The 115,343-nt window shown below is 53.7% G+C and carries 81 protein-coding genes (1 of these 81 cut by a window edge); 40 read left to right on the top strand and 41 right to left on the bottom strand.

Going from position 1 to position 115,343, the window contains the following annotated elements; translation table 11 throughout:
* Positions 1 to 34 carry the 3' end of a LytR/AlgR family response regulator transcription factor gene (locus ACAW75_RS01520; RefSeq protein ID WP_370726894.1) on the top strand. It extends 662 nt beyond the left edge of the window, so the window shows 34 of its 696 coding nt (coding positions 663–696); its start codon lies off the left edge, out of view; its stop codon occupies positions 32 to 34.
* A 260-nt stretch (positions 35 to 294) separates the two neighbouring features.
* Here ACAW75_RS01520 and ACAW75_RS01525 read toward each other — a convergent pair whose 3' ends face one another.
* The 10 genes from ACAW75_RS01525 to ACAW75_RS01570 all read right to left on the bottom strand — a co-directional run bounded on the left by ACAW75_RS01525 (position 295) and on the right by ACAW75_RS01570 (position 23,011).
* Positions 295 to 1,122 (bottom strand): hypothetical protein, encoded by an 828-nt coding sequence (locus tag ACAW75_RS01525; protein WP_370726895.1) that lies wholly within the window; start codon positions 1,120 to 1,122, stop codon positions 295 to 297.
* 21 nt (positions 1,123 to 1,143) lie between these two features.
* Positions 1,144 to 2,313 carry a hypothetical protein gene (locus ACAW75_RS01530; protein WP_370726896.1) on the bottom strand — a complete coding sequence of 390 codons (1,170 nt, stop codon included), beginning with the start codon at positions 2,311 to 2,313 and terminating at the stop codon, positions 1,144 to 1,146.
* Positions 2,314 to 2,323: 10 nt separating this feature from the next.
* Positions 2,324 to 2,887 (bottom strand): hypothetical protein, encoded by a 564-nt coding sequence (locus tag ACAW75_RS01535; RefSeq protein WP_370726897.1) that lies wholly within the window; start codon positions 2,885 to 2,887, stop codon positions 2,324 to 2,326.
* An 84-nt stretch (positions 2,888 to 2,971) separates the two neighbouring features.
* The gene (locus ACAW75_RS01540) at positions 2,972 to 11,218 is read right to left on the bottom strand and encodes an Ig-like domain-containing protein (protein ID WP_370726898.1); all 8,247 of its coding nucleotides are present in this window, start codon (positions 11,216 to 11,218) and stop codon (positions 2,972 to 2,974) included.
* 163 nt (positions 11,219 to 11,381) lie between these two features.
* Entirely contained in the window at positions 11,382 to 14,498 is a 3,117-nt protein-coding gene (locus ACAW75_RS01545) for a beta strand repeat-containing protein (protein WP_370726899.1), read from the bottom strand.
* A gap of 1,176 nt (positions 14,499 to 15,674) precedes the next feature.
* Positions 15,675 to 16,994 (bottom strand): putative porin, encoded by a 1,320-nt coding sequence (locus ACAW75_RS01550; RefSeq protein WP_370726900.1) that lies wholly within the window; start codon positions 16,992 to 16,994, stop codon positions 15,675 to 15,677.
* A gap of 118 nt (positions 16,995 to 17,112) precedes the next feature.
* Positions 17,113 to 18,531, bottom strand: a complete 1,419-nt coding sequence (locus ACAW75_RS01555) for an inorganic phosphate transporter (protein WP_370726901.1) — start codon at positions 18,529 to 18,531, stop codon at positions 17,113 to 17,115.
* A gap of 202 nt (positions 18,532 to 18,733) precedes the next feature.
* Complete coding sequence (locus tag ACAW75_RS01560) at positions 18,734 to 20,164, bottom strand: inorganic phosphate transporter (protein ID WP_370726902.1); 1,431 nt, start codon at positions 20,162 to 20,164, stop codon at positions 18,734 to 18,736.
* A gap of 263 nt (positions 20,165 to 20,427) precedes the next feature.
* A complete protein-coding gene (locus tag ACAW75_RS01565) occupies positions 20,428 to 20,760 on the bottom strand; it encodes a hypothetical protein (RefSeq protein ID WP_370726903.1) in 333 nt (110 codons plus the stop codon).
* Between the two features lie 13 nt (positions 20,761 to 20,773).
* Positions 20,774 to 23,011 (bottom strand): T9SS type A sorting domain-containing protein, encoded by a 2,238-nt coding sequence (locus ACAW75_RS01570; protein WP_370726904.1) that lies wholly within the window; start codon positions 23,009 to 23,011, stop codon positions 20,774 to 20,776.
* A gap of 30 nt (positions 23,012 to 23,041) precedes the next feature.
* Between ACAW75_RS01570 and ACAW75_RS01575 the strand changes: the two genes are divergently transcribed.
* The 6 genes from ACAW75_RS01575 (at position 23,042) to ACAW75_RS01600 (ending at position 27,292) form a co-directional block, all read left to right on the top strand.
* On the top strand, positions 23,042 to 24,346 hold the full coding sequence (locus tag ACAW75_RS01575) for a UDP-N-acetylmuramoyl-tripeptide--D-alanyl-D-alanine ligase (protein WP_370726905.1): 1,305 nt from the start codon (positions 23,042 to 23,044) through the stop codon (positions 24,344 to 24,346).
* 160 nt (positions 24,347 to 24,506) lie between these two features.
* Positions 24,507 to 25,154, top strand: coding sequence for a GDSL-type esterase/lipase family protein (locus ACAW75_RS01580; RefSeq protein WP_370726906.1), 648 nt, complete (start codon positions 24,507 to 24,509; stop codon positions 25,152 to 25,154).
* A 155-nt stretch (positions 25,155 to 25,309) separates the two neighbouring features.
* Positions 25,310 to 25,597, top strand: a complete 288-nt coding sequence (locus tag ACAW75_RS01585; protein WP_370726907.1) for a hypothetical protein — start codon at positions 25,310 to 25,312, stop codon at positions 25,595 to 25,597.
* Positions 25,598 to 25,741: 144 nt separating this feature from the next.
* Entirely contained in the window at positions 25,742 to 26,185 is a 444-nt protein-coding gene (locus ACAW75_RS01590) for a 3-oxoacyl-ACP synthase (protein ID WP_370726908.1), read from the top strand.
* 73 nt (positions 26,186 to 26,258) lie between these two features.
* Positions 26,259 to 26,618 carry a PadR family transcriptional regulator gene (locus tag ACAW75_RS01595; RefSeq protein ID WP_370726909.1) on the top strand — a complete coding sequence of 120 codons (360 nt, stop codon included), beginning with the start codon at positions 26,259 to 26,261 and terminating at the stop codon, positions 26,616 to 26,618.
* Between the two features lie 2 nt (positions 26,619 to 26,620).
* Complete coding sequence (locus tag ACAW75_RS01600) at positions 26,621 to 27,292, top strand: hypothetical protein (protein WP_370726910.1); 672 nt, start codon at positions 26,621 to 26,623, stop codon at positions 27,290 to 27,292.
* A gap of 3 nt (positions 27,293 to 27,295) precedes the next feature.
* Here the strand turns inward: ACAW75_RS01600 and ACAW75_RS01605 are convergent, their stop codons facing one another.
* The 9 genes from ACAW75_RS01605 to ACAW75_RS01645 form a co-directional block, all read right to left on the bottom strand.
* Positions 27,296 to 28,201, bottom strand: coding sequence for an Rpn family recombination-promoting nuclease/putative transposase (locus ACAW75_RS01605; protein ID WP_370726911.1), 906 nt, complete (start codon positions 28,199 to 28,201; stop codon positions 27,296 to 27,298).
* 46 nt (positions 28,202 to 28,247) lie between these two features.
* Positions 28,248 to 29,999 carry an aspartate--tRNA ligase gene (gene aspS / locus ACAW75_RS01610; protein ID WP_370726912.1) on the bottom strand — a complete coding sequence of 584 codons (1,752 nt, stop codon included), beginning with the start codon at positions 29,997 to 29,999 and terminating at the stop codon, positions 28,248 to 28,250.
* Between the two features lie 155 nt (positions 30,000 to 30,154).
* Positions 30,155 to 31,600: a DUF5723 family protein gene (locus tag ACAW75_RS01615; protein WP_370726913.1), complete on the bottom strand. Its 1,446-nt coding sequence runs from the start codon at positions 31,598 to 31,600 to the stop codon at positions 30,155 to 30,157.
* 87 nt (positions 31,601 to 31,687) lie between these two features.
* Positions 31,688 to 32,290 (bottom strand): NifU family protein, encoded by a 603-nt coding sequence (locus tag ACAW75_RS01620; RefSeq protein WP_370726914.1) that lies wholly within the window; start codon positions 32,288 to 32,290, stop codon positions 31,688 to 31,690.
* Positions 32,291 to 32,402: 112 nt separating this feature from the next.
* Positions 32,403 to 32,906 carry a peptide deformylase gene (locus ACAW75_RS01625; RefSeq protein WP_370726915.1) on the bottom strand — a complete coding sequence of 168 codons (504 nt, stop codon included), beginning with the start codon at positions 32,904 to 32,906 and terminating at the stop codon, positions 32,403 to 32,405.
* 13 nt (positions 32,907 to 32,919) lie between these two features.
* Entirely contained in the window at positions 32,920 to 33,357 is a 438-nt protein-coding gene (locus ACAW75_RS01630; RefSeq protein WP_370726916.1) for an arsenate reductase ArsC, read from the bottom strand.
* 45 nt (positions 33,358 to 33,402) lie between these two features.
* Positions 33,403 to 33,852, bottom strand: coding sequence for an arsenic resistance N-acetyltransferase ArsN2 (gene arsN2, locus ACAW75_RS01635; protein WP_370726917.1), 450 nt, complete (start codon positions 33,850 to 33,852; stop codon positions 33,403 to 33,405).
* Between the two features lie 29 nt (positions 33,853 to 33,881).
* A complete protein-coding gene (locus ACAW75_RS01640) occupies positions 33,882 to 34,754 on the bottom strand; it encodes an arsenite methyltransferase (RefSeq protein WP_370726918.1) in 873 nt (290 codons plus the stop codon).
* 43 nt (positions 34,755 to 34,797) lie between these two features.
* Complete coding sequence (locus ACAW75_RS01645; RefSeq protein ID WP_370726919.1) at positions 34,798 to 35,124, bottom strand: ArsR/SmtB family transcription factor; 327 nt, start codon at positions 35,122 to 35,124, stop codon at positions 34,798 to 34,800.
* A gap of 159 nt (positions 35,125 to 35,283) precedes the next feature.
* Between ACAW75_RS01645 and ACAW75_RS01650 the strand changes: the two genes are divergently transcribed.
* Positions 35,284 to 36,276 carry a glycoside hydrolase family 16 protein gene (locus ACAW75_RS01650; protein WP_370726920.1) on the top strand — a complete coding sequence of 331 codons (993 nt, stop codon included), beginning with the start codon at positions 35,284 to 35,286 and terminating at the stop codon, positions 36,274 to 36,276.
* A 163-nt stretch (positions 36,277 to 36,439) separates the two neighbouring features.
* Here the strand turns inward: ACAW75_RS01650 and secA are convergent, their stop codons facing one another.
* A complete protein-coding gene (gene secA, locus ACAW75_RS01655) occupies positions 36,440 to 39,850 on the bottom strand; it encodes a preprotein translocase subunit SecA (protein WP_370726921.1) in 3,411 nt (1,136 codons plus the stop codon).
* 301 nt (positions 39,851 to 40,151) lie between these two features.
* On the bottom strand, positions 40,152 to 40,370 hold the full coding sequence (locus ACAW75_RS01660; RefSeq protein ID WP_370726922.1) for a hypothetical protein: 219 nt from the start codon (positions 40,368 to 40,370) through the stop codon (positions 40,152 to 40,154).
* Positions 40,371 to 40,600: 230 nt separating this feature from the next.
* Here ACAW75_RS01660 and ACAW75_RS01665 point away from each other — a divergent pair, with 230 nt between their 5' ends.
* The 5 genes from ACAW75_RS01665 to ACAW75_RS01685 all read left to right on the top strand — a co-directional run bounded on the left by ACAW75_RS01665 (position 40,601) and on the right by ACAW75_RS01685 (position 45,273).
* Positions 40,601 to 41,986, top strand: coding sequence for a BatD family protein (locus ACAW75_RS01665; protein ID WP_370726923.1), 1,386 nt, complete (start codon positions 40,601 to 40,603; stop codon positions 41,984 to 41,986).
* 110 nt (positions 41,987 to 42,096) lie between these two features.
* Positions 42,097 to 43,191 (top strand): chorismate synthase, encoded by a 1,095-nt coding sequence (aroC, locus tag ACAW75_RS01670; protein WP_370726924.1) that lies wholly within the window; start codon positions 42,097 to 42,099, stop codon positions 43,189 to 43,191.
* 146 nt (positions 43,192 to 43,337) lie between these two features.
* On the top strand, positions 43,338 to 43,961 hold the full coding sequence (locus tag ACAW75_RS01675; protein WP_370726925.1) for a bacteriocin fulvocin C-related protein: 624 nt from the start codon (positions 43,338 to 43,340) through the stop codon (positions 43,959 to 43,961).
* A gap of 40 nt (positions 43,962 to 44,001) precedes the next feature.
* A complete protein-coding gene (locus tag ACAW75_RS01680; RefSeq protein WP_370726926.1) occupies positions 44,002 to 44,397 on the top strand; it encodes a DUF1573 domain-containing protein in 396 nt (131 codons plus the stop codon).
* Positions 44,398 to 44,418: 21 nt separating this feature from the next.
* Positions 44,419 to 45,273 (top strand): TlpA family protein disulfide reductase, encoded by an 855-nt coding sequence (locus ACAW75_RS01685; RefSeq protein WP_370726927.1) that lies wholly within the window; start codon positions 44,419 to 44,421, stop codon positions 45,271 to 45,273.
* 84 nt (positions 45,274 to 45,357) lie between these two features.
* On the opposite strand, the gene ACAW75_RS01690 is transcribed toward ACAW75_RS01685, so the two are convergent.
* Entirely contained in the window at positions 45,358 to 46,059 is a 702-nt protein-coding gene (locus ACAW75_RS01690) for a 3-keto-disaccharide hydrolase (protein ID WP_370726928.1), read from the bottom strand.
* 131 nt (positions 46,060 to 46,190) lie between these two features.
* On the opposite strand from ACAW75_RS01690, the gene ACAW75_RS01695 reads away from it, so the two are divergent.
* Complete coding sequence (locus ACAW75_RS01695) at positions 46,191 to 46,709, top strand: hypothetical protein (protein ID WP_370726929.1); 519 nt, start codon at positions 46,191 to 46,193, stop codon at positions 46,707 to 46,709.
* Complete coding sequence (locus tag ACAW75_RS01700; RefSeq protein WP_370726930.1) at positions 46,700 to 47,395, top strand: hypothetical protein; 696 nt, start codon at positions 46,700 to 46,702, stop codon at positions 47,393 to 47,395. The genes ACAW75_RS01695 and ACAW75_RS01700 overlap by 10 nt, the downstream gene beginning before the upstream one ends.
* Positions 47,396 to 47,415: 20 nt before the next feature.
* Here ACAW75_RS01700 and ACAW75_RS01705 read toward each other — a convergent pair whose 3' ends face one another.
* Positions 47,416 to 47,853, bottom strand: coding sequence for a hypothetical protein (locus tag ACAW75_RS01705; protein ID WP_370726931.1), 438 nt, complete (start codon positions 47,851 to 47,853; stop codon positions 47,416 to 47,418).
* A 128-nt stretch (positions 47,854 to 47,981) separates the two neighbouring features.
* On the opposite strand from ACAW75_RS01705, the gene ACAW75_RS01710 reads away from it, so the two are divergent.
* From ACAW75_RS01710 to ACAW75_RS01725, 4 genes are all read left to right on the top strand, one after another.
* Positions 47,982 to 48,872: a flavin reductase family protein gene (locus ACAW75_RS01710; RefSeq protein ID WP_370726932.1), complete on the top strand. Its 891-nt coding sequence runs from the start codon at positions 47,982 to 47,984 to the stop codon at positions 48,870 to 48,872.
* 260 nt (positions 48,873 to 49,132) lie between these two features.
* The gene (locus ACAW75_RS01715) at positions 49,133 to 49,333 is read left to right on the top strand and encodes a hypothetical protein (RefSeq protein WP_370726933.1); all 201 of its coding nucleotides are present in this window, start codon (positions 49,133 to 49,135) and stop codon (positions 49,331 to 49,333) included.
* A complete protein-coding gene (locus ACAW75_RS01720) occupies positions 49,323 to 49,823 on the top strand; it encodes a hypothetical protein (RefSeq protein ID WP_370726934.1) in 501 nt (166 codons plus the stop codon). Before ACAW75_RS01715 ends, ACAW75_RS01720 begins: the two co-directional genes overlap by 11 nt.
* Before the next feature lie 206 nt (positions 49,824 to 50,029).
* Complete coding sequence (locus ACAW75_RS01725) at positions 50,030 to 50,650, top strand: DUF4142 domain-containing protein (protein ID WP_370726935.1); 621 nt, start codon at positions 50,030 to 50,032, stop codon at positions 50,648 to 50,650.
* On the opposite strand, the gene ACAW75_RS01730 is transcribed toward ACAW75_RS01725, so the two are convergent.
* Both ACAW75_RS01730 and ACAW75_RS01735 read right to left on the bottom strand, forming a co-directional pair.
* Positions 50,647 to 51,162, bottom strand: a complete 516-nt coding sequence (locus ACAW75_RS01730; protein WP_370726936.1) for a DinB family protein — start codon at positions 51,160 to 51,162, stop codon at positions 50,647 to 50,649. The two genes, ACAW75_RS01725 and ACAW75_RS01730, sit on opposite strands and share 4 nt — an antisense overlap.
* A gap of 1 nt (position 51,163) precedes the next feature.
* Positions 51,164 to 51,562: a RidA family protein gene (locus ACAW75_RS01735; protein WP_370726937.1), complete on the bottom strand. Its 399-nt coding sequence runs from the start codon at positions 51,560 to 51,562 to the stop codon at positions 51,164 to 51,166.
* A gap of 169 nt (positions 51,563 to 51,731) precedes the next feature.
* Here ACAW75_RS01735 and msrB point away from each other — a divergent pair, with 169 nt between their 5' ends.
* Together msrB and ACAW75_RS01745 are read left to right on the top strand one after the other, a co-directional pair.
* Positions 51,732 to 52,241: a peptide-methionine (R)-S-oxide reductase MsrB gene (gene msrB, locus ACAW75_RS01740; RefSeq protein WP_370726938.1), complete on the top strand. Its 510-nt coding sequence runs from the start codon at positions 51,732 to 51,734 to the stop codon at positions 52,239 to 52,241.
* Between the two features lie 273 nt (positions 52,242 to 52,514).
* Positions 52,515 to 54,290, top strand: a complete 1,776-nt coding sequence (locus tag ACAW75_RS01745; protein ID WP_370726939.1) for an ABC transporter ATP-binding protein — start codon at positions 52,515 to 52,517, stop codon at positions 54,288 to 54,290.
* A gap of 130 nt (positions 54,291 to 54,420) precedes the next feature.
* Here ACAW75_RS01745 and ACAW75_RS01750 read toward each other — a convergent pair whose 3' ends face one another.
* The 5 genes from ACAW75_RS01750 to ACAW75_RS01770 all read right to left on the bottom strand — a co-directional run bounded on the left by ACAW75_RS01750 (position 54,421) and on the right by ACAW75_RS01770 (position 59,249).
* Positions 54,421 to 55,665 (bottom strand): hypothetical protein, encoded by a 1,245-nt coding sequence (locus ACAW75_RS01750; RefSeq protein ID WP_370726940.1) that lies wholly within the window; start codon positions 55,663 to 55,665, stop codon positions 54,421 to 54,423.
* A gap of 61 nt (positions 55,666 to 55,726) precedes the next feature.
* Positions 55,727 to 56,032 (bottom strand): winged helix-turn-helix domain-containing protein, encoded by a 306-nt coding sequence (locus ACAW75_RS01755; RefSeq protein WP_370726941.1) that lies wholly within the window; start codon positions 56,030 to 56,032, stop codon positions 55,727 to 55,729.
* Positions 56,033 to 56,102: 70 nt separating this feature from the next.
* Complete coding sequence (locus tag ACAW75_RS01760; RefSeq protein WP_370726942.1) at positions 56,103 to 56,729, bottom strand: hypothetical protein; 627 nt, start codon at positions 56,727 to 56,729, stop codon at positions 56,103 to 56,105.
* 72 nt (positions 56,730 to 56,801) lie between these two features.
* Complete coding sequence (locus tag ACAW75_RS01765; RefSeq protein WP_370726943.1) at positions 56,802 to 58,283, bottom strand: T9SS type B sorting domain-containing protein; 1,482 nt, start codon at positions 58,281 to 58,283, stop codon at positions 56,802 to 56,804.
* Positions 58,284 to 58,505: 222 nt separating this feature from the next.
* A complete protein-coding gene (locus tag ACAW75_RS01770; protein ID WP_370726944.1) occupies positions 58,506 to 59,249 on the bottom strand; it encodes a 3-keto-disaccharide hydrolase in 744 nt (247 codons plus the stop codon).
* A 250-nt stretch (positions 59,250 to 59,499) separates the two neighbouring features.
* On the opposite strand from ACAW75_RS01770, the gene ACAW75_RS01775 reads away from it, so the two are divergent.
* Together ACAW75_RS01775 and ACAW75_RS01780 are read left to right on the top strand one after the other, a co-directional pair.
* A complete protein-coding gene (locus ACAW75_RS01775; RefSeq protein ID WP_370726945.1) occupies positions 59,500 to 60,600 on the top strand; it encodes a DUF922 domain-containing protein in 1,101 nt (366 codons plus the stop codon).
* A 53-nt stretch (positions 60,601 to 60,653) separates the two neighbouring features.
* Positions 60,654 to 61,775, top strand: coding sequence for a glycosyltransferase (locus ACAW75_RS01780; protein WP_370726946.1), 1,122 nt, complete (start codon positions 60,654 to 60,656; stop codon positions 61,773 to 61,775).
* A 165-nt stretch (positions 61,776 to 61,940) separates the two neighbouring features.
* Here ACAW75_RS01780 and ACAW75_RS01785 read toward each other — a convergent pair whose 3' ends face one another.
* Positions 61,941 to 62,198 (bottom strand): hypothetical protein, encoded by a 258-nt coding sequence (locus ACAW75_RS01785; RefSeq protein WP_370726947.1) that lies wholly within the window; start codon positions 62,196 to 62,198, stop codon positions 61,941 to 61,943.
* A 98-nt stretch (positions 62,199 to 62,296) separates the two neighbouring features.
* Here ACAW75_RS01785 and ACAW75_RS01790 point away from each other — a divergent pair, with 98 nt between their 5' ends.
* From ACAW75_RS01790 to ACAW75_RS01855, 14 genes are all read left to right on the top strand, one after another.
* A complete protein-coding gene (locus tag ACAW75_RS01790) occupies positions 62,297 to 63,235 on the top strand; it encodes a 3-oxoacyl-ACP synthase III family protein (protein WP_370726948.1) in 939 nt (312 codons plus the stop codon).
* Positions 63,236 to 63,403: 168 nt separating this feature from the next.
* Entirely contained in the window at positions 63,404 to 66,187 is a 2,784-nt protein-coding gene (locus ACAW75_RS01795) for a substrate-binding domain-containing protein (RefSeq protein WP_370726949.1), read from the top strand.
* Positions 66,188 to 66,318: 131 nt separating this feature from the next.
* Entirely contained in the window at positions 66,319 to 68,388 is a 2,070-nt protein-coding gene (locus tag ACAW75_RS01800) for a glycoside hydrolase family 97 protein (RefSeq protein ID WP_370726950.1), read from the top strand.
* Between the two features lie 300 nt (positions 68,389 to 68,688).
* Positions 68,689 to 70,029, top strand: coding sequence for a sugar porter family MFS transporter (locus ACAW75_RS01805; RefSeq protein ID WP_370726951.1), 1,341 nt, complete (start codon positions 68,689 to 68,691; stop codon positions 70,027 to 70,029).
* A 5-nt stretch (positions 70,030 to 70,034) separates the two neighbouring features.
* Complete coding sequence (locus ACAW75_RS01810; protein ID WP_370726952.1) at positions 70,035 to 70,925, top strand: carbohydrate kinase family protein; 891 nt, start codon at positions 70,035 to 70,037, stop codon at positions 70,923 to 70,925.
* Positions 70,926 to 71,266: 341 nt separating this feature from the next.
* Positions 71,267 to 72,778, top strand: a complete 1,512-nt coding sequence (locus ACAW75_RS01815; RefSeq protein WP_370726953.1) for a glycoside hydrolase family 32 protein — start codon at positions 71,267 to 71,269, stop codon at positions 72,776 to 72,778.
* Positions 72,779 to 72,988: 210 nt separating this feature from the next.
* Entirely contained in the window at positions 72,989 to 73,753 is a 765-nt protein-coding gene (locus ACAW75_RS01820) for a cupin domain-containing protein (RefSeq protein ID WP_370726954.1), read from the top strand.
* Positions 73,754 to 73,772: 19 nt separating this feature from the next.
* The gene (locus tag ACAW75_RS01825) at positions 73,773 to 74,390 is read left to right on the top strand and encodes an RNA polymerase sigma factor (protein ID WP_370726955.1); all 618 of its coding nucleotides are present in this window, start codon (positions 73,773 to 73,775) and stop codon (positions 74,388 to 74,390) included.
* Between the two features lie 64 nt (positions 74,391 to 74,454).
* Positions 74,455 to 75,540, top strand: coding sequence for a FecR family protein (locus ACAW75_RS01830; protein WP_370726956.1), 1,086 nt, complete (start codon positions 74,455 to 74,457; stop codon positions 75,538 to 75,540).
* 113 nt (positions 75,541 to 75,653) lie between these two features.
* Positions 75,654 to 79,046, top strand: a complete 3,393-nt coding sequence (locus tag ACAW75_RS01835) for a SusC/RagA family TonB-linked outer membrane protein (RefSeq protein ID WP_370726957.1) — start codon at positions 75,654 to 75,656, stop codon at positions 79,044 to 79,046.
* 20 nt (positions 79,047 to 79,066) lie between these two features.
* Positions 79,067 to 80,686 (top strand): RagB/SusD family nutrient uptake outer membrane protein, encoded by a 1,620-nt coding sequence (locus tag ACAW75_RS01840; RefSeq protein ID WP_370726958.1) that lies wholly within the window; start codon positions 79,067 to 79,069, stop codon positions 80,684 to 80,686.
* A gap of 196 nt (positions 80,687 to 80,882) precedes the next feature.
* A complete protein-coding gene (locus ACAW75_RS01845) occupies positions 80,883 to 82,652 on the top strand; it encodes a hypothetical protein (protein WP_370726959.1) in 1,770 nt (589 codons plus the stop codon).
* A 138-nt stretch (positions 82,653 to 82,790) separates the two neighbouring features.
* Positions 82,791 to 84,089, top strand: a complete 1,299-nt coding sequence (locus tag ACAW75_RS01850) for a serine hydrolase (RefSeq protein ID WP_370726960.1) — start codon at positions 82,791 to 82,793, stop codon at positions 84,087 to 84,089.
* A 130-nt stretch (positions 84,090 to 84,219) separates the two neighbouring features.
* The gene (locus tag ACAW75_RS01855) at positions 84,220 to 85,173 is read left to right on the top strand and encodes a DUF6624 domain-containing protein (RefSeq protein WP_370726961.1); all 954 of its coding nucleotides are present in this window, start codon (positions 84,220 to 84,222) and stop codon (positions 85,171 to 85,173) included.
* Positions 85,174 to 85,310: 137 nt separating this feature from the next.
* On the opposite strand, the gene ACAW75_RS01860 is transcribed toward ACAW75_RS01855, so the two are convergent.
* The 8 genes from ACAW75_RS01860 to ACAW75_RS01895 all read right to left on the bottom strand — a co-directional run bounded on the left by ACAW75_RS01860 (position 85,311) and on the right by ACAW75_RS01895 (position 106,389).
* Positions 85,311 to 88,736, bottom strand: coding sequence for a VCBS repeat-containing protein (locus ACAW75_RS01860; protein WP_370726962.1), 3,426 nt, complete (start codon positions 88,734 to 88,736; stop codon positions 85,311 to 85,313).
* Positions 88,737 to 88,841: 105 nt separating this feature from the next.
* Complete coding sequence (locus ACAW75_RS01865; protein WP_370726963.1) at positions 88,842 to 92,315, bottom strand: VCBS repeat-containing protein; 3,474 nt, start codon at positions 92,313 to 92,315, stop codon at positions 88,842 to 88,844.
* A gap of 202 nt (positions 92,316 to 92,517) precedes the next feature.
* Positions 92,518 to 94,113, bottom strand: a complete 1,596-nt coding sequence (locus ACAW75_RS01870) for a RagB/SusD family nutrient uptake outer membrane protein (protein WP_370726964.1) — start codon at positions 94,111 to 94,113, stop codon at positions 92,518 to 92,520.
* Between the two features lie 100 nt (positions 94,114 to 94,213).
* Positions 94,214 to 97,312, bottom strand: a complete 3,099-nt coding sequence (locus ACAW75_RS01875) for a SusC/RagA family TonB-linked outer membrane protein (protein ID WP_370726965.1) — start codon at positions 97,310 to 97,312, stop codon at positions 94,214 to 94,216.
* A gap of 400 nt (positions 97,313 to 97,712) precedes the next feature.
* Entirely contained in the window at positions 97,713 to 101,084 is a 3,372-nt protein-coding gene (locus tag ACAW75_RS01880; RefSeq protein WP_370726966.1) for a VCBS repeat-containing protein, read from the bottom strand.
* 79 nt (positions 101,085 to 101,163) lie between these two features.
* On the bottom strand, positions 101,164 to 101,718 hold the full coding sequence (locus ACAW75_RS01885) for a hypothetical protein (protein ID WP_370726967.1): 555 nt from the start codon (positions 101,716 to 101,718) through the stop codon (positions 101,164 to 101,166).
* Positions 101,719 to 101,842: 124 nt separating this feature from the next.
* Positions 101,843 to 103,339, bottom strand: coding sequence for a RagB/SusD family nutrient uptake outer membrane protein (locus tag ACAW75_RS01890; protein WP_370726968.1), 1,497 nt, complete (start codon positions 103,337 to 103,339; stop codon positions 101,843 to 101,845).
* Positions 103,340 to 103,362: 23 nt separating this feature from the next.
* Positions 103,363 to 106,389 carry a SusC/RagA family TonB-linked outer membrane protein gene (locus ACAW75_RS01895; protein WP_370726969.1) on the bottom strand — a complete coding sequence of 1,009 codons (3,027 nt, stop codon included), beginning with the start codon at positions 106,387 to 106,389 and terminating at the stop codon, positions 103,363 to 103,365.
* 497 nt (positions 106,390 to 106,886) lie between these two features.
* Between ACAW75_RS01895 and ACAW75_RS01900 the strand changes: the two genes are divergently transcribed.
* From ACAW75_RS01900 to ACAW75_RS01910, 3 genes are all read left to right on the top strand, one after another.
* A complete protein-coding gene (locus tag ACAW75_RS01900) occupies positions 106,887 to 109,886 on the top strand; it encodes an FAD-binding and (Fe-S)-binding domain-containing protein (RefSeq protein ID WP_370726970.1) in 3,000 nt (999 codons plus the stop codon).
* Between the two features lie 184 nt (positions 109,887 to 110,070).
* Complete coding sequence (locus tag ACAW75_RS01905; protein WP_370726971.1) at positions 110,071 to 112,041, top strand: M1 family metallopeptidase; 1,971 nt, start codon at positions 110,071 to 110,073, stop codon at positions 112,039 to 112,041.
* Positions 112,042 to 112,271: 230 nt separating this feature from the next.
* Complete coding sequence (locus ACAW75_RS01910; protein ID WP_370726972.1) at positions 112,272 to 113,630, top strand: vanadium-dependent haloperoxidase; 1,359 nt, start codon at positions 112,272 to 112,274, stop codon at positions 113,628 to 113,630.
* Positions 113,631 to 113,754: 124 nt separating this feature from the next.
* Here ACAW75_RS01910 and ACAW75_RS01915 read toward each other — a convergent pair whose 3' ends face one another.
* Together ACAW75_RS01915 and ACAW75_RS01920 are read right to left on the bottom strand one after the other, a co-directional pair.
* Positions 113,755 to 114,504, bottom strand: a complete 750-nt coding sequence (locus ACAW75_RS01915) for an ABC transporter ATP-binding protein (protein ID WP_370726973.1) — start codon at positions 114,502 to 114,504, stop codon at positions 113,755 to 113,757.
* A 43-nt stretch (positions 114,505 to 114,547) separates the two neighbouring features.
* Complete coding sequence (locus ACAW75_RS01920) at positions 114,548 to 115,279, bottom strand: MlaE family ABC transporter permease (protein ID WP_370726974.1); 732 nt, start codon at positions 115,277 to 115,279, stop codon at positions 114,548 to 114,550.
* Between the last annotated feature and the right edge of the window lie 64 nt (positions 115,280 to 115,343).

A 115,343-nucleotide genomic window follows, 5' to 3' on the forward strand; every position in this document is an offset into this window, starting at 1 on the left:
TCACCTGCCCACGATCTACCAGTTACTGGGATAAGCCACGGGTGTGGCTGCTGGCGAGGCCTGAAAAATACTGGGTACGTTCCATCGATACCCCATCAGGGCAGTTTACTGAAGCCAGCGGCCACTGAAGCAGCTCTGCTTTGGCCGGTGGCCGCGTTCTCGATGGCAAAGACGGGGGGACCGTATACGTAACAGAGCAGGCCTGGCCTGAACACAGATGGTCCGGGCTAAGCCTGCTCTGTTACGGTACGCGTTTGTACTGCTTCAGCGTTTCGGTACACGCCTCGCGCGCGGCTACCTAAACCAGATTTTCTGAGTAAGCCGTTCGGGTTTATGCTGGCGTTCCACGTTTAGTATCGTGAAGCCAGTGGCCGCTTCGCCAGCGTCGATTTCCCGGCCTGCGAGCGTTTCAACTTTCTCCATAAACGAACGTAACATCGTACCCCGGTTATCGACCAGCCGTACTGTCACTGTTTCCTGGGGGTCGAAGCCTTTCAGGTATAACCGGAATTTACTGCCCACGCTCGGGTTGGGGTAAGCCACCACCTGGGCCGACAGGGTAGCCTGCTCGCCTGCTTCCTGGGCCTTGACCACCAGCGGTGCTGTGGTGGCATTAACCTTCAGGTAGTCGGTGCCCCGCTCGTCGGCCATATAGCTTCGAAAATCGCCGCCTTTCATACCCGCCTGCGCTGAATTTGGGTCTTTCGCCCCGTCATAAAGCCGCACATTCTCGACATAACCCGGCTTCAGACCGAAGTCGAACAGCACGTACTCCTGACCGGCCACCAGATCCATTTTCTCCCCCTGACTGGTCAGGCCGTGAAAATCGGCACCGGCCGAGGCGGCGGGGCTGTATACCACCGAATTATCGGACCATGAGCCTGCATGGACACTACGGATGGATAAGGTTTGGTCGATCATCTCGGCAGGTAAAACGATTGATACCTGCGAAGGGCCCCAGGCAAAGTTGCGGGCCGAGAAACTGGGCGTAGCCAATACTTCATACCGGTTCGTTTCTGTATTGAACGAGAGCCGCAGCGCAATTTCCGGGGTAGACTGGGCCATTGAGACTGACCCTATCAGGCAACCAAGCCCGATGAGTAAGCGATATCGTGTGTTCATTAGCATAAGGATAAAAATGAGTTACCGAATACGAGTTACGACCAGCGGCAAACACTTCGTCACACAACCACATACGGTTATGGAGAGGGCTGGTGAGACAGCCAGACAACTGGCCGTTACGGCACTGAGCGTAGTAACGCCATTAACCACCAGGTTAGCGATGGTGTTGTCATCAGTATACGTCAGCGCGTAGGCCTGATACGTACCCGGATCAAGACCTGTAGTGGCGAATGTAGGCGTAGAGGCTACCCGTACCAGTTTACCGGACGCATCGGTCAGGACGTAGCTGGTCCGCACACCGGCCCCGGTGCTTCCGCCAGTCGGTTGCAATACGATGGGCTGACCCACCTGATAATCGCAGGTTACGGGCGGTGCCGCACAAACGCGCAGCGTTAGCGGAGGCGACAGGTTGAAGCAACTGGCGGTCACCTGCCCTATAGTGGCCGTACCATTGGCCACCAGATTAGTAACGGTGTTGTCGTCGGCATACGTCAGCGCATAGGCCTGGTATGTACCCACCGATAAGGCTGTGCTGGCAAAGGAAGGCGTAGCCGAGATCTGCCGGATCAGCCCGGCGGCATCGGTTAAAACGTAGCTGGTTTTCACGCCAGCGCCCGTGCTGCCGCCGGCGGCCTGCAACACAATATGCTGACCTATCTGGTAATCGCAGGTTGTTGGTGGATCCACACAGGCCTTGAATACCAGCGCATCAGACCAGTCGAAACACGAAGCCGACACGGCGCTCAAGGGGCCACCCACCACCAGGTTACTGACAGGCGCTTCGTACGTGAGGGCTACAGCCATATAGGTAGCCGTTCCACTTAGACCCGTGAAACTGGCCGTGGGGTTTATTTGCAGGATGGTACCGGTGTTGCTGGCCAGTACGTAGCGCGTAAGGCCCGTTGTACCGGCGGTGCCACCGCTGCTGGTGAGGGTCACCGTCGAGGTCGTGTAGTCGCAACCGGCCACAGCCAGCGGGCAACCATACGCATTCACCGCCGTGCCGGTCGGGGTGCCGGGGCACAAATCAGCGGCATCGGTTACCCCATCAGCATCCGTATCGGCCAGCCAGGTGGAGACTAGCCCATCGTTGTTCGCTGCCAGCGCTCCTGCGGCCAGTCCCGGGCTGATCATCAGCCACAGATTCAGGCACAGCCAGCCCAGACAGAAACGTAGTTGGTTGATCGTCATCGTCGGCGGGCTATTTGCTTAACGTGGGAGCCGTCAGATTACAGGCCGTACAGACGGTTCCGGTATTGGCATAGTTCTGTAGGTAAAGGTTGGTTTGACCCAGGGCGTCATTAGCCGAATACATCGTATTGGCAAAGTCGCCACCCTGCATTCCGGCCACGCTCGAATCGGGATCGCTGCCGTTGATGAACAGGCGCAAACCAGGCAGACAAACCCCACCCGGCAGCACAAACGTGAACAGTAACGTCTCAACGCCCGACGTCAGATCGACCTTCAGCCCGTTGGAGCCTATCCCGTGGAAGTCGGACCCCAACACGCCGTAGGCCTGCGAATTGTCGGTCCAGCCACCTGCCGCCACACTGTTGATCGAGAAAGCGGCGTTGGCCAGCGATGAGGGCGTAACGACAGACACCTGTGCGCTACCCCAGTTGTACTGAGCCTGCGTAAAGTTTGGCCGCCCATACACCTCGTAGCGACTCAGGGGAATGTTGTAGCGAAGTGTATACTCAACCGTCTGAGCCATGCCTGTCAGGCCAAGACATAGTAGATAAACGAATAAACAAAGCGTTTTCATAGCCAAAAAATAAATGTTCGTAGTAACTAACGGATCAAAACCGGGTGAGGACGTACCCGGCCGGGTACGTCCTCCGCCCAGTCATTAAGGAATCTGCTCCAGCATGAAGTCGAAGTTGTACAGCTGGCCACTGTTCATCTGCGTACTGGTCTGGTAATTGGTGATCAGGTTCGTGAAGATCAATGAGGTGTCATTCGACGTTCCCTGGTATTTGACCTTGCCATCCATGTTCACATCCCCGAAATAGTACCCCAGTGCATTGTTGTAGTTATACAAGGGGTTCGTACTACCGGTCTGTGCGCCGATCACTTCAGAGAAAATCAAGATCAGGTCATTGGCCGTGCCCTGGTATTTGACCTTACCATTGTGGTTGGCATCGCCCGCCCACAGGGCCTGTTTGCCATTGACCGTGGTCTGCTCCCAGCCTTCGTAGTCATACACGCCAATCGTCTTGTTATAAAGTTGGGGGGCCGTCATGGTAGTGAAGTCAACCAACGTACCTGTGGCCGACAGCGGAAGGCTGGTAGCGGTCATGGCACCCAGGTGATTGCGGTGTTTCACACTCACGTAGAAACTGCCGGTCAGGCCCGAGAAACTTAGTGGCGATACACCATCACTGGCCAGCACCACATCACCGTCGCGTTGAACAAGCGCCGAACGGGTTGCCACCACCAGCGACAGGTTACCTGGGCTACGCAATTCAACGAATACCCAGTCAACGATCGCGTCGCCGGTACCCACATTCTGGGCCGTTACACTGGCAGGCATGGTTTCGCCACCGCCACCATTGACATGCGCGAAACGAGTGCTGGCAAGCGCGGTGTAGGGTTCAGTCAGGGGCAGGAATTGCTGGCTGCGCAGGTCATCCCGCATCAGCCCACCGGTTCCGCCAATCAACGCACCCTGCAACAGCACTTTCAGCCGTAATACTACGCCACCAGGGCTGACCGGCTGTTGAACCAGTACACTCACCGTCGCTACGTCACACTTACCGGCACTATTACACACACTGTAGGTAAAATTGGCCGGGCCAGTATACCCAGGGGCAGGCGTGTAAGTGTAGGCGCCTGTGGGGCTCATCACCACCGTGCCACTGGCGGGCTGACCACTGGTGAAGGTCAGCGGCAGGCCCTGCGGGTCGCTGTCGTTGGCCGCTACCGTACCCGTCACCGGCGTGTTCACCCCCGTCAGCAGGGCGTCGTCGACCGCTACCGGAGCCAGCGTGGTGTTGGCAGGCGGAGTCGGTTGTACGTTGACGCTCACCACCGCCGTGGCACACAGGGCAGGCGTGGCCTTGTCGCAGACCTGGTAGGGGAAGCTCACCACCCCCGTGAAGCCCGCTGGCGGGGTGTAGGTGATGGTGCCGTTGGCATTGACGATGGCCGTACCCGCTGCTGGCTGCGAGACCAGGGTGGGGGTGGCCAGTTGCCCGTTGAGGGCTGTCGCCGAGTCGGGGTCCACATCGTTGGCCCGCACCGCAATCACCACCGGCACGCCCGAGGTAGTCTGGGTGTTGTCGTTGTTGGCGGTTGGCCGTGCATTGTCCGTTGTCAGGTCTGGCACCACATTGATGCTCACGCAGGTGTTCATGCTCAGGCCCGCCGTGTTGGTAGCGGTGTAGCAGAAGCTGACCATACCCGTGAAATTGGTAGGCGGTGTGTAGGTATAGGAGCCCGTTGGACTCATTACCACTGTGCCGACCGTAGGTGGCGTGGTGACCGAAGCCGTCAGGGGGAGGCCCTGGGGATCGCTATCGTTGGTCAGCACATTACCAGCAACAGGCGTATTGGGCTTCGTCAGGGTAATATCAGGCGCTGTAACCGGTGGCAAACTGGCTGGTGCATTCACCGTGATATAGGCGGTAGCCACTGTACACAACACAGGCGACCCGCTGTCGCAAACCTGATACGTGAAGTTATCCGTTCCAACGAAGCCTGGGGCAGGCACAAAGCTATAACTACCCGTCGACGTGAATACAACCGTGCCGTTTATCGGGTTGGTCAGCTTACTGAACGTCAGCGTTTGACCAGCGTTGGGGTCACTATCGTTCGTGGCTACCGTTCCGGTTACCGGGGTATTCCTCGTTGTCAACAGCTGGTCGTCAATCGCAACGGGAGCAACGTTGGTTACACCGGCTGGCGGCGTTGGATCTACCGTGAACGTTACCACGGCAGTTGTACACTGTACCGGAGAACCCGTATCGCATACCTGATACGTCACCTGTTCGACCCCCGTGAAGCCGGCCGGTGGCGTGTAAGTCACCGTTCCATTGGGATTCACCGTGGCCGTGCCCTGCGTTGGTCCGCTCACAATGGTCGGATTGCTCAGGGGGAGCCCTTCCGGGTCACGGTCGTTGGCCAGCACATTCACCGTTGTTGGTACACCGGCGGTGGTGCGGGTCGCATCGTTCAGGGCAATGGGCCTATCATTGGCTGGCGTTGGGTTTGGCACCGGCGTCAGGGTCAACGTGCTGGTTGTGCAGGCGGGCGGTGTGGCCCCGTCACATACCTGAACAGGTACTGTTACCGGAGCCGTTTGACTGCCTGGAGCCGTATAGGTGTAGCTACCGTTCGGACTCATGGAGAAGCCAGCGGGCGGCGTACCAATAACCGAGGCCGTCAGCGGTGTTCCTTCCGGGTCTTTGTCATTGGTCAGGACATTGCCTGTCGTCAACGTACCCGGAATAAAGGTGTTCACGTCGGGGGTAACCAATGGCGGCTGATTAACCGGCTGTTGAACCAGCACGCTCACCGTCGCTACGTCACACTTACCGGCACTATTACACACACTGTAGGTAAAATTGGCCGGGCCAGTATACCCAGGGGCAGGCGTGTAAGTGTAGGCGCCTGTGGGGCTCATCACCACCGTGCCACTGGCGGGCTGACCACTGGTGAAGGTCAGCGGCAGGCCCTGCGGGTCGCTGTCGTTGGCCGCTACCGTACCCGTCACCGGCGTGTTCACCCCCGTCAGCAGGGCGTCGTCGACCGCTACCGGAGCCAGCGTGGTGTTGGCAGGCGGAGTCGGTTGTACGTTGACGCTCACCACCGCCGTGGCACACAGGGCAGGCGTGGCCTTGTCGCAGACCTGGTAGGGGAAGCTCACCACCCCCGTGAAGCCCGCTGGCGGGGTGTAGGTGATGGTGCCGTTGGCATTGACGATGGCCGTACCCGCTGCTGGCTGCGAGACCAGGGTGGGGGTGGCCAGCTGCCCGTTGAGGGCTGTCGCCGAGTCGGGGTCCACATCGTTGGCCCGCACCGCAATCACCACCGGCACGCCCGAGGTGGTCTGGGTGTTGTCGTTGTTGGCGGTTGGCCGTGCATTGTCCGTTGTCAGGTCTGGCACCACATTGATGCTCACGCAGGTGCTGGCGCTCAGGCCCACCGTGTTGGTAGCGGTGTAGCAGAAGCTGACCGTACCGGTGAAGCCGGTGGGCGGCGTGTAGGTATAAGAGCCTGTGGGGCTCATCACCACCGTACCAACGGTTGGCGGCGTGGTGACCGAAGCCATCAGCGGAGCACCCTGAGGGTCCACGTCATTCGTCAGCACATTACCCGTCACCGGTTTGTTGGGCGATGTATTGGCAATATCGGGTGTTACAACTGGCGGCAGGCTCGTGTTGGGTTGTACCAGCACGCTCACCGTAGCCACATCACACTTACCCGCACTATTGCAAACGGAGTACGTAAAGCTATCGGGACCAATATAACCAGGGGTAGGCGTATAAGTGTAGCTACCCGCGGGCGACATCACCACGACGCCATTTGCAGGTTGCCCTGGCGCGTAGGTCAGCGGCAAGCCCTGCGGGTCGCTGTCGTTAGCCGCTACCATACCTGTGGCAACCGTATTAGGCGATAGCAACAGGGCATCATCAATGGCTACGGGTGCCAGCGTGGTATTAACCGGTGGCGTTGGCAGCACATTCACGCTCACTACCGCCGTGGCACACAGGGCAGGCGTGGCCTTGTCACAAACCTGATACGGGAAGCTCACCACGCCCGTGAAACCGGCTGGTGGCGTGTAAACGACCAGGCCGTTCACCACACTGGCCGTTCCTGCTATGGGCTGACTCACGATCACCGGAGCAGCAAGCTGGCCCGCCAATGTAGTCGCACTGTCCGGGTCGGTATCGTTGGCCACTACATTGATGGTTACCGATACACCCGCCGTCGTTTGTGTATTATCGCTGTTGGCGACCGGTGCCTCATTACTCAATGGAGATGGCACAGGATTAACATTCACCGTTACGCAGGCACTACTGCTCTGAGCAGCACTATTGCTGGCGCTGTAGCAGAAGCTGACCACTCCGGTAAACCCGACTGGCGGGGTGTAGGTATAACTGCCCGTCGGCGACAGGGTTACCGTACCGGCTGCTGGCGAACTAAGCAAGCCGACTGTCAACGGTAATCCCTGCGGATCGCTGTCATTGGTCAATACATTACCCGACACTGGCGTGTTGGGGTTGGTGTTGGCGATATCAGGCGCTGCCACCGGTGGCAGGGCGGCCGGAGGAGCCTGAACCAGGATATCAACTGTAGCTACGTCACATTTACCGGCGCTATTGCAAGCCAGATACACGAAGCTGGTTGGCCCAACGTACCCAGGAGCAGGTGTATAGGTGTACGACCCATTGGGCGACATCACCACCGTGCCACTGGCGGGCTGACCACTGGTGAAGGTCAGCGGCAGGCCCTGCGGGTCGCTGTCGTTGGCCGCTACCGTACCCGTCACCGGCGTGTTCACCCCCGTCAGCAGGGCGTCGTCGACCGCTACCGGAGCCAGCGTGGTGTTGGCAGGCGGAGTCGGTTGTACGTTGACGCTCACCACCGCCGTGGCACACAGGGCAGGCGTGGCCTTGTCGCAGACCTGGTAGGGGAAGCTCACCACCCCCGTGAAGCCCGCTGGCGGGGTGTAGGTGATGGTGCCGTTGGCATTGACGATGGCCGTACCCGCTGCTGGCTGCGAGACCAGGGTGGGGGTGGCCAGCTGCCCGTTGAGGGCTGTCGCCGAGTCGGGGTCCACATCGTTGGCCCGCACCGCAATCACCACCGGCACGCCCGAGGTAGTCTGGGTGTTGTCGTTATTGGCCACAGGCCGTCCATTGTCCGTTGTCAGGCCCGGCACCACATTGATGCTCACGCAGGTGCTGGCGCTCAAACCGACTGTGTTGGTAGCGGTGTAGCAGAAGCTGACCGTGCCCGTGAAATTGACAGGCGGCGTGTAGGTGTAGGTCCCGTCGGGGGCCATAGTTACCGTGCCGGCTGTAGGTGGCGTGGTGACCGAAGCCGTCAGGGGCAGGCCCTGGGGATCGCTATCGTTGGTCAGCACATTACCAACGACAGGCGTATTGGGCTGCGTCAGGGTAATATCAGGCGTCACAGCTGGCGCTACTGGCTTAACCGTTACCGTAACGGTTGCTGTCGTGCAGGTCGTCGGCGTTAATTTATCGCAGAGTTGATAGACGACCGTATACGTACCCGGCACCGTACCGATGGCTACACTCACTGAGCCCGTTGCGGGATCCAGCGAAAGGCCTGCCGGGTATGTACCTACCGGCGAGACCGTGGCGTTGCCCGCAGCGCCCAGCGTGGCCGGCAGCCCATTCACGGTATCATTGGTCGTAACGTTGGCCACAGCCACACCGCCTGTACCTGCCGAAACAGTACCCGAATCCGGGCCCGCCGTTAGGCTCGATGTTACCGTCACCACCGCGGTAGTGGTCATACACGTTACTGGCGTCAGTTTATCACAAAGCTGATACACTACTGTATACGTACCCGGCACAGTGCCCACCGCCACACTCACCGAGCCCGTCGCGGGGTTCAGCGTAATGCCTGCGGGGTAAGTACCTACCGGCGAGACCGTGGCGTTGCCCGCAGCGCCCAGCGTAGCCGGCAGCCCATTCACTACATCGTTGGCAACGACGTTCAGGATAGGCGTCCCACCAGCACCGGCGCTAACCGTGCCCGAATCAGGCGTTGTATTGGTGAACGCACCTACTGTTATGGTTACTACCGAGGTGGCACAGGTAGCGGGCGTCAGCTTATCACACAACTGATACACAACCGTGTACGTACCGGGCATGGTACCTACCGCTACACTTACCGAGCCCGTTATAGGATCAAGCGTAATGCCTGCGGGGTAGGTCCCTACCGGCGAAACAGTAGCATTTCCAGTGGCACCCAGCGTAGCCGGTACACCATTCACCACATCGTTGGCTGCTACGTTCGGAACAGCAACGCCTGAACTGGCCGTGCCCGTATCTGGCAGGGCCGTTACACTGGCAGTGATGGTCACCGTGGCTGTGGTGGTGGTGCAGGTCGCTGGCGTCAATTTGTCACAAAGCTGATACACAAGGGTATACGTACCCGGTGCTGTCCCAACGGCAGCATTCACCGCGCCCGTTGCCGGGTTGAGTGTGATGCCTGCAGGGTAGGTGCCAACCGTCGAAACGGTAGCGTTGCCCGCAGCGCCCAGCGTGGCGGGCACGCCGTTCACTACATCATTGACTGCTACATTCGGAATGGCTGTGCCGCCGGTGCCTGCGCTGACTGTGCCTGCATCCGGACTAGCCGTTACACTTGGTGTGATCGTGATCGCAACTGCCGCCGTAGCACAAGTAGCTGGTGTCAGCTTGTCACAAAGTTGGTAGACAACCGTATACGTACCCGGTGCTGTTCCCCCAGCTACACTCAGCGAACCCGTCGCCGGGTTGAGTGTGATGCCTGCGGGGTACGTGCCTACTGTTGAAACAGTGGCGTTCCCCGTAGCGCCTAATGTGGCCGGAACACCGTTCACCACATCATTGGCTGCTACATTCGGAATGGCCGTTCCGCCTGTTGCGGGAGCAGTGCCCGAATCCGGGGCCGCTGTTACGCTCGATGTTACGGTCACCGTAGCCGTCGTGGTCGTGCAGGTCGTCGGGGTCAGCTTATCGCATAATTGATAAACGACCGTATACGTACCGGGTGCTGTTCCTACCGCTACGCTTACACTGCCTGTCGATGGAGTCAGCGTGATGCCTGCAGGGTAGGTGCCAACCGTCGAAACGGTAGCGTTGCCCGCAGCGCCCAGCGTGGCGGGCACACCGTTCACTACATCATTAGCCGCTACATTCGGAATGGCCGTTCCGCCTGAACTCGCATTTATCGTCCCTGCGTCTGGATTAGCGGTTAGACTTGGGCTTACCGTTACTGTAGCTAGCCCCGTTGAACAGGTCACCGGTGTCAGCTTGTCGCAGAGTTGATAGCCAATCGTATAGGTACCCGGAGCCGTTCCCACGGCAACGCTCACAGAACCTGTGGCGGGGTCCAATGTAATCCCCGGTGGGTACGTCCCTACCGGCGAAACGGTGGCATTCCCCGCAGCGCCCAGCGTGGCGGGTACACCGTTCACTGCGTCGTTGGCCGCTACATTCGGAATAGCCGTGCCACCGGTGCCTGCGCTGACTGTGCCTGCATCAGGACTGGTGGTACCACCGGCGTTTACCGTTATGGTAATCGTTGTGGTGGCACAACTCGGCGTAGTGGCCGTTGTGCACAGCTGGTAAGTCAGCGTATAGGTGCCCGGCGCTGTGGTGTTCGCCACAGTTACCGCGCCTGTAGCCGGATTCAATAGAATGCCCGGTGGGTACGTACCCACCGGCGCAATCGTCGCGTTGCTCCCCAGTACAACTGGCTGACCACCAACCAGATCATTGGTCGTCACATTCGGAACGGCAGTTCCGCCTACGCCGGCAATCACCGCTCCGTTATCAGGGGTGGGTGATGGACAGGGAACAATCGATACCGACACGGGGCCGGTCGTGTTACCATAGCAACTGGTGGCTACATCAAAGTAGGCGGCGTAATACAAGCCGGTTGTCACCTGGGTGGGGTCTGCGACCCGGTTGGCCTGTGTAGCGGGCGTACCGGTATGCCAGGTGATCAATGTGCCAGAGGGCGGTGTGCCAACAAGATGGGTTGTTAGATCGACCGTAGTGGCCGGGCACACATTGTTGATCGGGGCGCAGGCAGTAATGGTCACCGTCAGTGAACCCGTTGTGTTACCGTAACAACTGGTGGCCACATCAAAGTAGGCGGCATAATATAGGCCTGCTCCTACCTGAGTGGGGTTTGCCACCAGATTGGCCTGTGTAGCGGGCGTGCCCGTGTGCCAGGTGATCAGTGTGCCGGAGGGCGGTGTCTCTGTCACGTGCGTGGTCAGATCCACGGTGGTAGCAGGGCACACGTTACTAGCCGTTACTTGGGCATACGCGTAGCTATTTCCTAACAGGACCAGCAAAAAGAGCCTGATCAGGAAAGCCACATTAACGTTTTTGGTATAACTGTTCATGCAACGTTCGTTCTATTTTTTGAGCATCGATCCATTGGATCAGTGCGACGGGCATTTCATCAATAATTGGATAGCAGTGGGGTGCCCCACCAGCGCTTCAGGTAGCGTAGGCAGCTACTGCTGAGTCAGTTATGACATAGCGCCATAACTGACTCAGCAGTAGCTATTTCAGCGTTGGTACTGCCGAGCCGACGGGACAGGCCACTGCCGTATTCGCCGTCATGGTAGCCGAATTGTTCGCCGTATTGCTCTCGCCCGTCGTTGCTACGCTGCCAGTGAATGTTGGCGTACTACCAACCGCAGCGGCTAATGGCGTAACAGGCACGGCAAACGTTGTACTGGCCCCGTTGGCAATCGGACCCGCATTTGTACAGGTCACCGTCTGGCCCAGCGTCGAACAACCAAATCCGTTGGTCGTGAATGTTGCTGGTGCGGTCACACTGGCCGGTATGGTCAGGGTAGTGGTGATGGGGCCGGTTGTTGGTATGGTGCCAATGTTGCTGACGCTGACAGGGATCGTGCTGGTCTGGCCGGCAACCAGGGGCGGGCCAGGCTGGCCAATGGCGGTGATCAGGTCAGGCTGGCCACCTACTGCGGCAGTAGACGTACCCGTGTTGTTTGTCGTGCTGATCTCCTGCGTAGTAGCTACCGTATTGGTAAAGCTCAACGTAGTGCCAACTGTTGCCAGTGCGGGGGTAATCGGTACGGCGAAGGTGGTGCTGGCCCCGTTCGTAATTGGCCCGGCATATGTACAGCTGACACTCGTGCCTGTTGTAGCGCACCCAAAACCGTTGCTCGTAAAGGTAGCCGGTGCCGATACGTTGGCCGGAAGCGTCAGGGTAGTGGTAATGGGCCCCGTTGTTGCCGCCGAACCAGTATTGCTGACGGTGATGGGGAGGCTGCTGGTCTGATTCGCAACCAGCGTTGGCGATGGCACACCGATCGACGTGGTCAGATCGGCAAGGCCGACAACCGGAACAACCGGCGAGCAGGAACCCGTTGCCTCTGGCGACGTGACTGTCAGCGTACGGTTGCCAATGGCCCCCGATCCATCATATGAAATGGGGATAGACAGCGTAGTCTGTCCCGTCATTAGTACGGACGTTACCGAAGCCGGTACCGACGTAAAGCCCGGGCCTGTTACTGAAGTCAGGGTAATATTGCCGTCCCGGGTCGTTGTGATCGGAATTGTCAGCAGGCCCGTTGAGGGCGTACCCACCACAAATTCACCGGCCAGCGTAGCGGCTGCGCAGTTGCCAAACGTGAAAGCTCCTTCTTTAACCCGCCATAACACCTCTGTGCCATTATTGGCGTAGAATGTTCCGGGGCTGGTTATCCCGGCGTTGATCGGGCCGAAAGCGGCATCGTTGGTATCGACGGCATTATCAAGCCCGTCATTATCCGAGTCGACACCAGACAGGGTGATGCCTGCTTCAACAGTATCTAGTTTTGTATCGTTGTCACTGTCCAGGTCGAGGTAATCGGGCAGGTCAGCGCCATCGGTATTTACGGGCAGCAACCCACCGGTACCCGCGTAGGCCGTCAGTAAACCCTGTGCATTGACGGCCGTACCCGGCGCAATGTAACCAGCCGTCGACTGCGCTTCGATGTTATCAGGAATACCATCGTCGTCAGCGTCCAGATCGAGTAGGTCGGCTACGCCGTCGCCATCGGTATCCACCAGGTTACCGCCTTCGGTATCATCCAGAATGCCGTCGTTATCATCATCCAGGTCATTGGCGTTAGCCACGCCGTCACCATCAGTATCCAGTACCGGTACACAGGCGGTAGTGGCGTCAAACACAATACTGCCGTTGCCATCAAACGTAAAACCGGCAGCCTGTGCGTTAGTTTCCGTTCCATTTTTGGTGTACACGATATCGAATGACGATACACCCACGAAGCTCAGGGCTACCGCAAACTGGGGCGAAGCACCTGACGATTGCTCAATTGTACCCTGGAACCGAACGATCGAGGCACCATTAACAAGACTTGTATTGGTTGGCGTGTTTAATTTATACGAATAGAGTTCTGACCGCTTCACCTCAATTCCCTCCAGCCGGGTCGAACCGCTGGTCGTGATCCGGTCGAGGTCACCCACTGTAAACGACGCCTGGAAGGGAACAGGAATGTTCGTACCAGACTTCACGGCCGTCCACCGAACGGTTGCGGTTGAGTTTGAACCAAACAACTGGAATTGAGCCTGTGACCCCACGTTCGAAAAGTTCACAGGTTCAGTTGTCGTCAATGTAGAGCTGGTCGTTGTGTAACTCAGGACATCAGCAATCATGTCGATCGATTGTCCGTTCAGGGTGGCTACATTGCTGTAGCGTGCCAGTTTGTTGGCGCCCGTACCTGTGTTTGATGAAGGGGCGGTAAACGTAAAGACGGTGAACCCGTTCTGTCCCGGAATTGGGCAGGCAGCAACCCGAACGCCCACTGTTGCCGAAGCCGTTGTGGTACAGCCGTTGGCATCCGTTACCGTTACCGAATACGTACCCGGCACTACATTGGTCAGGTTCTGCGTGGTAGCGCCATTGCTCCAGGCGTAGGTGAACGGCGAACGCCCCCCCGTTACCGCCAGATTAACGGCTCCGTCGGCCGTTGATAAACCGCTGGCGCTGGTTGCTGTGGCCGTAGCGCCCAGCGACCGGTACTGAACAAACGGATAATACACGGGTAAACTCGTGATCAGGCTCACCAGGCTGGCCACCCGAATCTGAACTTCGTCGAAATCTTTGGTGGTCACAAAACCCAGCGTCCGTTGGCCAGACCCAGATAACAGGGCCAGATCGAGCAGCGACGATGAAGTGGAGGTTTCCTGCTGAACACCGTTGAGGTATGTGATAATGGTCGTAGACCCCAACAGGTTGGCACCCAGTCCACTGGCGTTTCCAACAACGTACCCAGCCGTGGCGCCCGCGCCAAACACGGTTGTACCACCGGCATCGACGGAGATCCGGCCTCCGGTGCCAATGCCGAGTACGGTATTGATCGACGCAAAGTTGGTCAACGTGGCGTCGATTACGTTCCCTGAATTGGATACGCTGCCACTGGTCAGAAAACCACCAACACCACCTGTCCGGGCCGACACGACCGACGCCCCGGCGAAGTTGTTGGTTGTCAGTGTGCGGTAGTTACAGGGTATGGTCTGAGCCTGTAACGGCGTGGTTCCCAGCCAGCCGGCCAGCAATAGTACTAGAGACAGCGTTAGTCGGCTCAGTAAGGGTAGCGCGTGTAACGTGGTCTGGTTGGAGAAAGCGTGTAGATTTTTTTTCATCGCAATTGACTGATTCATCTATATTTAATTTTCACTGGCTGCAAACTGACGACAAAATCTGCGGCTAATCACCAGCGGCGGATCGAGTCTGGTATGCATATTGTTAGGTAACAGTTCGGGCACCCTCGCCAATCGACGACTTGCTTTACCGACGTGGCCCCTAGAAACGCCTATACCGGCTACGAAAGCCGGTAATGAACGATGCTACACAGCGCCGCTCTGTACCAAACAATAGCACAAGTGACGGCTACGTTAACTATTCGTCAGAACTGAAACAGGCTCCACGCCCGCACCCCGGATTCTACCGTTGATGCCATTGGGCTCACAACACATACGGGTGTTGCGTTACGTTAGGGAGAGATTCCCCCGGGAGAGAAGAAGAAAGGAAGACGCCGTCCGAGAGGACAATGAAGATACCGGTCAGTACCCTCGGGTGTTGGCTGAATTCCGGAGAGCCTGCAGCGCCAACTGCGGGCTTCTCTATTTTGACTACCTACTCACCTGCTAACCGTTGATCTACATGGCTCTGTCATAGCCAGGTAGCTTATACCTGTGACAAAGCAGCGTAACCCGACAATCACTACATCCACTCACTTTCTGAATAGATCAATAAGTAAGCCTGAACACTACGGCAAAAGCCGCTCGTAGTGCGTTGGAATAACCATCATCACACACTGACCGTCAATTTCTGTTCCTTTATCGCGTTAACTGGCCATACAAATAGTTAACCGCTTCATTTTTAAGTACACGAACCTATTAATCAGTAGCTTAGCTATAAAAATAATTATTTAGATTCCACGATTCACAGAAATTAATCGTACCCATACGTGGTATTGGCAAGGAAAATGCGGGACATATTGTAAATTAAAAAGTGCATCACTTTACAAAAAATATATATCTAATATTGCCTGATTTTTCTCATCAGTAACTCATCCTAAGAAGCGGTTTGAGTTAGTTTTTCGTCGCGTAGCCGCACTGGCAGACCCACCCTAATGGCTGCAGAAAATGGAGCTGCTTGAGTTAGCCAACTCAACCACCTTCCTGCGCGTGGTCAGCCCATACAAACATCAGCCAGTTGAGCAGGCTTCGCATACCATTGCCTCCTGTACAGCTACAGGGAAGCGCGGCAGCCCTACTCTGCAATGAACCGCAGCATTGTCACGGATAGTGGGGGATCTAGAACCGGTATTGTGTCCTGATTGTCAGCAGGTTGTCGGGGGCGTCATTTTCGTAGCCAGGTACGTTGGTCGCTTCGTTGACGGGGATATCATACCAGAGAAGTAGTTTCAGATTGCTGTTGACATAGTAGAGGTAACCCAACCCGAGCGTATTATACCGGATATCAGCCCAGGTGAATTTCCCGTCTAACTGCTTCCCGGCCGCCTGCGTGTTGGGGTCGTACCAATCGTATTTAGCTACGAACTGGTGCTTCTCGCTGCCCAGGTGCTGAAGGTAATAGACATACGCGCCGTTGAACTGCCGGACATACAATGGACTGGCCGTTGGAGCCGATACCGGATTCGGGATGAGGCCCGGCGTTTCGGTGCTGGCCTTATTGGCCGTTTGTGTGCCCTGAATGTATTCGGCCCGGAACTCAGTACGGCCTTTCCGGTTCGGGATACGTACCTGGAGATCGGCCCCGTAGTAGCGGCGGGGGGCCAGCGCGCCCGCAGGCACCGCTGTGCCGTCTACCACGAAAGCGGGCGAATCGGCCGAGCCGTTCATGCGGTAAATCTCGTTGGTGAACTGACCAATGCCGCCCCAGTACCCCGACACACTGCCGGTTACCTGCACACCCGACCTACCCAATAGCTGCGGCTTGATGGTCAGTCGGCTGATGACATCTTTATGCCCGTCATAATCGCTGACGCTGGCCAAACCCGGACCATTGAACAGACCAACGTCTAGCTTCAGGAAGTGTAACGGATGCGCTGGATTACGCGGTTCGAACGTCAGCATCGCGCCCAGGTCACGTTCGGTCCGCATCAGCAGTTGCGACATCCGGCCCCGCTCCGGCGATTCCCGGTCTGCCGATCCGTAATTGACCTCGAAGCCAAACGGACGGGCAAACAGGCCAGCCGTGATATGAAACATATCCAGTTTATGTTCGTAATAACGGCCCCAGAAATCACGGGTTTGCATACCGCGTTCGGTACCGTCGAATTGAAAGACGAACAGCACCGTTGGCCGTTTTTGGGCATCGAAATGAGCGTAATCGATGCGCAGCCGACCCCGGCGCACGCTGAAGCGACTGTCGACACCCGCTGGCAAATCGCCTCCATTGAAGCTACGCTGCCCCGGCGTTTGGCCAATCTGGAACTGCGGCTGAATATAGCCGGAGATGTTCACGTATTCGTACTTGTTGACAATGGCCTGCAAGGCCTTTTGTCGCGTCGTGTCAATGCTGCTCTCGGAGAGGTTCCCCTGTTGCTGCGCAATGGCCTGTACGCTACCAAGGAGCAGCACAAACAGCCAGCGAAATTGATTCGTTTTCATGTTTACGGTTCATATTGGTAGGGTACTGGCAAAAGAAGACCTGACCATAACAGGTGCTACAGTGAGGGTAGTAAGCACCGCCGATTAAAGCGGTGCCTGATCATGAAGAGGTGGGTGATTAGCCGAGAATCCAGCGGAAAAGCATAAATAAGGTCGCCGACAGCAGAATAGCCGCTGGCAACGTAAGCACCCAGGCCAGCAAAATGCTTTGTACTGTTTTGGCCTGTAGGTTTTTAATGCCCTTGCTGGCAACCATCGACCCGGCGATACCCGACGATAAGGCGTGGGTCGTGCTAACGGGTAATGTGTACCAGGATGCCAGGCCAATCGTTGTGGCTGCTACCAGTTCGGCCGACGCGCCTTGTGCATAGGTCAGGTGCGACTTACCGATCTTTTCGCCCACCGTCACCACGATGCGTTTCCAGCCGATCATGGTGCCGAAACCCAGCGAGAGCGAGATCATCAGGATCACCCAGAAGGGCGCGTGGTCGGTGAACGCACGGATCCCTTTCTCTTCTTTCACGGCGGCCGCTTTCAGCTCTTCTTTATCAGCCGCACTCAGTTTCACATCTTCGCTGGCAATCAGTTTCTTGCTGTTGCTGCTGATCGTCAATAACGCTTTACGAATCAGGAGCGATTCTTCTTTCTTATACGTATTGGCCGCTACAACAGGCGCCAGATTGGCAATGCTGGTGTTGATCTTTTGCAACCGCTCCACATCGCTCTTTGCTAAATGAGTGGTATCGATCCGAGCAGTAATCTGCTGAATCTTGGTCAGATCCGGTTTCAACTGTGCTATATCAATACTGGTATTGAGCGCGAAGAAGGTAGGCAGCACACCGATCAGAATGAGCATGACCAGGCCAATCCCCTTCTGCCCATCGTTACGGCCGTGGAAGAAGCTAACCAGCGTACAGGTGAAGATCAGCAGGATACGAATCCAGCCGGGCGGCGTTTCTCCCGGCGTTGGTTCGTCGAAGATCTGCTTCCGAATCTGTTTGCTCAGCGTACGGCGCAGCGTGAACATCAGCACAATGGCCAGGCTAAAACCGATCAGCGGCGAGAGCAGCAGCGCCGAAAACACTTCTTTCACTTTGTCCCAGTTCACAGCGGCAACTCCCATCGTGTTGTCGGGCAGCAAGGCATAGCCCAGGCCTACGCCAATAATAGCACCGATCAGGGTGTGGGAGCTGGAGGCGGGCAGGCCAAAATACCAGGTGCCGAAGTTCCAGATGATGGCCGACAACAACAGGGCCAGCACCATGGCAATGCTGTGATACACGTTCTGATCGATCAGCAGCTCGACGGGCAGCAGGTTGACGATGCTCATGCCCACGCCCACTCCCCCGGTGATGACCCCGATGAAGTTGACGATGCCCGACCAGACCACGGCCTGGGTGGGTTGCAGCGAGTTGGTGTAGATGACCGTGGCCACGGCGTTGGCCGTGTCGTGAAAGCCGTTGATGAATTCGAAGGCGCAGGCCGCCAGTAAACAGAAGACGAGAAGAAGAAAAACGCCGGTCTCTAAGCCGAACATACAGATTGTAAGTTAGTTACGAAAAGTACTCATTAATAATTCGCTGCAAAGTTGAGTACGATCGAAATCAGAACGGCCAAATCAATATTAACAGATTATTATGTTGTTAACATTAGGGTAATATTTAGGTAACAAACACAAAAAACCCCGAACGAATCTTCCGGTCAGGAAGTGTTCGGGGCCAGTATTCTCCAGGGTTTTCTTACCCCAATAGCCAGCGGAAAAGCATGAATAAGGTTGCCGACAAGATAACGGCAACAGGGAGTGTTAGCACCCAGGCCAGCGCAATACTCTGCACCGTTTTGGCCTGTAAGTTCTTGATTCCCTTGCTAGCCACCATGGCCCCGGCAATACCCGATGAAAGGGCATGCGTGGTACTGACCGGCGCTTTGAAGTTTGGGATCAGCCCCGAAGCCAGGCCAATCGTTGTGGCTGCTACCAGTTCGGCCGACGCGCCTTGTGCATAGGTCAGGTGCGACTTACCGATCTTTTCGCCCACCGTCACCACGATGCGTTTCCAGCCGATCATGGTGCCGAAACCCAGCGAGAGCGAGATCATCAGGATCACCCAGAAGGGCGCGTGGTCGGTGAACTTACGCAGCCCTTTCTCTTCGACAGTCGCTGCCAGCGACAAATCTGCCTTATCCTCGACGCTTAGTTTCACGGCGTCGCTCTCAATCAGTTTACGCACATTGCTGCTGATGGTCAACAACGATTTACGGATCTCAATGGCGTCTTTTTGCGCATACGTACCAGTTGCGAGCGCCGGTTGCAAATCAACCAGATTGGCATTGATTGTTTTGATCCGGTCCAGATCAACGGCTGATAGCTGGCTTTTATCGATCATCCCTACCTTCTGCTGAACAATCGCCAAATCAGGGCTAAGCTCCTTGATATTCAACCGCGTATCGATGGCGAAATAGGTAGGCAAAATTCCGATCAGGATCAGCATGACCAGACCGATCCCTTTCTGCCCGTCGTTACGGCCGTGGAAGAAACTGACCAGCGTGCAGGTGATGATCAGCAACACACGTACCCAGAAGGGTGGATGCTGCCCTGGATGCGGCTCATCGAAGAGCTGTTTGCGCAGGTCTTTGTTGAGAGTACGACGTAAGACAAACATCAAAATAATGGCCAGGCTAAAACCGATCAGCGGCGAGAGCAACAGGGCGGCGAATACTTCTTTGGCTTTATCCCAGTTCACGGCGGCCACGCCTGCGGCATTTTCGGGTAACAACGCGTAGCCTAGCCCAACGCCCAGAATGGCGCCGATCAGGGTGTGGGAGCTGGAGGCAGGCAGGCCAAAATACCAGGTGCCGAAGTTCCAGATGATGGCCGACAACAACAGGGCCAGCACCATGGCAATACTGTGATACACGTTCTGATCGATCAGCAGCTCGACGGGCAGCAGGTTGACGATGCTCATGCCCACGCCCACTCCCCCGGTGATGACCCCGATGAAGTTGACGATGCCCGACCAGACCACGGCCTGGGTGGGTTGCAGCGAGTTGGTGTAGATGACCGTGGCCACGGCGTTGGCCGTGTCGTGAAAGCCGTTGATGAATTCGAAGGCACAAGCGGCCAACAGGCAGAGGGCCAGAAGAATGAAAATGCCGGTCTCTAAGCCGAACATACAGATAGTGAGTTAGTTATGCCTATTCTCATCCGATTAAGCAAGTACAAAGTTGACCATTGTTTGAAGGAGTTGGGCGATCATCCCGTTAAGAAATTGTTAACCAAAACAAAAAGCCCTCACTAGACAGGCGAGGGCTTGTGCGTATAAGTACTTAACATCGAACTGTGTTCTATACTTTAAAAAATTGCTTGGCGTTGTGTGTTGTTTTCGCTCCAGGCCGAAACGTTGGACCGCCAAGCACTACGTACCCGTAGGCAACGCTACGCGTTGCCTTCTTCGTCGGATAACTGATCTACTTCGGCCTGCATCTGCGCTTCATCTACATTGTCGAGATCGTTGTACAGATCGGCTGGCAGATCGCTATCGTAGCTGGCATTTTCCGACACCATATCGGTCATGTCGGTAGCCACGGCATTATCCGTGTACAGAATCGTATCGGAGGCCTCTTCGTTGCCGGGATTCATGTTATCGGGCTGGCCGTCGATACCCAGATCAGCATAAATAGCTGATTCACTGTTGACATCATCGCCGGGCATATCGCCCCGTTGCTGGTCGGGAATGTTCAGATCCAGATCGTCGTCGTCGTTTTTCATAGTCGTTGCCTGTTTAACGAACTAACACCACCCGACTAACTTTTGTTGGTTTATCCTCGGCAGTGAGCCGCAGCAAATAAACGCCAGCCGGCAACGTACCCAGATCAAGTAAGGCATCGGTACTGCCAACCACTGGTTGTGGCACCACCACTCGCCGTCCGTCCAGGCTCAGCACATCAACCCGCCCGGCATAGGGCACGCGAACCGTAACGTACCGCTCCGTCGGATTCGGGAACGCCCGGATTGTCTCGACTGCTTCTACGGCCAGCACGGTAGTTTTTTCCGATGTATTCCGAACGTAACGCAACCCACCCGATGCGGTGCCGATCACCAGATCGGGCAGGCCGTCGCCGTCGAGGTCCCCCGCTGCTACGGCGAGGCCAATACCGGGGTACCCTAACGTACCCAGCGTGTCGAGCAACGTACCTGGTTGCGTGGGTTGCGTTGCCGGGCGGTACAGCTTGAGTTTCCCGGCCCGTGTGGCCACCAATAGCTCGGGCTGTTTGTCGGCGTTTACGTCGAGCACAACCAACGATGGGTTTCTGGCCAGCAGATCAACGCCAAAGCCGCCATACGAGTCGGTTTGTAGCTGGAAAACCGGCACCGCCAGCGTTCCTGAGTTACGCAGGTACGTGATGTTGCCCGCCGAGCCGCCCACCAGCATATCGAGCTTTCCGTCGGCATCGATATCCGTAAACGCAATGGCTTCGCTGCTGGAATAACCCACCGAGTTGGGTAAGGTCAGTAGCTTTACCGCCGACCGGGTATACTGCACCGCCGCGTTGTTAGCCGCTGCATTGGGCCACCATTGAATGATTGACCCAGTGATTCCGCTGGCGGTGAGCACCAGATCAGGCGAGCCGTTACCATCCAGATCAGCGAACGTAGGGCGCAGGTTGGTCAGCGAATCACTCTGGGTCAGGCCAAGGTAATCGGTCGTCACCAGCGTAAACGCCGGACTGGTCGGTGTGCCCTTGTTCTCGAACTGCCACAGGCCGGCCCGGAAGCCTTTCGCGCCTATATTTCCGCTGTGGCCTACGAGCAAATCCAGGTCACCGTCGCCATCCAGATCGGCCAGTGCCGGAACTGCACTCTCACCGAGATCGATCATGTCGGCCTGGAGAAAATCGGGCTTCACGTACTGGAAATCTGGTTTCGCCGCTGTGCCTACATTTCGGTACAGCAGATTCGACGCCCGGAAATCGAACAGATTACCATCGTTGGTATATACGCTCGGCGACGCCAGCAGATCCGTGCGCCCGTCACCATCGACATCTTCAAAAAACGTAGCCGCAAACGCAGGAAACTGAATCGGATTTTTGGCCGGGAAGCTGGCGTCAAACTTATAGAAATCGGCTTTGGCCGAATTCGCGGTCCGGTTATAGAGCACCGCCACATTTGGGCAGCTAACGTACCCAAACAACAATTCTTTCAGCCCGTCGCCGTCGGTATCGAACATGGAAATGGCGTTGCCGGTATGCAGCGGCCGGGCATTGGGCAGCCCCTGCCGACCACCAGCAGCATCGCAATTGATTCCGAACTGAAAATCGTTGCAGAACTCTTTCTGGAAATTCCCCCAACAAACGCCTATTCGCTTGAAATCAAGCCCGGCGGGAGCCACAGTGCTGGTGCGCTCTTTGCTCATGTTCTGGTAATACACGGCCAGATTGCCGCCCACGTCGAACGCCACTACATCGATATCGCCATCGCCGTCATAATCCTGAATAACGGGCGTATCCAGTCCGGCCACATACAGATTTGAGCGGTTGTTGTTAAATCCTTCGTGGTAAAGGGGCGAGGCAATCGATTGCCAACTCAACGTACCGGCCGTTGTCGACACATTACGCCACACCTGCGCCCCCGACGGAGCCGAGGCGAACAGGTCTTTCTTTCCGTCGCCGTCGTAATCGATCAGCACCATCCAGTTAATGAAGGAAGGGAACTGTTTTTCGTACTGCGGGGCATATTGCCAAACAAACGCACCCGTAGCATCGGTAGCTGCCAGAAACGTGCTGATCTTATCGGTGGTGCGGTCAAACACCACCAGATCGGGGCGGGCGTCGGTATTGAGCGCTATCGTATTGAACTGGCAGGTATTGAGCCCGCCAGCCCAGGCATTGGGCAGCGCCCGGCCCGACACCGTCACCGCGGCGCGTTGATCGTACTCGAACGAGATACGTTGGGCCGTTCCCCGCAAGACAAGGCCCAGGGTGACCAGTAAGCACAGAACCGTCGTAAACCAGTTTTTCATCTTACTTTTGAACGAAATCAGGGGCCACTTATGACATCAACAACCCTCCTCTACGATAAATTTCTGACTTGCAGCGGCGTATCCACCGATACGCGGCAAATTACGCCCAATTGCCTGTTTGTCGCTCTGCGCGGCGACACCTTCAACGCCAACGAATTCGCCCTGCAAGCCCTGGCTACCGGTGCCAGCTACGCCCTTGTCGATGATCCCACGGTGGCCGCAGCGGATGAACGTTGCCTGCTGGTGGCCGATACACTGACCGCCCTTCAGGACCTGGCCCGGCATCACCGTCGCCAGTTTACCTGCCCCGTTATTGGCCTGACAGGTAGTAACGGTAAAACCACGACCAAAGAGCTGATTGCCGCCGTGTTGAGCCGTAGGTACGTTACCGAAGCCACTAAAGGCAACCTCAATAACCACATCGGTGTGCCGCTGACGCTGTTGCGCATCAACCCCGCCACCTGCGAGATAGCGGTGGTGGAAATGGGCGCGAACCACCAGCAGGAGATTGCCCTGCTCAGCCGGATTTGCGAACCCACCCACGGCCTGATCACCAACGTGGGCAAAGCGCACCTCGAAGGATTTGGCGGATTGGCAGGCGTTCGGAAAGGCAAAGGCGAACTGTTCGATTTCCTGGCCAAAACGGGCGGAACGGTTTTCGTAAACGCCCAAAACGAGACGCTGATGGCCATGTACGCTGAACGAGCGTTTGTCAACACCGTTTTTTACCTGACCAACAACCAGCCCGAGCTACTGCTCGAGGCCCCCGTTGCCGTGTACCGCTCGGCCAATGGCGACACCATACAGACGCACCTGCCGGGCCGCTACAATTTTGAGAATATAGCCGCTGCCCTCGCCATTGGCGCCTATTTCGACGTCCCTGAAACGGAGGCCAACGAAGCGGTGGCGGCGTATAACCCAACCAATAACCGGTCGCAGGTGGTGGTGAAAGGCACCAACACCATCCTGCTCGATGCGTACAACGCCAATCCCAGTTCGATGGCGGCCGCCATCAGGCAGTTTGGGCAAAGTCACCCCGGTGGTGATTCTGCTCCGCGAAAGGCGGTGCTCCTGGGCGATATGTACGAACTTGGCGACGAAAGCCCCGCCGAACACGCCGCGCTGGGTACGCTGGTAGCCGAACAGCAATTCGATCTGGTTATTCTGGCTGGTAAAGACATGAAGTACGCCTTACCAGCCTTGCCCAAAGCGTATTATTTCCCCGATAAATTTTCGCTCCACAACTGGATTGCCGACAACCCCATGACCCACACAAACATCCTCATCAAAGGCTCGCGCGGCATGGGGCTCGAAAGCGTGGTGCCGTTCATTTGACGCCTCGCCGTCATTTATTGTCATTACGCTCCGCTGTCATTCGGTAGTCATTCGTTGTTTCTACGACCAACGACTGCCAAATGACAGCGGAGCGTAATGACATTTCCCTTAAACGTTCTGCTCGCGAATTAGTCTTATTAGCAAACAAATCCATTCAACCATGAAAAACACCTTTTTCTCGCTGGCCTTTTTGCTAACGATGCTGGCTTTACCAACACTGGCCCAGACCAATTACGACGCCGAGATCGCCACGATGGAAGCGCAGGACAAAACGCCGCCAGCCAATGGTATTCTATTCGTCGGCAGTTCATCCATCCGCTATTGGGACGGACTGAAAGAAGCCTTCCCGGGCAAACCTGTTATCCAGCGTGGTTTTGGCGGATCAACCATGAGCGACCTGATTCGCTACATACCAAAGCTGGTGTTACCCTATAACCCAAAGCAGATTCTGGTCTACGAAGGTGATAATGACATTGGGCAGCAGAATAAAACGGCCAAAGACGTGTACAGCCAGTTTCTGACTTTTTTTATGCTGGTACGCAAGCAATTGCCAAACGCCAACATCACCTACATTGCCATCAAGCCCAGCCCGTCGCGTCGGAAATCTATGCCTGTTGCTGCTGAGGCCAATCAGATGATCAAACAGTACCTGGCCGGGCAGAAAAATACGGCTTTCGCAGATGTGTACACGCCAATGCTCGGTGCTACTGGGCAACCCCGCCCCGAGCTGTTCAAAGCCGATAGCCTGCACATGACTCCGCAGGGATACGAAGTCTGGAAAAACGTAATTGGTCCGTTGCTGAAATAGCTGGTTGCCTGGTGCATACTTGATTTAACAGGCATTTAACGGGCACTTCACGGCCCTTTAACCAGCGCCGCATAGGTTTGCGCGCTCACCATAGCTGACCCGTGTGGGTACGTTCTCTGTTGAACGGCGCGTAAACCAGATCAAACAAAACGATTATGAAACAGGCATTTGTAGTAGCCATAGCATTAACACTGGCTGTGTTCGGCGCAGCCAGCGCACAGGACAGCAAAGCGGCCAAAAAAATGGCGGCGGCAGAGAAAAAAGCCGAAGTAGCTGCCGATAAACAGGAGCTAAAGTCATTGAAAGCCGACCGCAAGGCCGACAAGATGAACGGCGACAAAGAAGCGTTGAAAGCGGATCGCCAAAAAACGTACCAGGCCAGCAAGAAAATGGTGAAAGACCAGGCCAAAAAAGACGTAGCAGTCGTGAAAGAGAAACTGTAGGGCGCTACCCTCTTAGTCTATACTATCGTGAACCTGATAAATTGCTCGCCTTCCACATGAGCAGTTTGTCAGGTTTTTTTGTTGTACCCAAACTGAACGCGGTTAGCAGCACAGTACCCGCCATACCCAGCCACCGAGCAACCAATGAGTAAACAGTCTTTATACAATCAGTGCCTCGCCTACGTACAACAACGCATCGACACTGCAACGGAGGCCATGCGTGCCGCCCAGGAGTCAGCCAATTCGGAGTCGAAGAGCTCGGCAGGCGATAAATACGAAACCGGCCGGGCTATGGCACAACTGGAACGCGACCGCCACGCCCAACTGCTGGCCGATGCCCAGCGTATGCTTCAGGAACTCCAGCATATCGATCTGGCCCCCCCGACCGTGGTTCGGGCGGGAAGCCTGGTAAAAACGACGCGGGGTACGTTCTTTATCAGCATTAGTGCCGGGCGCATTTCGGTAGATGGCAACGACTATATGGCTGTATCGGCGGCCTCTCCTATTGGCACAGCGCTGCGTGGGAAGCGCATTGGCGATACCGCCCTGTTCAATAACGTCAGGTACGTTATCGAGGCGATCGAGTAGCGAACACCGATACCCACAAAAAAAGGCATACCTAAACTATTTAGGTATGCCTTTTTTTGTGCATTTTTGAGTCATGAATGATAAAGCGAATCAACCGCTCTTAAAAGGAAGCCTGTCGGTGATCATCCTGAAACTGCTCGAAAACCACGAGCGGATGTATGGTTATGAAATTACACAGCAGGTGAAAGCCCTCACGGCGGGCGGCGTGGCCATTACAGAAGGCGCACTATACCCAGCCCTGCATAAACTCGAAGCGGAAGGATTGCTCACGACCCAAACCGAAGTGGTCGACGGCCGGGCACGTAAATACTATTCGCTGACCAGGACCGGCAAAACCGAAGCCGTCAATCGCGTCGATGAACTGATGGCGTTTATGCAAAACCTGCAAACGATCCTTGCTCCCCCTTTCCCAACGCCCAAACCTGCCTTCTAGCGATGCTCACGCCTGCCCAACTCGCTCTCATCGACAAGCATTTACGCAGTGATAACTGGCTGCTCAACAACGACCTCATCGCCGAACTGACCGATCATTACGTCGATGCGATTACAGATAAGCTGGCCCAAAACGTACCGTTCGAGTTGGCTCTTCAAGACGTGCATCGCTCGTTTGGCGGGCGTAAGGGCTTGCTGAAAATGGAGGAGACTTACCAGAAAACGCTGGCGCAGACCAACGCACGCGTGTACCGCGATGCGTTTGAGAAAGCCTTTCGGTGGCCCGGCATTGGCTATACATTACTGGTTTGGGCGTTTTGTTACGGAATTATCCGCACGTTGCCATTCGGTGCTATTTCAGATTCACTCAATCGTCAAAGCGATTTCGCTTTTTTTGGCGCCCTGTGTTTACTTACAGGCGTCTTTATCTATGCATTTGTGGCTATGTATAGGCAACTGCGGTCAGGTATATTTTCGTTTCAGGCAACTTCAGCGCCAACGTTTTTAATGGTTCAATCTACCATTTGGATACTACAGCTTTCTACCTGGCTGCCAATTCGTCATTTCACGGAAAGCCAACCCGCTTTATGTGCGCTGGTGATGACGCTGGTTGTGCTTCACGAATGGGCGGGAATGCACATGCTGGCGCACGTGTACCGTAGGCGAACGGCTTAGTGATTAGCGCGTAGCACGCAACTGGTCAACCTCTGCCTCAGTTAAACCCGTCAGTGCTGAAATAAGCGTGTTATCAAGGCCTTGCCGAATTGCTTTGAGTGCTATCTCCCGATTAGCTTTCGCCTGGCCTTCAGCCAACCCTTCAGCTTTCCCCTCAGCTAAGCCTTCAGCTTTTCCTTCAAGGTAGCCTTCTTCGGTTGCGGTATCGGTTACATTTTTCAGATCCCGGTAGTGTTTCAGGCTATCCTGATACGCCCAGCGATCGGTTTCGTTGAATTGTGCTAATTCTGCCACCTGAAAGAGTTTGGTGAAAATACGTTCCTGCAATCGTTCGGGTATACGCTCCAGCCGAGACAGATTCTTCAGCACATATAGCCACTTTTCATACCGCGTTTCCAGCTCATCTATGGACTTGCTGAACTTGGGCATTTCCAGATAAATGAAGCGCAGTTTGGGAAAGAAAACCCGGTGGGTTTCAATATCCATCAACTGAATGTCGTGCCGGAGCTTATTACGTTCCGCCGGGTCTTCATCAAAAATAAAATCCATCACCGCCACGGTATAAACGCCCGTTTGTCTGAAATCCCAGTCGCCGGTTTGTGCCTGCTCCTGAATGGGAAATGTGGCGTAATAAATGCTTCTGTCTTTAAAGTACTTCTGCCGCGCTTTCTGAATTTCAACGATAAACCGTTCGCCTGTATCGGTCTGGCAGTACAGGTCAAAAACCGCTTTTCGGTCAACAGGCGAAACGCCTAACTGTTCATTTTTGAGGAAAGTAAGGTCTGTGATCCGGCCCCGGTCGGGTAATAATTCATTCAGGAAATCCATGAGGAGGTCTTTGTTGGCTTCCTCCCCAAAGATTTTCTTGAAACCAAAATCGGTGAATGGATTGATAAACTTCTCCTGCATAACTAAGCTGATTAACAGCCAGTAAGATACAACCGATTCACCATCTTTATACGGCCGTTGTCCTGATCTTCAGCTCGTCGAGTTGCTTATCTGAGATGACCGATGGCGAATCGATCATGACGTCGCGGCCGGCATTGTTTTTCGGGAAGGCGATGAAGTCGCGGATGCTGTCGACGCCCCCGAAGAGCGAGCAGAGCCGGTCGAAACCGAAGGCGATCCCACCGTGGGGCGGCGCACCAAACTCAAACGCATCCATCAGGAAGCCGAACTGATTTTTGGCTTCTTGGTCGGAGAAACCGAGCAAGCTGAACATCCGCGCCTGAAGCTCCCGGTTGAAGATTCGGATAGAGCCCCCACCCACTTCGGTCCCGTTGATGACCAAATCGTAGGCGTTGGCCCGCACGGCACCCGGATCGGTGTCGAGTAGCGGAATGTCTTCAGGTTTTGGCGACGTAAAGGGGTGGTGCATGGCAAACCAGCGGGCCTCTTCTTCGCCGTATTCGAGCAGGGGGAAATCGAGTACCCACAGCACTTTATAATCGTCGGGATTGCGCAGGCCCAAACGAGTGCCCATTTCCAGCCGAAGCTCGTTCAACTGCTTGCGCGTCTTATTGGCGTCACCCGCCATGATCAACAGCAGATCGCCGGGCTTCGCGTTGAAGGTAGTGGCCCACGCGTTGCGTTCGTCATCAGAATAGAACTTATCGACGGACGATTTTACACTGCCGTCTTCGGACACGCGGGCGTAGATCAGGCCTTTGGCGCCAATCTGCGGGCGTTTTACCCACTCGGTCAGCTCGTCGAGTTGCTTGCGCGTGAACGTAGCCGCCCCCGTAGCGCAGATGCCTACGACCAATTCGGCGCCGTCGAATACGGGGAAGCCTTTGCCCTGTACCTGTTCGGTCAGTTCCACAAACTGCATATCGAACCGAATGTCGGGTTTGTCGGAGCCGTACAGGCGCATGGCGTCGGCGTAGGTCATCCGGGGGACTTCGGCCAGGTCGATGTTCTTCACCGTTTTGAAGAGGTGACGCGTCAGCCCTTCGAACATGTTCAGGATGTCTTCCTGCTCCACAAACGACATTTCGCAGTCGATCTGCGTGAACTCGGGCTGGCGGTCGGCGCGCAGGTCTTCGTCGCGGAAACACTTCACGATCTGGTAGTACCGATCGAAACCCGATACCATCAGCAGTTGCTTGAATGTTTGTGGCGACTGGGGCAGGGCGTAGAATTCACCGGGGTTCATCCGGCTCGGTACCACAAAATCACGGGCTCCTTCGGGCGTCGATTTGATCAGTACTGGGGTTTCCACTTCAATGAAGTTCTGCCCGTCCATATACTCGCGGGTACGGCGGGCCACCTGATGCCGAAGCTCCAGGTTACGGCGAACGGGATTACGGCGCAGATCAAGGTAGCGGTAGCGCAGGCGCAGATCATCGCCGCCATCGGTGTCATCTTCGATCAGAAAGGGCGGCAGTTTGGCGGGGTTCAGCACCGTCAGGGCCGTGGGACGTACCTCGATGCCACCCGTCGGAATATTCGGGTTTTTCGACTGCCGTTCGGTTACCGTGCCGGTTGCCTGAATCACAAATTCACGACCCAGCGTCCGGGCCGTCTTGAACAGGTCTGCCTGCGTAACACCTTCTTCCAGAATTACTTGCGTGATACCGTACCGATCCCGGAGGTCGATCCAGAGTACGCCGCCTTTATCCCGAATGGTTTGTACCCAGCCGCTCAGGCTGACGGTTTTATTGATATCCGACGAACGCAGTTCGCCACAGGTATGTGTTCTTAGCATAAATAGAGTTAAGAAAGTAGACGCAAGAAACAAGAGTGCCTTGGCGGAATACCTAAACGGCATACAACAGAGCCATTCTTACTTCTTGCGTCTTACTTCTTGATTCTTAATTCGGCAAAAATAGGCAGATTCAGAGGGTTCTACAACCTGACTTGCTAGTCGTTATCATTATCAGCGCCAGTACGTGAGCCGAAGCCCATCGCCAGGCCAAAATAGAGATCGACACCACGGGGGGCGATGCCGTTCTTGCTGGTTCCTAACAGCCCGAACACGTTGTCGGAGCCCGCCCAAACTGGACCTGCTCGCAGCGACACACCCACCTGTGTAAACCCGTTTACATACGAAAGCGGTAGCGAAACACCCACCCACTTGCTATCGAAACGCGGCACAACAGCCAGCACCGACGGCTGATGCATGGCCACGGCGCTGGTGCCGCGCAGATCCTGCCAGTAGGCGACCTGTAGGCCCAGTCCGCTTGGCCGTTCATAGTCGACATGTAAATTGAGCGACGAAGGCAAGCCGCTGTTGAACGATCCGATGTTGTTGGCAGGGTCGACTTTCAATTTTTGACGGATTACATTGATCACCTGTTCGCTGTTTCTGACCTCATTAAAGTCTTCGCTGACGAGGCGCAGGTTTTGCTGGTTGATTTTGTAGGCATCGCCGGTGTATTTGATCGAACCAATGTCTGTCAGAGCAGCACCTGCTTTCAGGGTAGACCCATACGGGTCAGGTTTCATTCGATAGGCAACTCCCAGATCGAAGCCTATGCCCCGGCCCGGCGGGTTGCCGTTTACCAACGTCCGAAGTGACAGGTTCTGATTTTGCAGGTACGTTGTGTAGCCAAATTCACCGGTGATTTCCTTCACGTTCATATACCCCCGGCTCTGCACCAGCGGGTCGGGCAGTATTTCATAGGTAAGCCCTTGATTGACAAAGTATCCCGACGTAAAACCAACCAGGTATTTGGCCGTAAAACCCACCATCAGGCTACTGCCTTCCTCGTCGTATACGGTATGGCCTATGCTGGCGGCCGCTTCGGCATAGGTATTGGCATTTGTGCTAAATGCGTTGTTTCTGCTTGGAATACTGTAGAAAACATCACTGTTCAGGCTGGCCCGCAGCGCAGACAGTAACTGTTCTGAGGCTCCCCACACCTGCCCGCTTGCCCGTAACCGCGACGACAACCCGATTACTGTTCGTTCGCCTACGGCTAGCTGTAACGCCGGCCCCCGAAATTCGCCCCAAACTGTACCGTTCTTGGGCGTACCATCCTGAATTTCTTCGGTATAACTGGCATCAAACTGTACCCCGCCGTTCGCCTGCCGGTACTGACCTGGCACTTGTCCGGTCACAAGCCGTAATAGCGAGAACGGGGCTTTGTAGCGGACGAAATTGTTGTTTGCGTGAATGTTCAGAGCACCCAGGCTGACATAAAAACGATGCGGCGAATCGGCCAGCCACGCTGGATTCTGATAGGCCCGATGAATACCACCGCTGGGGCTGGTTGTCAGGCCAAGTAAATTTTGAGCTTGTGAAAAAATGGGGATCAACCCCCAAAAGCCAAGTGCTAATCGGCGAACGAGTGAATAATCAGTCAAGGTGGTGAGTGCGAATGGTTGGTACAAATAAAAACGCCAGCGCCCGGAAAGCGTTGGCGTTTTTATGTATTTCTGACAGAACGGACTTTATACCCCCTCAGCCTCAACGGTTTTAACACCAGGCACCAGACGAGTCAGCAGGTTTTCGATGCCTGCTTTCAGGGTCAACGTCGACGAAGGACAACCGCTGCATGAACCTTGAAGCAGCACTTTCACAGTGCCGGTCTCTTCATCGAACGCATGAAAATTGATCGCTCCACCGTCTGACTCTACAGCTGGCCGGACGTATTGGTCCAGCGCGGCTTTTATCTGCTGAACGGTCTCAGAATCAGCCTCCACACGGGTGCTGTTCAGGTCAATGGTGCGCTTAACAAACACAGGTTTATCAGCCTCGAAGTAGTCTTTCAGAAAGACTTTTACTTCAAACAGGATCTCGCCCCAGTCAACATCTTCATCTTTGGTCAGGGTTACAAAATTCCCCGCGATGAACACCCGACGCACGCCATCAATACCGAACAGGGCCACGGCCAGGGGTGAGTTTTTGCCTTCTTTCAGTGCTTCCGATGGTTCGGCATAATCGAACGAAAGACCATCAGGGACGAGTTCGCGGTTTAGCACGAACTTCATCGAGTTGGGATTCGGGCTTTGCTCCGTATATATGGACACCGGCGGACGCAGGGCAGCTTGCATAGTAATACGTTTAACGTTTTGGGGTTAACGCATGAAGTCCGTTTTCAGTTTGCTGTTTACCGTTTTCTGTTGCTTCGCCAATCAGCAGCGCAGCAGTACATTGAAGACGGCCTTAAAGCACCCTGTATTGAAACGCTTTGTCGTCGATGGCACGCATGGTGCAGAGAATGCCGTCGAGGTGATCGTACTCGTGCTGCATCAACTCCGACAAAGCGTCTGTCATATGCCATTGCTGCGGTGAAAAGTGTTCGTCGAGGTACTGTATCGCCAGCGATTTGTGGCGGCTAACGCGAACCAGCAGACTCGGAAAGCTCATACAGTCGTCCCAGAGCTCGAACTGTTCCTCGCTGAGATTGGTCAGTATGGGATTGATGAACACGACAGGGCCACGGCCGGCGGGTTTGTCAATATTCATGTAGATCAGCCGCTTCATGATGCCCAGTTGAGGCGCCGCAATAGCCCGTCCGAAACCGTACCGGGCACGCACCTCCTCCATTACATTGTGCAGATCAGCCACCCAGCCCGCGACCAACGGTTGCTCATCGGCCCTGACGGGCTCGCAAACTTCGTACAGGCGCGGGTCGCCCAGAAGCAACAGATCGGCAAGTGTTTTCATAGAAAAGCGAATGTTAGCCAGCTATATTGTCACGAACAAACTCCTGCGCGAACGCTTTGATCTGATCACGGATACGGGCGTAGTTGGCCATCACACTGGCTTCGTCGGGGCCGGTCACTTTCGATGGATCTTCGAAAGTATGGTGCAGCCGATTTCGTGTCGACGAACCGGGCTTCCCAATCCAGACGGGGCATCGTTCAGCCGCGCTGTCGCAAACGGTGATCACGTAGTCGATGGGCCGATGAGCATACTCGTCAACGTGGTTTGATGTGTGGTGACTGATGTCCAGGCCATCATCGGCCATCGTCTTCACCGCGCGCGGATTCAGACCGTGCGTTTCGACCCCGGCACTGAGTACCTCGGCTTTGTTGCCGGCAAAGTGTTGCAGATAGCCATGCGCCATCTGGCTGCGGGTTGAGTTACCCGTGCAGAGTACTAAAATTCGTTTCATCAATGTAATGCCGAAGCTCCAGCTTCGGTAGTCTAGCTAGTTCAACTACCGGAGCTGGAGCTTCGGTACTACTTCCTTTTTCATCACTATTGACGAAGCAGGGCACAACTCGCTGAACTGACGGGTCTGGGCAATAGCATCAGGTACGTTGCTTCGGTCTACACGCTCGAATCCCAGCCGAGCGAAATAGCCGTCAGCAGTGGTAGTGATCAGGTAAAGGTTGGTGAGATTTTGGTCTGTAGCCAGCTTTTCGACAGCATTAATCAACTGGCGACCGATCTGGTGGTCTCGGTAAGCAGGCGAAACGGCTACTGACCTTACCAGTCCGGTTGTTCCATACACCGCTACGCCTGCTGCTCCAGCCAGCGTACCCTTATCATAGGCCAGCGTGAACGTACCCAGGTCGTCCGGCAAATCATCTGTTAGTAAATCAACCTGTGTCAGTAAATCAAACAGCGCGGGGCGGTCGGCAGAAGTAGCAAGTCGGTAGATCATACAGTAGGTAACGATGACTAAGTACAAAACTAAGCGCAGCAATCTGGCCCGCAACACGTTTTGGCAGCAGCTACTGGTGCTGGCTTGGCCGGACCCGGCTTTTCGGCGTAAACCGTTATGCTCACGATACCAACGCCGCCATTCCGATATGTGTTGATCTCGTCGGCGGTCAGATAATTGATTAATATAGAGTCGGGCAGATTGATGGGTTTGCTCTTTTGGATGTTGACCTGTGTGAAGCCTGCTTCCTGAATCAGCTGCAGGTAGTCGTCGTGCTGAATAGCTCCCGATACACAGCCGGCATATAACTCGGCGGCCTGACGCAGACCAGCCGGCAACTTACCCTGCAACACAATATCGGAGATACTGAAATGGCCTCCTGGCTTCAATACGCGGGCAATTTCGGCCAGCACGTTGGCTTTGTTAGGCACCAGGTTTAGTACGCAATTGCTCACAACCACGTCGGCAATGTTGTCGGCAACAGGCATCTGCTCAATGTCGCCCGCCCGAAATTCTACATTATTGAATCCCAGCGTATCGGCATTTCGGCGAGCCCGGCCAATCATGGCAGGTGTAAAATCAATGCCAATCACCTTACCTGTCGGGCCGGTTTCGTGGCGGGCCACAAAGCAGTCGTTACCCGCGCCCGAACCCAGGTCGATCACCGTATCGCCGGGTTTGATTTGCGCGAATTGCGTAGGTAAGCCACAACCAAGGCCCAGATCGGCGGCGGGAACGTACCCAGCCAGATGACTATAATCGTCGGCCATAATCGCGGTATCGCCAAGGGGTGAACAACAGGCCGAGCCACAGCAGGAGTCTGCGTTCGTTTCGCGTGACTGATCGGCTACGGTCGTGTAGGTTTCGCGTACCAGTTCTTTCAGTTGGTTATCGGTTTGCATGGCTTTGTTTATTGTATTATTACGATGAATATGGGCAAAAAAATTAGCAGCAGAGATTCCCCTCGAATTGAGTCAGCAACTCGCCGAAAGCGGCTTTTGCTTCGGCCCAGACAACTTCATTAATGCAATAGCAAACCCGTGGTGGATTTACATTGCCCTTGACAATCCCGATCCGGCTCAGCTCTTTCAAATGTTGTGATACCGTAGCCTGCGCCAGCGGCAACACATCGACCAGATCGCCGCAGATACACGACTGCGTTTTGGCCAGATGCTGCAGAATGGCTACCCGCGCCGGATGCGCAAATGCCTTTGCCAGATCAGCGATCCGATTCTGTTGCTCCGTAAATACCTCTGTTTTAGTGGTCCCCATGCAACAAAGATAAACGCAGTTTTATTGATCGTACTATTACGATAATCAATTTTCATCTGCTTTTTCTTTTTTTAATCAATTAATTATTAGCATAGTCCTATATCGTACATTAGAGAATTCATTCCACCACCTAATCTATTAGCCAATCAGTTCACCGACATGCGCCCCATCTTCTTCACAATCAGTCTTATTTTAGTAGTGAGTTCATGTACGTTCTTACTTGACGCATGCAAAAGCTCCAGCGAGCCCTGTATTGAGAAGACATGGTATCTCGATTCAGACAAAGACGGCAAAGGGAATCCCAACAAAACGTATCTGGCTTGTGATCAACCTATTGGGTACGTTGCCAATGCCAGCGATGATAATGACGACCCGGCTCCCGTGTCAATTATTCCAACCAAAGGCTACACTACCCCAACCACCTACTCGGGGCTGAAACTAGTGTGGGCCGACGAATTCACGGGAACGGCGCTGAATGAAGCCAACTGGAATTACGAGTTAGGCGATGGATGCCCGGCCAACTGCGGCTGGGGGAACAACGAGCTGGAATACTATAAGAAGGAAAACACGTCAGTGAAAGACGGCTACCTGATCATTCAGGCAAAAGCGGAATCAGTCGGCAACAAATCATACACCTCGTCGAGGTTGACCACCCAAGGTAAAGTCAACCTGAAATACGGACGGGTCGATATCCGGGCAGCTATGCCGAAGGGGCAGGGTATATGGCCAGCTTTATGGATGCTTGGGAAAAATATAAACACGGTTGGCTGGCCTAAATGCGGAGAGATTGATATTCTGGAGATGATCGGTGGTGGCGCAACGGGGCGTGATGACACGGCTTACGGTACGGCCCACTGGGATAACAACAACAGCCACGCCCAATACGGAGGCAGTGCAAAACTGACGTCGGGCGTGTTGGCCGATGAATTCCACGTTTTCTCCATTGTCTGGGACGCCAAGAAAATTGTCTGGTATCTCGACGATAAACAGTTTCACATCATTGATACAACTCCGTCTGGCCTCAGCGAATTTCAGGAAGAGTATTTCTTCATCGTCAACCTCGCCGTTGGCGGCGACTGGCCCGGCAAACCGGATGGTACCACCGTATTACCCCAGCATCTACTTGTCGATTACATCCGCGTGTTTCAGTAACAGATTGTGAATTATGGATTGTTGATTAGTTGCCTTGCCTGTAAGCAATTAGTCATCTATCAATTACTTACAGGCAAAACAGCAGAAGGCCCCGACTCTTGCGAATCGGGGCCTTCTCGTTGCACCCTGAATCCCCTTTGAATCCTGTACATCCCGGTTCGGACTATTCGATAATCACGGCTTTGCCTGACATCACGTCGTTTTCAACGCTTTTGAATTTCACGTCTTTCTTCACCGTGCCATCGCCGTATTGAACATTCACGCGGGCATTGCGGTCGATCTTCACGTTACGGACCGGCTGCTGTTTGGGCGGCATCGGGGGCGCACCGGCTCCCATGGCGTTGTTCTGCGCCATGCGGCGGGCGTATTCTTCCGGCCCGCTCGCCAGGTGGTCGTCGTCGAAATCTTCCATGTTGGTGTGCAGTTCGGGCATCGGCTCGGGGCGACGCTGCGCTGGAGCCGACTGAATCTCCTGCTGCACCTCCTGCTCGTCCTGAGCCGGGATGTCGGCTTTGGTCAGGAAGCTGATCGTATCGAAGTTTACTTTGTTCAGGAATCGCTTGAACAGCTCGATCGACTCGAATTTGTAGACCAGCAAGGGGTCTTTCTGCTCGAATACGGCGTTTTGCACCGACTGCTTCAGATCGTCCATTTCGCGAAGGTGTTCTTTCCATTCCTGGTCGATCAGCGACAAAACGACTGATTTTTCCATTTCGGTGATCACCTCACGACCGCCTGTATCGACCGCTTTTTTCAGCTCAGCCACTACCTGCATTTCATGGAGGCCATCGGTGAACGGCACCACAATATTGCGGATAAACTGGCCCTGCTGCTCCTGTACCTGCGTCAGCACCGGGGTTACTTTGTCGGCAATGGCGTGGTTCTTGGCCTGGTAGCTTGCTTCGGCTTCCGCATACAGGCTCTGTACGCGGTCGGCGTTTTTCAATTTGGCGAAGTCAGCCTGCGTCATTTTGGTGTCGAGGCTCAGGGCGGTCAGCAATTGCAGTTTCACCACATCGAAATCACCTTCAGCGTTACCAACGATTTCCTCTACCACGTCATACATCGTGTTGGCGATATCGAGCGGAAGGCGTTCGCCGAAGAGCGCGTTGCGGCGACGATCATAGATGGCGGTACGCTGGTAGTTCATCACGTCGTCGTATTCGAGCAGCCGCTTCCGAACGCCGAAGTTGTTTTCTTCGACTTTCTTCTGCGCCCGTTCGATCGAGTTGGTGATCATCGAGTGCTGAATGACTTCGCCTTCTTCCAGACCCATCCGGTCCATCAGCTTGGCAATGCGCTCGGAGCCGAACAGACGCATCAGGCTATCTTCCAGCGATACAAAAAACTGCGACGTACCTGGATCACCCTGACGACCCGCCCGGCCACGCAACTGCCGGTCGACCCGCCGCGACTCGTGCCGTTCAGTACCAATAATGGCCAGGCCACCCGCAGCTTTCGATTCGGGCGTCAGTTTAATATCCGTACCCCGACCGGCCATGTTGGTGGCAATGGTTACCGTTCCGGGCTGGCCGGCTACCGAAACAATTTCGGCTTCGCGCTGGTGGTACTTGGCGTTCAGTACCTGGTGCTGGATCTTGCGCAACGTCAACAGACGGCTCAGCAATTCCGAGTTTTCTACCGATGTGGTACCCACCAGCACCGGCCGGCCTTTCGCCACCAGTTCCACGATCTCGTCAACAACGGCGTTGTATTTCTCGCGCACCGAGCGGTACACTTTATCTTCTTCGTCTTTCCGGCTAATGGCGCGGTTAGTCGGAATGGCCACTACGTCGAGTTTGTAGATCTGCCAGAATTCCGACGCTTCCGTTTCGGCCGTACCGGTCATCCCGCAGAGCTTGTGGTACATCCGGAAATAGTTCTGGAGCGTAATGGTCGCGTAGGTTTGGGTGGCGTCTTCCACTTTTACCCCTTCCTTCGCTTCCACGGCCTGGTGCAACCCATCTGACCAGCGGCGACCTTCCATGATACGGCCCGTCTGCTCATCCACGATTTTCACCTTGCCTTCCTGAATGATGTATTCCACATCTTTCTCGAAGAGGCAGTACGCTTTCAGCAACTGGTTCACTGTATTGATCCGCTGCGTTTTCACTGAGTAATCGCGGATCAGGCCTTCTTTGTGCAGGATTTTTTCCTGCTCACTGAAATCAGTGTGCTTGTCAATGGCGTTCAGGTCGACAGACAGGTCGGGCAGGATAAAAAAGTTTGGGTCTTCGCCTGAACCGGTAATGAAGTCGATGCCTTTTTCGGTCAGATCAATGCTGTTGTTCCGCTCGTCGATGGTGAAGTACAGGGGCGCATCGGCTTCGGGCATCAGCTTCTGGTTTTCGGCCAGATAGATCGATTCCGTTTTCTGGAGTGTCTGCCGAACGCCTGTTTCGCTGAGGTATTTGATCAGCGGTTTCAGCTTGGGCAGGCCACGGAAGGCACGGAACAGCGCCAGGCTTCCCTCCTTATCATCGGGGTTAGCGGCTAGTTTTTTCTTGGCTTCAATGAGCATGTCGCTCACCAGGCGGCGCTGGGCCTCCACTACACGCGATACGCGCGGCTTCAGTTCCGCATAATCCTGCTCATCGCCACGCGGCACCGGACCAGAAATGATCAGGGGCGTCCGGGCGTCATCGATCAGCACCGAGTCGACCTCATCGACCATGGCGTAGTGGTGTTTCCGCTGCACGAGTTCGTCGGGCGTGCGGGCCATGTTGTCGCGGAGGTAATCGAACCCAAATTCGTTGTTGGTTCCGTAGGTGATATCGGCGGCGTAGGCGGCTTTACGCTGTTCGGAGTTCGGCTGGTGCTTGTCGATACAGTCAACGCGCAGGCCATGAAACTGGAACAGCGGCCCGTTCCACTCCGAGTCACGCTTGGCCAGATAATCGTTGACCGTTACAATGTGGACACCCCGGCCGCTCAGGGCGTTCAGGAAAGCCGGCAGGGTAGATACCAGCGTTTTCCCTTCACCGGTAGCCATCTCGGCAATTTTTCCGGTATGAAGCACCACACCCCCAATCAGCTGCACATCATAGTGGATCATGTCCCACTTGATGGTGTTGCCGGCCGCATCCCAGGTGTTGGCCCAGTAAGCTTTGTCGCCTTCGATCCGTACGTTCTTACGGAAACGGGCAATCTCAATGTCAAACTCGGTAAGCGACACTTCCAACTCGTCGTTCTGCGCAAAGCGGCGGGCGGTTTCTTTTACTACGGCAAACGCCTGCGGCAAAATGGCCAGCAATACCCGCTCCAGTTCTTTGTTACGTTCTTTTTCCAGCTGATCGACCTGGTTGAAGATTGTCTGCTTCTGATCAACGTCCATATCAGGATCAGTGGCTACCTGCTGACGAAGCGCCTCGATCTGCTGATCGATGCCCTGCAGTTCGTCGGCGATGTGTGCCTTCAACTGGGCCGACACAGCACGAAGCTCATCGTTGCTGAGGTCTTTCAGCCGCGCAAACTCAGCGTTGATCTGCTCCACATAGGGAAGCAGCTCTTTGAGGTCTCGCTGCGACTTTGTGCCAAACAGTTTGGCTATACTCTTGGTGATGAAATTACTCATTGGGTATAAATAAGGCCGGTTCAACTCGCTGCCAATGAAACAGGCAGTGTACCAGCTCGTGTTTACTTTTTTACAAAATTAACGGATAATGCCCGTAGTTCTAAGGGAATACTTAGCCGGAGGCCTGGGCGTGGGGCTTAGGGCAAGGAGTGACTTCGCGTGAGCGAGCCCCCTTGCCCTAAGCCCCACGCCCCTGGGTCGTTCAAAAACTAGCCCAAAGCCTAGCTATCAGACAGATTGTCAGTCAAAAAAAACGCCCTCTCATTCATGAGAAGGCGTCGGTGCAGGCATACAGCAGCGATCAGGCAAGGCCCGTTCGACCAAATCGGTACCGCGAGAAGCAGCGATTAAGCACAACGCGGTACATGCGGCCAAACTGCGCGTAGCACCAGGCTTTAAGCTGTTTCACCTCGTCGCCCACCAGCGTATGGAGGGCCTTTTTCAATTCTTTTTCGAACAACTGACGGTCGAAACTGACCTTTTGCAGAACTATTTTAACGTACTCAAGCATGGAAGCCATACTGTATTCGTCGTTTTTGGGTTAAACAGTAAGGTAGAGGAATAATGGTGCCGAATCGGGGTATACCCCTTATCATTGTAACGGGGTCCATACTCAAATGTTGCCAACAAATTTACATGAGACTTGTAGTATTCATAGTATTCCTTGTATTATATTTTCATAAAATTAATCCAATTTTTGCCCAACAAGCTGAAAATCCATTAGTTATTGATTTTAGTGCCACTGAATTTTTGATTGAACGGCCTTTTACCATTTCGTTACTAATTCGTAACAGCGACACCCGGCCGGCTATAGCCTTTCCAGACATCCAGGGCCTGGTGAAACAAGGTATTACCACCAGTACAACGAAAAGCGACGTTGGCGGTAATGAATTGACCAGTCAGTTGATCACCCAGACGTATCTGGCCATCCGACCAGGCATTATTCGCGTGGCGCCGTTTACGCTCACCGTCAACGGGCAGTCGGTTCGTTCACCGGGCGTTACCCTGACGGTCAAGGCTGTTATCTCCCCTGCCGAAGCCGCTGCCGCCGCTGCTTTAACCAGAGCAAAGAATGACAGGCAGGCGGCTTTTCTACAGACATCGGTTAATCAGACAAGCGTTTATACCGGAGAGGCACTGCGCATCCGACTGTCTTTTTTTGTGGCGGAAAACTATCCCTACGAACTTAAATTCGGTCAGGTAGAGCAGCAGGTCGCCGCCATTGTGCGGAAAATAAGACCTGTAAACGCCTGGGAAGAAAACGATAATATTACCGAGCTTACCCCCCGCCCCCTTGTTCTAAATGGCCGCAAATACATTGAGTACCGGCTTTATCAGGCTACTTTTTTTCTGCTGGCCACTCGCAGCGGAACTGCCCGACAAATTAGCCTGCCCTCCGTACCGCTGACGGTTACCCGACAACTAGCCGGCACGCCCACGGCGATGGCCCCCGGTTCGTTGAGCTATGTTGCCAATCGATCGGTTTCGCCTGGGCAAAAGGCCGAATCTGTCACGTTTACCAGTGAACCTATTAGTGTTCAGGTGCGTCCTCTTCCCTATTTAGCAGGCACTTCGGCACCCGGTCAGATCTCGACAGGTACGTTCCGGCTGGTGGCTGAGGTAGACCAGAATCGGGTGTTGGTTGGGCAGTCGGTTCGGTATGACATTCGGATTGAAGGCCGGGGCAACATTGCGGGCATCCGCCCCCCGCAAGTCGTTGCCTCAAGTGCCGACGTCGATATTTTCCCGCCGCAGATACAGGAACAGATTGGCCGTACCGACGAGCAGGTAAGCGGGCATAAATCGTTTCGTTATTTTCTGATTCCGAAGCAAAAAGGCACCTTACCATTGGCCGAACGGTTTTTCTGGGTTTATTTCGACCCTCAATTGGGCCGGTATGACACATTACGCCCCCAAACGATCCTTCGTGTTGGGGAAGCCTCTGACGGACTGGCCGTTGGTATTGTTCCTTCCGATACGCTCGACGGGGCCGGGCGCCCGTCTATTTACGCGGGGCTGGAACAGGCCGATAGCACCAAAAAATCAATTAACTGGCCGGTTCTGATCCGCGCCACTGCCAATGTCCTGATCATCCTGATGATTCTGGGTACGTTGTTTGTTTTTACCAGAAAATAAAACAGTTTACCGTTTTCAGTTTACTGTCTTCTGTTGCTCCGCTAGTAAATCAGATCATTGTGACGCAGCGCAACTGAAAACAGCAAATTGAAAACGGTAAACTCCCCCTCATGAGCAGTACATACGGAACCCTATTCAAAATTGCCACCTTTGGCGAATCGCATGGTGCGGCGATTGGCGTTACCATCGACGGTTGTCCAGCGGGCCTGTCTTTCGACACTGACTTCATTCAGGCAGAACTGGACCGCCGGAAACCAGGTCAGTCACGAATTACCACACAACGCCGCGAAGCCGATGAATTCGAGGTGCTGTCGGGCGTTTTTGAGGGCAAAACCCAGGGGACGCCCATTGCGCTCATCATTCGCAACACCGATCAGCGAAGCAAAGATTACGGGCATATTGCCAAACAGTTCCGACCCAGCCACGCTGATTATACTTACCAGACGAAATATGGTATGCGAGACTACCGGGGGGGTGGCCGCTCTTCGGCGCGCGAAACGGCAGCACGCGTAGCGGCGGGGGCTGTGGCCAAGTTACTCTTGCACCAACAGGGGGTGGCTGTTCAGGCGTACGTGTCGCAGGTTGGTAAACTGAAGCTGGAGAAAACGTATGCTGAGATGGATCTGGCCCTTGCCGAAGCGAACGCCGTTCGTTGTCCGGACCCCGAAATGGCCGAGCAGATGTTCACCCTTATTGATGAAACCCGCAAAAAAGGCGACAGCATTGGCGGTATAGTTGATTGTGTGGTCACTGGCGTACCAGCAGGCTGGGGTGAGCCGGTTTTCGATAAGCTGCATGCCGAACTGGGTAAAGCCATGTTGAGTATTAATGCGGTGAAAGGGTTTGAATACGGTAGTGGCTTTGCCGGTGCTGAACTGTATGGTTCGGAACACAACGACGAGTTTTACCTCGACCGAGGCCCCGGTGACGAAACGGGTAAGGTACGTACCCGGACAAACCAGTCGGGTGGCATTCAGGGCGGCATATCGAACGGCGAAACCATTTACTTCCGTACTGCTTTTAAACCGGTAGCGACCATTATGCAGGACCAGGATAGCGTCGACGCCGATGGGAATGCGGTGATTGTTAGCGGTAAAGGCCGTCATGATCCGTGTGTGGTACCACGAGCCGTACCCATTGTAGAGGCGATGGCTGCCCTGGTGCTAGCCGACATGTATCTGCGAAACCGAAGTAGCAGACTCTAGTTTTTCTGCCATATTTTACCGTTAGATAAATAACTCGTATACTTTTATTTCTATCAACTGGGATTAAGTTAACTTAGGAGGCGTAAACCTTTAGTAATGAATAAACTATAAGGAAACCTAGTTTTTTTGTAAAACAGCCCCAGATTATGACATTTTTACGCATCAATTCGACCGTTGCTGCCATCGCCTTCTTGTTAGTCGGCCTGGTAGGGTGTACCGTTCAGGAGACCACGCCTGCTTTATTGGCAGACGCCGGGATCAACCAGGAACTGGTTAAAGAAGTGGCAGCGATTTCCGAGCGCCAGGTTCAAAAAATTGCCTTCACGCAGATGCTGACCGCTCAGGAAAAGACGTTCCTGTTCAGGAAGCGAATCACGGAAAAACTTCAGGTTTTGTCACTGACAACCGAACAGAAAGAGCACCTCACTCTGCTGCTCACGAATATGACACCTGAGATGTACGATTTTAATTCGGCAGCAGGTCGCAAAGCGATTGTTTCGTTAAGTGCCTGGACCGATCGGGCAAGGACTGTTTTCGACAAAGAAACTTTATATGATATTGTGGGGTCGTTGTCGCCTAAAGCTGGAGGCGGCGGCGGTTCATCAACGAATAAAATGGCCGAGCCCCCTTCTGTAAACTGTGGCTGCGCTACCTCGTCGAGCTACTGTGGCGACGGTTACGATTGCAATTACATTCCTTCCTGCAATGCTCGCGGTTGCGGCACGCTCTTCGTCTATACCTGTAACGGCGTCTGCGACAGATCGTTATAGTTTACCCTACTCTTCTGGCAACTAATTCAGCGGCTACTTCATGAAAGCGTTTATCGTACGCAGATATATCGGCTATCTGATACTGGGTAGTCTCTGTTTTAGTTGCCAGCCAGCCAATGAAAAATACAATATTGCGGTAAAAAACCTGATTGATTTAGGCGCCGTTACGGTTGGCAACAACATAAATTTTGCCATCGATCTGCTGAATCCTACCGATCAGGATTTGACAATAATGGCTGTGAAAGGTAGCTGTGAGTGCATTATTATAAATACCTATCCATCGGTATTGAAACCGCGACAAAATGGCACAATTAATGCTACTTACACTAGCAAATTCGAGCGAAAACTAGCTGGTGTTCTTTACAAAGATGTAGTCATTCAACTGAACAAAAAGCCATTCCTGCATGCAGTCAAATTGCGGGTAGATGTCAAGTAAGCAGTGCTAATCTTATTTTTCATGAAAAAATATCTGCTCATAGCCGTTTCGTCGCTTTTATTGTTCTTTTGTCTTGCTCCATTAGGTATCGATGACTGGGGAGGGCATCAGGTAAAGTTCACCGTCGCCAATATCGTCTACTGTTGCTTCAGCTATTATTTGCTGCGCAACGCGCTGGATACGCAGGATCGAATCAGGGTGATCGCGGCTATTCTGTTGCCGATAATTCTCATCTGCGCGCCCCTTCATATTATTCATTTTAAGGATACAATGTATTCGCTACCCAGTTCATTAGCCCACTTGACCGGGGTTGGTGCGGGTGTGATACTGCTCTACATCAGCCACCTACAGAAACTGACATTTCTCACCGCGTTTGTTGCCGCTTCGTTATGGGTGACAACATCGGGTTATGATTTTTGGGCCAACAAAGCCTATTATGGCACTTACACGGGTGCGGTCGATGAACGAATCGCTCCCTTTTCGCTGGTTACAGCAGCGGGGGATACCATTTCGTCAGACTCGATGAAGGGCCAATTTGTGGTGCTCGACTTCTGGAACACAGGCTGTGGCGTCTGCTTCAAGAAATTCCCTCAGCTAGAGCAATACCATACCCGGTACAAAGGCAATTCGAAGGTTAAATTTTTTGCCGTCAACATACCGCTTTCCCGCGATATGCCTGGGCAGGCCGCTAGCATACTCGCCAAAGATGGCTACACATTTCCAGTATTACTGGCTAAAAACCAGTCGCTCACTTCGCTATTTAAAGTCAATTCATACCCGACAGTGATCATTCTCGATCCGTCACAGCATGTTATTTACAGGGGTGTGATCGACAATATCGACGCGCCGCTCAGAGAGCTGGCCGAATACCGATAAGCCAGACCGCCCAAGAGAACGGCCCTGATTGGTTATCAAAGCAGATAACCAATCAGGGCCTTTTTGCAGGAAGACGTACCCAGTCTATAATTCTTTGATGCGGATGTTCCGGTACCAGACCTTCTCTTTAGGGCTATGACACTGAAAGGCAATGTTGCCTTTGGCATGAGGCGTTGCATAGGGCCAGTTGGCAAACTTACTTTTTGCTAAATGCGCTTTCCAATCGTCGCTACCATATTCGTACGCCACCACTTTTTTACCATTCAGGTAATGCGCTACATGGTTGTTGTTCACCACGATACGCCCCTTGTTCCACTCGCCAATTGGCTTTATCTGGTTCAGATCAGTAGGCTCGTACATATCGTAATCGGCACCCGTCAGCTGAGTTTTTGCCAGTTGTAGTCGATTTCCTGCTTTGTCGAACCATTCGTAACCCCGATCATCAATAAGCTGATATTCCGGGCCAGACATATAGGTACTGGCAATGTCGGGACGGTCAAGCACTTTGTAGATGACACCGCTATTGCTGCCTTTTGGTAGTTTAAAATCAAACTCGAGGTCGAAGTTTTCGTATTCCTTATCAGATACCAGATCACCTCCCGACCCATCGGATGTTAACGTACCGTCTTCAATTACCCAACCGACCACACCCGTTTGATGATAGCTGTGCCAGCCCGAAATGGTTTTGCCATCGAACAGGGTAATCCATTTGGGTTGGGGCATAAACGCTGCCAGTGCGGCAGTGCCCAGCAATACCAGGCCAGGCAAGAGAAATGACTTTTTCATAGGAACGTCTTTTTCTATATAAGGCTGCAATATATAAAACCTCCCGTACCTACTGGTAGTGGCATTTACAACCCTTTTTGTTACTTTGGAATCGCATGCAGTCGTGCCGTTTGACAACGATCTCAACAGACATGAAAACGTTTTCTTTACTGGGCCTTCTCCTGCTGATTGGGCTACTGACCGGTTGTAAAAAAAACTGTGGTCCTTCCGACGAACCACGGTTGTTGTTGTACATCAATACCCAGGCTACTACGCCGCTTACTGATGTGTATGCCCTTAATGCGGTGACCAGTTCACCGACTATCACACTACCACAGTCGACATCGGCCCCCAACCGGCTCTACTGGCAACTGAACCTGCCACTAAACCTGAATGCCGACAGTGTACAGTATGTGCTGACACGCCCCGGACGGCGCGATACCGTGACGGTCAATTACCGCCGTATGTACGCTTACGAAGACACCGAATGTGGGTACACGGTCACGATTCTACCACCCATAACCGGCAGTAGCCTCCCGGTAGCCGACTCGTTGATTGTACGTACCACGACGGGCAAGCTCAACTTCGTAAATTTTACCCCAACAACCAGTCGTAATTTTTTTAGTAGCAGTACCAACACCGGTATAAACGTTGGCTTATTATGGCTTTGAGAACCAGCACCCTGATAGCGCTGGGTATGCTCCTGGGAATCAGTAGCCAGGCGCAGGACACCATCCCGCTTTATTCGGATGTCATCGCGAAACAGAAAGCTGTGCTCCGACCCAGTGTGGGCGTCGATCTGTATCAGGGCGTTTGGGCTCTCAGTTCGGCGTTGCGCCACGATTCACCCGCTACCTACACGTACCCGGTATCGGTTACACTTTATTTCCCTGATAAAAACCGGTTCGAGCGGCCCCAGTCTCTGTTCATCAATGCCGGGTACGTTGCCTACCATGGCGTGTCGCAACGAACGATCTATCAGAAAGGGAACAGCCTGCATATTCGCGTGGGCATCGAACAGCTACGGCATCGATTAATTCGGGGCTATAGTGTATTACTTTCTGGGTGGTCGGGAGCGGGGTCTTTTCTCTTTCGCGGCTCAACGTTTGGCGATCATCAGGAGTCGATTGGTACGATTTCCGGACTGGCGATGGCTGCCGAAGGTCACCTTGGTGTTGCGGCCCCGGTTTCTGAGCGTCTTTCTTTCCGAGCCATCATGCGGGGGTCCATCCTTTACCAACCCACCACTGCACCCTATGGCCTGTATGCCCCTCACCTGTCGGGCATCGACTGGCAAAGCGAGACGAAGCCGGGCATTGGTCTTAGCCTACAGGCTAATCTGGTGTATCGGCTTTGATTGATAATTAGCGATATTCCCTAATGTTTATCTGACTGTAAAACGTAGTCAGTCCCCGTATTAGCTAGATTAGGATCGGCTGGCAATTTTATCGTTAAAACCAGCTGGCCCTTTTTAGCCGTTACGGATTTATAGCGTATGATATGGTCAAGCCCGTGATCCTCCTTGATAAAAAATTCAGGCATCCTTTTCCTTACATAGTAGCCATAGGTTAAAACTGTTGCTGGTCGGTTTTTGTCAACTACTGTGTGGCTTGTCTCCAGAATGGCTTCCCCGTCTAGCTTACCTGATACGTCAATCGACAACTCTTGCTCGTAGAATGAATTGTTATCTTTGATAACGATAGTTGTATCGCGCGTTACATCATATATCGTGACTTCCTGGTCTGTTTTCGTACACTCGTATGAAAACAAACTATAGATAACCCATGTAGCGATTACAGCGATTTTGCTTTTCATGATACACCTCAAGGGCATTGATTTTGACTAGTGACCACTTTATGTACTTGCACTAACTTACAGTCTATTCTAATCAAGTCAACGTAAGTTGAGGAAGTTTGTTAGTAAAAGTATTCGTTTACGAAAGCATGAGAACCATTACCGCCAATAGCCTGCCTCAACTTGAGTTTTACCGGTACATGATCGGTGCCGTTGGGCCGCGCCCCATTGCTTTTGCCAGTACCATTAGCCAGGAGGGCCACGTGAATCTCAGCCCGTTCAGCTTTTTCAATGTCGTGGGCTCGAACCCACCCATGCTGATGCTGTCGCCTAACCTGAACCGGAACGGCCAGAAGAAGCATACGCTGCTGAATCTGGAAGAAACGGGCGACGTGGTGATTAACATTGTTAGCTACGATATGGTGGAGCAGATGTCGCTATCGAGTGCGGACTATGACCGGCATGTGAATGAGTTTCAGAAGGCCGGGTTTACCGAGGCCCCATCGAGCCAGGTACGTCCACCGCGGGTGGCAGAGGCACCCGTTGCCTTCGAGTGCATCGTTCGCCAGCTTATTCCCACGGGCACCGATCCGGGCGCAGGTACGCTGGTGCTGGCCGAAGTGGTGGTTGGGCATTTCCGCGACGATCTTTTCAACGAGCAGGGCCTGATCGACCCTCGCAAAATTGACCTGGTGGGTCGTATGGGTGGCGACTGGTACGTTCGCGCCAACGGTGATGCCTTATTTGAAGTAGCCCGTCCTAAAGCAGGCATCGGGTTTGATCAGTTGCCTGCCCCGGTGCGCAACAGCCGCATTCTGACGGGTAATGATCTGGGTAAGCTGGCCAGTTTCGCGTCTCTTCCCGATGCTGCCGACGTACAGGCGTATGGAGAAAGCCAACCTTTACGCGAACTGGCCCAGGAAGCCCGCGCCGGCTGCCAGTATTTACCCGATTTGATGCACCACCGGGCCCATGAGTTATTGGCCCGCAACAGCACCCGCGAGGCCTGGCTGACGCTGTTACTGGTCACCGCTGAATAGCCTTCCAAACAAGTAGATTTTGCAGAGTTTCTACCATACAACAACGCTATGAACAGGCTGTCAAGCCGCTACAGTCATCTTATACTGGCCGACATTGCTTAGGGATTCAATCACTGAGTTCGACGAGGAGTGTAACCTCTAACAAAGTTGCCATTTCCATCTATTAGTATGGCCAGTCAGTTATCCAGCGCTTACCTTGGGAAATAGTCGGCACAGTTTTGTGCTTGTTTTTTATTAGACAATCAATCAAATTTGTCTATATGAGTAAGGTCAGCCGATATAATAGTATTCAGGCCCTGAAAGCTAATGCCAAAGCAACAGCCTCAACGGTGGCTGTCGTTGCTGACCGTCACGCCAAGTTTGAAGGCTTTATTAGCTCCCTAAAAGGCGATTCGATGGCGACTGGCGTTTCAGTTCGCAAGCAAAAAGCGAAAAGCAAGGGAAACGGGTATGGCTCATAACAGCACCTTGGCAGTCTTTGATACATTCAACAAAAAGTTAGTCAGTTATTTAATTGTGGGCGGCACTGCTGTGTCTTTCTACGGCCAGTATAGACGGTCTATCACTAGTAGTGGCGAAGTTGTAGATAAGCCTGATATTGACATCTGGTATAACCCAACTTATACCAACTACTATAACTTGCTGAATGCTTTAAGAGCGCTTGGTCAGGATGTAATACGCTACCAGGAGGAGACGACGCCCGATCCCAAAAGTGCTTTTTTTAAGTACGAGTTAGATGATTACACGCTTGACCTAATTCCTCGTTTACATGCACCACTAAAATTCAGTGATTGCTTTAGCCGCCGCACAATAGCGACAGCAGCGAGAATTGAACTGCCCTTTATCAGCCTGGCTGATTTGCTGACAGACAAACGGTCGTTGGGACGAGCAAAAGACTTAAGCGACATCGAGAATTTAAGGCGGAACAATCCAGACAGCCTTGGGCTCTGATTTGTACCGTTCGCTTCGGTTGAGTCCCTCCTCATTGGTAAACAATGAAAACTACCCGATGTGATGCACCACCGGGCCCATGAGTTATTGGCCCGCAACAGCACCCGCGAGGCCTGGCTGACGCTGTTACTGGTCACCGCTGAATAGCCTTCCAAACAAGTAGATTTTTACAGAGTTTCTACCATACAACAACGCTATGAACAACCATGAACAACTCAAGAACCCGGTCTGGCCTGATTGGCATCAGCACAGTCGGCCTTTTTCTACTGGCAATCAGCCTATTGGCGATGATGTCGAGCTGCGCCAAAGACAGCACCGACAAAGTTGATGAGGCCAACAAAAAGCAGATTGAGAACCAGTCGGCCGCGATCAGTAAAGACGCCAAGGCCGATGCCGTGAAGATGGCCGAAAAAATGGCCGATCTGGCCGGCATGAATAATACCGCCCGAAGCCTCAGCGAGGTAGCCCTGCAACGGGCTACTAACCCACAGGTGAAAGCCTATGCCCGCAAAGTGCTCGACGGCAACCGGCAGGCCGACAATGAATTGATGCAACTGGCCCGGTCGATGAACCTGCAGCTTCCTGCCACGCTGACCTCTGAAGGGCAGGACAGGCTCGCTGACCTGAAGAGCACTAAAGGAGGTACGGAATTCGACCTGAAATACCTGGATGAGCTAGGAAAGGTGTCGAAGAAGTCGGCCAGCGTTGCCGATGACCTTAACGACGATGGCACCACAGAAGCAGTGAAAGTTTACGGAAAAAAGGCGACTCAATCACTGGAAGCCCAGGAAGACGCGATCAAGCAATTAACAAACGTGCTGAATTAATACGCTGCCAATACAGCTATATGGTGTTGGGTGTGGATGCGGACAAAATACAGCATCTCCCGAACAGATAAGAGCCCTAATGCTGGATGTGGCATCTGGTATTGATCCAGCTCTTCCTCCGTCCAGGTAGCCAGTTGCTCGGCCAGGGTCAGGTACGTATCCGTAAGCCTCGTTCGTACGGTGGCTTTATCCGCAGGTACGTCGTCGGGGCGGGGCGACAAATTGGCCGGTGCCTTTATTCCTTTGCTCAACGCCTGCCGGTACAACTCCCCTATGTCGCTGATTGACCGCGACGGCCTCCCAGCTAACCCCCATTGGGTCATGATCGCACGGGGGCCAGCCAGCAACCGCGCTACAGGCCGTGCCGACAGGAATAGGTGCTGCATGGTATCACCCACTGACCAGCGGCCCTGTGGCTGGTTTGCAAATTCAGCTTCTGTCAACTGGGCGGCCAAATGCCTGAGCTCCTCTGCTTCCTGAGCCAGTAACGCCTGTAAATCAGCAATTTTCATACTAGACAATGGTTGATCCGACTGGCAATACGGCAGCAATGGCTTCTAGCTCAAGTTTCAACCCGTAATGCAATCCGGGTACCGGCACCACCGCCCGCGCTGGTTTATGATCGCCAAAGAAGGCGGCGTATAGCCGGTTTACATCGCCCCAGTCGTTTACGTCTGTTACATAAATACGAACCTGAAGTACCTGATCGGGTGCACTCCCCGACGCCAGTAAAATTGCCCGCAGATTATAGAAGACAGCTTCGGCCTGGCGGGCCAGCGGGGCATCAGTCAATTTTTCGTCCGAGGGGGTTACCGGCAGGATACCCGATATATAAACAAGGCCGTTATGAACAACAGCAGGCGAGTAGTGACCACCAGCTGGCGCGACTTTGGTAGCGTTAATGAATTCCATCGGGGAAACCTGTTTGTCAAGTGGTTAATTCCTCAAATATAAAGGCTGCGCTGTCATTCGCTACGCGTCATTTGTCGTCATTAGTTGTATTAATTGAAAACAACAAATAGTACTTAGTGACGACAAATAGCGCGTAGCGACTAACGACGCAGCAAACGACCCTGGCGAAATGAATCTGAATCGACTCTTTTTGGTGGTTGCCCTACTGGTTGCGGCAGGGGTGTGGGTGTATGGCAGGTACGTTGCCAAACCACGGCCGCCGCATCGTCGACCCGCTGGTGTTACGTCGCCCGGTAACCGGCGCGTTGCGCTGTCAGATGCGGATTGGCAGGCGACGTTAAGTCGGGCGCAATACAACGTACTCCGCAACCGCGATACCGAATGGCCGGGAAGTAGCCCGCTGCTCCACGAGCACCGGCCAGGTACGTTCATCTGCGCAGGTTGCCACAATCCGCTGTTCTCATCGACAACGAAGTTTGAGTCAAACACAGGCTGGCCCAGTTTTTACGCCCCCATTGTGGCTAATGCCATATACACCGAGCCTGACGGTAACCGAACGGAGGTACGTTGTGCCGTTTGCGATGGGCACCTTGGGCACGTCTTTACCGATGGCCCCGCTCCTACCGGCCTGCGCTATTGCATGAACGGGGAGGCTATGCAATTCGCAACGAAAAAATGATACCCGACGCATTCAGGAGCGGTGACCTTTTGGCAAAGGCATGGCCAGGGCCTGGCGCGTATTAGTAAGGACCTGTTTTTTTGCGAACAGCGGGGAGAACACAAAAAGGTTATGTTCTCCCCGCTGTTTCTTTGTCATAACTCATTGGATTTAACCATCGGCGCTTCCGTTGCTTGTTAAATCAATTCGTCGCCTACGCCACTTTTCCGGCTTTTTGCTGGTTTCTTCTACAACTGTTCTGTACCATCCTCTCCAGACACGAATCAACTATCTATGAAATTACTGTACGCTTATCTCAGTCGTTATTGGGGCCTGCTGATTTTGGCCCTTGTGCTGGCAGCGATCAACCAGATTTTCTCGCTGCTCGACCCCTATATTTTTCGAAAAATCATTGACCAGTTTGTGGTGAAGCCCGGCGGCAGCTGGGGCGACATCAACTTCTGGGGCTTCCTGAGCCAGGGGGCGGGCTGGCTCATTCTTCAGGCACTGGGCGTGGCGATGGTCAGCCGGATTGCCAAGAATTTTCAGGATTATTACGTCAACGTGATCACGCAGCGGTTGGGCGCACAGCTATATACCGATGGTCTGCGCCATTCGCTCGAGCTTCCGTATCAGGTATTTGAAGATCAGCGCTCGGGCGAAACGCTGGGTATCCTGCAAAAGGTCCGCACCGACGTTGAGAAGCTCATTCAGTCGTTTGTAAACGTGCTGTTCACGTCGGTAGTCGGCATCGTCTTCGTCATGTGGTATGCCGCTACGGTCTACTGGCCCATCGCTCCGGCCTACTTCCTTACCATACCCCTGCTTGGCTTTGTGAGTTCGCTGCTAAGCAAAAAGATCAAGGTAGTGCAGAAAACGATCGTGGCCGAAACGACCGCCCTGGCCGGATCAACGACCGAGAGTCTGCGCAACATCGAGCTGGTAAAGAGCCTGGGGCTGGCTCAACAGGAAACCGAACGCCTCAACGGCACTACCACCAAGATTCTGAAGCTGGAACTGAAAAAGGTGCGTTACATCCGATCGCTGTCCTTTATCCAGGGTACGTTCGTCAATCTGCTGCGCAACGCCATCATGCTGCTGATGCTGTTCCTGGTGGTGCAGCAAAAAATCACGGTCGGCGAATTCTTCTCGCTGTTCATTTACTCGTTTGCCATCTTCGGTCCGTTGCAGGAACTGGGCAATATCATCAACGTCTATCGCGAAACAGAGGCCTCACTGGCCAATTTCCAGCGTATCCTGGACACTCCGCGCGACAAAAAACCAGAACACCCGCAAGCCATCAACCGCATTGAACAACTGGCATTCGATGAGGTACGGTTCAAGCACCTGTCGGCCAGCGTACCTGCGCTGGCGGGCATTTCGTTTGATTTGAAAGTGGGCGAAACCATTGCGTTCGTTGGGCCGTCGGGGTCAGGAAAAACCACGCTGGTGAAACTGCTAGTGGGCCTGTATCAGCCTCTATCGGGGCAAATTCGGTACAACGGCATTCCCGGATCAGCCATTAATCTGGATGAACTGCGCGAGCAAATCGGTTTCGTGACGCAGGATACGCAGTTGTTTGCCGGGACCATCCGCGAAAACCTGAAGTTCGTAGCCCCCAACGCTACCGACGCCGACTGTCTGAAAGCCCTGCATCAGGCCGCTGCCGACTCGCTGTTGGCCCGCGCTCCGCAAGGCCTCGATACCGTCATTGGCGAAGGTGGCGTGAAGGTGTCGGGTGGTGAAAAGCAACGCCTGAGCATTGCCCGTTCGCTGCTGCGCCAACCCGCGTTATTGGTGTTCGACGAAGCCACCTCGGCCCTCGACTCACTGACGGAGGAAGAAATTACGAATACCGTGCGTTCGCTCTCCGAATCGCGGCAACGCATGACCATCCTGATTGCCCACCGCCTCAGCACGATCCTTCACGCCGACCGCATCTTCGTGCTCGAAAAAGGGCATGTCGTTGAGCAGGGCGGGCATAACGAATTGCTTGAGCATAAGGGCCTGTATTACGCTATGTGGCGGCAGCAGATCGGCGAACGCAAAGAGAAGCTGGTGACGGTGTAGGTACGCTGCCAGTAACGTGCGAGGGCTTCCTGAGGAAACTTTAACGGCCCATCGGGCCACAACCTTGGTAGAAAACGGGATGGTAGTTCTACCAAGGTTGTGGCCCGATAGGCCGTTAAAGGGCTACTTCCTATTTAAACCCGAAGAGCAAGGGGAATAGGAAGGTCACTACGGCGGCCCAGAGGCTGTAGACAGGCAGGAAAACGTTCATTGACTGACCCACCAGCGATACGTCGGACTTTCGGGTCAGGGCCCCGAAAAGCCGTAGGCCAACCACCAGCAGGTGAGTCAGCATCAATACATTGGCGCCCAATACCGCTGCTCGATTGGGCGTTAAGCCACCTTCTGAGATGCGGAACAAGACGGCCGATAACGCAATGCCGTTGACCAGTACGGTTACCGCTGACAGTAGAAAGAGAATGAGCAACTGGGTACGACTCTTGGTGGCCGGCGCCGACTCGGCTACCGAAAAGAAAATAAGGGCCATGACGCCGATCAGCAGCGCATTGAAAAGCAGCAGAAACTCCCGGTCATGGTAGGGATCTTTGCCCGAGAAAACGGTGGCGACCAGATACACCACCAGCATGACCAGTACCACCGGGCTAAACAAACTGGCAATAAGCGGCGATACTTTATTGACAATGGCTGGCTGGGTCTGGGTCAGGAACGTACCTACGATCGGCACGGCAGCCAGGCCACCGATCACTATGTTGTCGAAGTAGAATTTTTCGATATTCCAGCCAATCAGTCTGAACAGGTTAATGGTGATGCCCGTCGTTATGCCACCTGCAATCAGAAGTAGGGCAATCATAACCACCAGGTCGCCATTATGGCGCAGAAAACCGAGCCAGTTTGCACCAGCTTTCAGTTTTCCGCCGCCATACGTAAAGCCCAGCAGTGACCACAGCCACAGCGGCAGGTGAATGCAAGCCAGAATCAATGTATCGCTGGTATTGCTATTGGGCAGAACGTTGATAAACACGCTGGCGGCCAGGGTGAGTCCGGCTAGCCAGGCCCCTGTTTTCGTGGAAATTTTATTTTTCCAGGCGTAGTAGGCAATCAACAGAGGGAAGACGATGAAGCCAATATTCCGGGTGTAAAAGAATTCTTTGTCGGCCGACAGGATATCCGGTAGTTTGGCCAGCAGCGCGGCCGCCAGAGAAGCCGCCACTACCATTTTTCGATCGGTGGGCGTTCCCCAGGTAAGCTCGTCGGGCGTGTAATTCAGTCGTTGATACCACCCCTCGGCCAGCGGGTTGTCGCGTAGTTGGGGGTACAGCTCGTTGAAGGCCGATTTAAAGGTTGGCTTGTTGGTCCAGTACAGCTTTTCGAGTTGCAGTGGCTTATCGAGATTGGCTAATATTTCCTGACGCATAAAAAACAGGTGGTTAGTTTTTAAAGTACTTTGTGTTGCAGAGTTAAAGAGCAAAAAAATATCACGACACTTTGCTGGTCAAAATAAGACGCTCCAGCGCATCGAGGTGATGTCTAAACGCTGTGGTTCCGTGGGCGGTCGCCTGGTAGCGGGTATTGGGTTTGCGCCCAACAAACTGTTTTTCGACTGTCAGGTAGCCCGCTTCCTCCAGCGTTCGCAGGTGGCTCGACAGGTTACCGTCGGTTAGTTGCAGGCTTTCTTTCAAATAACTGAAATCGACACTATCGGCCACCATCAGCACCGACATGATACCCAGCCGGGCCCGGTTCTCAAAATCCTTGTTAATATGTTGTAAGTAGTCTTTCACCTTGTCTATACCAAGCCACTACAAAGTTTTTTTGTTCACTTTTCGGGGCAACAAACGGGCAGTTTGCTGTTCACTTCCTCTCGTACTTGTAGTAGATCAACGCGCCATACAGTATATGCAGCCCCCCAAAGCCCAGCCCCCAGGCAACCAGACCGTACTCGACCTGAAAGCAGACCAGTAGCCCCAAAACCAGCTCGCCCAACCCCAGATAACGGATATCCGTAAAGGTGTACTTACTGCTGTTGATCAGCGCCAGTCCATAAAAGACAAGCATCGAAGGTGCTACCAGGTAAAGATTGTGGTGGTAGAGTAGTACCAGACAAAAAACGCCGCCTGCCGCCATCGGAATGCACAGATTATTCACCATCGCCAGCGCCTGATGGTGCCAGATCGACTGCTTGTCTTTTCTGGCCTTGAACTGGCTGAAGCCAATGGCTGCCCCCGCCGCTAGCAGCAATACCCCCACGGCGACCAGCATCAGAAAGGTGCTCATTTCCTGGCTGAACGTACCCGTATACAGATCCGTGTAGGTTAGGTGCAGACTATTCAGCTTCCAGTAAACCAGCGCTACACCAGCCAGCGCCACCAGACCGACCGCTATACCAGATAATCCGCTCAGGGAAGTGAACCGGGCGGAACGCTCCATGAGGCTACGAATTTCCTGTAGGGCCGCCAGTTGATCTTGATCTTGTGCCATGTAAAGTACTTTGTAGTGCAAAGTTAATAGCGTTTCTGATCATACAATGACCGGAAGCAAAATTTTTTTGAATTAATAGGCAATGATGAGTCGGCCCAGTTTCTGCTTCTGACTCACTTTCTCGCGCTGTTGCAACACGTAATCGATCTGCCAGGCGTACACGCCCGATTGGCAGGCAACGCCATTGCGTGTGCCGTCCCACTGAAAGGGCGCTTTATCTGTCTGAAAGATCACCTCGCCCCAGCGGTTGAAAACAGACAGCGACGTCAGGGTGATATCGCCACAGGCAAACGGCTGAAATACATCGTTGAGCCCATCAGCATTGGGCGTGAACAGGTCGGGCGTGTAAATAACGCAGCCACACTCGCCGTAATCAATATCGATGGAGTCGCGAATGGTGGCGCAGGCGTTGGTTACCGTTGCCCAATACGTACCTGACCGTTTGACGGTTCGTTCGATCTGATCGAAACCGTCCTGCCAGGCAAATTTCCCGTCGCCAAAAGAAGGCTCTATCCGGTACACATCCGCGCCGCACACCGCTTTGTTGGGCCCTAGTTCCAGTTGTGGCGGCTTAATAAACGTAACGCGGACTGAATCGGTCACGACGCACCCGGCCTGGCTGATTTGCAGGCTGTACGTGCCGTTCTGCGTAACCTGAAAATCAGCCAGGCCGGAGCCATCCTGCCACCGGTAATTAGGCGCATTGGCCGGCCCCCGGAGCGTAAGCGACTGGGCAGTACACAGGGTCGTATCGGCTCCCAGCGTGAAGTTCAGCGCATAGTCGACTACAATCGTATCGCTGAGCACCTTGCAAGGCGTGGTTACCGTTACCCAGTATTTGCCCGGTTTCGTGACCAGGTACGTTGCCGAGGTGTTGCCGTCGTTCCAGCGGTAATCGGTGGCACCGGGCGTTTTAGCAGTCAGCAGGTAGGTGCTCTGCCGACCACAAAGCGTGGTGTCTTTACCCAGTTCAAGCTCAATAGGCACCAGCGACACATCGTCGATGAAGATGTAATAAAACGCAAGCATGGCAGGCAACGTGTTGAAACTGCCGATGGTCATGAACCGTTCGCCGCCTTTAGCTTCAAACGTACCGCTGATTTTATCCCATTTGAATGAACCCGACACGGTCTTTGCCTGGGTATCCAGAATCTGGGGCTTGGCAAACAACAGGTTTTTTGCCGTTGAGGTCAGCGGTTGGTTGGAGAAGTGCGCCCCTATGGTGCCAGCAATGTACTGATTGGGATTACGGGAACTGACGTACATTTCGAAGTAATAGCACTTGGCGGCTTCGAGCGGCTTAGCCAGCGGCGTGGCGAGGTACTCGGCCCAGCCCTGATCCAGAAACAAGCGCGCCAGTCCGTTCCCCGTGCGTGGCGCTACCTCGATCTGGTTTGTCGGGAAACACTGATTATAAAAATCGGGCGTAGCTTGGTTCGGGTTATACCAGGGCACAGCCTCTTCCAGCAGGTTATCTTGCCGGGGGCAGTTGCGGTAGGTCTCAAAGCTGACATTAGGTACCAGTTCCTGCGCAAACGTCGGTCTATTGGTCACAATAAACAGGCTTACCAGCAGCCAGAAAATCCTTTCTGGCCAAACGGGACGGCGTATGTTCTGTAAACATGACATCTCAGCAGACTACAGTAACCGCACAACTTAATTGCCTGTTTACGAGGCAACTATAAGTAAGCAGGCGGCAGCTGTTCAGTGTATATAAAACAGAGTCGACCGCGATAACTACTTAACATGACCCTACCACCATCCGTGGATGTATTCCTAAAGCGGGCGCCACTTTATATTCCGGAACCAGACGCTGCTTCCCCAGTCTTGCAGGCCGATGCGCCCACTGTATTTACCCTTGCTGATCGGGGCATTTTTGAGGTTACTGACGGCCACCAGCTTTTTCCAACTGTCGCTGGTGAGGTCATGCTCCTGAATGCTATAGCCGTTCAGTGAGACCGTCAGGCGGTTCTTTTTCAGGATGAAATGTACCTTGTTCCAACTCCCGACGGGCTCAATTTCCCGCACACGTGCCACGGCCAGGTTGAAAAAATCGCCGGCCCGATGCCCTTGCTGTTTGTCTTCACCAACGCCAGCCAGAATGGCATCATCTTCTAGCTGAAGTTCCAGACCGGTATCGTACACGTTCTTGAACTGGGGTTGCTCCTGCACAAAAAAGAAGATGCCGCTGTTCGTAAACTTATCGACCTTCCACTCGGCTTTACACTCAAAATCACCCGAAATTGGCTGGTCGGTCACCAGATCGCCGCCATCGGGTGCTTTGTTACCCGCCCGGCTGGGTACGTTTAAGTGTAAAGCCCCCTGATCCGTCTGCCACGACGAGCCTACTTTGCTTCCCGGAGCCCCGTACTTATGCCAGCCTGCCGTATTTTTTCCGTTGAACAGCAGTTTCCAGCCGTCTTTCTTTTCCTGCGCCGACAAGGTATTGAGCGGTTGTGCCTGTGCCTGCATAAAGGCAGAACCTACCAGCATTCCGAAAGCGATGATACGAATGAGCATAGTGAGTGAGGGGAATGAATGGGGTGAGTGAGGGTCAATAAGAAACGATCAGCCGATCAGAAAACAAACCAAAGCAGACCGGCTTGCTACTCAAGTCACCCGGTCATTCATCGCCTTTTGAAGAGCACGTTTGGCGCTATTTTCGTGTTTACTCAGTAACGCCGAACCGGGCGGGCGTCCCCGCTCCAGTTCCGGTAGGTAAAACCGGTCAATCACTACCGAAGCTCCAGCTTCGGCCCTACTGCATTCAATGAAGTTCTTTTTCTGGCGCTGGCCGCTTTTTTTCCTCACCGTACTGGGCACAGCGTGGACTCGCCCGGCCGGTCCGCCTGGCAGTGCTGTCATAACCCTTCAGCCTGAAAGCTTACCCTTCATACCCACGGAATATTACATTGAGAGCGTGCAGGACAGGCGGCCACAACGCGACGCCTTTGCCACGCTACTGCTTCGGCCCGACCAGCCCGCTACCCCCGTTGATCTGAATGGCGGCACTGGCCCGGCAATCTACACATACATAGCCCGGAGCCTGAAGCAAAACCGATCACTCCGACCCATCATCCTGCGGATCACGGTGGGCAACCTCACCGAAACGGCGGGCCCAAAAGGCACGATCAATGGCCGATTGAGCCTGTCGCTGGCGTTTGATGTAAAACGCGAAGATGAACAACTGTCGCTGGTGACCTATCAGGGCAATGCGCGCTACCAACGCCCACCGGGACAAACCCAGGTTATTGAGAAAGTGATTCGGCAAAGTGTGAATGAAGGCCTCAAATTCCTGAATAATTTCATGAACAAGGAGTCTGACAACGTACCTGTGCTGGCCAACAAGCTCACGGTCACGTTCAATACCGTCACAACCCGCACAGCCGCCAGTAACGACACTGTTTTTTATGACCCCGACCGCCCCCTGACCTGGGACGATTTTCGGGCCACTCCGCCCACCACCAGTCGCTATGCAGCCCAGATCATGCCGGGTGTATCGTATGAAGGGCACAGCGATATTGACAAAGGCAGCATCAACGTGAAGCTCAAACTGAAGGTGTTTATGCTGAAGAGCCAGTCGTGGGTAAAAGCCATTGGCCATAACGACTACGCCCTGAACCACGAGCAGCGCCATTTCGACATTGCCCGCCTGGCCATGGAAGATTTTAAAAGGCGGGTCCGGCCCGATAGCCTCTCGCTGAACGACTACAACAGCAACATTCAGTATCAGTATATTGAGATGTACCGGGCGCTCAGTAACCGGCAGCAGCAGTACGACGACGAAACGGCCCACGGTATCAACCAGGCGGTGCAGGCCCGCTGGAATACCCGGATCGATACGGAGTTGCGTACTTTTGGCCTTAAATGATCGTGAAGCGTAATGACCACCAATGACCGGTGCGCCGGTGCAGCCGCAGCCAAATGACAGGTAACGTACTGCACGTCTCCACGGCACACCGCCCCCATGATCCGCGTATTGTTTATAAGCAATGCCCGACGCTGGCGGCCGACTACACTGTCTGGTGTGCCATTCCCGATGCCGACCCGCAGGCAACGCCCAACGTGCAGTTTATTTCGCTTCCCTATTATGAACAGGTGATCTGGCGAATCCTGATCACCTGTCCGCTGATTGTCTGGCGGTGCTGGCAGATCCGGCCTGACGTGGTCCATTTCTACGTACCTGAGTTCATTCCATTTGCTTTTCTGTTTCGCCTTCGGGGCGCCCGCCTGATCTACGAAGTACAGGAAAACCTGTTCAAGAAAATGCACCTGAAAGTCAGAAACCGGGGCTGGCTGCTCGAAAAAGCCTTCGCTGCGCTCGACCAGCTGGCCCGCCGGCATTGCTACTGCCTCTTTACCGAACACGGCTACCTGACTACCTATACCAACCTGCGTAAACCGTCGGCGGTGGTGTACAATTACGCCTCGCTGCCCCTCATCGATCCGTTCCGCCGGCCGTATCTACCGTTGAAACAGCCCGCTACCTTTTTCTATATCGGCTGGCTCAGCATGGAACGCGCCGTTGATACGCTCCTGGCCGCGCTGGCTATACTCCGGGAAAAGCACATCGATTTTTTTGTCCATCTGTTTGGCCGACAAACGTATTCGCAGGCAGTATTAGCGGCCAACACGGCTTATCAGCAGGTACGTACCCAGCTCCGTTTTTATGGCTATACCGATCAGAAAATGGCCCTGCCCGTTGCGGAAGGTGCAGTGGCCGGGCTGGCGTTGCTGAAACCCATTGGCGATTACCCGGAATCGTATACCACGAAGCTCTTTGAGTACATGGCGTTGGGGTTGCCCGTTGTCACAGCCGATTTTCCGTTGTATAAAGATGTGGTCGAACGACACCAGTGCGGCTTCTGTGTGGACCCGTACGACCCCACGGCCGTAGCCGACGCCCTAACGTACCTGATCAACAACCCCACAGAAGCCGAACAGATGGGAAAGCGCGGCCGGGAAGCGGTCATACAGCATTACAACTGGACTACGGAGGCAGCTAAGCTGCGCGCGTTTTATAAGCAGGTGCTACAAACGCCATAACCAGCAGACAGGCCCCGTACAGGCGAAATCGGGCGGTTGTATAGGGCACGAACGTAGCGGCCGTGGCGATAAGGCTACACCACCCGGTATGCTCCGGCCATTGCCGGGCCAACAACGGCACAGATGTATCCGTAGCCAATCTGCATAAACAGGTACGTCGTACGTTTATGAACTGGCGTTACCCGGGGAGGCGATCCGTTTGTTGTGGGTTGGCAAGAGATCGAAATGAGTAATTTCGGTCGTATCGACCAGGAAATTGCCGGATGTGTTCCGGTTAGCGGCCATTGAAAAATAGCCCCCCGCTATGGCGCCGCCTGATGCGATCCGGTACGAAACAACCAGCAGGCCCCCGCCAGAGCAATGGCTAACAAACTGCTCGTCAGGAGGCCATTCAGTCGAATACCGTGTATTTTTCTTAGTCATTGTTGTATTAAATCTATTATACCTACCACGTCTTCCAGGAAGATTTTAACTTTCGGGATATTTTCAGTTGTTCTCTTCGAAGCCAAGTTAACCGGCACATGTTTATTCACGCAGTCAGTCACTATCTGCCCGAGCAAATAGTGGGCAATGACCATTTTACACAGCTCAACGGCCTATCCGACGAGTGGATCACTACCCGGACCGGAATTAGTGAACGGCGTAAGGCCAGCCCCGATGAGAATACGAACACCATGTCGATCGAAGTCGTGTCGCGCTTGCAGGCGAAGACCGATCTCTCAACCGTCGACCTGATTGTTGGCGCTACGTATACACCCCACGATACCATTGTGACGCTGGCTCACGCCATACAGCATCATCTGGGCATTGCTGACATTCCCACCGTGTCTGTTTCGTCGGCCTGTTCGTCGTTGCTCAACGCCATTGAGATTGTGGAGGGTTATTTTGCGTTGAACAAAGCCAGCCGGGCGCTGGTGGTCGTTTCGGAGCATAATACGGCCTACTATAACGAAGAAGATACCGTATCGGGTCACCTCTGGGGCGATGGTGCCGCCGCCTTGCTGATTACCAAAGAACGGCAGTCTGAGCAGGATTTCACCATCAAAGGCCTGTTGACCGGCGGCGCAGCCCATGCCGGTAAAGCCGTTGAAGCCGTGGTGTTGCAACCCCTGGTGAGAGGCGTTATTATGCCTTATGGCCGCGACGTGTTCCAGAACGCCTGTATCTATATGCCCAAGGCCAGCCTCCAGATTCTGGAGCGCCACAGCCTGACGGCCGCCGATGTTGATTATGTGTTGCCTCACCAGGCCAATTTGCGCATTAGCCGCAACGTGATGCAAACCCTGGGGCTTCCCGAAGAAAAACTGCTGTCCAACATCCAGTACCTTGGCAACACAGGCTGCGCCGGCTGTGCCATTGCCCTCTCCGAACACTGGGATTCCTTCAAAAAAGGCGAGCGCATTGTTGTCACAGTCTTCGGTGGCGGCTACTCCTACGGAGCCATGCTGGTGGAGGTGTAGCCTCCGGGTAATAAGTTGTTTCACCCGACGAAGCTTTACTACCTTCAGGGCAGTTCGCCGTTGCGGTTTTGGGCCTGGGGTAAAACGGGAAAATAAGCACCCTTAATTCTGCTCACGTATTTATTATAAATTATATTTAGACAATACAAGAACACGTCTTCCCCGTTCATGAATCGTCTACTCGCCAGGCTTATCCGATATAACGTAACGTACCTGCGCGAATTCATTAGCAAGAGGAATCACTTTTTTTGTTTATGTTGGCTGTTACTGGCTGGTTGCCAGCCAACTGACTCAGACAAGACCTTCCGAATCGGCTTTTCGCAACGCACCGAAGCCGACACCTGGCGCCAAACGATGCGCGCCGGCATGAATCGTGAACTCTCGTTCTACCCCGACGTCGACTTCATCGTTAAAGATGCTGGTGGCCAAAGTGAACGGCAGGTCACTCAAATTCAGGACCTTATTGATCAGAAAGTTGATTTACTGATCGTTTCGCCCAACGCGGCCCGGCCCATTACGCCCATTGTTGAAAAAGCGTATCAGCAGGGTATTCCGGTCATCATCCTCGACCGCCGGACCGATTCCGATCAGTACACGGCCTACGTTGGGGCCGACAATGTGGAGGTGGGCCGCACAGCCGGTCTGTATGCCAACCAGTTGCTCCGGGGAACGGGCCATGTGGTGGAAATTGGCGAGTCGCCGGGTTCTTCGGCCGACATTGACCGGCATCGCGGTTTTATGGAGGCGATCGGTGCGCATCCGGGCATTCAGTTGGTTACCAAGCTGGAGGGTGACTGGGACAAGCGCTCGTTTGCCGAAAAGTTAACCGGTCTACTACAGTCGACACCGACCATCCAGCTCATCTTCGCGCAGAATGACCGTACCGCCCTCAAAGCTTATAAGGTCTGTCAGCAGCTCGGGCTGGAGAAGCAGGTTAAACTAATTGGCGTTGATGGGCTTCCCGGTCAGCATGAAGGCATCGACCTGGTTGATCGGGGTGTTCTGAGCGCCACGGTACTGTACCCAACCGGCGGTAAAGAAGCCATTCGGGCGGCTATGGCCATTTTGCAGAAACAGCCATTCAAACGGGAGAACAAGCTGCCTATTACGCTCATCGATTCGGCCAATGTGCGCATCATGAAGCTGCAGAACGAAAAAGTAATAGAGCAGCAGGTCGACATTGAAAAGCAACAGCAGCGAATCGACGACCTGAACCAGATTTATAGCAGCCAGAAAAACGCGTTGTATTTCACCCTGGCCAGTCTGCTTGTGGTTATGTTGCTCGGTGGCTGGGCCTTATACCTGTACCGATCGAAACAGACCGCCTACCAGACGTTGGAACGGCAGAATCAGGAGATTCTGGACCAGAAAAACCAGATCGAAGTGGTGTCGGCACAAGCCCGGCTGGCTACTGAAGAAAAACTCAGGTTCTATTCCTACATCTCACACGAGTTCAACACCCCGCTGAGCCTGATCTTGACGCCCACGGAAGAACTGCTCCACAAAAAGACAGTCAGCCCTTACGACCTGAAAAGCAACCTGGTACTGGTGCAGAAAAACGCGTACCGCCTGCTTCGGCTGGTTGATCAGATGCTGGACCTACGCAAAACGGACGCCGGGAAACAGCGCCTGCATACGGCCGAGCAGGATCTGGTTGCCTTCATTCGGGATATTGTTCAGGATTTCCTGCCCAACGCAAAAAAACGCCGGATCGACCTGCAATTCATGCCAGCCCAGCCCGCGTTGCCCGCCTGGTTCGACAGTGAAAAACTGGACAAAGTCTTTGTCAATCTGCTGTCGAATGCCTTCAAATATACCCCCAGCGGCGGGCTGATTCATGTTCGGCTCCGTGTACTCGATGCACAGGTGCAGATTCAGGTAACAGACAATGGCGAAGGCATGACCACCGACGAGCAGGCCCACGCCTTCGACCTGTTCTTCAGCGGCAGCCGCCCATTCAATCTCTCGAAAGGGCTGGGGCTGGCTCTGTCGATGGAGTTTATTCAGCTGCATCAGGGCGAGATCAGCGTTCAGTCAGAGAAAGAACAGGGTACTACCTTCACGATGCTGCTGCCGCTGGGCAATCAGCACCTGTCGCCCAGCGAAATGACCGGCTTAACAACGCGCCAACAGCCGCTGATCGACCTGGACGATGACGATACCGACGAGGTAGCCCCCCAGTCGGCCAGGCAGCTGGGTACGTTGCTGGTCATTGAAGACAACGACGACCTGCGTGCTTTCCTGAGCACCCGGCTGAGCAACGAGTTTGAGATCATTGCCGAGGCATCGGCTGAAAAAGGCTGGGAACGTACCCTCGACGTCATTCCCGATCTCATCATCAGCGATATCATGCTCTCCGGCATGAGCGGCCTGCAACTGACCCAGCGCGTTAAGGCCGACCTGCGCACGTCGCACATCCCGGTAATTTTATTGACGGCCCAAGGGCAGATGGAGCAACGCATTGAAGGCACACGCGTCGGCGCCGACGCCTATATCACGAAGCCATTCAACACGCAATACCTGCTTGAGACGCTGCGCACAACCCTGGCAAACCGCGAAAAATGGCAACGCCGCTACGCCTCTGATTTCCTATCGCAGTCGGGCACGGGCGGAAACCGGCAGGACAAGAAATTTCTGAACGAGCTAACCGCGCTGATCGAGCAGAATCTGGGCGATTCGGGCTTCGGCGTCGAGAAACTAAGCCGTGATATGGGGCTGTCGCGGGTGCAGCTTTACCGCAAAGTGCAGGCCCTGCTCAACATGAACGTAATGGATTACCTGACCGAAGTGCGGCTGAAACGCGCCAAACACCTCCTTCGCGAAACCACCAAACCTATGGCCGAGATTGCCGACGAAACAGGCTTCAATTCAGCCGCTTACTTTACTACATTCTTTAAACAGCACACCCAGAAAACGCCATCCGAATACCGCAAATCGCCGGTGAAAGCGTAACCTATGTGCATGGGCTCACAGTGTCCATGTTGCGTGTGTTGCTGACGCGTGGCCCTTCGACTAGCGAAGCAGCACCCCCTCCAAGCCACAGCGCATTAATACTTTACCCAATTACTTACCTATCTAAACCTATGAAACCGTTCATTTTCCTTGCCTTCTGGCTGTGCTGGCAAAGCCTGGCGGCCCAGTCTGTACTCACCATTTCCTCACCCGATCAGTCAGTCCTGTTAGCAGTCAGCCGGGCGGCAGCTGGCAACGTGACGTATCGTATTTCGTATAAAGGCAAAAAAGTCATTGAGCCCTCGACGTTGGGGCTTTCCCTCAGCAAGCCCCAGGTATCGCTGAGGCGGTTCACCATCGCGGCCGTTGATTCGGCGACTATCGACGACACCTGGAAGCCCGTTTGGGGCGAAGCCAGCCAGATCAGAAATCACTGCAAGGAGTTGCTGGTAACACTAGCCGAGCAGTCGGGGTCGGGAATTCGTATGCAGGTACGTTTCCGGGTATTCAACGACGGCGTGGGCTTCCGCTACGAGTTTCCGCAGCAACCAGCGCTTACGCACTTTGTGGTAGCCGACGAACTGACCCAGTTCGCCCTGTCGGCCGATCATCAGACGTTCTGGATGCCGGGCGATTATGACTCGAACGAATACCTGTATAACACGACCAAACTGAGCCAGGTGGCGGCGTTGGCCGCCATTAAACGGGAGAAAGACATCGCACTCCAGTCGGTTATCGGCGATCATGCCATTCAAACGCCGCTGCTGTTCAAAACGGCCAATGGCCTGTATATCAGCCTGTATGAAGCTGCCGTGCTGAATTACCCCATCATGCACTTGCAGCTCAATAAAAAGACGCTGACGTTACAGGCACAACTGACGCCCGACGCCGTTGGGAACAAAGCCTACCTGCAAACCCCCGCAAAAACGCCCTGGCGAACGATCATTGTCAGCGATAAGGCTACCGATATTGTGGCGTCGAAGCTGATTCTGAACCTGAACGAACCCTCGGTCATTGCCGATCCGTCGTGGATAAAACCCCAGAAATTCATGGGCGTCTGGTGGGAAATGCACATTGGCAAAGGCAACTGGGCGAAAGCCCTCGGAAAGCATGCCGCCAATACGCAGAATGTGAAAAAATACATCGACTTCGCGGCGAAAAACGGATTCGATGGCCTGTTGGTGGAGGGCTGGAACGAAGGTTGGGAAGACTGGTTCGGCAACTGGAAAGAGGAGGTCTTCGACTTCGTGACGCCCTACTCCGACTATAACATTGACTCACTGACGGCCTACGCGCAGAAAAAAGGAATCAGACTGATCATGCACCACGAAACGTCGGGCTCGGTCACGAACTACGAACGCCGGATGGATGCGGCTTTTCAGTACATGGTTGATAAGGGAATCAATACCGTGAAGACCGGGTATGTTGGTCGAATCATTCCGCGTGGCGAACACCACGACAGCCAATGGATGGTGAATCATTACCAGCGGGTGGCCGAAAAAGCCGCGACATACAAGCTCATGGTCGATTCGCACGAGTCGGCGCACCCAACCGGACTGCACCGGACGTACCCAAACTGGATGGCCAGCGAAGCCGCGCGGGGTAGCGAGTTCAACAATGCGCCTACGCTGGGGATCACGCCCGAACACACCACTATTCTACCGTTCACCCGGATGCTCGGCGGACCAATGGATTTTACACCGGGCCTTTTCCGGTTCCAGCTCAACCAGTTCGAGCCAGCCCGTACGCAACGGGTCAGAACTACACTGGCCAAACAACTGGCGCTGTACATCACGCTCTACAGCCCACTGCAAATGGTGGCTGATTTGCCGGAAAATTACGAAAAGCACCTCGACGCCTTCCAGTTCATCCGCGACGTACCGGTGGATTGGGACGACAGCAACGTACTGGCTGCCGAACCCGGCGACTACCTGATGATTGCCCGTAAAACCAAAGGCAAAGACAGCTGGTTTGTCGGCGCCATCACCGACGAAAACAGCCGGACCCTCCCGCTGGCGCTGAATTTTCTGGACCCCGGCAAAACCTACGAAGCCACCATCTACCGCGACGCCGACAACGCCGACTGGCAAACAAACCCGGAAGCGTACACGATCGAAAAGAAGCGCGTCACCAGCCAAACGAAACTCAACCTGCGTCTGGCCAACGGCGGCGGTTTCGCCATTCAGCTAACGAAGCTGTAAGGTAATCCAGGGCTTCGCGTTGTAGTTGCTTCGCGAGCGGGGTCGAAGGGCCTAGCTCGCGAAGCAACTACACTAAAGTGAGCAGCCTATCCAGCCTGCAACGTGCAACAAAATCAGAAAATGGCGTGTCAAAACCGAAAAACCGCCTTGCTGTCGATACAAACAACTAGTTCACTGTCAATAGCTTAACTACATAGCTTTCCATTGAAATAAATTGAACGATTACTGAAAGAGCGCCCGGTGTACCTACGCTAGTTTTGATTCACAAACAAAGTCCACTACGGACAGTTTGCGTCAATCATGGGTCAGAAACAACGCATTTTCTTCTGGTCGATCACGGCCGCTTTGGGGGGCTTCCTCTTTGGCTTCGATACGGCTGTTATCTCTGGCGTCGAGCAGTCGTTGCAATCGCTCTGGCACCTGACTGTATGGGAGCACGGCCTGACGGTTTCCATTGCGTTGATCGGCACGGTGATTGGTTCCATGACGGGTGGGATTCCCGCCGAATCGCTGGGTCGTAAGAAAACATTGTTCTGGATCGCCGTTCTCTACCTGCTGGCTTCGCTCGGCACGGCGCTGGCTCCCAACTGGTCAATCTTCCTCCTCTTCCGTTTCCTGGGTGGTTTGGGCGTTGGGGCTTCGTCGGTAGCGGCGCCCATGTACATCACCGAAATTTCGCCCGCCAAGTCGCGCGGCAGACTGGTGGGTATGTTCCAGTTCAATGTGGTGCTGGGCATCCTGGTCGCTTATCTGTCTAACTATCTACTGTCAGACGTAGGCAGCGAACCCTGGCGGTGGATGCTGGGCATACAGGCCCTGCCCTCGCTGATTTTCCTGATCACGGTACTGAACATTCCCGAAAGTCCACGCTGGCTGTTGCTCAGAAAAGGGCAGCGGTCTGGCGATCCGGTTGAAGAAGCCCGTCAGGTACTCGACCTGATTGACCCCGACACGGCAAAAGACACCCTGCTGGCGATCCAGCAGAGTCATACCGAACCCTCGGCCTCGACCCGTTTGTTCTCAGGCAATTATAAAACACCGATCATGCTGGCCGTGCTATTCGCGGTCTTCAACCAGGTGTCGGGTATCAACGCCATCATCTATTACGCGCCCCGTATTTTTGAGATGACGGGGCTGGGCAAAAGCTCCTCGCTGCTGTCATCGGCAGGCATTGGGCTGATCAACCTGATCTTCACCCTGATTTCGATGAACCTGATCGACCGCTACGGTCGCCGAACGCTGATGAAAATTGGCTCGGTGGGCCTGATCATCACCCTGGGGCTGGTAGCGCGGGCTTTCTATACCGAAGAGTTCAGCGGCATGACCGTTCCCTTCCTGCTGTTTGGCTACATCGCTTTCTTTGGTTTTTCGCAGGGAGCCGTTATCTGGGTGTTCATCTCCGAGATCTTCCCGAACGAGGTGCGGGCCAGTGGTCAGGCACTCGGCAGCTTTACGCACTGGATCATGGCGGCGATCATCACCTTCACGTTTCCGTACTTATCTGAAAAGGTAGGCGGTGGCAACACCTTTCTGTTTTTCACTGTCATGATGGTATTGCAACTGGTCTTTGTGTTGCGCATCATGCCCGAAACGAAAGGAACCAGCCTGGAAAAGATTGAACGTACTGTTTTTGCGCACTGATAGTCATGAAGAAAATCACCTGTTTCGGCGAAATCCTGTGGGATGTGCTGCCCACCAGCAAGCAGCCCGGTGGCGCACCCATGAACGTAGCCGCCGACCTCCGCAACTTCGGCCTGGATGCGCAACTGATCAGCGCCGTAGGCAACGATGCACTGGGGCGTGAACTGCTCGATTTCCTGGAACAAAAAAATATTCCTACCGGGCTGGTGCAGGTGAGCGATACGTACCCGACGGGCGTAGCACAGGCCAACGTGTCAGACAGTAGCGATGTGGTCTACACCATTGTGCAGCCTGTTGCCTGGGATTACATTCAACTGCAACCGGGCATGCTCGAAGCAGTTCAGCAAAGCGATCTGTTCATTTATGGTAGCCTGGCCGCCCGTAGTTCACGTACCTACGAAACGCTGCGCGAACTGCTGGACGTGGCCCCCCGGAAAATATTCGACGTGAACCTCCGAGCGCCGCACTATGACCGGGAAACAGTAGATGAGTTGATGCACCAGGCTGATATTGTCAAGCTGAACGAGCATGAAATACTGGAACTCTCCGACTGGTTTGGCCACGACCTGGACCTGCAACGGGCGATGCGGCAACTCCGCGACCGGTTCAATCTGGAGGCTCTCTGCGTAACGCTGGGCGACGACGGAGCCATTCTGCTCGACGAATCAGGCTTCACCCGGCAGGAAAGTTTCCCGATTGAGGTGGAGGATACCATCGGGTGTGGCGATGCGTTTCTGGCGGCCTACATCCATAAAACAGTACAGGGCGAAAGGCCGCAGCAAACGCTTGCGTTTGCCTGCGCGGCGGGGGCTTACGTGGGTACGCAACCCGGCGCAACCCCGTCATTCACTGAACAAACAATCCTTAGTCAATACAACATGGCCAGTGCTGCCTGATCAGACCCTTCAGTTGTTTATTAGTAACCTATGATGAAGTAGTTGGAAGAGTGAGAACGTGGACTGCACAAGGTCCACGTTTCTTTTTGGAACGGTTTTACCCCCCCCTAAAGGGGGCTACTGCGCTGCTCTCTTGTTGTCGCTTGCCTGTGGCGAGTGACCCGTATCGATAGGGCCTCTGGCCCGGGCGTTAAACTTCACCAGTTTTCAGCATATGCTCGTTTCAGCAGCTACCACCGGGCCAGAGGCCCTATCGATACGGGTCACTCGCCACAGGCAAGCGACAACGAGCAATTAATGTCAAAAAACCTCACACTATTTCATCCAACACCCAACCCGACATGAAGAACGTACTCACCCTCATTGCTCTTCTCGCCACCCTCAGTCACACAGCGCTGGGGCAGGCAAAGGCCGGTGCTGAACCCCACCGGCCCCAGTTCCACTTTGCGCCGAAAGCGCACTGGATGAACGACCCAAACGGGATGGTTTACCTGAACGGGACATACCATCTGTTTTTCCAGTATTACCCCGACGCCACCGTTTGGGGCCCCATGCACTGGGGGCATGCTACCAGCAAAGACATGCTTCACTGGCAGGAACAACCCATCGCCCTGTACCCCGATAGCCTCGGCTGGATTTTCTCGGGTAGTGCCGTAGTGGATGTCAACAACACGAGTGGCTTCGGGAAGGACGGAAAAACGCCGTTGGTCGCCATTTTCACGCACCATAATGACAAGCTGGAAAAGGCAAAGTCGGACAAGTTTCAGTACCAGAGCCTGGCCTATAGCCTCGACGAGGGCAAAACGTGGACGAAATACGTCGGAAACCCGGTACTGCCTAACCCCGGCATCACCGATTTTCGTGACCCAAAAGTGCGCTGGTACGAACCGCAGAAGAAGTGGATCATGACCCTGGCGACGAAAGACCGGATCACGTTCTATTCATCACCGAACCTGAAGAACTGGACGCGTGAAAGTGAGTTTGGCAACGAAGTGGGGGCACACGGCGGCGTGTGGGAATGCCCGGATTTGCTGCCCATGACCCATAACGGCAGGCAGGCGTGGGTGTTGCTGGTCAGCATCAATCCCGGCGGTCCAAACGGCGGGTCGGCCACGCAATATTTCGTGGGCGATTTCGACGGTAAAACCTTCAGACCGTATTCTACCAAAACGAAATGGATGGACTACGGCACCGATAATTATGCGGGTGTCACGTTTTCAAACACGGGTAACCGGACCATCCTGATGGGCTGGATGAGCAACTGGCAGTACGCCCGCGACGTACCTACCGATCCCTGGCGCAGCGCCAATACCGTTCCGCGCGACTTGGCGTTGAGAGCCGTGGACAAGGAGTTGTATTTGACCTCGATGCCCATAAAAGAGCTGGACCAGCTAAACGGCAAAACAGTCTCGCTGAGCAACGTACCTGTGAAGGGCCAGTTCGACGTATCAGCCAAAACCGGCCAGAAGTCAGCGCTGTTCAAACTCACTCTTTCTGTTCCAGCGGCCAATGATTTCAGCGTTGTGCTCGCTAATGAACAGGGAAATGAACTGGTGATCGGCTACGAAAAAAGCACCAATTCCTACTACGTCGACCGGTCGAAAGCGGGGAAAACGGATTTCGAGAAGGGGTTTGGCAAACGCCATAGCGCTCCACGCATTTCGACAGACTACAACCTATCGTTTACCCTGCTGGCCGATCTGGCCTCCGTCGAACTGTTTGCCGATGGTGGACTTACGGTCATGACGGATATCTTCTTTCCTGAAAAACCGCTGAATAAGCTGTTTATTAAATCAGCGAAGGGCATTTCTATATCGGCTCTATATACACCACTGACGAAGGCGGTGCAGTAAGGGGTAGTAGTACCTTTTCAATTTAATCCGTAAACGATGTATAACCGCGCTTTTGTCATCCCTCCTGGCGTCGGGATGACAAAAGCATGGCACATTAAGGTTTAGAAATGAACGTAACAGACCACTAACAACAACGCACAGATCCCTAACCATTAGATTCACAGACGCTACCTGCTTTGACTGGCATACTGCTCTGTGAATCTACTTTTTATGACCCGACTCTTCGTTGCGCTCCTTTTCCTGCTACCGGCTATCCCGCTGCTGGCCCAGCCAATTGTGTCTACCGTATATGCCTGGAAAGACGCCCCTGTAGTGAAGAAACCGGGTACTGAGCAGCGGAAACTGCTGGAAGGCAGCGCCACGGACTTCAAGCATATCGAAGTGCATACTACAACCGTGGCCGCGCATCAGGCACCACACCCGGCGCACAAGCACGATGATGAAGAACTGATCATCATTAAAGAGGGTGAACTGACCGTCACGATTGCCGGCAAAACCGCGACCCTTGGCCCCAACAGCGTTGCCCTGATCATGCCGGGCGATGAACATGGGTTCGAGAACAAAGGCAACGTACCTGCCACCTATTACGTGATGCGCTACGCATCGAAAGAGCCGGTTGATTCGACGCGGGGCCAGAAAGCGGGCGGCTCACTGATGATCGACTGGAAAGAGGTGCCGTTTCAGCCGCACGACAAAGGAGGCATTCGCCGTATGTTCGACCGGGCTACGGCGATGACCAAACGGTTCGAAATGCACGTAACTACGCTAAATAGCGGCCTGGCCAGTCACCCGCCGCATACGCACCGCGCCGCCGAAATGTTGATCATGGTCAACAACTCGGCCGAATCGAGCGTATATGGTAAACTGATTCCCAACAACACGGGCGATCTGACGTACCTGGAGTCGAACGTGCCGCACAACATCACCAACAACACCCAGAAACCCTGTACGTACTTTGCCTTTCAGTTTGAGTAATGTCGTTTAGCACCCACCTATGGCAATACGCACAAATCCATATCCTGTCCATATCGATATTCAACTCTGGCAACAGTTGAAGGACGGTAGCGAATTGGCTTTTGGCAAACTACTGACGCGCTATTTCAATCCGTTGCAGCACTACGGCTATAAATTCGTGCAGGACGAGGCCTTCGTTAAAGACTGTGTACAGGAGGTCTTCATCGAAATCTGGAACCGCCGCGACCGCATCAGTACGCCCGATAGCGTGCGGGCCTACCTGTTGAGCTGCGTTCGGAAACGGGTCGTGCGGGAAGGCTATCGGCAACGGATTTTAAAAGACGATGACTCCGTAAATCTGGAAACGGATGGCAGCTTCGTTGAGTTTTCGCCCGAATGGTCGCTGATCGAACAGGAAAGCCTGGCCGAAACGACCCACCGCATTGCCGATGCCCTGAACAAGCTTCCCAAACGGCAGCGGGAAGTGATCTACCTGCGCTTTTATCAAAACCTGGAGCGCGATGAAATTGCAGCCATTATGGACGTCAATCCGCAATCGGTATCGAATTTGATGCAGGTTGCCTTTAAAAGTTTCCGGGAAAACTGGACTACCATGATCCTGTTGATGGCCGTGGCTGGTCTATCTTTTTCTAATTAATACCTGAAAACAAGTATGTAAGCCGCTTTTTGGCTATCTATTAGTAACCTGACAGATACACCGCATGAATCCCGATTACCAGAAATTTAGTGTTGACGACTTTGCCCGGGACGATCACTTTCGGCAATGGGTCATTCATCGGGATCCGCAGAGTGAATCGTTCTGGCTGCGCTGGATGGCCGATAACCCCGATCTGGCCGGTAAGGTGCAAGTAGCCCGGTCCTTTCTGTATGCACTCGAAGAAAAAAACACGGATCTGTCTGAGGAGGAACTGACCCATCTGACAACCACGATCATTCAGCAGGGGAAGCACCGGGTACGTTCGCTTTGGCCAACTCGCCTGTTTGCCGTGGCCGCCTCTGTCGCGCTGATGCTCGGCCTCGGTTACCTCTTCCTGACCGATCAGCCCGCCTCTGAAACGCAGGCCAGGCTGGCCGAAATCAGCCCGGTGCTGGCCGTCGACTACCAGGAACTAACCAACAGCGGCAAAGCGCCGCAAGCGCTGGCGCTTCAGGATGGGAGCCTCATTACGCTGTATCCGGGCGGCACCATTCGGTATCCCAGGCAGTTTACACCTACTCTGCGCGAAGTGTACTTGACCGGAAAGGCCTTTTTCAACATCACCAAAAATCCCAAACGTCCCTTCTGGGTGCACGCCGACCGGATTTCGACGCAGGTGCTGGGTACGTCGTTTCTGATCAATGCGGTAGGTAAAAACGCTAGTGTAGAAGTGCGCTCGGGTCGCGTGTCGGTGTATACCCGGAACGATATTCGGCAGGCGCGTCAGTTCCAGAAAAATGAATCGGCAGGTGTAGTGCTGACGGCCAATCAGCAGGTAGCCTTTATCGAAGACGGTGACCGGCTGGTAAAGTCGGTGGTACAACAGCCCCTTATTCTTCAGGCTATCGAAAGTAACGCTTACGTTTTCGACGAAGCACCTATCGCTCAGGTATTTAAGCAACTCGAAAATACCTATGGCCTCACGGTGATGTACGATCCGCTGACGGTTAAAAACTGTTTTATTACGGCCAACCTCTCCGGCGAATCCTTATTTGAGAAGTTAAATCTTGTCTGCCGGATCTCGCGATCGACCTACGAAATCGTTGACGGGCAGATCATTATCCATAGCCTTGGATGTGATAATAAGTAGGTATATTTGGGTGTAGCCGCTAGATATTGAAAAGAATTTATAAAAATAATTACAAACTATACAGTATCTGACTAGCGCCCGTGCTATCCGTGAGTAACTAACAAGTTAACCTCATGGATAAACTCTATAGTAAATTCCCGTCCCTGTTTCGCCTCATGAGACTATCGGTTTCACAACTCCTGATCGCTAGTTTATTCGTGAGCACCAGTCTGGCTCACGTGGCGCATGGTCAGGAGGTACTCGATCAGCAAGTGCTGATCAAGGCCAGCAACACAAGCCTGAAAAGCGTGCTGGCTCAGCTGGAACGCACTACCAGCGTCAGGTTCATCTATAACCCCAAAGAAATTCAGGCTGACCAGCGCGTAGCGCTGGCTTCGCGCTCGGCTACTTTGAAAGTGCTGCTGGGCGAATTGCTGACGCCACTGCGCATCAGCTACGAACTATCGGGCAAGCAAATTGCGCTGTTCAAAAACCCAGCGACCAGTAGCACAGGCGAAGGGGATGGTGGCGCACAGGCAACCGTGAATCAGCTGGAAACAAAGGCGGTTGCAGACCGGGCCATTGCCGGTCGGGTTACTGACGGGGCCAATGGAAGCGGCTTACCCGGCGTCAGCGTTGTGCTGAAAGGAACCCGTCTGGGCACCATTACCGACGGAGACGGGAAATACCGTTTAACGGTTCCTGAGCAGTATGACAACGCCAGCACGACACTCGTTCTATCGTTTATTGGCTACGCAACACAGGAAATTGCCGTGGGCAGTCGCACCACCATTGATGTGGTGCTGGGTGCCGACAACCGGCAGCTGAACGAAGTGGTGGTGGTAGGTTACGGCACGCAGTCGCGAAAGAACCTGACCAGCGCCGTGAGCACCATTAAGCCCGACGAACTGAACCGGGGGGCCATCAGCGACGTGGGGCAACTATTGCAGGGAAAAGTGCCGGGCCTGAACATTTCAGCTAACGGCGACCCCAATGCGCCGGCCGCCGTGATCCTGCGCGGAGCCTCGACCATCAACAGCTCGCAGGGGCCATTCTACGTGATCGATGGCGTACCCGGTGCCGACATTTCGATCATTGCTCCCGACGATATTGCCTCGATCGACGTGTTGAAAGACGCCGCCGCCACCGCCATTTATGGAAACCGGGCCGCCAACGGCGTGATCATGGTCACTACCAAACGCGGCAAAAAAGGGCAGGCCCAGATCACTTACAGTGGGTACGTTGGCCTGGAGAAAGTATCCAGCAAGCTGGCCATGATGGATGCCACGCAACTACGGGCGTTCCTGACGGCCAACGGACAGTCGTTCTCACCCAACGACGACAAGGGGGCCAATACCGACTGGCAGGCAGCCGTTCAGCGCAACACCGCCATTTCGCAGAACCACAACATCTCGATCAGCGGCGGTACCGACCACAGTACCTACAGCGCCAGCATCAACTACCTCGACAAGCAGGGTATTTTGCAGGGAAGCTCGCTGAACCGGGTTATTGCCCGGCTGGCCGTTGAGCAGATGGCCTTCAACGACAAAGTGAAGTTTGGTCTGAACATCACCAACTCGAACAGCAACGCCAACAATACGCCCCTGCGCAACAACGTGCTGTTGCAGATGGTGAACCACCTGCCCGTATCGCCGGTGACCAACGCAGACGGCAGTTATTTCGAGAATTTTCAGAACACGGGCTATTTCAACCCGGTGGCGATGATCAACTACGCCAAAGACAATACGAAGTACAATAACCTGGTCGGCTCGCTGTTTACGCAGGTGCAGTTGCCTTTTGGCTTGTCGTACGACATTAATTTGTCGTATCAGAATAACACCTCGCTGCATGGCGAATCATATGCCAGCTATTATACGCAATACAACAGCGCCAACTTTTACAACAACCCAGACCCGCCGCTCGTCCATAGCCTGCTGAACTTCGGCACCAACGGATCGGCCCTGCGTAATACCTACCAGACCACGCGCAAGGTGCTGGAAACGTTCTTCACCTGGAACAAGGAATTCGGCGACCATTCGATCAACGCCGTGCTGGGGTACTCGTGGCAGGGTAATGTCTCGGGTGATGGGTTCCAGACGTCGAGCACGAACTTCCCCGTTGATAACATTGGTTATAACAACTTTGCGCTGAGTAACCCTTATGCCGTTTCGTCGTACCGGATCAACTTCGGCCCTGATGGTATTTACCAGGAAACACGCCTGATCTCTGACTTCGCCCGGTTGAACTACAATTACAAGAACAGATACCTGGTGCAGGGTTCGCTCCGGCGCGATGGCAGCTCGGTCTTCGGCGAAAACAACCAGTGGGGTTACTTTCCGGCAGCGGGTGTAGCCTGGCGCATCGACCAGGAGAAGTTCATGCAGAACCAGAACCTGTTCAGCGATCTGAAATTCCGGGCCAGCTACGGCGTAACGGGCAACTCATCGGGGTTCAATGCCTATACGGCCCAGTTTATTTCGGGTAGCCTGGGTACGTATTACTACAACGGCGTACAAACAGCGGCTTACGGCCCAACGCAGGCCGCCAACCCGAACTTACAATGGGAGAAAACAGCCACGACCAACTTCGGCCTTGACTTCTCTGTCCTGAAAGGGAAAGTAAGTGGTACGCTGGAGTGGTACAACAAAGAGACCACCGGCATGATCTACGCCTATCGGGTTAACCCGGTGCTGGTGCCTGCCGGGAGCATCATTGCCAATGGCGGGAGCATGAGCAACAAAGGCGTTGAACTTAGCCTGAACGCTACCCCGGTGCAAACCGGCAAGTTCAGCTGGACAACGGGGCTTAATCTGGCGCATAACGAGAACAGGATCAACAGCCTCACCAACCCACTCTTCGTAGGCGGCGACTCCGTCAGGATCACGCAGCCCGAAGGCGCCGGACAAACGGGGAGCACCCTGCAAATTTTAAAAGCAGGCATGCCGTTGGGCCAGTTCTTCACGCTCGAGTATGCCGGCAAGAACGACAAAGGTGTTTCGCAGTACGTGAGCCGCAACGGTACGCTAACGACTACGCCCGTCATCGGTACCGACTACAAATACCTGGGTAGCCCACAACCCAAGCTGCTGGTTGGCTGGACGAATACGCTTCGGTATGGCAACCTTGATCTGAACGTCTTCTTCCGGGGCGTCTTTGGCAACAAAATTTTCAACGCTACCCGCGCCGACCTGTTTCGCCCCAGCACCGCCCAGTTCACCAACATCCTGGTCGACGTGGCCGATGAGAAAGCAACCGACGTGAATTCGTTCAAGTATTCAAGCCGCTACATTGAAGACGGCAGCTACATCCGGCTCGACAATGCCACGCTCGGCTACACGCTCAAAAATCTGGGCCAGTATATCCGAAATGTGCGCTTCTACACGTCGGTCAACAATGCATTTGTGATTACCAACTACAAGGGAATCGACCCGGAAGTCAATCAGGGTGGCCTTGCGCCGGGTGTTGACTCGAACAATTTCTACCCTAAAACCCGCACATTTCTGTTGGGTGTAAACGTGTCATTCTAACCCATTAGCCAGGAAAACCAATGAAAAAGCATCTCTCCTTCGGCACGTTACTGGTCTTGTTAACTTACCTGTTTTCGGCCTGCCACGACGTTAACGTACCCATTACTACTTCACTAACGCCCGACATTTTTCCGCAGAATACGTCGCAGTTCATTCAGGCGTCGGGGCCACCTTATGCCGCCCTGCGCGGTAACTTCTCGCTCGATTACTGGTTCATGCAGTCGCTGAGCAGCGATGAGGCCATTCTGCCCGCCCGGGGGGGCAACTGGTTCGATAACCAGAACTACCGGATGCTGCACTACCACAACTGGACCAAAGACCACGGCTGGACAAACAGCACCTGGAACTGGCTCTCGCTCGTGATTGGCACCACCAACCAGGCCATGTCTATCCTGAACACGACCATTCCCGCCGCTACGCCCGGCAAGCCCATGAACCTGGCTGAGTTGAAGATGGTGCGTGCGATGGCCTATTTCATGATGATGGACCTCTACGGCAACGTCCCCCTCGACACGGTCTACGGCGACTTCACGGCGCACCCGAACGTACCCAGGGCGCAGGTATTCAAGTTCATCGAGTCGGAAGTAAAATCGGCACTACCGAACCTGAGCCGGGCATCGGGCCAGGCTATTTATGGCCGGGCCAACAAATTCACGGGCTTTGCCCTGCTCGCCAAGATGTACCTGAACTCGGAATACTACACCGGCACCCAGCGCTACAGCGATGCCGTGGTGGCCTGCGACAGTGTGATCAACTCGGGTCTGTATTCGCTGGAACCCCGGTCAACGTACCTGCAAATGTTCTACCCGAACAACGGTCCGCAGATGAAGGAGTTCATCTTCGCCATTCCGTACGACCCCGCAGCGGGCGCCTTGCCGGGCACAAACAGCAACATGTATCACGCTCGTTACGATGTGCCGCGTTCGCACACGAAGCGGTTCAACCTGCCCTTTACACCCAGCGCTCCCGAAAGCACACTGCCCGAATATTACGTAAACTTCAAAGATCCGAACGACATTCGGAATGCACAGTGGCTCACCGGCCTTCAATTCCTGGCCGACGGCGTAACACCGCTCACGGTAACGACCACGAAAAAAGGGTACGACCAGACCTACACCGGATCGGATGGGGGCGCGGCCTACACGTATCAGGTTAACCTGACGCCCGACATCACGCTCCGGCAGGATGTAGCTACGTATGACTGCGGCAACGACGAAATTGCCTGGAATATGGGCTACCGGAACATCAAGTTTTTCCCCGATGCCTCGTCGACCTCACGCAACCAGAACAATGACGTACCTGTGTTCCGGTATTCAGACATTATTCTGATGAAAGCCGAAGCTATTCTTCGCGGTGGAGCCGCCACGCAGGGCCAAACGGCCTTGTCGCTGGTGAACCAACTGCGGGCTAACCGGACTACCTCACCCGCGTTGACGAGCGTAAATCTGGACGATCTTTACGCCGAACGATGCCGCGAGTTTGCCTGGGAAACCTGGCACCGTAACGATATGATCCGGTTTGGTAAGTTCGAGGGCAAATGGGGTTTCAAAACCGATGCCGACGTAAACAAGCGCATCTTCCCCATTCCAACCGGAGCCTTTACCGTAAACTCAGCCCTAACCCAGAACCCGGGTTATTAATCGTTGTCGCTTGCCTGTGGCGAGTGACCACTAGCAGTAGGGCCTCTGGCCCGTTGGTAACTAATGAACCAGTTGACGATCAACATTTGGTATCATTCAACCAACGGACCAGAGGCCCTACTGCTAGTGGTCACTCGCCACAGGCAAGCGACAACGGCACTCTAACAAGTCACCCACTCTCCCTACTCAACAACCCATGCCCCCACTCTCGAGAGCGCTCTTTCTCAAACAATGCATCGCTTACGGTACCCTCGTTGGCCTGGCCCCTTACACAGCTATTGCCGCTCCGGCACCAGACGATTTTTATAAACGAATCGTTGCCGCCAACAACAAAGAGGTTGGGAGGCTCCTTGATACCCTGAAGTCAGATATCACCGCAGTGAGGCGACGGCTGGGATTCGATATGGCCAATCTGGCGGCGGCGTACTGCGAACCAACGTCGGGCTATTATCAGCAAAACGAGCTGGTGCCTTATCTGGAGAAGATCGTCCGGGCATTGATGAAAGCGCAGCATGCCGACGGCACGCTCGACTTGGGTAATCTGGCCTCTCCACCCGACACTGCTTTTATTTTAGAGCCGCTCTGCGCTGGTGCCACCATCCTGAACACGACTACATCAGGTACGTTGGCCGGGGTGAAAAGCCTGCTGAAACAGTTCATCGTGAAAGCCGGCGAAGCCATGCGGACGGGCGGTGTTCATACGCCCAACCACCGCTGGGTCGTGTCGGGTGCCCTGGCAAAAATCAACGCCCTGTATCCCGACCCCAGGTACGTTAAGCGGATCGACGAGTGGCTGTCAGAAGGCGTTTACTGCGACCGGGAAGGCAATTACCTGGAGCAGAGCATGATTTACTCGGAGGTGGTCGACCGGTCGCTGATCACGATGGCCAGCCTGTTGAAACGGCCGGCCTTGCTGGAGCCGGTTCGGCGGAATCTGAATCTGGTCTACTACCAGACGGAGCCCAACGGCGACCTGGTGACGAACGCCTCGAGACGGCAGGATCAGTACCAGACCATCAACCTGCTGAACCACCACTACTTCCAGGATTATACCTTCATGGCCATTCATGACAAAAATCCTGAATTTGCGGCTATGGCGGAATTCATCAAAACAATGCCGGATTTTAATGAGCTGGTGCTTAAGGACCTGCTTCCTTACTATCTGGAAGAGCCCCTCTTTAAACAGGCCCCGCCTACGCCAAAGAGCCCGCCGGTTGTCTTCGAGAAATTTGTCCGGGCAACAAATCTGGTTCGCATCCGCCGCAACGATACGACCACCACCTTGTTTGGCGGCACTGACTTTCCGTTGATCATTGCTTCGGGCCGGGCCAATAGCCCCAACTTCTTCGCCTTCCGGAAAGGGGCGGCCATCCTGAACTACCTACGCCTGTCGACAGACTTTTTCAGCACCGGTTATTTCCACAGCGAAGGCATCACGAAGGTTGGGAACAAGTATGTGCTGCAACGCACCATCGAAGCGCCCTATTACCAGCCGTTGCCAGCCCAGTACAAAAAGGCCGACGGCAACTACAAGCACAGTCCAAGTACCGATGGCCGCTTCTGGAACAAGATGGATTTTGAGCACCGCCCCAAGAGCAACGTCAACAAGCTCGCGGTAACGGTTAGTGTGGAAGAAACGAACGGCACAAACACGCTGGCCTTCAACGTCACGGGTGTAACGGGCGTACACGTCACGCTGGAACTCTGCTTCAAAGAAGGCGGCCGGTTAACGGGCGTAAAAAAACTCGACGAAGGCACCGATAACTACGCCCTGGAAAGCGGCACCGGCAATTATAAGGTTGGCAACGACTCGATCAGCTTCGGACCAGGTACGTTCGACAATCCTAAGCTTACCGGCCTGGAAGGTGAACTGTACGCCACCCATTTCGGCACCCTCCGTACCCCCGGCCTGCACGTGTACCTGACCGGCCTGACGCCGTTTACGCACACGATCACGATTGGGTAACCGCGCTGTGTATTGCTTCTTGCTGGCGGGTTGCTTTCGCTGAGCCTATCGAAGGGCCCAGCGAAAGCAACCCGCCAGCAAGAAGCAACATTTTCAACGCATGTGAATCATATTCAAATTTTGCGTTAGTTAGAGGTCATGCGCCTTCCCGTCACCCTACTCGCCTGTTTTCTGCTGATCAATGGCTTCGTGCCAGCGGCACACGCCCAGCCACGCACTGACGCGTTTCTGGCCAACCTACTGAAAGCGAATAAAAGCCCCATTTTTCAGCAGGTGATGCAACGGCCTGATGAATACCGGGTGCAGATCATCTACACGCAGATCGACCGCGATAAGGCTAACCGGCCAACGTTTACCAACTATTATTTCCGGGTCGACAGTACCGAGTATTTCAATCCGGCATCGACGGTGAAACTGCCATTGGCCCTGCTCTCGCTGGAAAAGCTGAATAACCTGAAGAACCCGCGCCTCACCAAGTTCACGGCGATGCAGTTCGATAGCGCGTATAGCAAACAGACGAAAGAGTGGACCGACAAAACGGCTGAATCGGGTTTTCCGTCGGTGGCACACCTCATCAGGAAAGCGCTTCTGGTCAGCGAAAATGACCCCTACAGCCGCATGTACGAGTTTGTGGGACAGCAACAGATCAACCGCGCCTTACATGCCAAGGGCTATCCCGATACGCGTATTACACACCGCTTCGTGCGGATGAACGCCGACGAAAACCGCCATACCAACCCCGTCCGGTTCATCGATAAAGATGGCTCGACCATTTACGCCCAGCCCGCCGCTTACAATACAGATCCGTTCGATTTCAGCCGGGTGGCTCGCCTCGGCAACGCCCATTACGCAGGCGATAGTCTGGTGAAACAGCCCTTCGATTTCACCATGCGCAATAAGCTCCCGCTCGAATCGCTGCAACAGATACTGCAATCGGCGCTATTTCCAGAATCAGTCCCCGAAAAGCAGCGCTTCAACCTGACAGCCGACGATTACTCCTTTCTGTACCAGTACCTCTCGCAAACGCCGGGCGAAACGAATTACCCCAAGTACGACCCCAACATCTACTACGACAGCTACGTCAAGTTCTTTTTCCGCGATACCCTGCACCACCTGCCCGATGGTGTTCGTGTGTTCAACAAAGTGGGTTGGGCCTACGGCTTCCTGACCGACGCGTCGTACGTAGCCGATTTTAGGAACAAGGTCGAATACATGCTATCGGCCGTGATCTACGTTAACAGCGACGGGGTTCTGAACGACGATAAGTATGACGACGAAACCATTGGCTGGCCGTTCCTGTATCAGTTGGGGCAAACCATCTACCAGCACGAGCTAACCCGGAAACGTACCTACAAACCTGATCTGTCGCGCTTTAAGGTAACCTACGAAAAGCGCCGCGCTGACGACCGCCCAACGGTGAAAGGGGTGGATAATTAGTGGGGCTCCAGGCAGATACAAATAGATTGATCTAACGTTGTTAAGCCATTACTGATTACTAGTGTTTTACATCTTAGAACAGCGCTCTGATCTATTTGTAGCAGCTTAACACAGCAAACAGTTACCATTTATGAGCCCATTTTCTGTAGCCGCTCTATACTTCGTGGTTCTATGCATTGCGCATCAATCCTTTGCTCAGACCACTTATTCTACTAAGGACACGGCTTATATTCATGCTGTTGAACAGGGGTTGCAGTTATTGAAACAAGGAGACTGCCAGCGTTGCCTGGCCGCCTACAGAAAAGCGTTTGCTATAACACAGAAAAGCGCGTTAAGTACAATACGAGCTGCCGCTTGCGCTTATCAATGTCGACAACATGACGTTGCGACAGCATACCTCCAAAAGGCAATTGACATCGACTATGAAGCGGTTGGCGATGTATGGAACGACCAACAGTCCTATCCTGAGCTATCCCTGCTGCGTACCCCTGTCATAGCCGCTCATGTAGACTCGCTATTTGTGCAGAAGGATAAACAGCTTGGCTTAAACGTACCGCTTAAAAAGCAGTTAGAGACCCTACATAAAACTGACCAGCAGCCTCGTATGCGCCTTGATTCTGTGGAGCGCGTTTACGGCCAGAACTCCCCACAAATGCGTGAACTCTGGAAACAGATCAGTCATAATGATTCTGTGAATTTGATCAGTATAAAGCGCATAATGGCCCAATATGGGTATCCGGGCAAACGTGTAGTTGGGCCACAGCAAGCAAATACCGCGTGGTTGATCATCCAGCATTCGCCACTGCAGGAACAGGAAATGTACCTGCCTTTAATGCAGGCAGCAGCAGCTAGCGGTGAAATGGCGAAGAGTAGCCTAGCCCTGCTGATTGATCGCATCAACGTGGCCAAAACCGGCAAACAGATCTATGGCTCTCAGGTAAGTATTGCCCCATCGGGCAAACGATCATTTTTCCCGATCGAAGACGAGCAAAACGTCAATAAACGTAGGGCTGAGATGAACTTAAATTCAATAGAAGAGTATGCCAAGCAATTTGGCTTTGAGTATAAACCAGGAACGAACTAATCGCACTGTACCATCCGATCTTTTCCGATTTAATGTCAACTACGAAAAGCGCCTTGCCGATGATCGGATACAGGTGAAGGGGGTGGATAGTTAGAGTGTAGTTAGCTTCGCGCTGTAGGTTGCTTTCGCTGGTCCCTTCAACTAGGCCGGTTCGCCGCTGCGATCCCTGAATGGGTCTTGAACACCTGCACCCTTCCGCCATTACGCCCAACCAGTATAAACTGACCGGTGCGGCCCTGCACCGGCACGATAGAACGTATTTCGCCATGTAGCACAAAACCAGTATCGAAAGGCGATGGAGCAATGAATGGACCGTTTCTATTGATCAGCACAAAACCGCTGCTGGCATCGTAGCGCCCCTGATAGGTGCTTACCCCGTAAAAATTGCCGCCGCCCAGCACGTCCAGATCGCCGTCGCCGTCGGCATCGAAGGGCGTTAAAGCAAACACCTTTGACACCTGCGCCAGCATCGGCAAGGGACGTACCTGGAACGTCGGAGACGCCCCTTTCGCCCCTGTATTTTCCAGATATACCGACGCGAACTGATCGACTGTGTGCTCTTCGGCATCGGCCAGATCGGCAGGCTTGAAGATGTCTGAAACAGCCTTGCCGGCAATACTGGTATAGGCCACATACCGTTTGTTGATAATCCCCGGCATCTGTTTGCCCAGTTCATCTTTCGTGGCCACCGGGAACCAGTCGTCGGTATTGCCCGGCCGTTTGTAGGCCAGCACCTGGTCGGTGGTCTGGTTAGCGTCGATGTCTTTTACCCACATATGCAATTGCCCGTCTGGCCCTTTTCGGAATTTGGTGTTCAGGCCCAGATTCCCCGCCATCAGGTCGGTATCACCATCTTTGTCGAAATCGGCGGCGGCGAGGCATTGCCAGAACCCAGCCATGGGCACGTCGCCAAACGGTTTATCGGCCTCAGTGAGTTTACCCTTTTCATTCAGGAATACGCGCGGAGGCATCCAGTCGCCCGCCACCACCAGATCGGGCCGACGGTCGTTGTTCAGGTCGGCCCAGACGGCGTCGGTAATCATCCCGGCCAGCCGAAGGCCGGGCGCACGCTGCTCCGTTTCAATGACAAACTGCCCTTTTCCGTCATTGATCAGTAGGTACGAATCGGGTGTCTGGCCGTAGCTTTTCGCCACAACGCGCCCACCCACGAACAAATCCAGATCGCCATCGCCATCAACGTCGGCCGCGCGAACACAGCTTTTGTTACCCGCCAATTTGGGTAAACCAGGCGATTTCGTGAATTGACCAGCGTTGTTCAGATAGAGCCTGTCAGCCAGCGGTGGGTCATTTTTCGAGAATTCGTTACCACCCGACACCACGTACAAATCCAGATCGTGGTCGCCATCGGCGTCGAAAAAGAGCGCGTCGACATCTTCCGACGAGGAATCAGCCGCGATTGCGGGCTGCGAACTGGCTACAAACCGGCCCGCAGGCGTTTGCAGCAGCAACGTACCTGGCTGATCGCGCGCACCACCGGCATACACATCGTCGAGCCCATCGCCGTTTACATCACCCGCCGCCAGTCTGGGCCCTTCGGTAGAGATTTTAAACGGCATCAGCGATTCGCGCGCAAAATCCTGGTAATAGGTATTCTCGCGATGGCGGTACGGAAAGGCTGTAGAATCGGCCGCTGCAGTGACTAATGGGGTTATGTGCGACTTGGCAGAGGAAGCAATAATGTACCTGCTGCCGTCGAGCTTCGCGTCGGCTTGCCTCAGCACCAGTTGCTGACCGGCAGGTACGTTGATGCGCACCTCCATCTGCTGGTCCGGCCAGATAACGATCAGCGAATCAATGCTTTTCCGGTGACCCAATCCAAAGGTCAAACGCGGCTCCACCGACGATTGAAAGCCACGGGTGGGCATTAGCTGCTGTACCTGAAGGCTGTCGCCGCCCGCGCCGTAACGCAGGATAACTTTAGCCCCTACCCCGGCCGTATTGGCTCCGCTTCCCTGTAGCCGCAGGTTCAGGTACGTATTGTCAGGAAATAACACGCTGGTCTGGTTCAGGTAGATACCGGCAGGATCGTTCAGGTTGTTGGTGATCAGATCGAGGTCGCCGTCGTTGTCCAGATCGGCATAGGCGGCTCCACTGGCGCAATTGGGCACATCGAACCCCCAGGCCAGCGACTTGTCCTGAAACTGCAGCGTCGATGTTCCCCGGTAGAGGTAATTATGCACTTTCCCGGCCGGCATGATCTGAATCGTTTTCTGAAGTGCCTCAGCCGACGTACCCATAGCCGCCTGCACCGAATCATTCGATACGTATTTGACATAATCGAGGTCGTTGGGACGGCGCACAATGCCATTGGCGATAAATAGATCCGTTTGCCCGTCGAGGTCATAATCGGCCAGCAGCGGCGACCAGCTCCAGTCGGTAGCGGCAAGGCCCGACAGCGCGGCCACTTCAGCAAACCGCTGGCCGTTCTGATTCAGTTGCAGGCAGTTCCGGCTGTACTGGTTCATGTAGCCATAGGCTAGCTTGTAGGTGTAAATATCCAGCGGATCTTCACCTGCCGACGATTTTTCAACGGTTTCGTCTTCGGGGTACATGTCGAGCGTCACCAGATCGGTAAATCCGTCGTGGTTCACGTCGGCGGCATCGTTACCCATCGAAAACCGGCTGGTATGTCCCATTTGCTGCGGAGCCACGTTCGTGAAACCGCCCTGTTGGTTGTTCAGATACAGGTAATCGTCTTCATGGAAATCGTTCGAGACGTACATATCTTCCCAGCCGTCGTTGTTCATATCGGCTACGGCCACGCCCAACCCGTAGCCCATCGGTGCCTGGAAAATGCCTGCTTTTGCCGACACATCCCGAAACGGTTTCCCAGGGCCCTGATTCTCGAACAGGAAATCACCCGCCAGCGAATCGGCCTGGTCGCGGGCGGTCACTCTATCGAACGAGCGAACGGAATGGACTGCATGGTTGAGCAGAAAACAGTCAAGATCACCGTCGTGGTCGTAGTCGAAGAAAGCAGCCTGGGTTGAGAAACCTGCAAAAGCCAGCCCATAGGCTTCGGCCTGTTCTGCGAAGGTCGGTACGCCATCCGGGCCGGGGCCTTTATTGATATACAGTTCGTTGCGACCTATTGTCGGTACGTTGCCGCCGCCTTTGAATCCGCTGACGGCACAAACATACACATCGAGCAGCCCGTCGCCATTTACGTCGGCCATCGTCGTTCCGGTTTGCCAGTCAGCTTTTCCAGCCACGTTCGCCTTCGTGGTTACGTCATCGAAACGGGGCGATTCTCCCTTTTTGGTTCTGTTAAGGTATAGCTTGTTCAGCCCCTGATTGGATACGAAATACAGGTCTGTCAGGCCGTCGTTGTTCACATCTCCTGCCGATACGCCCGCTCCGTTGTAGTAATAGAGGTAATCGATGATGTTGAGTTGCGGTGTATCGGTCAGCCGATTCACGAACGTCACGCCGGTTTTTGCCGAATCAAGCGTCTCGAACAGCTTCGGTTCGCTGGGCGTGGTTTTGCAGCCCCACGTGGTGGAGAGGAGGAAAAGAAAGAGGGTGTATTGTATGGGTTTCAATGAATTGATGGTTACGCCAATTAGAGAATACGGGGTACTATGCAAGCATGGATTACGGGGCGGTCGCTGTCGCGCCCGAGAGCGGGCGGGCCCTCGTGTCCGCCCCTACATGCCAACCATCCTGAAGGTTTTTAACGGCCCGTCGCACTCGCCGATTAGCAGGTACCTACCTACCCGCTTTATGTCCCGAACGTCGCCATTGACGAATAGGCCGGATTGGGTCATGGGGACCGTTTCAAACCGAAAATCGCCTGTGTTACGCAGGACCAACCCGTGGTTCGCATCGACTTTACCCAAACGGAGGCGCAGTTTTGAATTGTTGCCCATCAATACCAGGTCTTTCTTACCGTCGTGGTCCAGGTCGTCGGCCAGGATAGCGAAGACGGGCGCGTACTGGGCCGTCTGGGGCAGGCTATGCGGCACAAACTGACCATTCTGATTCTCCAGCAACAGTGTCCGGGTTTCGTTGATTTCCCGTTTCTGGGCGCGTTCGAGTACCGACGGATCGAAGAACTGATCGAGCGTGGCGGTTGAATACGAGGCGTACGTCTGGAAGGTACGGCGCAGGCTCGTTACCTGCTCCCCTATTTCGTCGCGGGTGTGGGCCGGGTAGGCCTTGCCCTGAATGAAGTAGGTCATGAAGCAGTCGAGCACGCCGTTCTGGTCAAAATCTTCGTACACCAGCGTGGCCGGTTCGGCAGTTGTGGCCCGGAACTGTGTGTTCTGGCCGATGTTACCCACAATCAGGTCGTCATCGCCATCACCATCCAGATCAGCCTTTTCCACGCGGTTCCACCATCCTGACAAGGATTGAATGGGCGAATTAGAGAATGAGCGATTATGCGCGTTTATCAGTACAGTCACGGGCATCCACTCGCCTACGACCACCAGATCGGGCCAGCCATCGCGGTCTACATCGGTAGTTGTGGCATCGGTAACCAAACCCAGTTGGCCCAAAGATTTCAGGGTAAAATGGGCGTGGCCATCGTTAATCAGCAGCATGCTCTCGTCGACCAGCGGATAACGGTTTGGCCGCACGAACCCACCAACGAACAGATCCAGGTCACCGTCGCGGTCAACGTCGATCGTCGTTACGCACGAGCCGTTGATCTTGTCTTCAGGCAAGGTGGCAGGGACCAGCCTGCCGTTTTCATTTAACCAAAGCTGATCGGGCATTTCGCTAAAATCGCGGATACTGTACCCCCCGTTTACCACAAACAGGTCGGGGCGTTTATCACCGTTGAAGTCGGCCAGCACTGCGTCGGCATTTTTGCGGGGAGAAGAGCCTGGCGCGTAGGGCAAAGGGGCTGGAATAAAGGGGCTTTTTACCGACCCGTCGGCCCGCCCAGGCCCTTTGCCTTCAGCCGATGCGTCAGACCGTCCCAGCAACAACGTACCCGGCTTTTCGGGTGTGCCGCATACATACGCATCCGGTTGCCCATCGCCATCGACGTCACCCACTGCCAGGCGCGGACCAGCGTATGAATATTGCTCAGGCAACATCAGCTGCCGCTCAAAATCATTTACCGGGGCAATGGTGTGTGTATACCCCACCCCCACCCCGGACGCGGGGCCGCCCTCCCCTGAAAACCAGGGGGTGGGCGATGCCTCGGCCAAACTGCGGAGCGTTGCTCCCCTCTCCTGGTTTTCAGGGGAAGGCGGCCCCGCGTCCGGGGTGGGGCCAGCCCGTGCATACTCGACTGTCAGGGTTTGGTCGGCGTTGGCGCTGGGTACGTTGTCGATTCGTCCGTCGGGCCAACGCACCTGGATGCGTGTTGGCTTTGCGCCATCGGGCAGGCCGAAAAGCAACGCATCGTGGCTGGCCGACAGGTAGCCACGTGTAGGATAGTTCTCCTGCGTCTGCGTTTGTCCGCCATTATCGACCGTTACCGTGGCACCAATACCGAATAGATTTCCGGCGGGGCCTTTGAGCTTTATTTTCAGGAAATGGCCTTCGTTCTGGTCGCGTTCCGTATTCCGGTAAATGCGGGCGGGCTCGTTCAGGTTATTCGTGATCAGGTCCAGATCGCCATCATTGTCCAGGTCGGCATAGGCGCAGCCGTTCGACCGCGTGTTTTCGTCGAATCCCCACTCCTTTTGCCGGTTCTGAAACGCCACGCTGTCGGGCTGTGGGCCACTGATGTTTCGGAAAATGTAGTTCTTCGTTGGCGTCGACGGCATCTGCTTCAGTTGGTCCAGCAGCGAGGTACCTTTCTGCATCTGCTCTTCATCGCTGAGGTATTTGGTGAAATCCGCGTTGGTCAGATCGCGACCGAGGCCATTGCTGACGAACAGATCTTTGCGGCCGTCGAGGTCGAAATCGGCCAGCAGCGCCCCCCAGCTCCAGTCGGTAGCCGACACCCCCGCCAGTTGACCCACCTCCGCGAAGTGGCCCGAACCGCCCGGCGTTTGCTGGTTGATCTGGAGCATGTTCCGCATGTTCTGGTGCCAGAAGCCATTCTTGAGCTGTGCCTGATATACCTGCCAGTTGTCGGGCCAGATCAGCAGTTTCTGCCGGGCGTTGTCTTCCGGTAGCATATCGAGCGTGAAAATATCGGGCCGGGCGTCGTTGTTGACATCGGCAATATCGACGCCCATCGCCGAGTACGATGTGTGCCCGATCCGTTCCCGTAGCTCATCGCGGAAGGCGGCTGGTCTGGGGCTGGGGGCGTGGGGCGCGGGGTTAGCTCCGCCCGTTGTTGCTCCAAGCCCTACGCCCTTAGCCCCCTGCCCCAGCTGATTGATGTACAAATAATCGTCTTCAACGAAATCATTCGCCACATACACATCGGGCCAGCCATCGCCGTTGGCATCGGTGACCGATACGCCCAGCCCAAACCCTAGTGGATTCCCTTTGATGCCTTCCGCTTCAGACACATCGACGAAACGGCCACCATCGTTCCGAAATAACTTGTCGCCCGCATTGTAGTCGCGTTCGGCGCGCATCACGGCGGCTTCTTTGCGTTGGTAGTTCTTCAGGTTGTGGTTGATCAGGAAACAGTCGAGATCACCGTCGCGGTCGTAATCGAAGAAGTTGGCCTGCACCGAATAACCCGAATCGGCGAGGCCATATTCGGCGGCACGTTCGGTAAATATGGGTATGTTACCGGGACCAGTATGATTATTGATGAACAGTTGATTCCTACGAACCGAATCGGGGCGCATGCCTGAATAACAGACGTAGATATCGAGCCAGCCATCGGCATTCACGTCGGCCAGGGTAACACCCGTTTTCCAACCAGTTGGCCGACCGGCTACTCCTGCTTTTGCGGTAACATCCGTGAATGCCAGGGGTGCGCCCGATTTTGCGGTATCGCCCTCATTCAGAAACAGCTTATTGGGCACCTGGTTGCCGGTGAAGTACAGGTCAACGCGGCCATCGTTATTGAGATCGCCCGCAGCGACACCGGCACCGTTGTAGAAGTATTCAAACGACAGAATGTTTTCCTGTTCGGTTTCCTGCAACATATTGGCAAACGCAAGGCCGGTCTGGGCCGGGTCCGTTTTCTCGAACAGCGTGCTTCCGTTATTACAGCCGAGACAGGCAACAAAAATCAGTAGAAATACGGCAGGTTTCATAGGTACGTAAAGATACTACCTGAATGGTAGATATGTAGGGGCGCCCCTTGCGGGCGCCCGTCTCGCGGAAGCAATAGTGTATAGTAGAAGAAGCCGTTACATGTGATTGTAACGGCTTCTTCTACTATACACTATTGCTTTCGCGAGACGGGCACCCGCAACCGATTCGGGTAGGGCCACCCCTACCTATCAATCCTGTGGATTAATACCCTGCGTTCTGTGGTTGCAGGTTCGGGTTACTGTCGATGGCCTGTTGCGGGAATGGGAACAGAACAGCCGTATCAGGTGACTTGGTTGCCCGTTGGTCAACTGGGTTCAGGAACGTGCCAAAGCGAATTTCATCGCTCCGGCGCCAGCCTTCCCAGTACAATTCACGACCACGCTCTGCCAGAATAGCCGTCAGATCAACCGTGGCAAGCGATGTGGCACCGCGTGTGGTCCGCAGGTTATTGACGATACCAGCTGCCGTTTGGCCTTGTGGATCCGTTCCCCCGCGCGCAATAGCCTCGGCTTTCATCAGCAGCACATCAGCATAACGAAGCAGGATGTAATCATTGGTTGGGTTGTTGTAGGTCGTTGGGTTTGGCAGGTATTTGATAACCCGGATGCCGTTCACCTCATTGGCCAGACCAATATTCACGTTTGGTGTAAACACCAGCGGGTTACCACTACGGTCTTTCAACGGAACCAGCGCCGTGGTGCCGGCAGCCGGCGGACCAAATTGCTGACCAACCTGAAAACCAGCGGTCAGACCGGTAATGGGCGTCAAATCAGATGGTTGCGCTGAACGGCGTTCGTCGTTGGCCTCAAAGCTGTTATAGAAATCCGATAAGGTCGTGAAACCGTTCCAGGCACCAATGTACTGGTTGTAGTGCTCGGTCATGAAGTACCGGTTCTGAACACTACCTGGCTGCGCCGTTGCTGTGTTCTGAATGGTAAAGATCATTTCGCTCGAACGCTGATCATTGTCCCAGTGGAAGTTATCGAAATATTTCCCTTTAGCATTCAGCGCAAAAGCCGTATTGGCAATGACCTGATTTGAAAAATAAATCGCCGAGTCCATATCAGCCTTAGCGAACGTGTATGGTCCGGCAGGCGATGATGGATTCTGGTTGTACACCGCCCGGTTCAGGTACATTTTAGCCAGCATGGCAGCGGCGGCTTCTTTCGTAGCCAGGTTTGCCGTTGCTTTCGTGTAGGTTGGCAGGGTAGCAAAAGCAGCCCGCAAATCGCTGATCACAAAGTTAGACGCTGCCTGACGGCTTAGCACCTGTGGGTTGGCGTCAGCGGCATCGGTCACCTGACGAACAGGTGTACGGCCAAATAAGTCAACGATATACGAGGTGAAGAAGCCACGCAGGAAACGAGCTTGCGCAACCAGTTGAGCGTTCGAACCAGCGGCGTAAACGGCCTGCGTAGCCCGGAAAGCACCCGTATTCATGTCGTTCCAGGCATTGAGTACTTCCGTGTGCTGCGAATCCCAGGTGTGCTGGTGCAGCTTACGCCATACGCCGAAGTCATCCCAGTCAGTACCACGGGTGGGGCCCATCATTTCGTCTGACGGATGCTCTTGCAACGCATAGGTACGTCCCTGGCTGTTTGCAATGACATTTAGCGCCTGATAAGCACCCTGTAATGTAGCTGCGGGGTCAAGCGTGATAGACCCCTGCTTGGCATCGGTTGATGATAAGGCACCAAATACCTTGTCATCGAGATTTGTACAGCCATTGATGCCTGCCCCACCAACCAATACGGTAGCGGTTAGCAAGCCAATGGTCTTATATTTTGAAAAGCTCATGTTTTTAAAATAAAATGTTCTGTTGATGCCTGTTCGTATGCACTAGATAATATGAAAATAATACTATTAGTACATACGAGCCAGGACTCATACTAGTTGCTTAGAACCCAACATTTAATCCCAGCGTGATCGTACGGGGCGTTGGGTATGGCGTGTAGTCGATACCCAGTGATGGAATACCGTTCCCATTGCCGTTGTAAGTCACCGTGTTCACATCTGGGTTCAGGCCCGTGTAGCCGGTGAAGATGAACAGGTTCTGACCAGTCAATGACAGCGACAGTGACTTGGCAAAACCACCGCTAGGTAGCTCGAACCGACGTGACAGCGTCAGGTTGGTGATCCGAACATAGTCGCTGCTTTCCAGGAAGCGGGTCGATACCGAAGCAGGGTTCAGGCCATTCTCATTGCTGTTGGCCACATCATACGTTACGTTACGAGCGTTCTTGAGGGCGCCTTTAGCAAACAGGGCGTTGGCCGTGTTGTTGTAGATCTTACCGCCAAATTGCCCATTCACGAACAGGCTGGCTGTCCACAGGCCGAACGTGAAATTGTTGGTCAACCCTAAACGCAGTTTAGCAAATGGGCTACCCTGATAGGTTGCCGCGCCATTGTCGGCATAGGTTGAATACCCATTTGAATCAAAGCCAGTGAACTTAGGAATGAAGAACGAGAACGGGGCATAGCCATCCGTGATCCGTTCTGCATACGCACCCGACAAGCCCTGGCCGCTGATCGCCCCAACAGCCTGGTTTGTACCGATACCGTTTGCTTTAATATCAAGCGTGGTCAGGTTGAATACCGCTTCCCAACCAAACTGCTGCGTTTGCGCTACCTGACCGATCAGGTTCAGCTCGATCCCCTGGCTGACGATCTCGCCGGGCAGGTTGATCCATTTGTAGCTAACTGGAGCAGGCTGTGCGTAGAACACCTGTAACAGCGTGTTCGAACCAGCGCGGTGATAGTAGTCGATCGATCCGGACAGACGTCCTTTCAAAATGCTGAAATCAATACCGGCACCCGTCGTCGTGTTCTGCTCCCACTTCAGGTCAGGGTTCGGGTTATTCTGCTGAATCTGCGAACCTGTGTTGGTGTATGTATAGATGATTTTCGAGGCACCACCGGCAAAATCCTGGTTACCCACAATACCGTAGTTGGCCCGGATTTTCAGATCGTCGAAAATACCTTTGGGAATGAAGCTTTCCTGCGAAATGCGCCATGCACCGGCCAGTGACGGGAATGTTCCGTACTTGTTGTTGATCCCGAAACGCGATGATCCATCGACCCGCACTGTAGCTGTCAACAGGTATTTTTCATTCCAGTTGTAATTGGCCCGGCCAAAGTATGACTGAAGATCATTCTGGCCGCGTGATGAACCACCACCGATTGCCGTTCCTGTCAATGTGTTGGCAGCACCGATGTTATCGGTGTATGAAATGACCGATTCGTTGAAGGGGAACCGGCTGGCGGCCAGATAGCTCGTGGTGGTACCAAATGTCTGGTAAGCAAAACCAGCTACCGCTTCCAACGTACCTGGACCCAGTTTCCGGTTATAGTTGGCTGTGTATTCAACCAGTTTCGACAGACGGTTCAGGTTGTTAATGTAAGCAGCGCCACCAAGGCCCGTTGCCGGATCGGTAAAGACCTGGTTTGTTACCGAGCCAAGTGGCACCGAGAACTGACCATTCAAGCGCGAGTCGATCGATGTTGTCCGGGTCGATGTTGAGTTATCGACCCCAAAGTTTGCTTTCAATGACAAGCCATCTGTTACATACCAGGTAGCACTAACGTTGGCCAGTGTCCGGTTGGTCACGCTCTTATCGTGGTACAGATCCAGCATCGCCCGTGGGTTACGGTACGAGCCACCAGCAAGCTGGTAGTATGACGACGTATCGCTGCTGTTCCGGAAAACTGGGTACGTTGGGTTAGCACCGATCATAGCACCAAACAGGTTACCCAATGCACCAGCCTGGTTACCGGTCATGGCATACTGGTCCGTTACATTCGATGTCGTGGCGTTTACGGCCAGCGTTACCTTCTTGTTGAAGATATCCTGCGAGGCATTGATACGACCCGTAACCCGCTGCTGCCCCGTGCCTTTCACCAGGCCCTGCTGATCCTGGTAACCTACTGAGAACAGGTAACGTGTGTTGTCGTTACCACCGCCGAAGCTTGCATTATAGATCTGTGAAATGCTGGTACGCAGAATCTCTTTCTGCCAGTCGGTGTTCGCTCCCGCGTTCACGGTCGACAGTGTTGCGTCGCCACCGGCTTTCGTTACGCCCGCCAGGAAATCGGCAGCAGAAAGCAGATTGTATCGCTTTAACGTTGACGAAACCGCACCTGATGCCGAGAAATTAAGCTGTGGCGCACCGGCCTTTCCTTTGCGGGTTGTGATCAGTACAACACCGTTGGCACCCCGCGCCCCATAAATAGCGGCCGCCGAGGCATCTTTCAATACCGAGATGTTCTCGATATCGCTTGGGTTCAGGAATGACAGCGGGTTACGCGCCGTGGTGGTTCCTGTACCGAAGTCGGGCGTACCACTACTGAAATCACCACCATCGAGGGGCACACCATCGATAACGTACAAGGGCGTGTTACCACCCCGCAGCGACACGGCACCCCGGATCTGGATGTTGTTGGCGGCACCTGGCTCACCACTCGCTGGCGTGATCTGCACACCAGCTACCCGACCCTGAAGCAATTGTTCAGGCGAAGTAATTACCCCTTTATTGAAGTCTTTAGGCCCCAATGTCGCTACCGAACCGGTTACGTCTTTGGCTTTCTGCGTGCCGTAACCCACCACGACCACTTCGCTTAGGGTCTTGTTGTCTTCAACCAGCGAGATATCGATCGTTTGGCGGTTGCCAACGGTCACTTCCTGTGGCGTATAGCCGATCGAACTAAACACCAGCACCGATGTGGGACCAACACCTGTTAGTCTATATCTTCCATCGGCATCAGTAGTTATACCACGTGTCTGTCCTTTGACCTGTACGGTAACGCCAGGCAGACCAATACTACTGGTCCCATCGGTTACTCTGCCGCCAACAGACGCCTCCTGCGCAAACGAGTAAGAGGTAGTAAAGAGCATAAGCAGCATGAATACTGCTTTCCATAGGTTTACAGCTTTGTTGGTTCGCAGTTTATGGCTGGAATCAACAACCTGACCCACTGTTGAGTAGGGTTTGTCGTTCATAAAACGGTTGACTTGTTAAAAATGGTTTTAACCACCCTTCGCCGCTTTGTTGTACAGACAAATAAGCGAAATCAACCAAACAACGATGACGTTGATAATGAGGTACTTGAAAGTTTGCCACGTTGAGTATTGACTCCTTCTGATTTGTAATTGGACAAAGCAGGGCTGGTCTATAGGGCAAATTACAATAGTAAGATTGAATAATTCAACTAATTCAGGGAAACCCTGTTTAATATATTTTAACATTAGGGTTTATATAGTGCAGTTAATTGTTTTAATACAATATAAAAAGTGCTGCCCAGGCCTGGGCAGCACCTTTATTATGAACCACTTAGCGGTACCAACTGGTTACATAGTTACACGTGTATATAGTTATTAGCCCACAAAAGGCCACTAAAATTTAACGCTGTTTAAATAGCACCGGCGCTGCATTATTAACCAGGCTGAGTAGGTACGGTTGTTTATTGATCGTCAGCGGGCTAATCTGCTTCACTTCTCCGCCTGCCAGATAGCCGCTTTCTTTGCTCGACAGTACCCGGAATGTACCGCCTGGCTGATTTAGCAAAACAATTCCCTGACAGGCATCGATCATACCAAGTTGTGGCGTGAAATGCGTAAAGTTTCCGCCTAGCACCACGTCTTTTCGGCCGTCGTTATTCAGATCGTCACAGGCAATGGCATTCACGCAGGTCGTTTGTACGGCGGCGGGCAGGTCGCGCACGGTGAATGCACCTTTTCCATTATTCATGGCTACAATCGACCGCCGGTAGGTTAGCGTTTTCTGCTGACTGGCTTCCAGCACATTGGCCGGGAACAAGTCCTGCAATGCTTTGGTGGCGTAATCACTGTGTTTCAGAATCTTGGTTTTCAGGAACGGAAACTGGTCGGCCATTTCGCGCTTTAGAAACACAGGTACGTCCCGACCATCGATGGTCTTGGTCATGATCTTGTCGAGAATTCCGTTTTTATCAAAATCATTGACCCATAGCTTCAGTGGGTGTTCAGCGTCGGCATTCAGTGCGAAATTCTCACCGATATTACCAATGATCAGGTCATTGTCTTTGTCGCCATCAACATCGGCCACGACTACGCTTCCCCACATACCCGTAAGGTCATTCAGCCCGGTTGTCTGTTTCACAAAGCGGCCATTTACGTAGCCGAACACTTGCGGGCCCATCCAGTCGCCAACCACGACCAGCTCGCTGCGGCCATCCGCATTCAGGTCAGCCCATTTGGCGTCGCGAATCATACCCAGATCGGCAAAGTCGGGGGCTATACGCTTCGATACATCCTGAAATTCGCCGGTCCCGTCGTTCTGGTAAAGGAAACTGGGTGGGCTCACGCCGTATTCTCTGGGGTAACTCCGGCTACCAACAAACAGGTCCAGATCGCCATCGCCATCGTAATCATAGGGAACAGCCACCGATGTGTTCATGGTTGTCTGTGGCAATGCACGGATGTTAATCTGGAACCCACCCTTGCCATCGTTGACATATAATCGGTTCCTCAACGTACCTGAACCGGTTGGGACTTCGTTTCCGCCACTGCCGACGAATAGATCGAGATCACCGTCTTTATCGGCATCGAAAAACAGGGCGGCAGTGTCTTCAAAATCACTCAACTCCCTGAAAATCGGCTGGCTGGACTTGGCAAAGCCTGTGCCCGTTTGCAGATACAGCTGCCCTCCCTGCCCTTTCGCTCCACCGATATATATATCCTGTCGACCGTCGCCATTCACATCACCAATGGCTGCTTTGGGTCCTTCCGACGACAGTTTCATGGGTATATTCCGCTCGGCGAAAAAGTCTTCATACTTGTCTTCAACGTGGGCATCGAACGGGGCAGGCACGCTGGTAAAAAGAGCGGGAGCGGTCGGCTGGGTACGTTGCACTGACGTACCTGGCAGTACGCGGGCATCGGCATGGTTCAGCGTTAGGGTCGTTCCCACTTTAGGAGTACGGAGCACGGTCACCTTGTCATCAAACCACGTTACCCGCACGGAGTCGACTTGTTTGAGTGTTCCCAAGCCAATCGTCTGTATATACTCCGTGCTCGACTGAAACCCACGCGATGGCGCGATGTACCGGCTGAAAATCTGCTTTCCGGCAAACACTTCGATCTTCGACCCGATCGCAAACGTATTCTGTCCGTCGCCCTGGAGCTTTACCCGCAAAAACTGATTAGCCGTTGCCTTTTTCTCCGCGTGATTCTGATAGACAAAACAGGGCTGATTCACATTGTTGACAATCAGATCGAGGTCGCCGTCATTATCGAGGTCAGCGTAGGCGGCCCCATTCGAGAACGACGGATCGGCCAGGCCCATGGCGTCGCCCGTTTCGGTAAAGCGCAGGTTCTTGTTGTTGCTGAAAAAGTAGTTCGGAATGGGCCGTGATGGCATGTTCTTCACGATCTCATCAAACTCCTGCTTCTTACCCGACAGCACCATTTTCTGCGCAAGCTCATTGGCGAAGAAATCGATAAAATCCTGATCGATAACGTCGTTATAAATGCCATTGCAAACGTAAATGTCGTTGTAGCCGTCGTTATCGGCGTCAAACAGCAGAGCGCCCCAACTCCAGTCGCTGGCAGCCACACCGGCGTAGTTGGCAATTTCGCTGAACGTGCCATTCTGATTATTCAACTGAAGGCAATTCTGCTGCAACTGGCTATAAAATCCCTTGTCGCGTTTCAGATTAGCCACATAATGATTCTCAAACGAGGTGGTTGTTTTCAGCCGTTTCTCATCGCGGGGCAGCATTTCGGTCGTGAATATCTCAGGATACCCATCGTTGTTGATATCGGCCATGTCGGCTCCCATCGATGCGATGCTCAGGTGCTTCATCCGCTGTTCAATCTCTTCCCTGAACCCGGTATGACGGCCAGCTTCATCGTGCTGATTGATGTAGAGGTAATCTTTCTCAAAGAAATCGTTCGATACATAGATGTCTGGCCAGTTGTCGCCGTTTACGTCACCGATGGTCACGCCGAGGCCGAAGCCAATCAGGCTGCTGTAGATAGTTTCCTCTTTGGAAACATCATGGAACACGCCATTATCATTACGCATTAGCCGGTCGCCGCCGCCTTTCAGAAAGTCTTTCACCGGCCAGTCTTCGGCCCGCACCGAGCGGTTGTTTTCGTAGTTAAGCGTGTTGACCGGAATAAAACTGTTGTTCAGGATATAGCAGTCGAGGTCGCCGTCTTTATCGTAATCAAAAAAGGCGGCGTGGGTCGTGTAGCCGTTGTCGTCCAGGCCATACTTTTTAGCTTCTTCTGTAAACGTAGGTACGCCATCGGGCCCGTTTCCCTGATTGATATACAGTTCCTTCCGCTGATCAACGCCTTTCTGGTAACCGGCATAGCAAACGTAGATATCGAGCCGACCGTCGTTATTGATATCGACCATGACCACGCCGGTGCCCCATTTACCATTGCTTCCTACTTTCGCTTTGGTGGTAACGTCGTCATACTTCCAGTTTCCCTTGTTCAGGTACAGCTTGTTCGACCCCATGTTTGAGGTGAAAAAGATATCGGGCAGCCCATCATTATTGATATCGCCCACACCCACACCGCCCCCGTTGTAGAAGTTACGGTAGTTGAAAATATTGAAATCAGCCCGGTTTTCGACCTTGTTTTGAAAGGTGACGCCAATGGCCTCATTGTCCATTTTCTCAAACAGGGTATCGCCCTTTTTCGACGAGCAGGCTGTAAAGAACAGGGCAACCAGACAGCCCAAAGTGAGCTTCAGGTACGTTATTGATACTGTATTGTTCATAGGTTAGTGACGGTACGCCAATCCAAAGTTACCCACTAAAACCTATACCGGTCGGGGAAACTTACAAGTTTACCGGGGCTCAGTACAGCAACGATTTAGGCGCGTCGCCGCGCAGCATGATTTTCGGGCGCTTGTAGACCAACAGCCCCTCCAGGCTTTTCCAGGTTTTCGGGTCACGCATGGTGTTGAAGTTCCCCGTTTTACCCAGGAGGCGGATAACCATTTTTTCCTCAGAAAGCGATTCCACAGTTACGTCGCCTTCGGTCATCAGAAAACCGTCGCCGGTACGCAGTTTTTTATCACGTACCCGGCCAATCATCACGCTCCCCGCCGATTGATTGTCGACCATAATAGTCCGCACCACCGGTTTTTTGGCAAATAAGGTTTGGTCGGCAAACGACAGAATAACGTTACTCTCGTGCTGATCGAAAAGGTTTATATGGATGGTGTTAGTCGAAATGGTCACCTCGCCATTGAACCGGCTGTCTTCGGGGTAAAAAGCCTCACCATCCATGTTGACCAGTAGTCTGGCCTCACCTTCTTTCAACGAGTTATAAATCGCATCAACATCTGGTTTCGGCGTGCAGGCATTAATCAGGAGTAGGGTCATTAAAAGAAGAATACGAACGCGCATAGTTGGTAAAGAAGAGATTACAGGCTTATAAGTCACTGGCTGTCTGATAGGTTTCCGGGTACGTTGTAAATGTAAAAAGGCCCGCCGGAGCGGGCCTTTTCGGAACTGGTGGGATCACTCAGTACTAATAACCCGCGTTTTGCTTCAGGTTCGGGTTTGACGCAATGGCATCGGCAGGAATCGGGTACACAATGGTACCTGGGTCTTTCCGGTCAACACCTGTCCCTGTCAGGAATTTGCCATAACGAACTTCAACTGTCCGCTTACCGCCTTCCCAATAGGTTTCACGGCCGATCTCATCAAACAGTGTATTGGCATCCACTGTAGTCAGTGTAGATGCGCCGCGTGTTTTCCGCAGTGCATTTACCCAGGCTAGTGAACCGGCCACATCGCCACCCCGGAACAGGGCTTCGGCCTTCATCAGATACGCATCGCCATACCGAGCCAGGATGTATTTGTTGGCATCGGCAGGGTGGTACTTGATAACCCGAATACCTTTATCCGTTGGGCAACCGGCCAGAATGACGTCGCGGGTAAACTGTAGCGGCTTGTTAGCGCGGCTGTCATTTATGGCTACACCTTTGTCGTTGTACTGCTGTCCGATCAGGAAGCCGCGCCCGATACCTGAGTAGTTGGTACCATCTTTTTTAGCAGCCTGCCCTTTCCGAATGTCGGCTGTCTCAAACTTGTCGTAGAAATCAGCCAGCGTAGCAAAACCATTCCAACCTGATGGGTTCTGATCGTAGTGCAGGGTCATGTACCACCGGTTTTGCGGCGAACCTTGGGCACCTGTCAGGATAATTTCGCTGTTTGCCTTAGCCGTAAAGTTGCTGAAATAGTCCGAACTGAGTTTGAACCCAGCTGCCGTAATGGCATCCACGTATTTAACAACCTGGTCCATATCAGCCTTAGCAAACGTATAGCTCCCGTCGGTGTTAGTTGACGTATACACAGCTTTGTTCAGGTACATTTTAGCCAACAGGTAGTTGGCCGACGCTTTCGTGGCAACCGGGTTATCTGCCGATGCCGGGCTAGCCTCTGCCAGAGCCGGTAATGCCTCGGTCAGATCTTTCACAATAAAGTCAAACGCTTCGGCACGTGATTTTACCTTTGGGTTATCGTTTACCCCTTCGCTCGTTTCACGGAAAGGCACCTGACCCCAATAATCAAGCACATGCGCCATATTCCAGGCACGCAGAAACTTGGCTTGCGCCGCCTGCGAAGCAGTAGGGCTGGAAGCCAGAATCTGTGTGCACTTGAACACTTCTGAGTTCAGGTTATTCCAGGCGTTCAAGATCCATGAGTGCGTGGGGTCCCATGTATGCTGATCGAGGGTACGCCAAACTCCGTTATCACCCCAGTCAACACCACGGGTTGGTGGGATCATTTCGGCAGTAGGGTGCTCGCCCAGCGCGTAGATGTTAGCCTGATCAGAGAAGTTGTTACCCAGGTTATTGTATGATGCCTGGAGGGCCGAAGGAACGTCTGCTACAGTGGTTCCACCTCCCGATGACTTTACAACCAGGGAGTCTTTTTCTACCGACTCTAGGTTGGTGCAGGAGGCCAGCACCGCTAGAACCGTAGTGATTCCAAGTGTTTTGAATGCTATATTATTGTTCATCTTTTTAGTTGTAAATCAGTGATTTAGAACGTGAAGTTGGCACCAAGCGTGAAAGTGCGAGCCCGTGGGTATGCTGTGTAATCGATACCAGCAGAAGGCACACCGCTCAATGACTTGTTCGTATTTACTTCAGGGTCCTGACCAGTGTAGTTCGTGATTACGAACAGGTTCTGGCCAGTCAGGAACACACGCAGGTTCGACAGCGCCGATTTACCCAGGTTGAACCGGTAACCTAAGTTCACGTTCTGTAACCGAACAAATGAACCGTTCTCCAGGAAGCGAGTCGATACGTCTGGCGCGTTGAATGCACCTTCGGCAAGGCCAGGTACGTTGCGCGTTACGTTACGGCCGTTGTTATACGATCCCTTCGTGAAATAGGCGTTGGCTGTATTGTTGTAGATGTAGTTACCAAACACGCCGTTGAAGAACAGACTCATGGTGAAGTTCTTGTAACGGAAGTTATTGGTCAAACCACCGGTTACAGTTGGCAGCGGGCTTTTATCCAGGAACTTCTGTACGTCGCCACCCAGATAAATTGAGTTACCGTTTTCATCGTAACCGCCAAATTCACGCAGGAAGAACGCATACAGGGGTTGTTCGTTGGCAATACGTTCAGCAAATGCACCGGTTAAACCCTGGCCGTTGATACCACCCGTATTGATCAGACCAGTGTAGTTTTTAACGATGTTTTTGTTGTAGGCAACGTTAAAGTTTACGTCCCAGCCAAAATCAGCTTTATCAACAGCAGCGTAGTTCAAGGCCAATTCAACCCCATTGTTCAGTACGTTGGCGTCCAGGTTCTTCCAAACGAAAGGCGTCAGAGCTGGCTGAGCGGAGGATGATTGGATGAGCAGGTCACGCGTATTTTTCTGGTAGACGTCGATGCTACCCGACAACCGATTGCCTACAAAGCTAAAGTCGATCCCGGCGTTAAACTGCCCGGTAGACTCCCATTTCAGGTTTGGGTTCGGGAACGACACGTCGCTCAAACCACCACCGCTAATATTATCGCTGGTTGCATTGAAACTCCAGTCGCTATACCGCTGACGCTGCTGATACAGGTTGTGCGGAATGGCCTGGTTACCCGTTACTCCATAGCCAACACGTACCTTCAAATCAGAGAATACATTTTTAGGGATAAAGCCCTGCTCGATGAGTTTGTAGGCGGCAGCTACAGACGGGAAATAGCCGTACTGATTACCCGTACCGAACCGAGTCGAGCCGTCGGCCCGCAACGTACCTGTCAACAGCAAGGCACCGAAATCCAAGTTTACCCGACCGAAATACGACTGTAGTTCATCTTTCGAGTAGCTCGTGTTGTTCAACATGCTACCGAAGCCTTTCGTATTGTCGGCAGAGGCGGCATTGTTGATCATCAGATCCAGATTGTTGGTCCGGAAATTAGTAGCCGTAACCCGCTGTGACGAGTACTCAAAGCTCTGGTATGAATACCCTAACAGGGCGCTCAAATTCACACTGCCTACTTTTTTGTTATACGTGAAGTAGTTCTCCCACAGGTTATTATCGATCTGAATATCATTCAGGTACAAACGGCCCACATTCTGGATATCCTGATAGATCAGGTCTTTCGAGAAGGCCGCTTTCCGTGACGACATCGACTTATCGAAACCAAGTACTGTCTTGAACTTCAAACCATCAATGATTTCATATTCTGCATTGATATTACCTACCGTACGAAGTGTTTTCGTGTTGTCTTTCGATAGCGACAAAAACGCCTGTGGGTTTGGCTCAGCTACGTTAGACGATTGCGCCAAAGAGCCATCGGCCTTGTAAATGGGCAGCGTCGGGTTTGTTTTCAGGATACCACCCAACAAGTCACCCTGATAACCCGTGTTATCAGTTACCGGAATGTTACCGTCTTTGTTCTGCGATACTGTAGCCTGAATACCAACATTCAATCTGTTGTTGATAAATTTCTTATTACCGTTGAACGACAGGCTTATCCGGTTCAGCGAGCTGCGCTGCATAATACCCTGCTGATCAAGATAACCCATCGAGAACCGGTAGTTCCCCGTGTTGTCACCGGCACCATACGCCAGGTTATGTTGCTGCGTTACACCCGTACGGAACAGAACGTCCTGCCAGTCAACGCGAGCCCCTTTATCATTAGCGGGTTGCAGCTTGGCGTATTCGTCAGCGCTCAGCAGATCGTACCGCTTAGTAATGTTGCTGATACCAATTGATGGTGAATACTCCAGGGTGCCTTTTGCGCCCTTGCCTTTCTTAGTGGTGATCAACACAACGCCGTTGGCGCCACGTGCCCCATAAATGGCCGTAGCCGACGCATCCTTCAGAATATCCATCGACTCAATATCATTCGAGTTCAGGAAGTTCAGCGGGTTACGTGGCGCTGAGCTACCAATAGCGTTATCCCCGCCAGCTGATGTTTCATCGCCGCTGAGGGGCACACCGTCTACTACGAAGAGTGGGTTGTTACCGTTACGAACCGACGACGTACCCCGGATACGGATGTTAATGGCACCACCTGGTTCGCCATTGCTTTGTGTGATAGCCACACCTGGCACCCGGCCCTGAAGCAGTTGCTCAGGAGAGGTCGTGATCCCTTTGTTGAAATCTTTGGTACCAATGCTATTTACGGCCCCGGTCAGATCTTTCTTCATCGCTGTACCGTAACCGATAACGACTACTTCGTTCAGCGTCTTGTTGTCTTCTGCGAGGGTTACGTTGATAGTTGACTGGCCGCCGACCCGAACCTCCTGGCTCTCGAAACCAACGAAGCTGAATACCAACACAGAAGCACTCGATGCACTGATCTTGTAATTACCGTCAGCATCTGAGTTAGTACCCCGCGTTGTGCCTTTCACACTGACGCTAACGCCAGGTAATCCCCGGCCGTTGTTGTCTGACACTTTGCCCGCTACGCTGTTATCCTGCGCATACGATAATTGGCTGCTCAGCGTGAGAAGCAGCATGAGCACCGACAGTAGTCCCAACTGAAGAGACGACCGAACGGACTGCATACGCCCAAGAAAATTGGCGTAACCTACTGAGTAGGAGTTGTCCATCATAGGTTTGTTAAAATTGGTTAGTAAAAGTTTTAGTGGTATTTACTACCCTATCCATATGCCTCGCTAGTTAATAATCTGTCTTAGAAGACGTGTTTACAGGACACAGTAAGCATCCGCCTTCTAGCATTCAGATCAGAAAATATTGAGTATATAGATGAAGCAGCCGACAAATTACAAGAAATAATACGTTAGGTACAAATTCTTTTTATGATAAATTAATACGCAGCTCTGGCAAAATAATACTTAATTTTTGCTAAGCTGATTCTGTATTTATACGTCAACATAGGTTCAAGAGTATACGCACGCATAATAAACTGTTTGATTTATAGCCAATTACCTATCTCCTTGCTGTTATCTAGTATCGAAGGATAATCCTATCTGACCATCGACTTAATTTCACTGTTGAGCCAGTTTTGGTTAATTTTATAGCTTTAATTTAACGGTCATCTGTACTTGATAACTCGTCGTGTCAAGCGCGTTTGGCTCCCTTCGATTACATGACACGTATCGGTTCTCCCCTATTGCCTCCCCCTGCGTTTGAGGGCGATTTCTTTACTGATTCTACGCTTCTTACCCTCTACGCCACTGACGCCTCTGCCTATCGGGAGATGCCCCTCGCAGTAGCCATGCCAAAATCGGTCGATGATCTAAAAGCGTTAATCAAACTGGCGCATGACCGGAAAGTGTCGCTCATACCACGCACGGCAGGTACGTCGCTGGCCGGGCAGGTTGTAGGCGCTGGTATTGTGGTTGACGTATCGAAGTACTTCACCAAGATCCTGGAAGTTCACCCGGAGGAACGCTGGGTACGTGTGCAGCCGGGTGTCGTGCGCGATGAACTGAACCAGTTCCTGAAACCGTATGGGCTGTATTTTGGTCCAGAAACGTCAACCGCAAACCGGGCGATGATCGGCGGAATGGTCGGCAACAACTCCTGCGGTTCCAACTCAGTCGTGTACCGGGCTACCCGCGAACATACGCTATCGGTGAAGGCGCTGCTGGCCGATGGGTCGGAAGTGGAGTTCAGCAGCCAAACCGCCTGGGATTTCACCAAGGCTGTTGGCGAGGCCAGCCGGAAAAATGGCAGCGCAACCCTGATCGATCAGATCCTGCTGAAAACGAACGCGATGCTGGCCAACCCAGCCAACCAGCAGGAAATTCGCAGCCAGTTCCCTAAAGCGAGCATTGAACGGCGCAATACAGGTTACGCACTGGATGAACTGCTGAACTGCGAACCGTTTACGCCAGGTGGTGAGGCATTTAACTTCTGCAAACTGATTGCCGGCTCGGAGGGTACGTTGTGCTTCATGACCGAGATCAAGCTCAATCTGGTGCCGTTGCCCCCAAAAGAACAGGGGCTGGTCTGCGTGCATTGCCACAGCATCGATGAATCGCTTCGGGCTACGCTGGTAGCCCTGAAATACAAACCGCAGGCCGTTGAACTGATCGACGACATCATTCTGGAGCGGGCCGACTCAAACCCGGAACAGCGCAAAAACAGCTTTTTCGTCCAGAAAACACCAACCAATGGCTTTCCTATCATCCTTGTCGTTGATCTGTCGAAACCAACCCGCGCCGAGATTGAAACGACCGCAGCCGAGATGGAAGCCGACATGCGGGCGGCGGGCATGGGCTATCACTATCCGCTGCTGTTTGGCGAAGACACAAAAAAAATCTGGACGCTCCGCAAAGCCGGACTGGGCTTACTCGGCAATCTGCCGGGCGACGAAAAAGCGGTGGCCGTCATTGAAGATACCGCCGTTGATGTGCATGACCTCCCCGACTACATTCGGGAATTTAACGAGATCCTGAAGACCCACAACATGGCCTCCGTACACTATGCTCATGCCGGTTCGGGTGAATTGCATCTACGGCCGATCATTAACCTGAAGACGGCCGAAGGGCACCGCCAGTTTAGGATGATTGCCGAGGAAATTGCTACGCTGGTGAAGAAATACAACGGCTCTTTATCGGGCGAACACGGCGATGGGCGGCTTCGCGGCGAATTCATTCCGCAAATGGTTGGGCAGCACAATTACGAGTTGATGCAACAGGTAAAGCGTCTCTGGGACCCGGAAGGCATATTCAATCGGGGCAAGATCGTGGATACGCCACCGATGGACACGCATCTACGCTACGAAGCCGATCAGCAAACGCCCGATTTTCAGACGTACTTCCGATACAATAACCAGACCGTGCTTCAACATACCGAGCAATGCAACGGCTCGGGCGATTGTCGTAAGACCGAACTGTCGGGCGGAACGATGTGCCCCAGCTACATGGCTACGCGCAACGAAAAAGACACCACGCGGGGCCGGGCCAATATTTTGCGCGAAATGCTGACCCGCTCGCCAAAAGAGAATCGGTTCGACCACCACGAGATCAAAGAGGTTTATGACTTGTGCCTGTCATGCAAAGCCTGCAAATCGGAATGCCCGTCGAATGTCGATGTGGCAAAGCTGAAGGCTGAGTTTCTCCAGCATTACTATGATGCGAACGGTGTACCTATCCGGTCGCGGCTGATCGCCAATTTTGCCCGCCTGTCGGGGCTGGCCAGCTACGTACCCTGGGCCTGGAACGCCGTGCTGGGTACGTCCTCGCTCCGCCGTATCGCCAACCGCCTCGTTGGTTTCCACCCCGACCGGACGATGCCGTTAATGGGGAAAACGACACTCAAAAAATGGTTTACAGTTTACCGTTTACAGTCTTCTGTTGCTTCGCCCCAAAGCAGCGCAACAGAAAACAGCAAACGGAAAACCGCGCGGCGGACCGTAGTAAACTTGTTTTGCGATGAATTCACCAACTTTAACGATGTGGGGGTTGGGCAGAAAGCAATAATGTTGCTGGAGCGGCTTGGCTACGAAGTCATCATCCCGACTCATGGCGAAAGCGGACGGGCAGCGTTGTCGAAAGGCATGCTGAAATATGCCAAGACACTGGCCGACCGGAACGTGCGTGATCTGCGGGGCCTTATCACCGACGAAACGCCACTCGTGGGCATCGAACCATCGGCTATTCTGACGTTCCGCGATGAGTATCCCGACCTTGTAGAATCGTCGCTGGCCGACGATGCCCGCGAGTTAGCGAAGAACGCGCTGACCTTTGAAGAATTCATTGCGCGTGAGCTGGATGCCAACCGCATTGATCCAGCCCTGTTTACCGACGAAAAACGGCTGATCAAGCTTCATGGTCACTGCCAGCAAAAAGCGGTGTCGTCGCTGGTACCAGGTAAACGTATTTTGTCGCTGCCCAAAAACTACACGGTAGACATCATCCCGTCGGGCTGTTGCGGCATGGCGGGGTCGTTTGGGTACGAGAAAGAGCATTACGACGTATCGATGCAAGTCGGTGAGCTAGTGCTGCTGCCAACCGTTCGGAAACAGGCCGACGACGTGATTATCGCCGCCGCCGGTACGTCGTGCCGCCACCAGATTCACGACGGGGCACACCGCACGGCCAAGCACCCGGCCGAGATTTTGTACGAAGCGTTGAAATGACCCTTACATCCGAAACGTCAGATTCCTCTGAATTGGAAAATTGCTATAGAGAAATTTTTGAAGAAAGCACGAAAGGCCACTTTCGCCGCCTATCCAATACCGAGTTTTATTTCGTTATAAGCCTGTTAATTTTACAGAGTAATCCGTTCGTTGCCCACCGGGTGACATTCCTGCATTTTTGTTCATGAAAAAACTCCTGATTGGTGCCGCCTGTCTGCTTAGCTGGCAAGGTATGGCCCAGACTTCATCAACGACCACGGCTGGGTATGACCCACGTGTGTTGTTTCACCCCTTATTTAACATGCAGCCCGGTAATGACTATCGGACGGGCAGCGGCGCACCGGGGCCACGTTACTGGCAAAACCGGGCCGACTACAAAATCAACGTCAAGCTCGACGACGTGGCACAGACCGTAACGGGCGAGGTTGAGATTACGTACAAAAATAACTCGCCCGAGAGCCTTAATTACGTGTGGCTTCAGCTTGACCAGAATGCCTTCAGCGATTCGTCACGGGCGGCGAAAACTACGCCAATTCAGGGCGGGCGCTTTGGCAATAAAGATTTTGCGGGTGGCTACGGTATCAGCAGCGTTCAGGTAGAGCAGGGCGCCCGCAAGTTCACAGCCGCCGCCAACATTACCAGCGATAGCCGGATGCAGATCAAGTTGACTGAGCCGATGAAGCCAGGCGGCGACGTGGTAAAGATCAAGATTGGTTATTCGTTCAAAATTCCCGAGTACGGTTCAGACCGTATGGGGCAGTTGAAGCGGAAAGACGGGATCATCTACGAAATCGCGCAGTGGTACCCCCGCATGTGTGTGTATGACGATATTCAGGGCTGGAACACCTTGCCCTACCTGGGCGCGGGTGAGTTTTACCTCGAATACGGCGACATCGAATATGCCATCGACGTGCCCTGGGATCATATCGTAGTTGGTTCGGGCGAGCTGATGAACCCGACTGAAGTGCTGACCGCTGAACAGATCAAACGACTGGCGCAAGCGAAGCAGAGCGACCAAACGGTGATGATTCGCAGCAAGGAAGAGGTAACAAACCCATCGTCACGGCCTAAGCAGTCGGGTCGGCAGGTATGGCGTTTCAAGTGTGTGAACACGCGCGACGTAGCCTGGGCCTCATCGAAAGCGTTTGTCTGGGATGCAGCCCGGATTAACCTGCCAAGCGGCAAAAAATCACTGGCGATGTCAGCTTACCCGGCTGAAAGCGCTACCAACGATTCGTGGAACCGGTCAACGGAGTACGTCAAACACAGCATCGAATTCTACTCTGGGTACGTTTATGAATATTCGTACCCGGTAGCCACCAACGTGGCCGGTATCGTGGGTGGCATGGAATACCCGGGTATCGTTTTCTGCCAGCACAACTCAAAGAAAGACGGCCTGTTTGGCGTGACAGACCACGAATTCGGCCACAACTGGTTCCCGATGATCGTAGGCAACAACGAACGCAAATACGCCTGGATGGACGAAGGCTTCAACACCTTCATCAACTTCCTGTCGACAGCGGCGTTCAACAAAGGCGAATACAACCGGGAGCGCGGTACGATGCACGACGTAGCCCCCGCCCTTTATTCACCCGTTGAGCCGATCATGACGATTCCCGACGTTCAGGCGGCACGTAACCTCGGCATTCTGGCCTACTACAAGCCAGGTATGGGTCTGCGTATTCTGCGCGAAAGTATTCTTGGCCCGGAACGGTTCGATTACGCGTTCAAGCAATACGTGGCTCGCTGGGCATTCAAGCACCCCACGCCACACGACTTCTTCCGCAGCATGGAAAACGGCGCGGGTGAAGATCTGGGCTGGTACTGGCGCGGCTGGTTCTTCGAAACCTGGAAACTCGATCAGAGCGTGAAAGGCGTGAAGTACACCGATTCGGCACCTGAAAAAGGCAGCATCATCACCATCGAAAACCTCGACAAGCTGGCCATGCCTGCCGTAGTAGAAATTCAGGAAAGCAACGGCAAAAAGAGCCGGGTTCAGCTACCCGTCGAAATCTGGCAGCGGGGCGGCACCTGGAGCTTCCAGGCTAATACTACCTCAACAATTTCGCAGGTAACGATCGACCCAGACGGCAAACTGCCTGACTATAACTCGAAGAACAACACCTGGAAAGGCGACGTGAACCCGAGTAATTAAAACTGTTTATAGGTTTCTGTTTGCCGTTTACTGTTGCGCTGCTTCTCTGCAAGTGCGGTGAGTTAGCAGCGCGACAGTAAACGGCAAACAGAAAACTGTAAACATAGCCAAGCGGCCATTTCTGAAAAGGAGTGGCCGCTTGGCGTTATAAAGCCTTTTCATTTTCGCCGGGTTTTCTGTTAATTTTGTAAGACCGGTCCGCCAGTGCGGTACTCTTGTCTAACCAACACATGAAAATTAATAAAGTATTGCTCCTCAACTGGCTGTTAGCAATGGCCTTGCTAGGGGCGGCGGGGTGTCAGTCGGCAAAGCCCGAAGAGTATATGCCTAAGGCGGTGGATCCAGAACGCTACAACGCCTGTGTTAATAAATTGACGGAAGTAATCATCCATGATATTTTTTCGCCACCTGTTGCCAGTCGTATTTATGGGTACGCCAATCTGGCAGGTTACGAAGCCATGGCGCCGTTTAACCCTGATTTTGAATCGCTGGGCGGAAAGGTAAAAACGTTTAAAACCGGCCCGCAGCCAGAGGCAGGAAAAGATTATTGCTACCCCATCGCCGGCGCAAAAGCATTTCTGACCGTAGCGCGTGCCCTGACATTCTCAGCCAATTTTTACGACGATTTTGAACCCGGACTTTACAACCAGTTCGAGCAGGATGGCGTACCCAGCGATGTCATTGAACGGTCAATGGCCTACGGTGAGGCAGTAGCGAAAAACGTACTCGATCACGCGGCTAAAGATCATTACAAACAGACGCGTGGATTCAAGCACACCGTCACCAATGAAGAAGGAACCTGGGTGCCTACTCCACCGGCCTATATGGACGCTGCCGAGCCTAAATGGAACAACATCCGCTGCTGGGTGATGGATACCTGCAATCAGTTTATGCCACCCCGCCCACTTACCTACAACATGGCTAAAGGTAGTCCCTACGAGAAAGAGTTGATGGAAGTCTACGACACAGGCAAAAAGCTGAGTAAAGATCAGTCAGACATTGCCTATTTCTGGGACGACAATGCCTTTGTGATGAACGTAGCCGGGCACGTTAGCTATGCGTCGAAGAAAATGACTCCGGGTGGCCACTGGATCGCCATTGCTCAGACCGTTGGCCGCCAGCAGAAGCTACCCCTGATGCGCATGGCTGAAGCCTACACGCTCACGTCACTGGCGCTGGCTGATGGGTTCATTGCTTGCTGGGATGAAAAATACCGCAGCAAAACAGTCCGGCCCGAAACGGTGATCAATAAGTCGGTTGACCCGAAATGGGCGCCGTTCCTGCAAACGCCTCCTTTCCCTGAATACCCAAGCGGCCATAGTACAATTACCGCCGCCGCCGCTACTGTATTAACCCAACTCATAGGCGACAACATTGCGTTTACCGATTCAACCGAATACAAGTACGGCCACGGGGTACGTTCCTTTAAATCGTTCTATGATGCAGCAAACGAGGCGTCGGTCAGTCGATTGTATGGTGGCATCCACTACCGCTCGGCCCTTGAAAAGGGGTCGGCGATGGGCAAAAAAGTAGGCCAGTATGTCATTGAAAAGGCCAAAACCCGGAAAAGCGGAGTCGCGGTTAAGTAGGGTATAGGTTGTCAGTTTCAGGTTTCAAGTCTCAGGTTTCAAGTTTCAAGTGCTCTGCCTATCTGCCAACTGGTTAATCAGCAGAGCACTTGAAACCTGAAACCTGAGACCTGAAACTGACAACCTATTTCCCTTCCATCTCGCGCAGCAGCTTGTTGGCGTAGATGAACTCGTTTAGCCGGTCAACGTCTGAGTGAGCCAGCGTATCGCTGTTCCCTTCCCACAGTTTATTGCCTTCAAACAGGAACATGATTTTCTCGCCGATCTCCATCATCGAGTTCATATCATGTGTAATAACGACCGTCGTGATCTTGTATTCGTCGGTGATCTCCTTGATCAACTGATCGATCTTGATCGATGTCAGCGGGTCCAGACCGGAGTTGGGCTCATCGCAGAACAGGTACTTAGGGTTCATGACAATAGCCCGGGCAATACCAACCCGTTTTTTCATACCGCCCGAAATCTCCGACGGCATCCGCTGTTCCGCATTTTCAAGGCCCACTCGTTTCAACGATGCATGCGCCCGGTCCAGTTTCTCAGCTTCTGACATTGTCGTCAGCATATCGAGCGGAAACCGGACATTATCAAATACACTCTTGGAGTCGAACAACGCCGAGCCTTGAAAAAGCACACCCATTTCACGACGGATTGCTTTACGGGTATCATCGTCGGCTGTTAAGAAGTTACGCCCGTCATACAGCACTTCGCCCATGTCGGGTTCTACCAAACCGATCATGCACTTTAGCAATACGCTTTTTCCGGTGCCGCTACCGCCAATAATCAGGCTGGTCTCACCAGGCTGGAAACAGCCGTCTATACCTGCCAATACCTGCCGATCACCGAATTTTTTCTGAATATCCTTAATCTCAATCATAATATGCTTCGCTGTCGAATGCCTCCGGCATTTGATCGTTCGATTAGGCCAATAGGAGTTGAGTTAACACGAAGTCGGCCACGATAACCGATATACAACTGGCTGTTACAGCATTGGTCGAGGCATTGCCGACTTCCAGCGCCCCCCCGCTGGCGTTGAATCCCTGAAAAGCAGAAATGGTCGTGATCAGAAAGGCAAATACTTCCGTTTTGATAAGGGCAAACTTGATACCAAACGGATTATAGTCGAAACGAAGCCCCGAAATGAAATCTTCGTGCGAGATTACGCCCACCAGTACCCCGGCCAGATACCCGCCCAGAATGCCCAGAAACGCCGCCAGTATGGTCAACAAAGGAAACATGAGCATGGCCCCAATCACTTTGGGCAACACCAGGTAGGAGCTTGAATTAATACCCATTACCTCCAGTGCATCAATCTGTTCGGTGACCCGCATCGTACCCAACTGGCCAGCAATGTTAGACCCAACCTTGCCGGCGAGTACAATACTGCTGATGGTTGGTGCAAATTCGAGAATGGTGCTATCGCGCACAATGAACGCGATAATGTTGCGCGGCACAAACGGGTTATCCAGGTTGTAGGCTGTTTGCACGCAGGTAACGGCGCCAATAAACGAAGCAACGATAGCCACAATAAATACGGAGTTGACACCGATGCTGACGCATTCGTCGAGAATCAGGCGCAGGTAAACGGACATACGCTCGCGGTCGCGAAACAACGTACCCAGAAATATAAAATACCGACCAAGGGTAACCATAGGGAGAAAACAGGGAGAGGCCGAACTAGTCTGTTCGACGCGGCCACTAAGCCAATGAACGGCC

The organism is Fibrella arboris, assembly GCF_041321095.1.
Classification (GTDB): domain Bacteria; phylum Bacteroidota; class Bacteroidia; order Cytophagales; family Spirosomataceae; genus Fibrella; species Fibrella arboris.

What these genes read in the sequence shown, in the direction of transcription:
- ACAW75_RS01525 (WP_370726895.1), bottom strand. Translation starts at nt 1,122, where the DNA reads ATGAACACACGATATCGCTTACTCATCGGGCTTGGTTGCCTGATAGGG.
- ACAW75_RS01530 (WP_370726896.1), bottom strand. Translation starts at nt 2,313, where the DNA reads ATGACGATCAACCAACTACGTTTCTGTCTGGGCTGGCTGTGCCTGAAT.
- ACAW75_RS01535 (WP_370726897.1), bottom strand. Translation starts at nt 2,887, where the DNA reads ATGAAAACGCTTTGTTTATTCGTTTATCTACTATGTCTTGGCCTGACA.
- ACAW75_RS01540 (WP_370726898.1), bottom strand. Translation starts at nt 11,218, where the DNA reads ATGAACAGTTATACCAAAAACGTTAATGTGGCTTTCCTGATCAGGCTC.
- ACAW75_RS01545 (WP_370726899.1), bottom strand. Translation starts at nt 14,498, where the DNA reads ATGAAAAAAAATCTACACGCTTTCTCCAACCAGACCACGTTACACGCG.
- ACAW75_RS01550 (WP_370726900.1), bottom strand. Translation starts at nt 16,994, where the DNA reads ATGAAAACGAATCAATTTCGCTGGCTGTTTGTGCTGCTCCTTGGTAGC.
- ACAW75_RS01555 (WP_370726901.1), bottom strand. Translation starts at nt 18,531, where the DNA reads ATGTTCGGCTTAGAGACCGGCGTTTTTCTTCTTCTCGTCTTCTGTTTA.
- ACAW75_RS01560 (WP_370726902.1), bottom strand. Translation starts at nt 20,164, where the DNA reads ATGTTCGGCTTAGAGACCGGCATTTTCATTCTTCTGGCCCTCTGCCTG.
- ACAW75_RS01565 (WP_370726903.1), bottom strand. Translation starts at nt 20,760, where the DNA reads ATGAAAAACGACGACGACGATCTGGATCTGAACATTCCCGACCAGCAA.
- ACAW75_RS01570 (WP_370726904.1), bottom strand. Translation starts at nt 23,011, where the DNA reads ATGAAAAACTGGTTTACGACGGTTCTGTGCTTACTGGTCACCCTGGGC.
- ACAW75_RS01575 (WP_370726905.1), top strand. Translation starts at nt 23,042, where the DNA reads ATGACATCAACAACCCTCCTCTACGATAAATTTCTGACTTGCAGCGGC.
- ACAW75_RS01580 (WP_370726906.1), top strand. Translation starts at nt 24,507, where the DNA reads ATGAAAAACACCTTTTTCTCGCTGGCCTTTTTGCTAACGATGCTGGCT.
- ACAW75_RS01585 (WP_370726907.1), top strand. Translation starts at nt 25,310, where the DNA reads ATGAAACAGGCATTTGTAGTAGCCATAGCATTAACACTGGCTGTGTTC.
- ACAW75_RS01590 (WP_370726908.1), top strand. Translation starts at nt 25,742, where the DNA reads ATGAGTAAACAGTCTTTATACAATCAGTGCCTCGCCTACGTACAACAA.
- ACAW75_RS01595 (WP_370726909.1), top strand. Translation starts at nt 26,259, where the DNA reads ATGAATGATAAAGCGAATCAACCGCTCTTAAAAGGAAGCCTGTCGGTG.
- ACAW75_RS01600 (WP_370726910.1), top strand. Translation starts at nt 26,621, where the DNA reads ATGCTCACGCCTGCCCAACTCGCTCTCATCGACAAGCATTTACGCAGT.
- ACAW75_RS01605 (WP_370726911.1), bottom strand. Translation starts at nt 28,201, where the DNA reads ATGCAGGAGAAGTTTATCAATCCATTCACCGATTTTGGTTTCAAGAAA.
- aspS (WP_370726912.1), bottom strand. Translation starts at nt 29,999, where the DNA reads ATGCTAAGAACACATACCTGTGGCGAACTGCGTTCGTCGGATATCAAT.
- ACAW75_RS01620 (WP_370726914.1), bottom strand. Translation starts at nt 32,290, where the DNA reads ATGCAAGCTGCCCTGCGTCCGCCGGTGTCCATATATACGGAGCAAAGC.
- ACAW75_RS01625 (WP_370726915.1), bottom strand. Translation starts at nt 32,906, where the DNA reads ATGAAAACACTTGCCGATCTGTTGCTTCTGGGCGACCCGCGCCTGTAC.
- ACAW75_RS01630 (WP_370726916.1), bottom strand. Translation starts at nt 33,357, where the DNA reads ATGAAACGAATTTTAGTACTCTGCACGGGTAACTCAACCCGCAGCCAG.
- arsN2 (WP_370726917.1), bottom strand. Translation starts at nt 33,852, where the DNA reads ATGATCTACCGACTTGCTACTTCTGCCGACCGCCCCGCGCTGTTTGAT.
- ACAW75_RS01640 (WP_370726918.1), bottom strand. Translation starts at nt 34,754, where the DNA reads ATGCAAACCGATAACCAACTGAAAGAACTGGTACGCGAAACCTACACG.
- ACAW75_RS01645 (WP_370726919.1), bottom strand. Translation starts at nt 35,124, where the DNA reads ATGGGGACCACTAAAACAGAGGTATTTACGGAGCAACAGAATCGGATC.
- ACAW75_RS01650 (WP_370726920.1), top strand. Translation starts at nt 35,284, where the DNA reads ATGCGCCCCATCTTCTTCACAATCAGTCTTATTTTAGTAGTGAGTTCA.
- secA (WP_370726921.1), bottom strand. Translation starts at nt 39,850, where the DNA reads ATGAGTAATTTCATCACCAAGAGTATAGCCAAACTGTTTGGCACAAAG.
- ACAW75_RS01660 (WP_370726922.1), bottom strand. Translation starts at nt 40,370, where the DNA reads ATGGCTTCCATGCTTGAGTACGTTAAAATAGTTCTGCAAAAGGTCAGT.
- aroC (WP_370726924.1), top strand. Translation starts at nt 42,097, where the DNA reads ATGAGCAGTACATACGGAACCCTATTCAAAATTGCCACCTTTGGCGAA.
- ACAW75_RS01675 (WP_370726925.1), top strand. Translation starts at nt 43,338, where the DNA reads ATGACATTTTTACGCATCAATTCGACCGTTGCTGCCATCGCCTTCTTG.
- ACAW75_RS01680 (WP_370726926.1), top strand. Translation starts at nt 44,002, where the DNA reads ATGAAAGCGTTTATCGTACGCAGATATATCGGCTATCTGATACTGGGT.
- ACAW75_RS01685 (WP_370726927.1), top strand. Translation starts at nt 44,419, where the DNA reads ATGAAAAAATATCTGCTCATAGCCGTTTCGTCGCTTTTATTGTTCTTT.
- ACAW75_RS01690 (WP_370726928.1), bottom strand. Translation starts at nt 46,059, where the DNA reads ATGAAAAAGTCATTTCTCTTGCCTGGCCTGGTATTGCTGGGCACTGCC.
- ACAW75_RS01695 (WP_370726929.1), top strand. Translation starts at nt 46,191, where the DNA reads ATGAAAACGTTTTCTTTACTGGGCCTTCTCCTGCTGATTGGGCTACTG.
- ACAW75_RS01700 (WP_370726930.1), top strand. Translation starts at nt 46,700, where the DNA reads ATGGCTTTGAGAACCAGCACCCTGATAGCGCTGGGTATGCTCCTGGGA.
- ACAW75_RS01705 (WP_370726931.1), bottom strand. Translation starts at nt 47,853, where the DNA reads ATGAAAAGCAAAATCGCTGTAATCGCTACATGGGTTATCTATAGTTTG.
- ACAW75_RS01710 (WP_370726932.1), top strand. Translation starts at nt 47,982, where the DNA reads ATGAGAACCATTACCGCCAATAGCCTGCCTCAACTTGAGTTTTACCGG.
- ACAW75_RS01715 (WP_370726933.1), top strand. Translation starts at nt 49,133, where the DNA reads ATGAGTAAGGTCAGCCGATATAATAGTATTCAGGCCCTGAAAGCTAAT.
- ACAW75_RS01720 (WP_370726934.1), top strand. Translation starts at nt 49,323, where the DNA reads ATGGCTCATAACAGCACCTTGGCAGTCTTTGATACATTCAACAAAAAG.
- ACAW75_RS01725 (WP_370726935.1), top strand. Translation starts at nt 50,030, where the DNA reads ATGAACAACTCAAGAACCCGGTCTGGCCTGATTGGCATCAGCACAGTC.
- ACAW75_RS01730 (WP_370726936.1), bottom strand. Translation starts at nt 51,162, where the DNA reads ATGAAAATTGCTGATTTACAGGCGTTACTGGCTCAGGAAGCAGAGGAG.
- ACAW75_RS01735 (WP_370726937.1), bottom strand. Translation starts at nt 51,562, where the DNA reads ATGGAATTCATTAACGCTACCAAAGTCGCGCCAGCTGGTGGTCACTAC.
- msrB (WP_370726938.1), top strand. Translation starts at nt 51,732, where the DNA reads ATGAATCTGAATCGACTCTTTTTGGTGGTTGCCCTACTGGTTGCGGCA.
- ACAW75_RS01745 (WP_370726939.1), top strand. Translation starts at nt 52,515, where the DNA reads ATGAAATTACTGTACGCTTATCTCAGTCGTTATTGGGGCCTGCTGATT.
- ACAW75_RS01750 (WP_370726940.1), bottom strand. Translation starts at nt 55,665, where the DNA reads ATGCGTCAGGAAATATTAGCCAATCTCGATAAGCCACTGCAACTCGAA.
- ACAW75_RS01760 (WP_370726942.1), bottom strand. Translation starts at nt 56,729, where the DNA reads ATGGCACAAGATCAAGATCAACTGGCGGCCCTACAGGAAATTCGTAGC.
- ACAW75_RS01770 (WP_370726944.1), bottom strand. Translation starts at nt 59,249, where the DNA reads ATGCTCATTCGTATCATCGCTTTCGGAATGCTGGTAGGTTCTGCCTTT.
- ACAW75_RS01775 (WP_370726945.1), top strand. Translation starts at nt 59,500, where the DNA reads ATGAAGTTCTTTTTCTGGCGCTGGCCGCTTTTTTTCCTCACCGTACTG.
- ACAW75_RS01780 (WP_370726946.1), top strand. Translation starts at nt 60,654, where the DNA reads ATGACAGGTAACGTACTGCACGTCTCCACGGCACACCGCCCCCATGAT.
- ACAW75_RS01785 (WP_370726947.1), bottom strand. Translation starts at nt 62,198, where the DNA reads ATGACTAAGAAAAATACACGGTATTCGACTGAATGGCCTCCTGACGAG.
- ACAW75_RS01790 (WP_370726948.1), top strand. Translation starts at nt 62,297, where the DNA reads ATGTTTATTCACGCAGTCAGTCACTATCTGCCCGAGCAAATAGTGGGC.
- ACAW75_RS01795 (WP_370726949.1), top strand. Translation starts at nt 63,404, where the DNA reads ATGAATCGTCTACTCGCCAGGCTTATCCGATATAACGTAACGTACCTG.
- ACAW75_RS01800 (WP_370726950.1), top strand. Translation starts at nt 66,319, where the DNA reads ATGAAACCGTTCATTTTCCTTGCCTTCTGGCTGTGCTGGCAAAGCCTG.
- ACAW75_RS01805 (WP_370726951.1), top strand. Translation starts at nt 68,689, where the DNA reads ATGGGTCAGAAACAACGCATTTTCTTCTGGTCGATCACGGCCGCTTTG.
- ACAW75_RS01810 (WP_370726952.1), top strand. Translation starts at nt 70,035, where the DNA reads ATGAAGAAAATCACCTGTTTCGGCGAAATCCTGTGGGATGTGCTGCCC.
- ACAW75_RS01815 (WP_370726953.1), top strand. Translation starts at nt 71,267, where the DNA reads ATGAAGAACGTACTCACCCTCATTGCTCTTCTCGCCACCCTCAGTCAC.
- ACAW75_RS01820 (WP_370726954.1), top strand. Translation starts at nt 72,989, where the DNA reads ATGACCCGACTCTTCGTTGCGCTCCTTTTCCTGCTACCGGCTATCCCG.
- ACAW75_RS01825 (WP_370726955.1), top strand. Translation starts at nt 73,773, where the DNA reads ATGGCAATACGCACAAATCCATATCCTGTCCATATCGATATTCAACTC.
- ACAW75_RS01830 (WP_370726956.1), top strand. Translation starts at nt 74,455, where the DNA reads ATGAATCCCGATTACCAGAAATTTAGTGTTGACGACTTTGCCCGGGAC.
- ACAW75_RS01835 (WP_370726957.1), top strand. Translation starts at nt 75,654, where the DNA reads ATGGATAAACTCTATAGTAAATTCCCGTCCCTGTTTCGCCTCATGAGA.
- ACAW75_RS01840 (WP_370726958.1), top strand. Translation starts at nt 79,067, where the DNA reads ATGAAAAAGCATCTCTCCTTCGGCACGTTACTGGTCTTGTTAACTTAC.
- ACAW75_RS01845 (WP_370726959.1), top strand. Translation starts at nt 80,883, where the DNA reads ATGCCCCCACTCTCGAGAGCGCTCTTTCTCAAACAATGCATCGCTTAC.
- ACAW75_RS01850 (WP_370726960.1), top strand. Translation starts at nt 82,791, where the DNA reads ATGCGCCTTCCCGTCACCCTACTCGCCTGTTTTCTGCTGATCAATGGC.
- ACAW75_RS01855 (WP_370726961.1), top strand. Translation starts at nt 84,220, where the DNA reads ATGAGCCCATTTTCTGTAGCCGCTCTATACTTCGTGGTTCTATGCATT.
- ACAW75_RS01865 (WP_370726963.1), bottom strand. Translation starts at nt 92,315, where the DNA reads ATGAAACCTGCCGTATTTCTACTGATTTTTGTTGCCTGTCTCGGCTGT.
- ACAW75_RS01870 (WP_370726964.1), bottom strand. Translation starts at nt 94,113, where the DNA reads ATGAGCTTTTCAAAATATAAGACCATTGGCTTGCTAACCGCTACCGTA.
- ACAW75_RS01875 (WP_370726965.1), bottom strand. Translation starts at nt 97,312, where the DNA reads ATGAACGACAAACCCTACTCAACAGTGGGTCAGGTTGTTGATTCCAGC.
- ACAW75_RS01880 (WP_370726966.1), bottom strand. Translation starts at nt 101,084, where the DNA reads ATGAACAATACAGTATCAATAACGTACCTGAAGCTCACTTTGGGCTGT.
- ACAW75_RS01885 (WP_370726967.1), bottom strand. Translation starts at nt 101,718, where the DNA reads ATGCGCGTTCGTATTCTTCTTTTAATGACCCTACTCCTGATTAATGCC.
- ACAW75_RS01890 (WP_370726968.1), bottom strand. Translation starts at nt 103,339, where the DNA reads ATGAACAATAATATAGCATTCAAAACACTTGGAATCACTACGGTTCTA.
- ACAW75_RS01895 (WP_370726969.1), bottom strand. Translation starts at nt 106,389, where the DNA reads ATGATGGACAACTCCTACTCAGTAGGTTACGCCAATTTTCTTGGGCGT.
- ACAW75_RS01900 (WP_370726970.1), top strand. Translation starts at nt 106,887, where the DNA reads ATGACACGTATCGGTTCTCCCCTATTGCCTCCCCCTGCGTTTGAGGGC.
- ACAW75_RS01905 (WP_370726971.1), top strand. Translation starts at nt 110,071, where the DNA reads ATGAAAAAACTCCTGATTGGTGCCGCCTGTCTGCTTAGCTGGCAAGGT.
- ACAW75_RS01910 (WP_370726972.1), top strand. Translation starts at nt 112,272, where the DNA reads ATGAAAATTAATAAAGTATTGCTCCTCAACTGGCTGTTAGCAATGGCC.
- ACAW75_RS01915 (WP_370726973.1), bottom strand. Translation starts at nt 114,504, where the DNA reads ATGATTGAGATTAAGGATATTCAGAAAAAATTCGGTGATCGGCAGGTA.
- ACAW75_RS01920 (WP_370726974.1), bottom strand. Translation starts at nt 115,279, where the DNA reads ATGGTTACCCTTGGTCGGTATTTTATATTTCTGGGTACGTTGTTTCGC.